This is a genomic window from Winogradskyella litoriviva (genome assembly GCF_013249065.1).
Lineage (GTDB): Bacteria > Bacteroidota > Bacteroidia > Flavobacteriales > Flavobacteriaceae > Winogradskyella > Winogradskyella litoriviva.
Window position 1 is genome coordinate 173,015 of sequence record NZ_JABRWQ010000006.1, and the last position, 115,343, is coordinate 288,357.

A 115,343-nucleotide genomic window follows, 5' to 3' on the forward strand; every position below is an offset into this window, starting at 1 on the left:
GAGAGACGGATTTTTAGATTAATAAGTCCTTAACTTAAAATTTTAAAACCTAACAATCAATAGATTATGTGTAAACAGAAGCTAGTTATGTATAATTGGATAAGTAGATAAATAAAAACAAAGGAGATTCTTACAGTAAGTTTTAAAGCACAAAAAAACAATTTTGATTAAAAAGTACTAACGGTTAAAAGTTTCTGCCACTTTCTCTAACTCAGCATACCAATCTTCTCCAAATTTTCTAATTAAGGCTTCTTTTACAAACTTGTAAACAGGCACTTGCAATTCTTTACCCAAAGAACAGGCATCATCGCAAATTTCCCATTTATCGTAATTAACGCCAGAAAATTCGCTGTACTCTCTAACTCTTATAGGATATAAATGACAAGATACTGGCTTTTTCCAAGAAATTTCTCCTTGGTTATAAGCTTCCTCAATAGCACAAAGCGCAGTTTTTTTCTCATCAAAAATAACATACGCACAATCAGCTCCATTAATAAGAGGTGTTTCTAATTCGTCAAAATCTGTAGTAATAGAAGTACCTTGTTGCTCAATAGCTTCAATACCTTCTTGTCGTAAAAATGGTTTTACTTTAGGATAAATATCTTCTAATATTTTTACTTCTTCTGCAGATAAAGGTGCTCCTGCGTCACCATCTATGCAGCAAGCTCCTTTACAAGCTGATAGATTACAAACAAAATCCTTTTCTATAATGTCTTCTGAGACAATTGTTTTTCCGAGTTGAAACATGTCGCAAAAATAATTAAACTTAATCTATTTCAAAGTTGAAATGTTATTATTCGTTATTTACTATTGTAAATCTGTAATATTATTGCACCTTTGCAAAAAATTTCGAAAAATAATTGTCTTTTTTGTCATATAAGCATTTGTATTTCAAATACTTGTATCCCAAATACAAAGATTGTAGTAAATTTAAAATATTAAAAAATGGAATTAAATTTTAAAGAAATATTTACGGCTTTTATGGTTCTATTCGCTGTAATCGATATTATTGGTAGTATTCCAATAATCATAGACCTTAAGAAAAAAGCTGGACATATTGAAAGCAGAAAAGCGTCAATAATTGCTGGTGTTATAATGGTCATTTTTCTGTTTGTAGGAAAGAGTTTATTGAACCTAATTGGTATAGATGTAAATTCATTTGCTGTTGCTGGTGCCTTTGTTATATTCTTTATCGCCTTAGAAATGGTATTAGGAATAACACTTTACAAAGATGATGAAGGTGATTCAATGACCACTTCGGTTTTCCCTTTAGCATTTCCGCTTATGGCAGGACCTGGAAGTTTAACCACATTATTATCTTTACGTGCAGAATTTGCAATCGAAAACATAATCGTTGCCGTTATTTGTAACGTTATTGTAATTTATATTGTTCTAAAGACATCATCAAAAATTGAAAAAATGATTGGAGCAAACGGTATAAAAATTATAAGAAAAGTTTTTGGTGTAATTTTGTTAGCTATTGCAGTAAAATTATTTGCTCATAATATTAAAGAATTATTAGCATAAAACTATTTTTAATCATGAAGATATTCACCATTATTCTTTCAGTTATCGCAGTTGCACTTATTATTTTTAATGCTACTAAATTAAATTTTAACGCGCTTTTTGAAGGCGAAAGTCAAACAGCATTAATAACTATAGTAGCAGCACTTTGTGCACTTGTTCTATTGCAGATTCTTAGAATATCTAAGAAAATTGAAAAATTAAGTAATAAAGGTTAATGAGTTTTGATGTCTTAATAATAGGTGGAGGCGCATCAGGTTTATCTTGCGCTTTAGTTTTGGGTTCTGCTAAAAACAAGCCTTTTGCCATCGGAAAACATATCGGTATTATTACCCATCAAAAGACATCACACCTTCAAAATGCTTTATTTAATAATGTTTTGGGCTTAAAACCTGGCACTTTAGGTGAGGACATTTTAAATGATGGTGTAAAACAACTCCATGATTTATATCCTCATGTTAATCAAATTGACAATGAAAAAGTGATATCTATTTTAAAAAACAATGATGGTTATACTATTGAAACCAATAGAAACACTTATAACTCAAAAATTGTAGTAATAACAGTTGGTTACACTAACTTAATGACAATTAGTGGACTAGAATGCTATATAGAACCGCATCCAAGAGCAGCAAAAGAAAAAGATAGAATTTGGTTAAAAAATACAGACCATCTTATTGAAAAAAATTTATATGTTGCCGGAACATTAGCAGGTTGGCGTAGTCAATTCGCTATAGCTAGTGGAAGCGGAGCTCATGTAGCTACTGATATTTTAACACTCTGGAATAACGGCAAGCACACTAAAGTTCACGATAAGAAATAGCTTAATTTAGGTTAATCTTGAATAAAATGAGGATGCTCAGAACTCAAAAGAATCACTTCTTGTACCATTATATCCTCTTTATTTATAACTTCTTCAAATGCATTGTCATCAAATAATTGACGAGCAAGTGTTGCTTTTATAATTCGTCTTATTTCGTCATTATACGCTACAAAAGTGATATTTGTACGTTCTCTTTTATTTACATACTCCTGAAAACGAACTACAATATCATCACTTACTTCAAAATTATTAATAAAATCATATTTAGATATATCTTGATATATGGTTCTATCTTTATCTAATTCTTCAAAAACAAAATAGCCAAAATGACCACGTCTTCTTAAATAATTAATGGTTTCGTTATCAAATAAACGATCGACTGGCACAAATACGTCTGGTATAATTCCTCCTCCTCCATAAACTACTTTTCCTTTTGGCGTGGTAAATTTTAAAGAATCATCTACTTCAATACTTTCTTCGTCTGCCAACTCTCCTGTTCTTAATCTTTTATAATAATCGTTGTAATAATCATCATTGCTTCCATTTACATATGGTTTTTGTATTGAGCGTCCGGTTGGTGTGTAATATCTAGAAACTGTTAATCTAACAGCACTTCCATCGCCTAAAGCCATTTCGCGTTGTACTAAACCTTTTCCGTAAGAACGCCTACCTACAATAATGCCTTTATCATTATCTTGAAGTGCGCCTGCAATAACTTCACTTGCTGAAGCAGAATTTTCATTGATTAAAATATAAATTTCACCTTCTTCAAAATCACCTTTACTTGTAGCATAAACGCGTTCTTCTTTTCCTTTTTTATCTCTTGTAAATAATATTAGTTTATCATCTTCTAAAAATTCGTCAGCAATTTGTTCTGCAATACCTAAAAAACCACCAGGATTATCTCTTAAATCTAAAACTAACTTTGTTGCGCCTAAATCTTTAAGTTCTTCTAATGCATACTTAAATTCTTTATAAGTAGATTCTGCAAAACGATTCATTTTTATAAATCCTAAATCGTCTGTTAGCATATAAGCAGCATCAATACTTTTAATTGGAATTTCTTTTCGCTTTACTTCGAACTCCAACAATTCATCTTCTCCTTTTCTAAAAACTGTAAGATTTACTTTGCTGTTTTTTTCGCCTCTAAGTTTTTCACCTAAAAATTCATTATCAATTTTTCGACCATAAAGCGTATCGCCATTAGCGTATAGAATACGGTCGCCACTCATAATACCTGCGCGCTCACTTGGTCCTCCTTCTGTAGGTTTTACCACAGCAATAGTATCTTTATATGGATAAAAATTAATACCTATGCCAACAAAATTACCCTTCATGTTTTCAGTAATTCGCTCTAAATCCTCTTTTGGAATGTAAGATGAATGTGGATCGAGATTATTTAAAATACCGTTAACTGTAACATCAACAATACTATCCGTATTAACCTCTTCTACATATTCGTAGTCTATATAATCTATTAATCGATTGAGCTTATCTTTTTTACTATTTGTTGAAAAAAGGTTATCTGAAGAATCTGTAAAATTTAGTCGTCCTCCAATAATAACACCTGCTGCAATTGCAACACCTATAATAAGCGGTATGTATTTATTTTTTGTAACCATTTAGTTACCCAATAAATGGGCATCTTCTTTTAAATCTTCAATAAGTTCTAATTCAATGCCAGCTTTTTCAAGAAACTTAATTCCAGAATCGTCCTTATAACCTTGATGATAAACCACTCTTACTATACCTGCTTGGTGAATTAATTTGCTACATTCTTTACAAGGTGATAAAGTAATATATAAAGTAGCTCCTTGGCAAGACTGTGTTGATGCTGCTACTTTTAATATGGCATTAGCTTCTGCATGCAATACATACCACTTAGTGTATCCTTCATCATCTTCGCAGTAGTTTTCAAAACCAGTTGGTGTACCATTGTACCCATCAGATATTATCATTCTATCTTTTACAATAAGTGCACCAACTTGTTTGCGCTTACAATGGGATAGTTTTCCCCATTCTTTCGCTATACGCAAATAGGCTTTATCGTAACGTAATTGTTTTGTGTTTGGCATTAAAAATTTTCTAGTAAATCTTACACTTGTAATTAACGAATATAAACGGTTAGTATTTTATAACCAATTTACCATCCCTAAAATTTAACCAAACTTTAAGTATTACTGAATAATTCGCTTCCTAAAATCATCGGAATTACCAATCCTGCAACAACCGAAGATAGAACCATCACCCAATCGCGACGCGAAACTCTAAACACAGTTTGACATAAAAAACCTAAAAATAAAACGATAAATACTATTATGATTTGTGCAAATTCAATACCTAGAGCAAATTCAATGAGTAATTCTAGTTTGTTCTCACTTTTACCAGAGAACATTTTAAATTCTCTTGCAAAACCTAATCCATGGACTAATCCAAAAAATAAAGTTGTAAAAAATAACAAGCCAATATTATTTGATTTTGTTTTCTTACCACTTGTAAATACATTATAAACAGCCGTAACTAATATAGTTACAGGAATTAAAAATTCTACTAATTTACCATTAACTGTTACAATATTATAAGCAGCAAGAACTAAAGATAGTGTATGACCAATAGTAAATACCGACACCAATATGAGTACGCGTTTCCAATCTTTAAACAGGTATGGAACAGTTAAAACCATTAAAAAAAGTACATGATCATAACCATTAATATCTAAAACGTGGTTCATGCCATATTCAACATTAAACCAAAAATTATCTAACATAATTAATTCTTAGGGATTCATCAAAGTTACAATTAAAAGCATATACGTTTTTGTTAAAATAAAGTGAATAATGTTTGTTTTTTGTCATTTTCTTTCGGAATATTGTACTTCACAAAGTTCAAATAACTTATTGAGATGTTATCAAGAAAGGCAGAGGGATTAGACCCAACGAAGCCTTAGCAACCCTTAAACTTATTAAGAAGGTGCTAAATTCTACTTAATTAGCGATTCATTTATCGTTTAATTGGATAGATAACCAAACCTAATTACCTCATCATGGTAGTTTAATTTCTTATAACATTTTTTTATTTACAAGTCTTTTAAGGACGATTTGATTTTGAATTATTTAGTAAAAAATAAAATGAGTTCAAAACACATAGAAACCGAAGCTATTCGCACACAAATAGAACGCTCGCAATTTTTAGAACACTCTAGTCCAATGTATCTAACATCGAGCTATGTTTTTGAAGATGCTGAAGATATGCGTGCTTCATTTGCAGACGAAAAAGAACGCAACATTTACAGTCGCTATTCTAACCCAAACTCTTCAGAATTTGTAGAAAAAGTGTGTAAAATGGAAGGTGCAGAACGTGGTTATGCCTTTGCTTCTGGTATGTCTGCTGTATTTTCTACATTTGCTGCGTTATTAGATTCTGATGACCATATTATTTCATCACGAAGCATTTTTGGTTCTACACAAACCTTATTCAATAACATTTTACCAAAGTGGAAGATTTCAACAAGTTATTTTAAAATAGATGAATTAGATGCTATCGAAAGCCTAATTCAACCGAACACTAAAGTAATTTATGCAGAGAGTCCAACAAATCCTGCTGTAGATATTTTAGACTTAAAACGCTTAGGTGATATTGCTAAAAAGCACAATCTCTTATTTATTATAGATAATTGTTTTGCAACGCCTTATTTACAACAACCTATAAAATTTGGTGCAGATTTGGTAATCCATTCTGCCACCAAATTAATGGATGGACAAGGTAGAGTTCTAGGAGGTGTAACCGTTGGAAGTTCAGAATTAATTCAGAAAATATATTTGTTTTCTAGAATTAGTGGTCCAGCCTTATCACCATTCAATTCTTGGGTACTCTCTAAAAGTTTAGAGACTTTACCTGTTAGAGTAGACAGACATTGTGATAATGCACTAAAAGTAGCCACGTTTTTAGAAAGTCATGAGAATGTGAAATTGGTAAAATACCCGTTTTTAAAATCACATCCACAATACGAATTAGCTAAAAAACAAATGAAATTAGGTGGAAGCATCGTGGCGTTTGAAATAAAAGGAGGCATTGAAGCCGGAAGACAATTCCTCAATGCCATAAAACTATTATCACTCTCAGCAAATTTAGGAGATACAAGAACCATAGTAACGCATCCTGCATCAACAACGCATGCTAAAATACCAGAAGCTATTCGTTTAGAAACAGGAATCACAGCTGGTTTAATAAGAATTTCTGTGGGCTTAGAACATCCTGAAGATATTATTAACGATTTAAAACAAGCCTTAGAAAACTAGAATTTGAAATTGTATAAAAATTTTAATTGATTGGACTGTCCTCTTGAGGGGACTTTAGGGGTGTTTCAAACAAAAATACTATGAGCAAAATAAAACAAGAATTACAAAAACGAATCTTAGTTCTCGATGGTGCCATGGGAACTATGTTGCAGCAATATAATTTCTCAGAAAAAGATTTTAGAGGCGAACGTTTTAAAGATTATCCATCACCTTTAAAAGGAAACAACGATTTATTATCTATCACACAGCCTAAAGCCATAGCAGAAATTCATGCTAAATATTTTGAAGCTGGTGCAGATATTGTAGAAACTAACACCTTCTCAGGCACAACCATTGCCATGGCTGATTACGACATGGAAGATTTGGTGTACGAACTGAACTATGAATCTGCTAAAATAGCTAAAGACGTTGCGGATAAATTCACGAAAGAGAATCCTGAAAAGCCTCGTTTTGTAGCCGGCAGTATTGGGCCAACCAACCGAACGGCAAGTTTATCGCCAGACGTTAACCGACCAGAATACAGAGCTATTACTTTTAACGAATTACGTGTTGCTTACAAACAACAAGTAGAAGCCTTAATTGATGGAGGTGTTGATATGCTTTTGGTTGAAACTATTTTTGATACACTAAATGCAAAAGCGGCTTTATTTGCCATTGAAGAAGTAAAAGAAGAGCGTCATATTGATATTCCAATTATGGTTTCTGGTACCATAACGGATGCCTCTGGAAGAACATTATCTGGCCAAACCGTTGAAGCGTTTTTAACCTCAGTATCTCATATTCCGTTATTAAGCGTAGGTTTTAATTGTGCGTTAGGCGCGCAACAACTGCAACCATACTTGCAACGCTTATCGGACGAAACAGAGTTTTTTACCTCAGCACATCCAAACGCTGGTTTACCAAATGCTTTTGGAGAATATGATGAAACCCCTGAACAAATGCAAGGCTACATTGAAGACTACCTAAAAGATAACCTTATCAATATCATTGGTGGTTGCTGTGGTACAAGTCCTGAGCACATTAAAGCCATTGCTGAAGTCGCTCAGAAGTATGAACCGAGAAAATTGGTTGTTGGTGTATAGTTGATAGTTGATAGTTGTTAAAAATTAATTTTAAGAATGAATTATACAGAATTAGATGTTTGGAAATTTTCAAGGGAGCTTGTGAAAAAAGTTTACTTGTTAAGTAATTACTTTCCCAAGGAAGAATTGTACGCCTTAACAAATCAAGTTAGGAGGTGTTCCATTTCTATTCCTTCCAATATTGCAGAGGGATTAGGAAGACAATCCAACAAAGAAACGATTCATTACTTATATATCTCAAAAGGTTCATTATATGAACTTGAAACACAACTTTTTTTAGCTTTCGATTTAGATTACATCTCTGAAGAACAATTAAAACGAATTTTAGAACACGTTACCTCTTGCAAAAAGCTGCTTAACGGATTCATTAATTATTTCAAATCAAAAAAGTAAGATGAGTGCATCCAGCAACTATCAACAAACAACTAAAAACCAAAAGTATCTAACGCTTTCCGGACTAGAACCACTCGTGGTTACGCCAAACAGTAACTTTATAAATGTAGGCGAACGTACCAATGTTACTGGTTCGCGTAAATTTCTTCGCCTAATTAAAGAAGAAAAATACGACGAAGCCTTAGAAGTGGCAAGAGACCAAGTTGAAGGTGGTGCACAAATCCTTGATGTTAATATGGATGAAGGCATGTTAGATGGTGTGTATGCCATGACCACCTTCTTAAATCTTATTGCCTCAGAGCCAGATATTTCTAGAATTCCATTGATGATAGATAGTTCTAAATGGGAAATTATAGAAGCTGGTTTACAAGTTGCACAAGGAAAATGTGTGGTAAATTCCATAAGTTTAAAAGAAGGCGAAGCACAATTTAAGCATCATGCTAAACTCATAAAACGTTATGGAGCTGCTGTTGTGGTTATGGCTTTTGATGAAGATGGCCAAGCCGATACCTACGAGCGACGCATTGAGATTTGTAAACGCTCGTATCACATTTTAGTCAACGAACTTCAATTTCCTGCACAAGATATCATCTTTGACCCAAACATTTTTCCGGTTGCCACAGGAATGGACGAGCATCGCAGAAATGCGCTCGACTTTTTTGAAGCTACCAAATGGATTCGTGAAAACTTACCTCATGCCAACGTTTCTGGTGGTGTGAGTAATGTGTCTTTTTCATTTAGAGGAAATAATGTGGTACGTGAAGCGATGCATTCCGCATTTTTATATCACGCGATTAAAAACGGAATGAACTTAGGGATTGTAAACCCTACGATGCTTGAAGTTTATGATGAAATTGATAAAGATTTATTAGAACGTGTAGAAGATGTTCTTTTTGATAGACGCGATGATGCTACGGAACGTTTATTGGACTTTGCTGATTCTGTAAAAGGACAGAAAAAAGAGCAAGACAATAAAGTACAAGAATGGCGAAGCGACCCGTTACAAGATAGAATTACACATGCTTTAGTTAAGGGAATTGATGCTTTTATTCTCGAAGATGTTGAGGAAGCACGTTTAGCTTCAAAGAAACCCATTGAAGTTATAGAAGGCCATTTAATGATTGGTATGAATGTGGTTGGCGATTTATTTGGAAGTGGCAAAATGTTCTTACCTCAGGTAGTAAAATCGGCACGAGTAATGAAAAAAGCAGTTGCGTACCTTCAACCTTTTATTGAAGAAGCGAAAAAAGCCCCTAAATCCCCAAAGGGGACTTCTTATTGGAAGACAGCCGACCCACTTTTATACGGATTAATGAAAGCGCATGCGCAAGAAATGCGGAACCAACCCACCGAAGCAGAAGCTTTACTTTGGGATGTTTTAAGGAATAAACAATTAGATGATTTTAAATTTAGAAGACAGCATATTGTTGGAAGTTATATTGCAGATTTTATTTGTTTAAAAAAAGGATTGATTGTAGAAATTGATGGACTCATTCATCAATTACCAGAAAATAAAGCTTCAGATGAAGAACGAACAAAATGGTTAAATGAACAAGGTTATCGTGTTATACGATTTACAAATGACGAGATTTTATCAAATCTCGATGATGTTCTGGAAAGATTAAAAGAAGCACTAAAAGTTTCCCCTTTGGGGACGGAAGGGGCCAGATACGCTGGTAAAATATTAATGGCAACGGTAAAAGGCGATGTTCATGATATCGGAAAGAATATCGTGAGCGTAGTTTTAGGTTGCAATAATTATGAAATCATTGACCTTGGTGTGATGGTTCCACCAGAAAAAATTATTGAAACGGCTATTAAGGAAAAGGTAGATATCATTGGGTTGAGTGGTTTAATTACACCTTCGCTAGATGAAATGGTTTATGTGTCTAAATCCCTAGAAAAACAGAATGTAAAAATACCATTGATTATTGGTGGAGCAACAACCTCTAGAGCGCACTCTGCCGTGAAAATTGCACCACATTACAATAATACTGTGGTTCATATAAATGATGCTTCAAGAGCAGTAACTGTTGTTGGAGATTTACTGAAAGAAGACAGTAAAATTTATAAAAACCAAATTAGAGAAGAGTATGATGCTTTCCGAGAACAATTCTTAAAGCGTACCAAGAAAAAAGATTATTTAACGATTGCTGATGCTCGAAAAAACAAATTTAAAATCAATTGGAATACATCAGAAATTGTAAAACCAAAACAATTAGGCACTCAAATTATTGAAGATTTTGATATTACTAAACTTGAAGATTTTATAGATTGGTCGCCATTTTTTAGAAGTTGGGATTTACATGGAAAATATCCAGCCATTTTAACGGATGATGTTGTTGGCGAACAAGCCACAGAATTATTTGCAGATGCACAGGTGTTATTGAAACGTATTTTTGATGAAAAACTGCTTAAAGCAAAAGCTGTTTTTGGACTGTTTGAAGCTAATACTGTGAATGATGATGATATTACAATCTCTGATTGTAATGCTGAACTTGATTCAGCATCTCGCAAAAACACCTATACTTTTCTAACTCTTCGTCAGCAATCCAAAAAATCAGAAGGCAAACCAAATATTGCCTTAGCCGATTTTATTGCACCAAAAGCAACCAACAAACAAGATTATATGGGTTGTTTTTGTGTCTCAACAGGTTTTGGAACAGCAGAATTAGCAGCGCAATTTGAAGCTGAGCACGACGATTATAATTCCATTATGATTAAAGCTTTAGCAGATAGATTAGCGGAAGCTTTTGCCGAATATTTGCACAAAGAGGTAAGAACAAAACACTGGAGTTATGCCAATAACGAAAACTTGTCTAACGACGAGTTAATTAAAGAAAATTATAAAGGTATTCGCCCAGCACCAGGTTATCCGGCTTGTCCAGACCATTTAGAAAAGAAAACCATTTGGGATATTCTTAAAGTAGAAGAAAACATTGGTGTAAAACTTACCGAAAGTTTAGCCATGTGGCCAGCCGCGAGTGTCAGTGGTTACTATTTTGGTAATGCAGAAGCTAAATATTTTGGTTTAGGTAAGATTAAGGAAGACCAAATTGAAGACTATAGTAAACGCAGAGGAATCACCATGGAAGAAGCAACCAAATGGCTAAGTCCTAATATTGCGGATTAATTGAATTGAGACTATAGACCTAGCAGGTTTTAAAAACCTAGCAGGTCTTTCACTAGATAATATCCTGCAAGGTTTCAATAACCTTGTAGGTTTAGAAGTAAAGAAAATTAAAAGATACCTGCTTTCGCAGGCATGATTATGAAACGAGCATGTTCAAAACTTTATCATTTACAAGAATGATTAATAGCGAACAGCATGTGACCGTTGAAAAGCAATAAGTTTAAACACATGAAAGTAACAGACCACATAAAAAACGCTAACGGAAAAACCTTATTTTCTTTTGAAATAATACCACCAAAAAAAGGAAATAGTATACAACAACTCTATAATAATATTGACCCATTAATGGAGTTCAATCCACCATTTATAGATGTAACAACCTCTAGAGAAGAATACCTTTACATTGAAAAAGACGGACTTCTGGACCGAAAAATTACACGTATGCGACCAGGTACTGTAGGGATTTGTGCTGCCATATCTCATAAATATAATGTAGACACGGTTCCGCATGTATTATGTGGAGGTTTTACTAAAGAAGAAACCGAATATTTATTAGTCGATTGTCATTATCTAGGCATTCATAATGTGATGGCCTTACGAGGCGATGCCATGAAACATGAACAATATTTTAAAGCTTGTGATGGTGGTCATCAATTTGCGAAGGAATTGGTGGGTCAAATTCAAAATCTAAATAAAGGTCAGTATTTACATGACGTAATAGAAGCCGATGGTAAATCGGATTTTTGTATTGGTGTGGCAGGTTATCCTGAAAAACACTTAGAAGCACCTTCCTTAAAAACAGACTTAAAACGTTTAAAAGAAAAAATAGATGCTGGCGCAGATTACGTGGTAACCCAAATGTTTTTTGACAACCAAAAGTATTTCGAATTTGTAGAAGCAGCCAAAGCCGAAGGGATTAATGTGCCTATTATTCCAGGTATAAAACCCCTTGCTGTAAAACGCCACTTACAACTATTACCACAAGTATTTAAAATTGACTTACCAGAAGATTTAATTGATGCTGTTGAAACTTGTAAAAATAATCAACAAGTCAGACAAGTTGGTGTAGAATGGGCTATTCAACAATCTAAAGAGTTACAAGCGGCTGGTGTTCCAGTACTGCATTACTATTCTATGGGAAAAAGTGATAATGTAAAAGCAATTGCTTCAGAGTTATTTTAATTCTAAATAAAAAGGCTTAATGTTTATTAAAATTGAGAAACTACGAACGCGTTAAAAAAATTGAAAGTTTAGAATTATACGCTTCGTTTTGCGATTACAACAACTCCAATACAAATTAACAAAATCGAAATACTAAGGGTAAGTTTACTATTTAATTTTAAAGTTAGCAACGCAATTAAATCAAATAGGATGTAAACTTAAAAGCCACAAAACACATGCTAAAAATTATGTAAAAAGAAAGACAGCAAATAACTAAATACTGTATAAAACAGAATTCTTTCATCAATATAAAATCTATATCCAGTATTAAAACAACAGTTACGGATTTATATATAATTTCGAAGAATTAGAAACCTGTTTTTTATTTCTTCTTCGTAATAACATTCATGGTTAAGCCCGAAATAATAAGTAATATTCCGACTAAACTCCAGATGGTATAAACTTCTTTAAACCAAACTAAGCCTATGATGATTGTAAAAATAACTTCTAGATATTTTAGAGGAGCAATTTGATTAGTCTCACCAACTTGCATTGCCTTTGTCATGTAGAGCTGTGCAAAATACCCAAAGACACCTAAACTTAACAGCATTAACCATTCTTTTCCAACAGGATGTATCCATCCATTAATAGATAAAAGTCCACCTATGACTGCTGATATAATCATAAAATAATTTACAACAACTACAGGGTGATCTTCATTTCCTATTTTTCTAATAGAGATATAAACAAGCCCAACAAAAACAGCGGAAATTAAAGCAAAAACAATTCCTTTTACTTCTAATTCCGTATCAAATCCTTTTAAAATTAACACACCTAAAAACGCCATTAAAAAAAAGAACCACTGTATTGGTTTTATTTTCTCTTTTAAAAACAATAAGGCAAATAAAGCCGCAAAAATAGGACCTATATAACGGATAGAAACCGCTGTACCCATTGCAATATATTTTATAGATAGAAAGAACAAGGTCATAGAAATTAGTCCGAATATACTACGCATTATTAATAGTGCTCTTTTATTACCTAATAAAGAAATCTTATTTTTTAATAAAAACGGAATAGTAAAAAACAAAGAACCAACTGACCTAAAAAAGACAATTTGATACACACTGAAGTTGCTTAATGATTTTACAAATACGTTCATAAATGTAAATGCCAAAGCACTAATTATCATATATTGTATGGCTTTTTTCAGAATAAATATTTTTTTTAGATTAGTAATTAACTTGATGCAAAGTAAAAATAAGATTCTATTTTTTAATTAAAAAACCAAGCTTTAAAACTTGGTTTTTTTTGCTTAAAATGAGAATCCTTAAATAGAATTAAAAAGGACAAGCTTAAATACATAAGTTGTCCTTTTTTAGTTATCAATCAATTATAACTTGTTATTCAATAACAATTCGTTTTGTTACAGAATTGTTACCAGCATTAACTTTTAATAAGTAAACACCAGAAGCCATTTCTGATACATCAATAGAGTTATCTATCAATTTTGTAGAGCTTAATACTCTAGATCCTAAAATATTATATAATTCAACAGAATCAATTTGAGTTTGATTAGCTGATTTTATTGTGATGTTTGTAGATGCAGGATTAGGGTAAACCTTTAAGTTTGACGCAGAAAACTCTTCAGTAGAAAGCGTACCTAAATTAACTAAAGAAAGATTATCCATTCTTACTTCAGTGTCTCCATTCATCCAACCTTTATCTTTACCAGAATCTCCATGTATAGCTGCATCATAAGGCCCTACGGCTCTAATAAAAATAGCTATACTAGTTTCTGAACCTGTGTTAAATGATAATGTAGGTACCATTGGGTTTAAATCCGATGTACTACCTGAAGGTACTATTGTAGTATATGCAACTTGATTAGCAGCTAACTCAACAGCAGCAACAGTATCATAACCAAATCCATCTTGAGCAGCATCAGCTGGTAAATCATAAGCTGGCGTATAATCAGTCACATATCCACTTCCTTTTAAGACAATAACTTCAATGTATTGTGTTGTTGTTGTTTCATCACTAAATCTATAATCTATATCTAATGTATAGTCACTATTTGCCTCAACAGCCACTTCTTGATATATACCATCAGACTCTAAATTGTCCATTTTTACTACATCGTTACTACTTATAGATGAAGACTCACCTTGATCTGCAATATCTTTATTAATCCATCCTGAACAAGCACAGTCAGAACCAGAAGATTTTGGTATATTATCAAATGTAGCATTATGTACAGTTGGCTGTACCTGAGAATATCCTATAGCAGATATAAACATTAATGTAAAAAGTAATTTTGTTTTCATAATTTATTGTTTTATTTAGTTAATTTTAATTGGTTCACCAATCTGGTTTACCAAATATAACAAAAAAAAGAGTCTCTATGGCATTTTTATTAGAGAATTATAAAGATGATTATTAAAAATAATTAATTCTTAAAAAATTGGAGTTTAAATAGTTATTAATTGATTTAGCTGAAAAATAAATTCTTATATTGATTAACCAATTTATTGGGTAAAAATATTAACATTGAATGAATAGAAAAATAATCTTATTACCATTACTTTATTTAGCAATACAAATCAGTACAGCACAAGTTCTTTTAGATGCTAATGGACCAGGAAACACCTATGAAGATATCAACGCTGTTCTAGCTCCAGGCTATAATGCTATTGAAGTACCAGATTGTAATCATACTTCCTTTGGTAGGCATATTGATGAAGTTTTTGATGCGGATTTAAATAGTAATGTCTTTAGGTTCTTCATTCATACCAATCCAGACAATGACCGTTGCATCAATTTTGATAGACAACGAAATGAGATTAAAACCTATAATCAATCTCCAAATAACCTTAAAGCTGTAGTTGGAGAAACCGTAAAGTATAAATGGAAATTTAAAATTAGTTCAGGCTTTCAGCCCTCATCAAGTTTTACACATATACATCAAATAAAATCAGTAGATGGTTCTTTCGCCTCTATACCAATGATTACATTAACGTTAAGAAAAGCAAGTCCTAATCGTGTTGAATTAAGATATACACCTACTAACGACCAAAATACTATTGAGACAGCTGATTTGTCTCTTTTTGAAGGGAATTGGGTAGAAGTTAATGAAATTATAACCTATGGAGATACTGGCAGTTATAGCATAGAAATAAAGAAAATTACCAATAACCAAATACTTCTTAGCTACAGTAATGACAATTTAGATATGTGGCAAGATGGAGCAAGTTTTGCAAGACCAAAATGGGGCATTTATAGAAGTTTAAACAATTCTAATGATTTAAGAGATGAAGAAATACGTTTTGCCAATTTTAGTATAGAAGAGATTAACCCATTATTTATAAATGAATTAGAAAATAATGCAGAACAGATTATACTCACTCCTAATCCTTCTACAGATTTAGTTACTTTTAAAAATGCAAAAGCAGAAGACTACGATGTCGTCCATTTATTTGATAATACAGGAAAGGAAATATCTACTAAAAACCGAATAAAGAATAACCAAATGGATGTTTCAGAATTAAGTACTGGTCTGTATTTTATTGTATTCAAAAAAGCGAAACAAACTGTGAAGATTTTGAAATGTATGGTGAACTAAATCGGAATAATTTCTTAAAATTATATTACTAATCTGCGGCTAAAAAATCATTAATTCCAATTAGCAATAAGTATTCAATAAATTAGTTAAACTCTTTAAAGATTCATTCTTTATTTCCTCTAAAGTTTGATTCTCCGTTATGTTTAATAGCTCCATGGGGATTGAATTATCTCCATAATCAGCTAAACATCTATTATCTTTAGTTACTGTAATAATTCCATCAATAGATCCATCACTTAAACTCTTAATATAATTTAATTCCTTTATATAAGAATTAAATGATTGGTAAAACAGGATTCTGTAACCTTGTCTTTCTGCTGACTTTTGTAAATGACAAAGTACATGACTATAACATTGTTCAGTTACTTTTGGTACGATAACAGCAATAGATTTAGTTTGCTGCATTCTTAGTGAAACAGCATAATTATTTGGAACATAATTATGCTGTTTTGCTATACTCTTAATTGTTTCTCGTGTAGCTTTACTTATATCAAGCCTATTATTTAAAGCTTTAGATACTGTAGATATTGAGTATCCAGATAAATATGAAAGTTGTTTTATAGTTACAGCTGACGATTTCAATTGTTGTTATTTTAAATCACTAATTATTTGCAATGCATTTCTGGTATCAGATTCTATTTTAGCTAAATCATAATTACCATCAGCACCTTTTGCTATCAATTTAGAACCCATTCCAACACAAGTTACACCAGCCTTAAACCATCCTTCTAGGTTTTCTTTTGTTGGTGAAACTCCACCTGTAGGCATAATACTTGTCCACGGCTGAGGACCTTTTATTGCTTTTACAAAATCTGGTCCGTAAATACCGCCTGGAAACAATTTTACAACCTCACAACCTAGTTCTTCTGCTCTACAAATTTCAGTTAAGGAACCACAACCTGGAGACCAAGCAACCTTACGTCTATTACAAACAATTGCAATATCTTCTCTTAATACAGGAGTGACAATAAAGTTTGCTCCTAATGCCATAAAGCGCGAAGCCGATGCTGCATCTGTAACAGAACCAACACCCATTATCATTCCAGGTAATTCTTTTAATACCCACTTATTAAGTTCTCCAAAAACTTCGTGAGCAAAATCACCTCTTGCTGTAAATTCTAATAATCTTGCGCCACCATCATAGGTCGCTTTTATTACTTTTTTACTTACTTCTAAATCTGAGTTATAAAACAATGGCACCATTCCGGTTTGTTTCATAACATTTGCAACTTCTATTCTTGTATAATTTGCCATTTTACTTTTTTTTTTTAAAATCTAATTATTCTTTTAATCTCAATCTTTAGAATTAGACAAATGCTTTTGTCTTTTATAATCCTTGATTTTTAAAATAATAATTTATCTTGCTACACGGCCAGAAGCATCTCCACCCATTAGCTTTTCTACTTCAGAAACTGTTACTAAGTTAGCATCACCTTTTATAGTATGCTTTAAACATGAAGCAGCAACTGCAAAATCTAATGCATTTTGGTCATCTTCTGGGTATTTTAATAATCCATAAATTAAACCTCCCATAAATGAATCTCCACCACCTACACGATCAACTATATCTGTAATTTGATATTGACGTGTTTCATACATTTTTTTACCATCATATAATACACCAGCCCAAGTATTGTGAGATGCAGAAATTGAACCTCTTAACGTAGTAATTACTTTTTTAGCTCTAGGGAATTTTGCCATCATTTGCTTACAAACAGATAAAAATGCTTCAGCTTTTACATCATGTCCGTGTTTGTGAACATCTAAACCTTCTGGATGAATTCCAAAATGCTTTTCAGCATCTTCTTCGTTACCTAAAACAACATCACAATACGATGTTAATTCAGTCATTATTTTTTCTCTATGCGCATCATCACAGAATGTCCAAAGTTTAGCTCTATAGTTTAAATCTGTAGATATTGTTACTCCCATTTCGCTAGCTACTTTTACAGCCTCTAAACAAGCATCTGCTGCTCCTTGAGAAATTGCTGGTGTAATACCTGTCCAGTGAAACCAAGCAACATCTTTAAATACAGCTTTCCAATCTACCATACCTGGTTTTATATCCGAAATTGCAGAATGTGCTCTATCATACACTACCTTACTACCTCTACTTACTGCACCTGTTTCTAAAAAGTAAATCCCTAAGCGGTCTCCACCATAGATAATTTTATCTACGCCTACGCCTCTTTTTCTCATTTCCATCATGGCACACTCACCAATATCATTTTTTGGTAAACGTGTAACAAAATCTACAGGTACACCATAATTTGCTAACGATACAGCTACGTTAGATTCTCCACCACCATATACGGCATCGAAATTATTGGCTTGAGAAAACCTTAAAAATCCTTGAGGTGCTAATCTTAGCATAATTTCTCCAAAAGTGACTACTTTTTTCATTCTAAATATTTGTTTAATTAGTTATAAAATTGTTGTTGGTTAATCGATTAAATACATTATTTAAAACAAATCAAAACGGATTGGTTTTGATTCTTTTAGATTAAACCATTATATTTGCTTAATCGATTAAGCAAATATATAAAAACTTGGCGAATAAAAAAAGAACAACATTAAAAGACATTGCAAATGAGCTAAACATATCATCTGCTGCGGTTTCTAAGGCGATGCATAATGACTCCAGAATTAGTGACAAAACTAAAAATGAAGTTAAGCGAGTTGCTAAAAAACTAAATTATCAACCTAATCACTTAGCAAGTGCGTTAAGAAAAGGAAAAAGCAATTTAGTTGGTGTTATTGTACCTAGAACTAATAGTAATTTCTTTTCTTCTGTGATTGAACAAATGGAAGCTGTTCTTAATAAAGCTGGTTATAATATAATCATAACGCAGTCTAACGAATCCTTCGAAAAAGAATGTAAAAATATTGATACTTTGCTCTATACTCAAGTTGATGGTATAATTGCGTCTATGGCAAATGAAACTGTAGATTTATCACATTACGAAAAAATAAAATCTAATGGTATTCCTTTAATACTTTTTGATAGAGGTGAGAATGATCTTAACGTAGATTATGTTGGTATTAATGATTACAACAGCAGTCATATAATTGTTACCCATTTAGTTGAAAAAGGTTGTAAGCGTATTGCTCATATAGGTGGCTACAGACGAACTCGAATTTTTAACAATAGAATTAAAGGTTATATTGATGCTTTGAAAAAACATGATTTACCTATAGATGATAGTCTAATTATTGAAAGTTCATTAACTCTTGAAGATGGGAGAAGAGAAATGTTGAAATTTCTAAAATTAAAAAACAGACCAGATGCTGTCTATGTTGCGAGCGATTATGCTGCATTAGGTGCTCTACAAGTCTTAAATGAAAACAAAATTAATGTACCTAATGAAGTAAGACTTGTCGGTTTTGGAAACGAGCCTTTTACGTCTTTAGTAAGTCCTTCTATAACTAGTGTTGCTCAACATAGTAAGGAAATTGGGCGACTTACAGCAGAAAGGTTTCTTAGTCTTGCATCTCAGGACGATTTAAAACAAGATCTCAATAAATTAATCCTTGATGCAAAATTGATTGTTAGGGATTCTTCAAAATAAAAAGCGTTACTATACTACTATAATAACGCTTTTGAAATTCTTTTTTATTAAGTATTAGATACCTAAAGCTTGTCCGCCTCCAATTTGAATAGTTTCTGCAGTAATAAAAGCTGCATCTTCACTAGCCAAGAAAGAAATAACACCTGCAACATCTTGAGGTTGACCAAGTCTACCTAACATAATATTGTTAGCCCATGATGCAAAAACTTCTGGTTTCGTTGCTTTAATTTGAGCATGAAATGGTGTGTCAATAGTACCTGGTGATACTGCATTTACTCTTATTCCGTATTCAGCTAAATCCTTTGCTAATGCTCTTGTAATAGCATGAACTCCGGCTTTAGAAGTACCATAAATACCTGCACCTGGTCCTCCTGCTGTCCAACCTGCATTAGATGTATAATTTATTATTGAAGGATGCTCTCCTTTTTTTAGATAAGGTATAGCTGCTCTTGATGCAAAAAATACTGAGTCTAAGTTTAGCGCCATTACAAATCTATAAAAATCGGTAGTCATTTCCTCAAAACGAGATCTTCCACCTAATCCACCAGCATTGTTTACTAGTACATCGATTCTACCATACTTATCACCTATTTTTTTGATGTTAGAAGTAACCGCTTCATCACTTGTTACATCAAATCCATAATATTCTGCTGTAATACCTTCTTTAGTTAATTCTTCTACTCTTTCAGCACCTGCTTCATCTTCTATACCATTTAAAATTACGGTATACCCATCTTGTCCTAATCTTTTGGCTACTGCGAAACCAATTCCTCCTGTAGCACCAGTTACAACGGCTACTTTTCCTTTATTACTCATATTTGTTAGTGTTAATTAAATTTATTTTTATTTTTCTACTGATTCGATATTTCTAGCGAAATAATAAATTGCTCCTACTCCTAATGGTACTGCTACTGCTATGGCAACAAATATTGGAGTATAAGAGAATTTCTCTTGAATAATTGGAACTAAGAAGTTCATAAGTATTACTGAAAATACACCAACCATTCCTGCTAAACCAGCTAATGATCCCACAGATTTTCCACTAAATAAATCACTTGGTAATGTTTGTACATTTCCAATTGCAAATTGGAATCCAAATAGTACAAAGAATACAATTGCAACAAAACGCTCTGGAGTATTTCCTATCATTACTGTAGCAACTAATCCTAAGAACATAATTATACCACCAATTAAAATAGTAAGTTTTCTACCTTTATCAATTGAACCTGTTTTTGAAATAATTCTACCAGAAAACAAACCACCAACAACACTACCTAAAGCAGCTCCTACATAAGGTACCCAAGCAAACATACCTACTTCTTTTACGTTGAAACCGTAAACATCTGCTAAATAAAGCGGCATCCAACCTACAAATAACCACCAAATTGGTTCTAAGAAAAATCTACCAACTACAATTGCCCAAGATTCTTTATATGAAAGAATTTCTACTAAACTTTTCCCTTTAGTTTCTTCGGTTGCGTTTTGATCAGCTTCACTTTGTCCTTCAAGAATATATTTTTGTTCTTCAGTACTAATCCAAGGGTGTTTTTTTGGTCCTGCTTTGTTAATTAATAACCAAGGAATAATCCATAAAATACCAAAAGATCCAATTACCATAAAGGTAATTCTCCAACCATAAGCAACAAATAACGTTGCAATAAATGGAGGTGCAATTACAGATCCTATTGAAGCGCCTGCATTAAATAATCCTTGTGCAAAAGCTCGCTCTTTAATAGGAAACCATTCTGCATTACTTTTTACTGCTCCTGGCCAGTTACCTGCTTCAGAAATACCTAATGTACTTCTAAAAATGGTAAGTCCAACTAATCCACGTACTGTTGAATGTAAGAAAGAAGATAATCCCCAAACACCAATACTAATAACATATCCAATTCTTGTTCCAACCTTGTCAAATAATTTTCCTGAAAATAATTGACCTAGTGCATAAAACACCATGAAAATGTTTAAGATTAATCCATAATCACTTTTATCTAATCCTAAAGAATTAGAAATTGATCCTACTTCACCTTCACTTCCCCACATAATAGCTAGAGCACTTCTATCTATATAATTAATTACCGTAGCTAAAAATATTAGCCCGATTATTACCCACCTTAATCCTTTTACTTTCATATTTTATTTTTAATTATTTAAACATTATAACAATATTGATAAAGAGCTTTAAAGTGCTCTTTCATTTTTTGTTTAGCCAAACTAGGGTTTTGCTCTTTAATTGCGTTGTAAATTTCATAATGCTCTTTTATGCCAATATTAGCTAGACCTTTATCACAGACATGGTATTTTTCAAAGTTGGTAATGATTTCTGGCGTAATTGTAAGCATAAAAGTATTCATTGTACTATTACCACAAGCCTTTGCTATAGCTAAGTGAAATAACAAATCCTCTTGCACAGCATCTTTACCTTCTAAAACTTTCTTCTCATAAGCCTCTAAAGCACCTTTTATCTTTTCTAAATCCTCATCGGTTCTTCTTAGTGCTGCTAAACGAACTGTCTTTAGTTCTAACAAAATTCTAGTTTCAACTAAAGATTTAAAATCTGGCGTTCTAATACTTAGAATATCGTCTATCATTCCGTTCATTGCAATGACACCGATATTAGCAACAAAAGTTCCACTCTGTGGTATGGAATTTAATAAACCATAAAATTCTAATTTTTGAATGGCGTCTCTAACATTACTTCTAGTAACTCCAAACTTTTCAGATAATGTTCTTTCTGAAGGTAATTTATCTCCGGGCTCTAAATTTTTGTAATTTATTAAATCTCTAATTTTAGAAATGATAGTATTCTGAACCTCCAAACCTTCAGTATTTGATAACATTTCTAATTTCATATTTTTTGTTTTTATAATGGTTATTTAGTTCTCTATTAAAACGGTAAATAACCATTTTGTTATTATTAGTGCTTAAAGAATTCTACCTACACAACCAATCAACAGTAGAATTCAATAAGCGACTAACTCAAATATATTTTTTTAATGACTCACTTCTAATTCGTAAAATCTTAATTTGGCAAATGCGCCTTCATCTCTAGATTGAAAGTAATTACCAGCTTTAAAATAATTTTCAAATATTCCCCATTTCTTAATGTGGATACTTTCATAAGACTTATACTCAGTATCGTTTAAAATAATAAGCATCTTACCATCTGAAACTTGAACTTCTAATTTAAATTTTCTAAAACCTACTTCTTGTTCAAAATTAAATCCTTCGTCATTGTCCCACGCATCTTCATGTAAAATTTCGGTATCTGAAGCATTCAAGTTTTTAAGAACTTTAGATTTAATTCTTATTTTACCTTTATCCCAATAAATTTTTAAAATTGGAGGTGCATTATTATCATCTTCTCCTATTAAATCCCTTTGTTCATTTGTCAATCTACCATGAATTTGCATTATAATTACGCGATGGTAATCTCCATTAGCGTCCTTTGACACTTCATCCATGGCGATTTTTGCCTTCATATTTCCACCATCTTTAAATGTCCAGTTTACATTATTATCACCTGGCACCATTTGTTCTCTTAATTCTGAACGCGTATACTTAGTGTTTTTTGTTTTTGACTCAGTAGGCATAGCATGAAAAACAATAGCACCTTTAGTAGAATCTATGTACATGTAAGGTTTTGCGATGTCATTATTTGCAAAATCTAAAATTTCAGGTGGATCAATCTCATATGGTTTACCTTTTTCATTTGTAACTGGTAAAGTAACCTTCCAGTGACTTAAATCTATATCTGGTAGTTTTACTTTTTTATTCTTTTTCTTCTTTTTCTTTTTAGCTTTCTTTACTTCTTTTGAAGTATTAACATCTTGCGCTTGGCAATTAGTACTAATAGAAACCATTAGAAAAACAAACAAACAAATTTTAAGGTATCTTAACATGTTATAAGTTTTATTTTTAATCAAGAGCTTCAATTTCAAAAGAATCTATATAAGCTTCATCGAATTCATTATAAAAGAATATTGCTAGTGATGAATTAGCACCTGAATTAAATATCAACGTCCCAGTAGCTAAGGCTTCTACACCTGCCACATCTTCTGAAAACGTAATTGAACCAACTGTATTAGCCTCAATATCCGCTGGATCATTTGTTTCCGTTAACATTTTTACATGAAGAAGTCCGTTATCATCAGTATCATTTTTAAATCTATATTTAAATGACAAAGAATACGTTTTATTTGGTGTAAATTCAGAAATCATCTGATATCCTATTCTGTCACTTCCTGGATCTGGCAATTTAGCACCATTACTACCTTCATAATAGCCACTCGATCCTGTTATCTGAATAACACCTCCTAAACTAGAGTTTCTCCAAGGATCTCTACTATCGTTTCCATTATCAAAACCTGGCTCAAGAATTACTGGTATTAATGTTGGTGGTATTTCTGGTTCTACAACAACTACCTCTTCAGAATATGTACTTGACACGCCTAAATTATCTGTTGCTGTTAATGTAACTGTATATGTTCCTTCGTCTGGATATATATTAGCACCATCAATACCCGTTGAGCTATTACCATCTCCATATTCCCATAAATACATTGTTGCACTTACAGATTGATTTGAAAACGAATAAGTTAAATAATCATTTCCTTCAACTACCGAAAATGCAGCAGAAGGAGGTGTTAAATCTTCTTGAGAATTAGCTTCTGGCAAATCAAATGCTAATGCATCTATAGAAGGGTCACATGCTACAGTGATACTCAACGTTATTATCAGCAAAATGGCTAATAACTTTTGCGAAACAAAATTCACTAATCTATTAATATTTTTCATTTTTTTTTGTTTTAAAATTAAATTCTAATAACCTGGATTTTGTGTCATTAGTCCGTCACTTAAATTAACTTCATTTTGTGGCATAGGCAACAATAAATCTGTTGCTGTAAATCCAAAATTGTTAGCTGTTGAATACTGTGAAAGCACTGATTCTGCTCTACCTAATCTTATTAAATCAAATAATCTATGGTTTTCAAAAGCCAATTCTACTCGTCTTTCCATCAGTAAATCATCAACTGAAATTTCTGTAACTAAATCTGTTAAACCTGCTCTGTCTCTAACTTGTTGAAAAGATGATAATGCAGCGCCTGCACTTGTTTCATTAGCACCTCCCATTATTGCTTCTACGTGCATTAATAATACATCAGCATAACGTAACACAATCCAGTCATTTCCCGCCAATCTTGGATTTGCGCTAATTTCAAATACATGTGGATTTGATGTTCCTCCGTCATCTCCATCAGGGAAATACTTAGCACATTGATATCTAACAGAGGTTAAATGATTAGGATCTTGTCTAAAAGAATACTGGGCTCTTATCCCTCCAAATTCATTAATATCATCTACAAGATCGTAAGTTGCATAGTTTACACCACTTGATGGCCCTACAGAATTCATAAATTGAGAAGAAAAAGTTTGACTATCGTTTAAGCTATTAAAACCAATTGCAAAAATTATTTCTTCATTGAGTTCTGTATAAAACACATCATAAAAATCTACTAAACTAAATGATCCATCATTAATAATTTTTTCGCACATTATTTGTGCTTTGGTGTATTCTGGATTTTCTAACGTTAAATATACTTTAGCTAAAAGCCCTTGCGCAGCAGCTTTAGAAGCTCTTGTTTTATAAGTATTATCCAAATTTTCTTCAGCAGTTATTAAATCGCTAATAATTAAATCATAAATAATACTGGTATCAACTCTAGTAAATTGAGCATCACTTTCTAAAGGTGATAGTACATGATCTACTAAAGGTACGTCTCCAAATAATCTCACTAAATTAAAATAGGCGTAGGCTCTAATAAATTTTGCTTCTGCTTCTATCATAGAAGTATCATCACTTACATTACCTAAATTATCTAAAACAACATTAGTTCTATAGATAACTTCGTAATAGCTATCATAATAATTGGCTACCAAACCATTTATTGGAAGAACATTGAATGACTCAAATTGTCCTGCGTCAGAAAAATCATCTGGATCTGCTATTTTTGTAGCTGTATTACCACTTCTCATTTCGGTAATATAAAACTCATATTGGATACCATGATTCACATCCTTGTCGAAGTCACCAACACCTTGTATAGCATCATAAGCTCCAATTAATCCAGTCTCTAATTCTGCTAAAGTACTGTAATAATTATTTGAAGTTATTGCAGAACTTGGTTCAGGATCTAAAAAATCATTACAAGATGTCGCCAAAATTCCTAATAATATGACAGCTATATATGTTTTAAATTTCATAATATATTGTATTAATTGTAATTGTTCTTTTTTAAAAATCTAAGTCTAATCCTAATGATACTGTTCTATAAATTGGAGAACCTCCTCTTTGATAACCGTATTGAGTAGGACTTGTTTTATCCAATGCTTCTGGGTTCCAGCCTGTATAACCATCTGCTGTTTTATACATAAGATTCTGACCAGATGCATAAATTCTTAGTTTAGTGATTTTCAATTTACTTGTTAAATCTTGAGGGAAACTGTAACCTATATTTACATTTCTTAAAGCGATATATGATGCATCTTGAATAACACTGTTAGTTAAATATTTATCTACCAAGAATTCATTACCGTAACCCGCTTCAGCAGCTGCATCGTTTAAAGTTCTATTATTGTTATGACTAAATAAATAATGATCACCAATATTTCTAACTTCTGCACCATGTGACCCTTGGAACATTACAGAGAAATCTAAATTTCCTATTTTAAAATCATTACTAAAACTCCAAATTAATTCTGGATAAGGATTACCTAAAATAGTTTTATCATCTGCATCTAAAACTCCATCACCATTTAAATCTTTAACTTTTACCCAACCAAATTGAGCACCAACATGTCTGTAAGGTCTATCTCTATATTCAACAGGAACTTCTGATTCTACAACATAACCATAAAAAGAAGAAATTGGTTGCCCTTCTTGATTAATCCATTCTGCAGGTCTTGAAGGATCTATACTTGTAATTTGTCCATCAGAATCCGCAAAATCAACCAATGTATTTTCGTTTGTTGTTGCTATTAGAGTAGATTGCCATGAAAACTTTTCTTTGTTAATATTTCGAGTTCTAATTTCAAATTCAAAACCTTCATTTTTAACTTCTCCCAAATTAACTAAAGCACTATTAAAACCAGTGGTTGCCGAAACAGGATTGTTTAATAATAATTGATCACTAGTTCTTTGATACCAATCAATAGATCCTGTAATTTTATTGTTTAAAAATCCAAAATCAATTCCTGGGTTGATTTCAATTAATCTTTCCCATTTTAACTCTGGGTTTGCAAGATTTAATGGAGAATAACCTGTTGTTATTGTCCCATCAACAACATATGTTGTTAAATCTAGCAATGATAAATGAGGGTAATAATCTTGTAATACATTATCTGAACTTAAAACAGAGGTACTACCTTGAGCATCTGGATTAACACTTCCTGTATTTAATCTATCATTACCAGTTACACCATAACTCGCTCTTAATTTAAGTCTTGAAATAAAATCACTATCTTCTAAAAATTTCTCTCTATGAATATTCCAACCTAGAGAAGCTGCAGAGAAGTTACCATATTTAAAATCAGAACCAAAAATAGAACTACCATCTCTACGTACACTCAGTGATAATAAATACTTATCGTCGAAAGCGTAAGTTAATCTCGAAATATATGAAATACCTCTCTTTTGCCACTCAAAACCAAAAGTTTCATCGGCAATAATACTAGTAGCTCCAGATATTTGTTGAACAACATCATTTTCAAAACCTATACCTTTAATTGTTGAGAAAAAGTAATCTCTTGTTTCTATTGAATTTCCGAGTGTAACACCTATTTCATGTTTCCCGTAAACTTTATTAAAATTAAGGAAGTTATCAAAAATATAATATTGTTCTTTCTGATTTGTTTCAACCATATATGCTTCCGTAGAAATTCTACGAGCTAATGTCCCTAAATAGTCTGTTCTTTTAGTGTCTTGTAAAGATCCTGAAATTGTGGTAGTAAAATTTAATGCCTTTGATATTTTATATTTACCGTTAACACTACCAAATAGCTTAAATTTCTTATCCATTCTGCTCCTCTCAGTTACCCTTGCATAAGGATTTTGATTGGTACTATTACCTAAATTCTGTAATTCTTCATCAAAGATACCATCTCCATTAAAATCAAAAATAGTGAAATGATCTTGCCTTGCATAGTCTCCTACCTGTAATCCGAAATCAGGATTAACCATTTGTAAAGTATACTCATCATGATAAATTGGCAACCATGGCTGATGCCTTGCTACGTTATGAATAGATTCCGAAAATCTATCTCTTACAGTATATGAAGGCGTAAAATTAAACCCAACAGAAAACTTATCATTTATTTTATTGCTTACCTTTAATCTAGCACCATATTTTGAGTAATTATCACCTAACAACACTCCTTCATCATCTGAGTAATTTAAACTTGCAGTAAATTTTGTGCTTTTGTTACCTCCTCTAAAAGAGAGTGCATGGCTAGTAATAGTACCACCATCAAAGAAAACATCTTGCCAAGAACGATCCGTACCTGTTTGCAATTGAGCTTGTGTATAGATAGATATTTCTCCATTTGCTGCCATTTGCTGATCCGCCCATTCTTGAGTGGTATAGCCATAAGCGTCACTTTTTCTTGCTTCTTTAAAACCAGTATATGTATTATAACTAATTCTAGTTTCACCTTCCAAACCAGACTTCATCGTTATCATTATAATACCGTTAGACCCCTTTGAACCATATATTGAAGATGATGCTGCATCTTTTAGAATTTCAAAAGACTCTACGTCATTCATATTTAAAGATCCTAAAAAATCTGAATCTACAATAACACCATCCACAACAATTAACGGTGTAGAATCACCAGCCATTGAACCAACACCACGTATAGTAATTGTTGGAGCAGCTCCTGCCTCACCATCTGTAGCCTGAATGTTTACACCAGATACCTGACCAACTAAAGCATCATCTACTCTAGATACAGCAATTTGGCCTAAATCTTCATTGACAACTTTAGATATAGCACCTGTTGTATGACTTTTCTTTTGCGTCCCATAACCAATAACGACAACTTCTTCTAGCGTATTGGCATCCTCTATTAAATTGATGACTAAGTTTTGCTGGTTATCTATGATTACTGTTTGAGTAACATAGCCAACATAAGAAAATTGTAAAACATCTCCTTTTGTAACTTCTAATTTATAATTACCGTCAAAATCAGTTGACGTTCCTCTTGTTGTTTTTACAATGATAATATTTGCACCTGGAATAGGCATATTATCAACTGCGGAAGTTACCGTTCCGCTCAAAGTATAACTTTCTTGAGCAAAAACAACCACGCCAAATAATAAAGCGAGAATTGTGGTTAACTTAATTTTTAAATTCATTTTTAAATTTAGATTAGTTAAATATGATTGTAAGTTTAGTTTTGTTCCCAATATCTGGTTTACCAGATTGGTTTACCAAATATATGTTATTTTTTTGTTAATTCAAAGTTATTTGGAATGGTTTAAAAAAACCTTTTTCTAAACCAATTATTGGTGCTATCGATTTTTTTGATTTATTTAAAGAAAGTGATTGTTAAATCCTACAAACCCTTGAAATAATAACAAAAAAATTACCTTAAAATGAATAAATCCATATTAAGGTAATTTTTAATATTAATTCTATTGAATTAAATTATTATAAGCAATAATAATTAATAACCAGCATTTTGAGTGATTACACCACGAGTAGCTAATATTTCAGATACTGGAACTGGGAATACATAATAATTACTATTTATTGTTTCTCCCATTTCTGCACTAGCAGTACCAGTTCTTACTAAATCGAACCATCTATGACCTTCAAAGGCTAATTCAAGTCTTCTTTCATCTGCAATTGCTTGTCTTACATCAGCTTGAGAACTCACTGTACCAGTTAAGCTTGTTAAACCAGCTCTAGTTCTAATTGGGTCTAATAACGGTAATACCGTTGATGCTGGAGAACCATTTTCATTCAATGTTTCCGCATATAAAAGAATAACATCTGCCAAACGAATTTCTATCCAATCATGTTCAGTTCCTAAACCTCCATCTTTAGGGAACTTTATAGCTGTTAAACCATCATCTGCAAGAGTTACTGCTCTTCTTAAATCAGTTCCACCACCAGATGCATCACTTGCATCAAAAGCAGCAACTAAATCAGGATCGACAGGAAAATCTGCTTTAGAATCATCTCCTACGAACCAATTCCAGAAATCAGATCCAAAAGAATACTCATCAACTATAGAACCAGTAATTTGTGTAGAAAAAATAATTTCAGAATTTTCTATCTCATTTGCAGCTCCAAAAATTTCATTGTAATTTGTTTTAAGCATTATCCCTGCACCTGCTGCTCCGTTTACAACAGCTGCTAAATGCGGTTCTGCACTAGCAAAATCACCCATAGTAACATATACTTTACCTAACAAAGCCTGTGCAGCATACTTTGATGCTCTTCCATCTGAAATTGTTGTACTTAATACTGCCATTGCATCAGTTAAATCTGGTATAATAACATCACTATAAACATCTGCTGCAGGTCGTCTTACTAAAACAGAGGTATCTGTTAAACTTGGTTCAGCTGATAAATTAACTGAAACATCTCCTAAAACTTGAACCAACTTAAAATAAGATAATGCTCTTAAAAATTTAGCTTCACCAACTTCTGTCGCATCTGTAGAATTTTCTATTACATTGTTAGCACTTAAGATTGATTTATAAGCTGCTGTGTAAAAAGGACCAAAAAACTGATCTTCCATAGCAGTTAAACCGTTATCATATTCATCAAATTCAGTGTATGGAGCCTCATCCATCATTGCATTATCTGATCTAAATTCACCCATTATAGCCAAAGGCGTTACCGTACCAAGCTGATAATAGTATGCTGCATTCAATACCCCTTCAAAATCTGTTAAAGAATCTGAACTTGCAATATTTGGAGGTGATTGATCCAAATCTGTTGAACATGCTGTTATAAAAAACAACGACCCTAATAATATATATATTTTTTTCATTTTTTTTTATTTAAAAATTAACATTTAATCCTAGTGTAAAACTTCTTACAACTGGAGTTGCTCCTACTTGAGCACCATAAGTTGTTGGTCCAGCATAATCACTTCCGGAAGTCTTAACACCTTCTGGGTTGTAAGACGTATAATTATCTGCCATAATATACAATAAGTTAGAAGCTGCTACATAGGCTCTAACAGAGCTTAAACCAACTTTATCTACCCATTCTGGTTTCAATGTATAACCTAGAGTTATATTTCTTAAAGCTATAAAAGAAGCATCTTGAACCATAGCATCTGTTTGATATCTATTACCTGTGTAAAACTCTCCATTATGATCTGCTATTCCATCATCATTAGCGTCAAAACTAGAAACTAACCTACCGCTCCATTGTGATTCATAATACAAAGGATCTATATTATAAACCTCAGCACCATGAGATCCTTGAAACTGTAATGACATATCAAAATTCTTATAACTAAAATTATGAGACATACCCCAATAAAAATCTGGTGTATTTTGACCAATTTTAACTAAATCACCACCATCTTCTACTGATCTTGTATTATCAATTACGCCATCGCCATTTTGATCTACTACATAAGATTCACCTGTAGCATTATTTGGATGTCTTGTGCCGTCGGCTAAATATTCCATTTCTACATCACCAATAGTTTCTAATCCCCACATTTCACCGATTCCACCACCTACGTAGTTTCTAAAAACAGGTCCTCTACCACTTTGTCCGTAAATAGCTTGTGGTAATTCATCTAAACCGCCTAAGTCAGTAATTTCTGTTTCAACAGTAGAAAGGTTAGCATTAAAGCTCCAAGAAAAATCGTCATTATTAATTAATCTTGCATTTAACTCAAACTCCCATCCAGAACTTCTTACATCACCTGAGTTAAGTACAACCGAAGGATTTCCATATATTTCAGAAATACTTTGGTTAATTAGAATGTCTTCGATATCAGACGTATAATAATCTATACCAAATGTAAATCTATTATTTAAGAAGCCAAAATCAATACCGTAGTTAGTTTCTGTGTTTGTTTGCCATGTTAAATCTGGATTTGCAATATTCTCTGGAATTAAATAACCTGTTCCATAATATGTTGCAGAAGGATCTAATAAACTTAAAGCATCATAAGAACCTAAGAAAGAGGCAGTTCCTAAAGAACCTGTACTAAATCTCAATTTTAATCTACTTATTGTTTCGTTATCTGCTAAGAAATCTTCATTATGCATGTTCCAACCTAATGAAAGCGCTGGAAATGTTGCGTATCTTTCGTTAGCACCAAAACGAGAATCACCATCTCTTCTTAAAGATACAGAAGCTAAGTATTTATCATCATATGCATAGTTAACTCTTCCGAATACACTTTCTCTAGCTCTTGTTTCTTTACGTTCTGTAACTGTAATATCTGCAGGATCAAATAAGTTGTAATTAAGTATATCTTCATCTGGTACATTAACACCATCTAAACCTGTACCTACAAATTTTGTAGTTTGAAATTCAACACCAGCAACAGCCGAAATATCATGCTTACCTATTACTTTTGCGTAACTAAGGGTTGTTTCACTTAATACTGACCATACTTTTAAGTCTGTTTGATCCATGTATGTCTGAGACGTTCTTGCTCTAGAATCATATCCAAGTAATCTATGCTCGTAGTACTGAGTATCTTTTAAATCACCACCTAAAACGGTTTTAATATTTAACCCATCAATAATATTATATTGTAAATAAGAACTTACGTTACCAAAAAATGTTTTCTCCCAACGTTCTGTATTATCAAGCTTAGCAGCAGGACCTGCATCTCCAGACCCACCAATACCATTATTTGCTCTTCCGTAATGCCAATCTTGCGCTGCCATACCTGGCTCTAAAGTATAAATACTGTTAGCCTCATAAGTAGAACCTCTATATCCATCATCAAATGCTGCCAAACCTAAAGCTTGAGCCTGCGCATCTAATTGCTGAACAAACGCGATTGATTCTTCAGTATGATATATAGGGTGAACTCCATAAGACCTTAATAAATCTCTCATATCATGCCCTAAAATGTCTCTATCTGATGTAAATCCATTAAAACTAACACCTGTCTTAAACTTATCACCTAGTTTAGCATCCACGTTTAAACGTGCATTAAGTCTTTCAAAACCTTCAGTTATTATTATACCATCTGTGTTTTGGTAACCAACAGAAGCAAAGTAGTTGACATCATCAGTTCCTCCACTCATACTAAAATCATGACTTGTAGTACTTCCGTTTCTAAATAACCAATCTTCTGGGCTAATTGCACCAGGAGAATTCTCATAAGCACTTAATCTATATTCAAGAAAAGCTGGATCTTGTGTATCTACTGTACCTGCCCAGTTTCCTGCAGCAATCTGTTCTCTTGAATGTGCAGCCCATTCTGGACCTGACATCATTATATTATCACGATACTTACTAGAAAAACTTGTATAAGCATTATAACTAAAACTTGCTTTACCAGATTTTCCTTTCTTAGTTGTAATTAATACAACACCGTTCGCACCTCTAGAACCATAAATTGCAGCTGAAGCAGCATCCTTTAAAATTTCTAAACTTTCAATATCATTTGGGTTAACTGTTTCTAAACCTCCAGAGATAGGATAACCATCTACAACAATTAAAGGATTAGACGCACTTGAAATTGATGAAGCTGCTCTAATTTGAATTTTTGGAGCTGCACCTGGCGAACCGTTTTGATTTTGAATTAAAACACCTGATAATTTACCTGCTAATGCATCATCAACACGTGTTACTTGTACTGCTGCAACGTCTTCTCCACCTACTTTAGAAATTGCTCCAGTAAGGTGTGATTTTTTACGAGTACCATATCCTACTACAACAACTTCACTTAACGAGTTATCATCCTCTGCAAGTGAAACATTTAATGTAGTTTGACCATCGATAACAATTGTTTGAGTTACATATCCAATATAAGATATTTGAACAACTTCTCCTTTACTCACTTCTAATTGGAAATTACCATCAAAATCAGTAGAAGTACCTCTGGTTGTTTTGACAATAATAATATTAGCACCTGGAATAGGCATATTGTCAACTGCCGAAGTGACCGTACCTTTTACAGTATAAGCCTCTTGAGCAAACATCATCACACTAAAGAGTAGTGTAACAACTGTAATGAGTTTAATTTTTAAATTCATAATTCATTGTTTAGATTAGATTGTTTTGTTTTTATTATTAGTTTATTTATTTAGTCCATAAATTATCATTTTAACGTCAAATATTACAAACTAAAAAACGATAATTTAATGGTAAACCAAATTGGTAAACCAGTTTGGTTGACCAAATATATATAAAATTTTGTTAAATCCAACGTTTTCGCCCAATTACTATGTTAAAATAGTTTACGAATGAGTTAAAATAACAACTACTGGTTTTAAAAGTAAGTATAGTACTACAAATTTATAAAACCCAATATAATTAAGTATATCTGTTTTTTCTTACGACTCCTTGTCTCCAAAATAAGATGGACCATCACCTGTTAAGAAATCTTCTCTTACAGGACTAAAAGTATCAATTAGTTCACCCTCTTCTAAACAAACGGCACTATGTAATAAATTAGGTTCAATATAAACGCCATCTCCAGCTTCGACAATTTGTTTTACTCCATCAATTTCAAATTCAAACTTTCCAGAAACACAATAGGTTGCCTGTGTATGAAAATGCTGATGTGGTGCACCTAATGCGCCTTTGTCAAATTTTACTCTTACCATCATGATTTGATTATCGTAACCTAAAAATTTTCTAGACACTCCTCCTCCAAGGACTTCCCATTCCATATCCTTTGTCACAATGTACTTTTCGCTAACTCTTTTCATAATTTTAATTTATTTGTTTTTATTTAAAATAATAAGAACCAGACCATTCATAGTTCTTACCGTTAATTGTTAATGCATGCTTTACTTCTTTTAAAGCATTTGTATTTGCTGTTATAAATATTTTGGTTTTATCATTTATAGTTGTTATTTCAATTGCTGTATATAATTTAGTATCTAACAATACTTTTACTGATGAAATATTACTTTTTGAATTTAATGCTGATTCTGTTACTGGACTATAATTACCATGAGATTCTATAGTTGTAACAAATAAGGTGTTTTTTGAATTTTTGCGTCTTAATAATAAAGAAGGATCACGACGTAAATTAAACTCTGGATCATTGGCTCCAATTCTTGTAAATAATATTTCATCATTATTATCTGTAACAGTTGTTAATGAGTAAAATTTATTATTGTTTAACCAAGAAAATTTAGAGTTATCCTTGTTGGCTTTTGCAACTCCTTCTACGTATAAATGTTGGTATCCGTTTTTAGTTCCTAAAGGCTTTAAGATTTCTGGTGATTTATACTCAAAATTAGTTTGTAATACTTGACCAAAGTAATAATACGGAAAATCGTATTGGTTCGCTGAAGCAGAAGTTACCTTCATAATATCTAATAAAAACGGTTTTTCGAAATCTTCATCTTTTATGATTGCCATAGTACGAAGCATCTCAGTTCCAGGATATGTATTTTTTACTTCTGAACTTACAACTTGTACCTTGTCGTTATCTGTTGAAAAATAATGTAAGTCAGGATGATTTTGACTTCCTATTTCATACTTACCATTATAATGTGATGTTTCATTTTGTGTAACCGTATTATGAGCAATGGTTTGTTTTGCCCAAGTTTTATTTTCTTTCAAGTAATTTCCACCACCTTTTTGCTCAATATTTACAAAACGTGCTAATCCATAATCTTGAATAATTTCTTCACCATTTTCATATAATGAATACGATAATTTATCATAGTGTCCATGACTTGAACCTTGAGACGCATATTTAAAGACTAGCTCTAAATCTTGGTTTCTTAAAATACCTACACCACCTTGTTTACCTTCTGGTCCATCAGATAGGTTAATTGATTTTTTATCAAAAGGTTTTTCTTTTCCATTTTTAATTCCAAGTGCAACTGCTAACCCAGAATCATCTAATAGAACTTTATCTTGTTGTTTTGCTATTGATAATAATCCTGGATCCTGGTCGCCAAAATGATAAGATATATCTACTGCTGTTACTAATGCGCCATTATAGTAGGACATTCCTTTTTGACCATCGTTTAATGGAAAGAAATCACCATCTGCATCTGATAAATTTAAGAGTGCATTTATAGATTTTAAAAGCACACCTTCTTTATAATCGAATATGTTTAATTCTGGTTTTACGTTATGTAAGCCTTCTGCAAAAATTAAAAATGGATACATGGCATAACGTTGGTAATAAGGTCCTTCATTATAATAACCATCTGGAGAAAAAGGCTCTTCTATATTAGCTAAAAAACCAGCCTTTCCATCTTTATTTAAATAACCACCATCGTCATCTTTTTTAGTTGCGTCTAATTTTAAATCTTTAATACCATATAATGCACGATTAATTAATTCTTCATCATCCATAACTAAACCAATCATACCAACAGCTGCATTTCCCCAAGTACTATGGTTATGTACACGTTGATAAAATTGAGGGCTATCAACAGAAATATGATCTGCAAATGGTTTAAATAAATTTGTTTCTAATTTATGACGCTCTTCTTCGGTTAAATAATTATAAACACAATCGTAAGCCTGACTTACATAAACCAACCAATTTGAATCGTTTAAACATTGCCAAAATAATTTTCCTCTAGCATACGATCTAGTTTTTGGATGCAATGGTAATGTTTTGTAGAGTGCTTCATATTGCATTAGCATGTCTTTTACATATTTTGCATACTTTTCATCATCTAAAATCTGATATAAAAGTCCTGCCTTTTGTAAAACAAACCAATTTTTTTTATGCCTAGAATGTGTGTAACCACCAGAATAATCTTTTGGAACTGGAACATCTATTCCAGCTTCAATTTCGACATCAACTTCTTCTTTAACCGCTTGTAATGATTTATCAAAAATTGGAATATTTCCTAATTGCGCTCTGATATCTTTTACACCTTGAGCAGTAAGAATTAATTTTGGATGCTCTTGTGAAGTTGACAATTCTGATTTAGTATTTGTTTCAGAAGCATTTTCTTTTTTACAAGAAAATGTGAGAAACAAAAAAATAACTACAAAACTGAAAGATTGATTAATTTTCATATTACCTATTTCAAAATTGGTTTACCAGATTGGTTTACCAATATACGGCAATTTTGAAGTTTCACAAAATTTATACTGACTTTTAACTGAAAACTAAAATATATTAACCAAAAATTCTAAAAATAATCCATTAATGCTAATATTCCGTTGTAAGAAATTATACAAGCAAACAGAAGAGATGCGAACAATCCGATGTTAACAAATATATTAGTTTTATAACCTTTCATTATTTTCTTACTATTAATCATTAATATAATTCCAAGAATTACAACTGGTAAAACAAAAACATTAAAAACCTGAGACAAAATTTGAATTTCGATAGGATTAGCTCCAAAAGCAGGACCGATTAAAGCAACCAAACACGCTATTGCTGTAATAATTCTAAACTGAAGAGAGTTGGTATCTAACTCTCCAGACTGGTAATCTGCAATTAATAATGGTGCAATTAATAAACACGGAAAAATAGAAGATAAACCAGCACTTAATGCTCCAAAAAAGAAAATTGTTACAGCCCATTTACCAGCAACTGGCTCTAAAGTATTTGCCATATCCAATACTTGTGTTACCTCTTTACCTTCATAATATAAAGCACCGGCTGCTACTGCCATAATAACACCACTAATAACAAAGATTAAAATTGCTGCCGTAATAGAATCTTTCTTCTGTTGGTCTAAATTATTTATAGTCCACCCTTTTCCCTTAACAAATAATGGTCTAGATAAAAAGGTTGCAGATGCCATTGTTGTCCCAACAAAAGCTGCAACTAACATTTTACCACCAGGAACATCTGGAATAGACGGTATTAATCCTTTTACAACATCCATAGGCAGCGGTTGCACAAAACATAAAGACAATACAAATGACAATCCCATTAAGGTTACAAAAATGACTAATATTTTTTCGAAGAAAGTATATTTACCAACCAGCATTAATAAATAGAATGTAATAATAATTATTATTGCAGTTATGAGTACGGTTTCGTATTTAAAATCGCTTAAACCATCAAAATTTACAGCTAAAATTTCGTAAATAATATTAGAAGAAATACCTAATATTCCCATTAGCGAATTCCACTGACCAAAGGTTATACCAACTATAATGAGTATCGCCAATACTTTACCAAATTTTAAATGTTTTTTAAACCCATAAAGTGCAGTTTCGCCTGTAATTAACCCATAATTTCCATACGCAAACATTAATACTCCAGAGAAGAAACAACTTAAAAGCAACACCCACAACAATTGCATATTAAATTTACTACCTGCTACAATCATAGAAGTAACACTACCTGTACCTATTGTATACCCAATTGCAAAAATACCTGGCCCAAAACCTAATATAATTGCAATAATTTTTTTTATTAATGATTTGTTAGGTGTTGTTGCGTCCATAAGTAATAGTTAGTTTATTATTAGTTTGTATTGGTTAGTTCCAATTGGTATGATGACTTTTTCCTGAGGGATCATCTAACCGTTGGTATGTGTGTGCTCCAAAATAATCGCGTTGTGCTTGTATTATATTTGCTGAAGTATATGCCGTAGTAATTCCATTTAAAAATTGAATAGCTTCACTCAATGCTGATGTAGAGATATCATTAAGAACACATTGAGCAACTACCTTTTTTCCGGCTGATTTATAATTATTAATGGTTTTTATTAAAAGAGAATCTGTTAAAATATTTGCTGTTTGTTTAAAAATTTCAACTAATTCTTCCATTAAAGTAGATCTAATAATACAACCATTTGTCCAGATTCTAGCTATTTCACTTAGATTAAGATTCCATTCAAATTTATTTGAAGCTTCAGCAATTAATTTAAAACCTTGATAATGATTTATAATTCTTGCTAATTGATACGCTTCTAACACTTCCTGTGTGGTTACATTAAATTCTGATGTATTTACCTTATCAAAATTCTTATTTAGCTGAATTCGTTCCTCTTTATAAAAAGATATATACCTAGAGAACAAAGCCGAAGCAATTAGCGTACTTGGTACTCCTAGTTCTGCAGAAGCTATGGTCGTCCAGTTTCCTGTACCCTTATTACCAGCTTTATCTAATATTTTGTTTACCAGCCAATCGTTACCCTCTTTTTTTCTAAAAATGTCTATTGTTATTTCTAATAAATAACTATTTGCTGTATCCTTCCAAGCTTCTAAAGTATTGGCGATTTGGTCTGGATTTTGACCAAATTTTTCTAAAATAGTTGATATTTCTGCCAATAATTGCATTTCTACATACTCTACTCCATTGTGTACCATTTTAATAAACTGACCGCTTCCTTCTGGACCAACATATGTACAACACGGCAAACCATTTTTGTCTTTGGCTGCAATAGTTTCTAAAAAAGGTGCAACTTTATCATAAGCATCCTTATCTCCACTTGGCATTATAGATGGCCCTTTTAATGCACCTTCTTCACCTCCTGAAACGCCTGTACCAATAAAATGAATTCCTTTTGTTTTTAAATACTCGTTGCGCTCTTTTGTTTTTTTATAATTTGAATTTCCGCCATCAATAATGATGTCATTTTCAGACAAATAAGGCAATAAATCTTCAATAACATAATCAATTGTCTTTCCTGCATTTACCATTAACATAATGCGTCTTGGTTGCTGCAATGAATTAACAAAAGCCGAGATATCATCATAAGCTTTTGCTTGAGACAATTCTGAATAATCGGCTTTAAAATTTTTAGCTACATCTTCTTCTACACCATCAACATGCCTATTAAACATTGAAATTTTAAAACCATTATTGGCTAAATTTCTGCATAGGCTTTTTCCCATAACGCCTAAACCAAATAGACCAAATTCTGATTTATTATTAATTTCTTTTAAAATATAATCTACAATCTCTGTTGGACTTAAACTTACATTAACTTCTAATGCTTCCTGTGGGTTTTCTAAAATATCAAATTGAGACCTTAGTAAACTTGGTGGCATAAAGTGATTTTCCCTTTTATTTAATCGCTCTGATATTTGCTCAAAACTTCCTACTAAATGAATCCATTTTGCTTGACTATGTATGTCAGTGTTTAAGATAGTTCTGTATGCTTTTTTTAAAGCAGAACAAACAATGACACAGCTATTCTTTTGCAATTGTTCTTTTGCAAATTTGTTAATGAACACTAACCAGTTGTAACGGTCATCATCTGTTAAGGGTATACCATTGCTTAGTTTTCTTACATTTTTTTTCGGATGAAAATCATCTCCATCAAAAAATGGGATTTTTAAAACTTCAGATAACATATGTCCAATGGTGCTCTTTCCACAACCAGAAACACCCATAATAAAAATCACATTCGTTTTGTTTTCTTCCATCTTTATTTTATTACTTTAAAAGATAATCTTAATAAGTTGAAAATCTATAATGATACTTTTAAGTTCAATTTTATTGGATAGCTCCATTCATTGCAGATGATACTGATTTGGTATATCTAGAAAGAATCCCTTTATCAAATTTATTTTTAGGTGCAATCCATTTTGATTTACGATCACTTAAAATTGCATCCATCTCACTAGGTTCTTTAGGCTCTCCCTTAACACCAACTAAATCAATTTTTCTAGCAGGAATATCAATTTTTATTATATCATTTTCTTCAATTAAGGCAATTGGACCACCATCTACTGCTTCTGGAGAAATATGGCCAATTGCAGGTCCTCTTGTTGCTCCAGAAAAACGTCCATCTGTAATTAATGCCGTTGTTGCAATCAACTCACTGTCACTAGCTATAGCCTCAGTAGTATAAAACATTTCTGGCATACCACTCCCTTTTGGTCCTTCATAACGTATAATTACTGCATCACCTGGTTTTATTTTTTTATTTAAAACAGCTTTTAATGCGTCTTCCTCGCACTCAAATACTCTCGCTCTAAGAGTAACTTGCTGCATTTCCTTAGCAATTGCAGAATGTTTAGTAACAGAGCCTTCTGGCGCAATATTTCCATTTAATATTGCAATAGCACCTTCTTTATTTAAAGGGTTACTTGCCGGACGAATAATATCTTCAGGTTTTACATTATAATGTTTTAATCCTTTATACCCATCCTTAAAAAAACCAATATTTTCTAAATCATCTAGATTTTCGCCAACAGTTTTCCCTGTTACAGTCATTTCATCTAGATGAAGATGTTCTTTTATTTCTTTCATTATACCAGGCACACCACCTGCATAAACAAATAATTCTGCTGGATATTTACCAGAAGGTCTGCAGTTTAATAACCAAGGAACTTTTCTATGAATTTGATCAAATAAATCTGCACTAAGCTTAAAACCTAATTCATGCGCAATTGCTGGCATATGTATAAGTGTATTAGATGATCCGGCAATAGCAGCATGTACCATAATTGCATTTTCAAAAGATTTTTGAGTTACAATTTTTGATGGTGTCAATCCTTTTTCAATAAGTGACATCAACATTACGGCAGAATCCTTTGTTACTTGTACCAATTCATCTGAAACTGCAATACGTATTGAAGCACCAGGCAAGGTTAATCCAAGGGCTTCTGCCATAATTTGCATGGTAGCTGCTGTTCCGATAAAAGAACATGAACCACATGTAGGACAGGCACTTTCTCTTAGCGCATCAAATTTCTCTTTAGTTATTTTTCCTTGTTCGTAGTGAGCGTTATACATCCCTATTTGCTCCAAGGTTAGCATTCCTGGTCCAGATTTCATTACTCCTCCTGGTAAAATAATTGATGGAATATCTAATCTACAAGCTGCCATTAAACGAGCTGGCATTGATTTATCACAAGAAGTAATAAACATAGCACCATCAAAAGGAGTCGCTCCCAATTGTATCTCAATCATGTCACACATTACATTTCGAGAACCTAGAGAATAATTCATTCCGTCATGCCCTTGTGCTTGACCATCACACATATCCGTACAATAAAAACGAGCACCTTTAACTTTATTTTCTTTTAAAGTTTCTCTTGCAACTTCTACAAACTTATTTAAATGCGCACTGCCTGGATGACTATCACCAAATGAGCTTTCAATTGCAACTTGAACCATTGATAATTCTTTTTTAGTCCATCCTGCACCAATACGAAGCGAATCCATCTCTGGAGCGAGTTCTCTAATTTTCTGGCTTTTCAACATGTTTTTTATGTATTTTAATTTATCTCATATTAAAAAATGAAATAAAAACTCTATATCAATTAGTTACATTATGCCCTATTTTCTGAAATAAAAAGCAATTATTAAGTATTTTGAATACCTTAATAAATATTATTCTTCAATTGGCATTGTGCCAGCACCAATTGTTGCATCTTTAAACCATACCTCAGCATAACATCCATTAGCATATTGTTTTGCTATATCTCCATTGTAAGTTTCTGAGCCAGTATACCAAACTATATTATCCTCTGGCAACTTACCGTTAGTTTGATTATAAGCGCCTTGTTTAAAATAGTTTATTTCACCAGCATAGGCACTATCTCGTTCTACTCCGTCTCTACCAATGGAAGCATATAATGACCATATTTGGTCAGGAATCTCTTCTTTTGTTGAAAAATCTGACTTAAGTAGGTTTTTAGTAAATTTAACAGTATCGTGACCTTCACTTGTAAATGTTAAATACATAATTCCTTTGTATACATTTATCTCGTAACTAAATTCCTCGCCTAGTGCAATACCATCTTTTGGTTCTTCTGGATATGTATCTGGACTTTCACCTACAACAGACATATCATTTCCCCAAACTGCAGTAGAGTAATCCCATCTTCCAGAATTATCATCACCATCCGTATTTATCTCATAATTCCAAAAAACAGAACCTTTAGTGTGACCTGGGAATTTTTTGTAAAAGATTTTAATAGGTTCGTTTTCATGACCTTCATCACTATGAATTTGACCAACGACAACAGAATATGAAGCTGCTACTCTAGCATCTCCAGAAGTTGAAACGTGTTGTACTTTTAACGCTCCTGTTAATTTCCCTCCTTTCTCAGGAATCCAATGTGCTTTTTCACCTAATTCTGTTCTGGTATTGCTTGATGTTCTAGAAGTAATACCAGAGTTTGGTGTTTTATAAACTACCCAATCTACATCTCCTTCTGTTTCAACATAAAAGAAATCGTCTTTTTTATAACCTACCAAATCATCTTGATAGGTTCCATCTCCTAAAAGAATTTTCCATTTATCCATAAATGGAATTACATCGCTTGGATATTTTATATTCGTTTTAGTATCGCTATTAGCACTTGTATCTAGTTCTTTTTTTGAATTATCCTTGCACCCAACTATGAGTAAAAGTGTGAAAATTGTAAACAGTACTTTTTTCATTTTTATGTGTTTATTTATAATCTATTTGGTTCTGATTTTCAATAGATATTATTAATACATTAGTTTCATCACTAAGTTTTCTTCTGTTTTTATTTTTCCTGAATTGACTAATGTATTATTAGATTCTATATTATTTTTTGCTCCCCAAAGAATTGACACAAACTGAACCTTATTATTTTTAAAGGTATTATTGTTAATATTTACATTTACAATTCCTCTGTGATTTAATAACATTCTGTTTTTTTCATTTGCACCACAGTTAGTAAAAGTACTATTTGTAACCAATAAATTTCCTCCAATTGTAGATTCGTCATATCCTCCTCTATAATAATCAATCACATTTTGTTTTACGTTTGTAAACTGGCAGTTATCTATTGTTAAATACTCTGTGTTATAATCTCCTCTATCATTAGTTTCTTCAGACAGTTCTATACCATTTTCACAATTAGAAATTGATGAATTTTTAAAAGTAATTTCTTCAGAAAACGATTGTTTGTAAACTTTTAAAGCATAATTAAAATTGCTGATTTCAGAATCTATAACATCTAAACCAAAGTGGTTAGACATATTCTTTTGTAAGCTTGCAAAAGCTTGTTGCGAACCTGTTCCTTTTAATTTAATTCCTTTTAAGGTTAATTTACCATAAGGATGTAATTCTATAGCTGGTGTATTTGCAGCTCCAGAATATAAAATTTCAGCATTTGCTTTTGATTGAATGGTAACTGGCTTATTGACAATTAATGATTTAGAAATTTTATAAACACCATCATTTAATTCTAAAACATCTCCACTTTCTGCTTCTTGAAGTTTTGCAATTAATTCTTCTGAATTAGTTACTGTGTGTGTGTTTGGGTCTTTTGCTTCTACTTCGTTTGAATACCAATCTGCGCCATATTTAGTTTTATCTAATAAATTTAAATTGATGTTTGCTGCGTTTAAAATTGCACCTATTTGGTTTGATTTTTCTCTAGAGTTATTCAACAAATCGCTAGTAATGGTCTCAAAATCATATCCTTTGTAAATTTCTACATCACCAAAACCAGAAGTTGGTACAGACAGATTTGTTCCGATGTCTGTTAAGGTTAAATCTTTAGTAATTAAACCATGACTATTTTTAACTTCAACACCATTATTATCAATAACATTGCTAGCAAAAGTTACACCATCTGCTTTATCGTGTTCAATAATTGGATTTTTATCGCCTTCAGAATTATAAATTACATTATTTACAACTTCCGTTCTTAAAGGTCTTGCCGAACGAATTTCAGATTTTGGTAATACATCTGCTTGCGCAATGTTTGTACCTACTCCAAATTGCCAAGGCGAGTCTGAATCTACAAATGTATTGTAAGCAACAACAACATCTGTAACTTGATTATATCTGTTTAAAGGCGATTTTGGAATTCCGTTCATAATAGCAATAGGACTTCTAAAATTCTTTCCTTTTATTTTATAAAATAAGTTATTAATTACCCAATGCCCTGTATTTATGATTCTAATTCCACCATATTGGTCATTTACACCATCACCAATAAAGTAATTTCCATCTACAGTAACGTAGTTTCCATGTCTGGTAACCACAGAACCTTCGCTTTTATAAAAGACGTTATTTTTTATAATATTGAAATTGGTTTTACTTGAAATAATTTCTACTTCACCATTACACTCTTCAAAAAAGTTGTTTGCAATTAAGGTGTTACTAGGACTCATTGATGTAAAACTACTTCCTAACTGAATTGTTTCTCCTCTTGCACCACCTTTTCTCGGTCTTGGACCAAAGTGATTATTAATAATTTTATGGTAATTTCTAATGCTCTGATTTCCTTTTAAATCTACTCTTACTGTTGGACCACCATTGGTTTTACCTGCAATGTAACAATTACTCAATTCGTTATGCTTTCCGTAGAATTGGACCCAAAGATTATCCTGGTCACGCTCTAAATTGTTAAAATCTAAAATTACACAGTTGGTAACTTTAGAATGATTAGCAACTTCCTTTTCACTAGTTCTAAATGCAATAACATTAGTTTTTGGCGAATGTCCGTTTCTAAAATACAAACCACTCACTTCTAAATAATTACCACTCATTTCCAAACTAGATTCACCTTCTATAAATACTTCACCAGGTGTTTCTGCTCTTAGAGTAATTGGGTTATCCTCAGTACCTTCTCCAATTAGTTGAATTTCAACATTCTTATACGTACCATTTTGCAATACAATTTCATCTCCTGGCTGCGCATTTTTAATGGCTTCTTGTAAACCTTCGCTGCTAGTAACTAGCTGACTAGATTCTGTATTTGAATTCGTTTTTTCACCACAAGAAATAAATGTGATTAATAAACTAACAATAATTAAATAGTTTTTCATTTGGTGTTATATTATGTAATATTAATGTGTAACTTCAAGTTCGTAATATTTTACTTTAGCAAATGCGCCTTCTGCTGTAGAGCCTAAATAATTACCTGCTTTAAAGTAGTTTTCAAAAGGCCATTTATCCATGCTTATATCTTCGTAAACCAATGGTGTATCATCGTTTAATTGCAACTCTAATCTTCCGGCTGATGCTGTTATTCTAAATTCAAATTCTTCAAAACCAACATAACCCATATTAGTTGAAGCATCTACCCAAATATCTGAAGAATTAATTAGTAAATCATCACCCGATGTGCTCTCATCAACCAATGATTTTTTATAGGCATAGATATAGCCATCAATCCAACGCATTTTAATTAAAGGCGGTCCATTATTAGAAGAAAATCCATGTGTTGCCATATCTTCTATAGAAATAATACCATGAATCTGCATAACAATTGTAGTATGATATTGTCTACTACTTTCATTATCTTCTGAGACATCTACAACTTTTAACCTTCCTGTCATCGTTCCACCTTCTTCTAAACTCCAATTTTCTCTGGCGTTAGATGGGTTTATCAATTCTCTTAATTCTGTTCTAGAATAAGTACTATTTGTTGTTGAAACTCCTGGAAGCGTATAAAATTCAATTGATGAATCTGAAACATCATCGTACATATAAGGTTGAATTGAAGCATTTGTTCTATAACCTCCATTTACCAATTCTAAAGGTTGGTATTCATCAGGGCTTCCATTATTGTTTTCATCAACTGGTAAAGTTACTTTCCAATTAGAAAAGTCTATATCTGCATAATTTTCTGGTACAGGTATTTCATCATCATTTATAATTTCACCATCATCTGTAAATGGCTCAAATTCTCTAGAATTATCGTTACTAGAACATTCTACAAAGAAAAGTATCAAAAAGATAGATAATAAAGTTACTCTTATTCTCATTTTACACTTGAATCAAAATTGGTTAACCAATTTGGTTAACCAAAAATAAAATAATTTTCTGTTCTTATGGCATGAATTAAGTTAATTCTGTATATAAAAAAGATAATAGTACAAATACTCTTACAAAATAATTAAGGTAAATTTATTGAGATTGAAATCAGAAATGATTTTGAGCGCAAGGAAATAGTTATTAATTGCCTAAATAAAGATTAAAAAAAATAAAAAACCTCCAACCAATAAAGGTTGAAGGTTTAATAGTACTCAAGGTGGGAATCGAACCCACACGACCGAAGTCACTGGATTTTGAATCCAGCGCGTCTACCAATTCCGCCACTTGAGCAAAATTTTAGACTGCAAAAATAGAAAAATATTTCTCGCAATCAATCAAAATTAGTCTCATTTACACTTATGATCGTAAAATATTTTTCTAAATTTGAATCGAATTATAGATTATAATAAAATTCAACCAAACAACTGTCAAAAAATGATGTACCAAATTAAGGAAGCTAAAATATTTACTTGTACACAAAGTAGGTCTCTTGCTCTACAGATAGCTGAAGCCTATGGCGTAAAATTAGGAAACGTAATTACATCTACCTACAGCGACGGTGAGTTTCAACCTTCTTATGAAGAATCTATTAGAGGGACACGTATTTTTATAATTGGATCTACAAATCCTGGTCCAGAGAATTTAATGGAAATGTTATTGATGATTGATGCAGCGAAGCGCGCTTCAGCCAGACACATAACTGCTGTTATGCCTTATTTTGGTTGGGCCAGACAAGATAGAAAAGATAAACCTAGAGTTCCTATTGCAGCAAAATTAGTTGCCAAAATGTTAGAAGCTGCTGGAGCAACACGAATAATTACTATGGATTTGCACGCTGATCAAATTCAAGGATTTTTTGAAAAGCCAGTAGATCACCTTTTTGCCTCTACCATATTTTTACCGTACTTAAAAAATTTAAACTTAGACAACTTAACTATTGCTTCTCCAGATATGGGTGGATCAAAACGTGCTTATGCCTATTCTAAAGCTCTAGAAAGTGATGTCGTAATATGTTATAAACAACGCGCTAAGGCTAATGTAATTTCGCACATGGAACTTATTGGCGACGTTACTGGTAAAAATGTGGTTTTAGTAGATGACATGGTAGATACGGCAGGTACATTAACTAAAGCAGCAGATCTAATGATGGAACGTGGAGCACTTAGTGTAAGAGCAATTTGTACACATCCTATATTATCTGGTTCAGCGTATGATAAACTAGAAAATTCTAAACTTGAAGAATTAATTGTAACGGACTCAATTCCACTTAAAGGAAAAAGTAAAAAATTAAGAGTTTTAAGTTGTGCTAATTTATTCGCAGAAGTAATGCACCATGTGCATCACAACGAATCTATAAGTAATAAATTTATAATGTAGTTAGTACAAAAAAATAACTCTTTCACATTCATATCTTTACACGTAACTCGTTTGCTTTATAAACATAAGAAGTATGTTATACTTTTTAATAAATTTAGAGTCAGAAAACTTGCCTTTATACTAGATAAAACAAGAGCTTATTAAAAAATAGTGCTAAACACTAGTATTTTCATATAATATGTCTAAATTTGCAGCCCTCAAAATGAGGAATTTATATTTAATAATTAACATTTTAAAAAAATGAAATCAATTACAATCAACGGATCTCAAAGAGAAAGCGTAGGCAAAAAAGCAACAAAAGCCTTACGTAATGCTGGTCAGGTTCCTTGCGTTTTATACGGAGGAGACAAGCCATTGCATTTCTCAGCACCAGAACTGGCATTCTCAAAACTTGTATATACGGCTAACGCGCATACAGTTGTGATTGTCTTAGATAATGGTGAGAAGTATAATGCTATTATGCAAGATATTCAATTTCACCCTGTTACAGATAGAATTACGCATATCGATTTTTACCAAATTTTCGATAATAAAGCGATTACAATGGAAATTCCTGTACACACTGTAGGATCTTCTAAAGGTGTTATGAATGGTGGTAACTTAAGAATGCCATATCGTAAACTTAGAGTAAAAGCAATTCCATCTAAATTACCAGATTTTATAGAGGTAGATATTACACCTTTAAAAATTGGAAGCAAACTTTACATTACGGAGTTAAAACATGAAGATTATTCATTATTACATCCAGACAACACTGTAGTATGTCAAGTAAGACGTAGTAGATTAGCAGTTGTAGATGCTGACGATGAAGATGAAGAAGAAGACGGAGATGTACCAGCAACTGAACAAGGAGATGATGCTGCAGCTCAAGAATAGATAAAACCTATTTCAAATATTAAAAAAGCATTCTATTTATAGGATGCTTTTTTTATTTTTACACAAACGAGAAATACACCATGTGTAAGTTTTTAAAAAAATGGTTCGGTTTTAGAAATAAAATAGAATTAACTGAAGAAGAAAAAATGAAAAAATTCTTAATTGTTGGCTTAGGAAATATAGGAGACAAATACACCAATACCAGGCACAACATAGGGTTTAAAATTCTTGACTTTTTAGCTGAGTCTAATGATGTCGTTTTTGAAACTGCTAAGCTTGGAGATATTGCCACATTAAAAATAAAAGGAAGAACACTTATACTTTTAAAACCAAGCACTTATATGAATTTAAGTGGAAAAGCTATTAAATATTGGTTAGAAAAGGAGAAAATCCCTTTAGAAAACTTACTGGTGGTAACCGATGATTTAAACCTTCCATTTGGATCGCTTCGCCTTAAAACCAAAGGTAGTGATGGAGGACATAACGGTTTAAAAGATACACAAGACAAACTACAAACTGTTAAATACAACCGATTTAGGTTTGGTATCAGTGATGAATTTAGTAAAGGCAGACAAGTAGATTATGTTTTAGGCGAATGGAATGATGATGAAAAATCGAAATTAAAAGAACGTCTAAAAATTTCTGCAGAGCTCATTAAATCTTTTGCTTTAGCAGGTGTTAATAATACTATGAACCAATTTAATGGAAAATAAAATGTAGCTTCGTTTGTAAAACGTCTTTATTCCATTTTTAATAATACTTATTTAAAAATTTGAATTCAAAATTAGCAAAAGTAACAACTATTGGCACCTTTGATGGCGTTCATATTGGACATCAAAAGATATTAAAACAAGTGGTGCAACTTGCAGAAGCAAAAGGCTACATTCCTGTAGTACTCACCTTGTTTCCACATCCTAGAATGGTATTACAAAAAGATGATACAATTAAGTTACTCAATACTATTGAAGAACGTATAGATTTATTAAAAGCAATAGGTATTAAAGAAGTGATTGTTAAAAAATTCACCAAAGATTTCGCTAACCTTTCTGCTAAAAATTATGTAAAACAAATTTTAGTAGATGAACTAAATACCAAACAAATAGTTATAGGCTACGACCACCATTTTGGTAAAAACAGAAGCGCAAATATCAATGATTTAAAAGCCTTTGCAAAAATTTATAATTTCAATGTCGAAGAAATTTCTGCACAAGATATTGAGAACGTAACTGTAAGTTCTACAAAAATTAGAACAGCTTTAAATGAAGGACAGGTTGCATTAGCAAATTCGTATTTGGGCTATAATTTTTTTATTACAGGTACAGTAATTAAAGGGAAAGAACTAGGAAGAACTATTAATTTTCCAACCGCCAACATTAGTGTCACCGCAACTTACAAACTAATACCTAGTAATGGTGTTTATGTGGTAAAATCTAAGTTTAAAGACAAAACAATTTTCGGTATGATGAATGTAGGCACTAATCCAACAGTTGATGGTAAAAACCAATCTATTGAGGTTCACTTTTTCAACTTCAACCAAGACATCTATAATGCTGAGTTAAAAATTGAATTTCTAAAACGGTTAAGAAGTGAAGAAAAATTTCAAAATCTAAATGCTTTAAAAATTCAATTAAATAAAGATATGGAAAACGCTACAACTTACATAAAGACCTTAAATGCGTAAGTTCTTATTTAAACATATTGACAATTCTGGTCTCATAGTTTTTAGAATTATCTTTGGTTTACTTTGTTTTCTAGAAGCCGTAGGTGCCATTTTTACAGGTTGGGTAAAACGCACTTTAATAGACCCAGAGTTTACATTTTCTTTTATTGGGTTTGAATGGTTACAACCATTACCAGGACAATGGATGTATATCTATTATATTGTTATGGGAATTTTTGGACTCTTTATAATGCTTGGTTTTAAATACAGATTTAGCATGCTGATGTTTGCCTTAATGTGGACAGCCACTTACCTCATGCAAAAATCATCATATAACAATCACTATTATTTATTAGTTCTGTTGAGCTTTATAATGGTAATTATGCCAGCAAATCGTTATGCTTCAATAGATGTAAAACTAAAACCTAAACTCAAAACTATTTCCATGCCTAGTTGGTGCAAATGGGTTTTTGTGCTTCAATTATTTATCCTTTACACGTATGCTTCTATCGCTAAATTATATCCAGATTGGTTAGATACTTCTGTAATTGCAATACTAATGAAAGGAAAAGCTAGTTATCCTGTTGTTGGCGAACTTCTACAGCAGAAATCCATACATTATATCTTAGCATATGGTGGTATTTTGTTTGATGGTTTAATTATTCCGTTATTACTTTTTAAACCCACCAGAAAATACGCTTTTTTCGCTTCTATTTTCTTTCATTTGTTTAATTCATTTATATTTCAAATAGGTATTTTTCCATACATGTCTTTGGCATTTAGTTTATTCTTTTTTCAACCTAAAACCATTCGTAATTTATTTTTAAAAAAGAAACCTTTGTATAATGCAGAAGAGGTAAATACCCCAAAATACGCACCTATTTTAATCACATTATTTTCAATCTATTTTTTAATTCAAATTGCATTGCCTTTAAGACATCATTTTATTGAAGACAATGTTTTATGGACCGAAGAAGGCCATCGTTTATCTTGGCGAATGATGTTAAGAGCAAAAAGCGGAAGAACAACATATTCTATTATTAACGCTGAGACTAATGCTAAAATTCCTATAAAATTAAACGATTACTTAACAAAAAAGCAACAACGAGGGGCTAAAACAAAACCAGATATTATTTGGCAATTTGCACAACATCTTAAACAAAAATTTTCTGAAAAAGGTATATCAATAAAAGTATATGTTAAAACATTTGTGAGCGTCAATGGTAAGCCTGCAAAACAACTTATAGACCCAGATGTTGATATCGCTAATGAGAAATGGCATCATTTTAAACATCATAATTGGCTCTTACCTTCAAATCAAAACTAAGTCATTTTTAGGCTACATTCTCCGCAAAAAAACACAATTGCTTACATGTGTTTATTCTAGCATCAAAATAGCTATAATTTAATTTTTATCTGCTCATTTTATTTTTACTTTTGTGTCTTGCTTTTACTAAGCTAAATTGGCAAAACCTAAATTAAAAGATATGTTACAAGTTGCTTTTATTAAAGAGAATAAAGAAGACATCATAAAGCGTTTAGCTAAACGAAATATTGATGCTACAGAGATGATTAACGATGCAATAACATTTGATGAAGAGCGCAAAGCACTCCAGACTTCTCTAGACAATACAAAAGCAGAATCCAACGCTTTGTCTAAAGAAATTGGAAATTTATTTAAATCTGGTGATGTACAAAAAGCAAATCTTTTAAAAGAAAAAACAACACAATTAAAAGAAACTACAAAGAATTTTGAGCAAGAACTTAATGATAAGGTAGAAGCATTATCTGAGTTGTTATACAAAATCCCTAATGTACCAAACCCAATTGTACCAGCAGGAAACACAGACGAGGATAACGAAGAAACTTTTAGAGAAGGTGATATTCCTAAACTATATGATGGTGCATTGCCACACTGGGAACTTGCAAAAAAGTACAACATTATTGATTTTGAATTAGGAAATAAAATTACTGGTGCTGGTTTTCCGGTTTACATTGGTAAAGGAGCAAGATTACAACGTGCACTTATCGCTTATTTTCTAGACAAAAACACAGAAGCTGGTTATACAGAATATCAAGTACCACATTTAGTAAATGAAGCTTCAGGTTTTGGTACAGGTCAGTTACCAGATAAAGAAGGGCAAATGTATCATGTAACTTTAGATAATTTGTACTTAATACCAACAGCAGAAGTTCCTGCAACTAATATTTTTAGAGACACGCTGTTAAACGATGCAGACTTGCCTATTAGCATTACAGGTTACACACCTTGCTTTAGACGCGAAGCAGGAAGTTATGGCGCACACGTAAGAGGTCTTAACCGTTTACATCAATTTGATAAAGTAGAAATATTACGTGTTGAACATCCCGATAATTCTTATAAAGCTTTAGACGGTATGGTAAACCATGTAAAAGGAATTTTGAAAGATTTAAAATTACCTTATAGAATATTAAGATTATGTGGTGGCGATTTAGGTTTTACTTCTGCATTAACTTATGATTTTGAAGTATTTTCTACAGCACAAGACCGTTGGTTAGAGGTGTCTTCTGTTTCTAATTTTGAAACCTTCCAAGCCAATCGATTAAAATTGCGCTTTAAAAACAACGAAGGCAAAAATGAATTGTGCCATACACTTAACGGAAGTGCTTTGGCTCTACCAAGAATTTTAGCTGGTATTTTAGAAAATTATCAAACAGAAGATGGTATTAAAATACCCGATGTATTGGTACCTTATACTGGTTTTGATATTATTTCTTAATATTTAATAATCCAATGCCCTAAACTCATAAATGTTAAAATTTAGTGTATTTAATCGATTTTATGTGTATTTCTTCGTTTAAATTGAATTATTTTTAGAAATTAGTGCTACCAAATTAGAATAACCTATTTATGAAAAACTTAAAACGAATTGTATTACTTGCAGCATTGATTGCAATGGTATCTAAAGTTCTGTTTTAACTGTTCATTAAAAAAATAAAAAACAGTACTAGACAGAATATCTGAATCATATTTATAATAAATATTGGTTAATAGCACATTTATTTTGCTGGTAAAATGCCTTAACGAAAAGTTAAGGCATTTTTTTTATATAAACTTTTACAATATCTCACTTTAGCATTTGTTATATTTGAAAACGTCTTTATACTTCATAAACATGCATAAACAAATAATAACTTTACTTTTTATTTTAGGATGGTATTCTGGATTTGCGCAAAACAGCGAAGCTCAAGGAGAAAGTTATTATAAAAAAGGAGAGTTTAAAAAAGCACTCATTATTTATGAAAATCTCTTAAAAGAAAAGCCTACTAGCTACAATTACAATAATAAAATTATTGATATCCATCAACAATTAGAACAATATACAGAAGCCGAAAAAATAATTCGCAGGCAATTAGAGAAAAGACGTGAGCCAGACATGGTCGTTGCATTAGGTTATAATTATCAATTAATAGACAGCTTGGAAAAAGCAAACTCACTTTATGAAGAAGCTATTAATTTTGCAGATAGCAAGCCCTATTTTATCTATACTATTGCCAAAAAATTCGAAGACTATTCACTTATAGATCAAGCCATCCGCTTATACGAAAAAGGTAAAACATTAACGCCAGACAGAAATTACAACATGCAGTTAGCTCGTATTTATGCGGACTTAGGTGATGTTGAAAAAATGTTTGAGAATTACATAGAATTCATTAAATACAAACCTAATTATCTGAGTAATATAAAATTTGCAATTACTGATTTTATATCAGAAAACAAGGATAACGAAAACAACATTTACCTCAGACGTCTATTACTTAAGCAAATTCAACAAGAACCTCAACCTTATTGGTACGAAATGCTAAGTTGGCTGTATGTACAAGAAAAAGCCTATTATAAGTCGTTTATTCAAGAAAAAGCCCTTTACAAACGTAATCCAGAAAGCTTAGCACGCATCATTGACCTTGCTAATATGGCAAGAAAAGACAACGATGACGAAGCTGCAAAATCAATCTTAAATTTTGTTTTAGAAGCTACTCAAGACCAAACTACAGCCTTAACGGCACATCAATATATTTTAGAAATTAACACCAAAAACGCAGATAAAAAAGGCTTAGAACAAATTGACAAATCTTACCAAAACTTATTTAATGAATTTGGGAAATCAAGACTAACTATTCCTTTACAATTAGCTTACGGTAAATTCTTGGCCTTTAATAAAAAAGATACACAAACAGCAACTGAGTTCTTAAAAGAAAGCTTAAAATTAAATGCTGATTATTACAGAAAAGCAAAAATAAAACTACTATTAGCAGATATTTTAGTGCTTCAAGAAAAGTTCAATGAAGCTTTAATTTTTTATTCTCAAATTCAAGCTGAATTAAAAAATAGTACCATTGCCCAAGAAGCAAGATTCAAAGTCGCAAAAACTAGTTATTATAAAGGCGATTTCGATTGGGCAGAATCGCAATTAAAAATCTTAAAATCATCTACATCACAATTAATTGCTAATGATGCGCTAGACTTAAAATTATTAATTTCTGACAATAAATTTGAAGACTCATTACAAACCTCTCTAAAATTATATGCCAAAGCAGATTTATTTGCTTTTCAAAACAAAACCGATGATGCCATATTACTTTTAGATAAAATCTTAAAAGAACATAAAGGCGAAAACATTATTGCACAAACGCTTTACCAGCAAGCAAAACTTTACGAGAAGAAAAAACAATACGTTAAGGCCAAAGCCAACTACCAAGAAATCATCAAAAATTATAGAGATGGTATTTTGGCAGATGATGCGCTATATTATTTAGCAGAATTATATAATTCTCATTTAGAAAATCCCGATGAAGCCAAATCTCATTACGAAAAAATAATATTTGAACATCAAGATAGCATCTATTATATAGAAGCAAGACGAAAATTTAGGATGCTAAGAGGAGATAGTATCAATTAATCTCTGCTTTAGTTACAAGTTTACTAAAAAAATAAGCAAGCTAAAAAGGCTTCTAAAAATGAATAAACCAATATTATTTTTCATTTTTCTACTATTTTGTTTTTCGTGTTCAACAAAACCAAAACTAATAGGCATTCAACCATTTGGAAATATTGACCAAAACTCAATAAGTGTTATTACCAAAAATTTAACTAAAACATACAATTGTAACGTCGTTGTTTTAAATAATAAAGAAATTCCGAATACTGCTTTTGTAAATATAAAAAGTCCAAGATATAGGGCAGATTCACTCTTAATACATTTAATAAAAATCAAACCAGACTCTATTGATTATATTTTGGGTGTAACATCAAAAGATATTTCAATAACCAAAAGAGACTCTAATGGAGATATAAAAAAGCCCGAAAATAAATATTCTGATTGGGGAATTTTTGGATTAGGATATAGACCAGGACAAAGTTGTATTATATCAACATTTAGATTAAAAAATACTAAGTCAGAAACATATAAAAATCGATTACGTAAAATTTCGGTTCATGAAATAGGACATAATTTAGGTCTCAACCATTGTCCTTCAGAAAATTGTGTAATGCAAGATGCCGTTGAAACTATCAAAACCGTAGATAAAGCAGGCTTTGGTCTATGTAAAAAATGTTTGCAGAAAATAAATTAGCACTACACATAATTAATTAGTCTTATTAGTTTTTTAACATTCCAAGACAAAACAAATCATTAACTTCAAAATTCATATTTTTGCAGCTTATTCTAAGATAATGATAATTTACAACGTTACCCTAAACATAGATAAAAGTGTCCACAACGAATGGTTAGAGTGGATAAAAGAACACATTCCACAAGTATTAGCAACAGGTAAATTTAAAGAAGCTAAATTAACTAAAGTGTTGGTGGAAGATGACGAATCAGAAACTTATTCGGTGCAATATAGGGCACATTCTAGAGAAGCCTTAGATAGTTATTATGCAGAACATGCAGACCGATTAAAACAAGAAGGATTAAAACGTTTTGCAGATAAAGTATTATCGTTTAGAACAGAACTTCAGGTTGTAGATGAATATGTTGTAAATTATAATTAGTTTCAATTTAGCCTATAACTCTGCTAAAGTCAACAATCATCAACGTATCTTTACAAAACATCAGCTTTACGCATTTGCGTCTTCGCTAAAAAATAAAATTATCATGACAGTTAAAGCAAAAAAACATCTAGGACAGCATTTCTTAGAAGACGAATCTATTGCTAAAGATATTGCAGATAGTTTATCATTAGAAGGCTACAATGATGTGTTAGAAATTGGTCCTGGAATGGGTGTTTTAACCAAATACCTTCTTAAAAAAGACACCACAACACACGTCATAGAAATAGATACGGAATCAGTAGATTACTTAAAAAATAATTACCTCAATCTTGCTAATAGAATTATAGAACAAGATTTTTTAAAATACGATTTAAATCTCGTTTTTAAAGACAAACCTTTTGCTATCATTGGTAACTTTCCCTATAATATATCATCTCAAATTTTATTTAAAACTTTAGAATTAAGACATCAGATACCTGAGTTTTCGGGCATGTTTCAAAAAGAAGTAGCCATGCGTATTTGTTCTAAAGAAGGTTCTAAAGTCTATGGGATATTATCAGTATTAACCCAAGCTTTTTACAACGCTGAATATTTATTTACAGTACCACCAACCGTTTTTAATCCGCCACCTAAAGTAGATTCTGGTGTATTATTATTAAAACGAAAAGAAAACTTCACACTGCCTTGTGACGAAAAATTATTCTTTAAAGTAGTAAAAACAGGGTTTCAACAACGTAGAAAAACATTACGTAACAGTTTAAAAACATTTAATCTATCGGATAATTTAAAAGCAAATACTATATTTGGACAGCGACCAGAACAATTAAGCGTTTTACAATTTATTGAGCTGACTTCGCTAATAGAAAATGACAGTAATTAAACTCTAAACAAAAGAGTGGAAGACATCCAAGAAAACATACAATTTCAACTCACTGATGAGCTCATTGAAATGGTAGAAGTTCTTATCGAAGACCAAAACGATAAAGACTTAAAAGCCCTTCTAAATGAGTATCACCATGCTGATATTGCTGAAATTTTAGATGATTTAGATCTTGAAGATGCTGTTTATGTTATAAAACTTCTTGACTCAGAAACGACCTCAGATATCCTAATGGAACTTGATGAGGACATAAGAGAAAAAATACTAAAAAATCTATCTACAAAAGAAATCGCAGAAGAGGTTGAAGAACTAGATACTGATGATGCCGCAGATATGATTGCTGAACTTCCTGAAGAAAGGCAAGCTGAAGTTATCTCTTACATAGAAGACCATGGACATAGAGATGAGATTCAAGAACTTTTAGCCTATGATGAAGATACAGCTGGTGGATTAATGGCTAAAGAGTTAGTTAAAGTTTATGAAACTTGGACCGTTGCCGGTTGTCTTCGTAGAATAAGAGGACAAGCTAAAGACGTTACAAGAGTACATTCCGTTTACGTTGTAGACAAGCAAGATAAGCTCATTGGAAGACTATCTCTAAAAGATTTAATCATTTCTAAAAGTGATATTAAAATTGCAGACATTGCCAAAGATAATGTAGACTGGGTAAATGTTAATGATGATGTTGAAGATGTTGCCAAAGTAATGTCTAAATACGATTTGGAAGCCATACCTGTAGTAGATGACAACCAAATTTTATTAGGTAGAATTACCATTGATGATATTGTAGATGTTTTAAAAGAAGAAGCAGATAAAGATTACCAATTAGCAGCTGGTATTACCCAAGATGTAGAAGCAGATGATAGCGTTTGGGAATTAACCAAAGCACGTTTGCCTTGGCTAGTTTTGGGCCTTTTTGGAGGTTTAGGTAGTGTTTTTATTATGAAAGGTTTTGAGGAGGTTATGGAGACCGTACCTTCTCTATTTTTTTACACGCCATTAATTGCAGCAATGGCTGGTAATGTTGGAGTACAATCTAGTGCAATTATTGTACAAGGTATTGCCAATGACAATGTAAAAGGAAGTATAGGAAATAGACTTTTAAAAGAAATTGGTTTAAGCCTAATTAATGGTTTTGCTTTAGCATTATTAGTAATTCTGTTTGGCTTTTTAATTAATCAAAACCCAACAGAAAGTTTGGCTATTGCAGTATCTATGATGTCTGTAATTGTTGTTGCTGCCTTAGTTGGCACATTTGTACCAATTATCTTAGATAAAAGAGGTATAGATCCAGCGATTGCAACTGGTCCTTTTATCACAACAAGCAATGATATTTTAGGTATTTATTTATTCTTTGTCTTATCTGGGTTAATTATTGGCTTTTAAAATTAAAAGGGTTACATCAATTAAAAAGTCTTCCTTATTTTTAAGCATTAAATTAAAGGACTATTTTAAGTTACAATTGATTGATGAAAATATTACACCTAGATTCTAACCATCCACTGCTCTTAAATCAGCTTAACGATTTAGGATTTACAAATCACACAGATTACACATCTACTAAAGCCGAAATTGAAACCAAAATTGCAGATTACGATGGTTTTATAATTCGAAGCCGTTTCTCTATAGACCAACACTTCTTAGATGCAGCAAAAAACCTAAAATTTATAGGACGTGTTGGTGCTGGCTTAGAAAATATAGATTGCGATTATGCCTTAGAAAAAGGCATTCATCTCATTTCTGCACCAGAAGGTAACCGCAATGCGGTTGGCGAACATGCTTTAGGAATGTTACTCTCACTTTTTAATAAACTGAACAAAGCTGACAACGAAGTAAGACAAGGCAAATGGTTACGAGAAGAAAATAGAGGTATAGAATTAGATGGCAAAACCGTTGGGCTTATTGGCTATGGCAACATGGGAAAAGCATTCGCAAAAAAACTAAGAGGCTTTGATGTAGAAGTATTATGTCACGATTTAAAAGACAATGTTGAAGATGCTAATGCTAAACAAGTGTCTTTAGAAATATTAAAAGAAAAAGCAGATGTGCTAAGTTTACATACACCACAAACCGAGTTAACCATAAATATGGTGGATTCAGAATTTATAAACGGGTTTCAAAAACCATTTTGGTTAATTAATACAGCGCGTGGAAAATCGGTGGTGACTAAAGATTTAGTGTCAGCATTAAAATCTGGTAAAATTTTAGGAGCAGGACTCGATGTTTTAGAATACGAGAAATCCTCTTTTGAAAACTTATTTACTTCAGATAATATGCCTAAAGCGTTTCAATATTTAATAAATTCAGAACAAGTTTTATTGTCTCCGCATGTAGCAGGTTGGACCATTGAAAGTAATATTAAGCTCGCACAAACTATAGTTGATAAAATAAAAGCTAAATTTTGCTAACTTGTAGCATCATAAAACCAGCAGAAAATGACATCAAAAGCCACTAATCCAGAAGAATATATTGCGCAATTACCAGAAGAACGCAAAGCTCCAATAACAAAACTAGACGCACTCATAAAAAAGCACATGCCTAAAGGCTTAGAAGCAGGCATGAGTTATGGTATGCTTGGCTATTATGTCCCAAAATCAATTTATCCAGATGGTTATCATTGTAAACCATTTCCGCCTTTACCATTTATAAATTTAGCATCTCAAAAAAACTTTATTGCGTTGTATCATTCTGGCATGTATGCTAAAAAGGAATTATACGATTGGTTTGTAGAAGAATATCCAAAACATTGTAAATACAAATTAGACATGGGAAAAAGTTGTGTTAGGTTTAAAAAAATGGAGGACATTCCTTATGATTTAATTGAACAGCTTTTAGGAAAAATGTCTGTTGAAGAATGGATAGAAATTTACGAAAAGGCAATAAAAAAATAATGTTGCCTGCAAAGTTTCAAAAACCTTGTAGGTATTGAGTTTAACTAGATTCCCTTTTTCAAGGGAACGAAAACAATTTTTCGATGAAAAAAAGAGTTACAGGCATTGGTGGATTATTTTTTAAAACAAAAGACCCTAAAGCAGCAAAAGACTGGTACAAAAAACATCTAGGTTTTAACACAGATGATTATGGTTGCACATTTTGGTGGAAAGACAAAGAAGGAAAAGATTGCTCTACGCAATGGAGCCCTTTTGCAGAAGATACCAAATATATTGAGCCTTCTAAAAAAGACTTTATGTTTAATTACAGAGTAGAGAATCTAAAAGAATTATTAGAGACTTTAAAAGAAGAAGGTGTTACAATTGTTGGTGAAATGGAAGAATATGATTATGGAAAATTTGGTTGGATTTTAGATAATGAAGGAAACAAAATTGAACTTTGGGAACCTGTAGATAAAGCCTTTTTATAATCTTAATTATTTCCTATTGACCTATTTACAAATTCTAGAATCTTATAATTTAACAGCACTACAGTGGATTGCCATTAGTTTTGCTGTTTTTTTATTAGGCCTATCTAAATCTGGCATTAAAGGTATAGGTATTATTATTGTTGTAATACTTGCCTTTGTATTTGGTGAAAAAGCATCTACAGGTGTATTACTCCCTATGTTAATTTTTGCAGATATTTTAGCTGTTATTTATTATAATAGACATGCAGATTGGGGAATTATAAAAAAACTAATCCCATGGATGATTATTGGCGTTTTAGTTGGTGTTTGGGTTGGAAATGACATCTCTGCATATGTCTTTAAAAAACTAATGGCATTTATAATTATTATTTCTGTCATAATTATGTTGTTTATAGAACGTATAAAATCTTCAAAACCTCCAAGCAATAAATTGTTTTCTTATGGTATGGGATTTTTAGCCGGTTTTACAACTATGATAGGCAATTTAGCTGGTCCTGTTTCTAACATTTATTTTTTAACCATGCGATTTCCTAAAAATGAATTTATTGGAACTGCTGCATGGCTGTTTTTTATAATTAATATTTTTAAACTTCCTTTTCATATTTTTATATGGAAAACAGTTTCTATAGATTCTTTAGTTTTAAATTCTGTATTAATTCCGGCAGTAATTATAGGTTTCTTTTTAGGTGCATACATTGTAACTTTTATTTCTAATAATAACTACAGACGGTTTATTTTAATAGTTACTGCTATTGGAGGTGGTATTATGCTATTTAGTTAATATTTAACACATAATTCTTCAATAGTTTTAGCAACCTAATTTTTTTTTAACTTTACCGCTTAAACAAAATTTAAAAAAGATGTCAGAAGATACTAAAGGTTTAAATGAAGATATGTTAGATAATACCAACGATGGTGTTGAAAACACAACTGATAAAATGAGTGCAAAAGCCAGCGAATTAGCAAATGATGCTAAAGAGGCATTAAGTAGTGCAAAAGATAAAGCTACAGAATTCGCCGATGAAGCCGGCGAAAAATTGCATGACCTTTCTGATGCAGCAAAAGACAAAGCTTCTGATTTAGCAGAAGATGCTAAAGAAACTTATACGGAAGCAAAAGAAAAGGCTAAAGAAATTGCAGAAGAAGCTAGTGAGAAAATTGGTGAGTTTGCAGATACAGCAAAAGCTAAGGCCTCTGATTTAGCTGACGATGCCAAGGAAACCTATTCTGAAGCAAAAGAAAAGGCACAAGAATTAGCTGGAGAAGCTGGTGAAAAATTAAGTGAATTTGCTGATGAAGCAAAAGAAAAAGCTTCAAAATTTGCTGATGTAGCAGAAGATAAACTAGAGGATTTAGCAGAAGATGCTAAAGAGACTTACACGGAAGCTAAAGAAAAAACAAAAGGCTTCTTTCAAAAGTTATTTGGAAAGAAATAAAGACTGTTAATGCAAAATTGTTAACTTTATAATCTAACCAAAACAATTTAAACGATGTCAGACGATAACAAAAACTTAAGTGACGACCTAGATGATATGATAGGTGACGCTAAAGAAGGTGCAAAAAAAGCTGGTGAAAAAATTAGCCAAAAGACTAGTGAACTAGCAGAAGATGCTAAAGAATTTGCTGATGATGCTAAAAATGCAGCTAGTGACTTTGCTGATAGTGCCAAAGAAGTATTAAGTGATGGCAAAAATGTAGCTATAATAGCGCACCTTACTCCTATTGGATGGATTATTGCACTTATAATGAACAGCAGTAATAAAACCGAGTATGGTTCCTTTTATATTAGACAGTATCTCGGTATATTTATATTAGGTTTTATATTAGGTCTAATCCCTTTAATAAACTTAATAGCATGGCTTCTGCCTTTAGCAATGTGGATTATGAGCTTAATTGGCTCACTAAGTGGCGAAAAGAAACCTGTTTTTCTTCTTGGAAATCAATTTCAAGAATGGTTTAAAGGCCTTTAATACTCATTATATTTTTACAAACCCAGAATTAGCGTTCTGGGTTTTTTGTTTTTAATAAGTAACCTTAAACTAAATGAAGTTATATTATAATTTTATAATACGAGAAAGGATTTATTTATCATCGTGATTCTCCATAAACTTACGCTCTAATTCTGCCTGAAATTCTTCCATAACAGGCCTTACTGTACTTTCTGGTAAATCTGCAATTTTAATGTACATTAAGCCATCAACAGCATTATTAAATAAAGGATCTACATTAAAAGCTACAAGTCTAGCGTTTTGCTTAATGTATTTTTTTAGTAAAACTGGCAGACGTAAAGCTCCTGGTTCTACCTCATCAATAATTTTATCAAATTTATTTAAATCAGCTTCAGTAGCATCAAACACAAAATCCTTATCTGCATCTTGTAATTTGACTTTAAATTCTTTTTTAGGATGAACATATTGAGCAACGTATGGGTCGTAATAATGGGATTTCATAAACTCAATCATCAAACTCTTAGAAAAGTTAGAAAATTGATTACTAATACTAACACCACCTATTAAATATTTGTGCTCCGGAAAACGCAATGTGGTATGAACAATTCCTTTCCAAAGTAAAAATAATGGCATTGGTTTTTGTTGATACTCTTTAATGATAAACGCTCGTCCCATTTCAATAGATTGGCTCATCATTTTATGTAATTCTGGTTCAAAACGAAAAAGGTCCTGCAAATAAAAACCATCAATACCAAAACGCTTATAGATTTGAGAGCCCAAGCCCATCCTATAAGCACCTGCCATTACATTTTTTTCGTTATCCCATAAAAACATATGGTGATAATAGGTATCAAAAGAATCTAAATCAATAGCTTCATTTGTTCCTTCTCCTACTTCTCTAAATGTAATTTCTCTTAGTCTTCCTATTTCTCTAAGAATATTAGGAATATTTTCTTGAGACGCCAAAAATACTTCATAATTTTTACTCTCTAAGAGCCTACAATCTGCTTCCCTAAGCTTATCGACCTCAGCAATCATAACCTCAGGAGCAATCGGAGTTACAATACGTTTTGGAGGTTTTGGCGCTTTTAATTGCGATTGAATGTTATCTAAAATCTTTGGTTTGTCTTCAAAAGTTTTAGACAACATATATGTTTTACGTCTAATAAAATCAGTAAAATCAGTAAGGTCAGAATGCTCTTTTTGATCCTTTACAGAAATAGGCTTACCCACTCTTACCTTTATTATACGACGTTTCTGCGTTAATAATTCAGATGGTAATTTTGCTGTTCTCAGCGTGTCGCTAATCTTAGAAAGTCTATAAAATAAACGGCTGTTTTTAGCATGAAAATAAATGGGAACAACAGGTACTTCTGCCTTTTGTATTAATTTCATAGCAGCCACTTCCCAGGCTTTATCAACCACTAACTTTCCGTCGCGATACGTTGATACTTCTCCTGCCGGAAATACACCTAACGGATGGCCGTCCCTTAAATGAAGTATAGCATTTTTAAACCCAGCTATACTACTTGCAGCATCTTTTCTTCCTTCAAAAGGGTTCACTGGCATAACATAAGGCTTTAATGGCTCTATACGATGCAATAAAAAATTGGCAATAATTTTAAAATCATTACGCTGCTCAATCATTAATTTTAATAGTAAAATACCATCTATACCTCCAAGTGGATGATTAGAAACGGTAATGTATGGCCCTTCTTTAGGAAGCCGTTTCATGTCCTCCTCTGGAATTTCAAATTTAATCTGAAATTCCCCCAAAATAGCATCTAAAAAATTAACATTACTTAGATGTTTATTACGCTTATAAACTTTGTTTAAAGTAGATATTTTAAGAACTTTCATCAATATCCATCCAAAAAATGTACCTAAAAACCCATACTTATTAGCATGTATTGCTTTAGCCACTTCCTTTGCGGTTACTAAACCAGTTTCAGATGAATTCCCCATAAAACAAATGTAGTAAAGTTTATTTAGTTACAATCTGCACTGTACCTTGTGTTAATTGCTTCAATAATACTATTTTATCTTTTTCTAAATCTTTTATTGCAACGTCATTATATTGTCTTATGGTATAAAGACTCACATTTTTATAACATGTTACTTTAAATTTTGCTTTTAAATGTTGTAGCAATTTATCTAAATTATTATATAAATTATCAATACAAACGGAAAAACTAATTGCTGAATTTTGAATAACATCAACCTTCATTTTATATAAATGCAATAAACTAAAAATATCACTGATATTTTCTTCCATTATATAAGAAAAATCTAAAGACGATAGCGATATTAAAACTTGATTTTTCTTAACTATAAAACATGGTATTTCTGGTTCTAGTGCTTTTCCCTTACTTACGCATGTGCCATCTGCTTTTGGATTTAAAAACGATTTTACATATAATGGTATTTCCTTACGTTGCAATGGCTGAAGCGTTTTAGGATGTATTACAGAAGCTCCATAAAATGCTAATTCTATTGCCTCTCTATAAGAAATTTGGTGCAAGAGCTGAGCGTTTTTAAAATATCGTGGATCTGCATTGAGTACACCTGGTACATCTTTCCATATGGTAACGCTATTAGCATTTAGACAATAGGCAAAAATAGCAGCAGTATAATCACTACCTTCTCTACCTAATGTTGTTGTAAAATTATTTGAATCACTTCCTAAAAATCCTTGTGTAATATTTAAAATTCCTGTATCTAATTTAGTTGAAATATTCTCTTGAGTGGTGTCCCAATTTACATTGGAGTGTCGGTAATAGTTATCAGTTTTTATAAATTCTCTAACATCTACCCAATTATTTCTTAAGCCAATTTCATTTAAATAATGGCTAATTATTGTTGTTGAAATTAATTCTCCAAATCCAATAGTTTGGTCATATACAAAATTATAGTCTGGTGATTTATTACTCTTAAAAAACAAATTTAATTCATCAAAAAGGGCTTTTACATCTACAAATACTGCGTGACGTTTATTATCAAATAAATCACTTAAAATATCATTATGGTATTTTATGACCTCGTGAATAGCACTCTGTAATTCGTCTTTATTTTCAAAATAATTTTTAATTACTAATTCCATACTATTGGTTGTTTTTCCCATTGCAGAAATCACAACTAAAGTGTTATTATATCCTGTTGTCTGTAAAACTTTTGCCAAGTTTTTTACGCCTTCTGCATCTTTTACTGATGCTCCACCAAATTTATAAACTCGCATTATAATTGGTTTAAATAATTATTAATTCCGGCTTCATCTAATTGTACCACATCCCAATCTCTCATTACATTTGCCCCTTTTTTCTGGTAAAATTCAATGGCAGACTCATTCCAGTCTAAAACTTCCCAACAAATACGTTTTACACCCTTTTCTTTTCCGTATTTAACTACCGCATCTAAAAGAAGAGTTCCTAAGCCTTTACCTCTAGATTTTTCACTAATAATTAAATCTTCTAAATGCAAAACTTCACCTTTCCAAGTGGAATATCTAGGATAGACTAAAGCGATACCTTCTATACTGTTTTCTAATTCTAAAACAAAGCAGGTAAACTTAGGGTTTGTGCCAAAACCATCATTTTCTAAATCATCAATGGTAACCTCTACTGCGTGTGGTTCTTTTTCATAAGTGGCCAATTCTTGAATAAGTTCTAAAACTCTTGGCATGTCTTTTTTTATGGCTAATCTTGGTTGAGTCATTTCGGAATTAAAAAGTTAACTCAAATATAATCTAAACTCACATTACAATACAACGAAGTCTTTACACTTTTTCCATTTTTGAAAGAAGTATTGATTAAAATTCAATTTATTTAATGGACGAAAACGTTATAGTTTGTTAAAAAATACGATATTTGTGTGCTATAAATCAATAAATTACTTCATGTCTAAAAGAAATCAAACCCTAGGTGAATTTATAATTGAAAATCAGAATTCATTTAAATACTCCTCTGGAGAACTTTCAAAACTCATAAACTCCATTCGTTTAGCCGCTAAAGTGGTTAATCACGAGGTAAATAAAGCTGGCTTAGTAGATATTATTGGAGCAGCTGGAGATACTAACATACAAGGAGAAGATCAGCAAAAATTAGATGTTTATGCAAACGATAAATTTATTCAAACCTTAACGAAGCGGAATATCGTTTGTGGAATAGCAAGTGAAGAAGAGGATGATTTTATCACTATTAACAGTCAAGATGAAAATCATCAAAATAAATATGTGGTATTAATTGATCCTTTAGATGGATCCTCTAATATTGATGTTAATGTTTCTGTTGGAACTATCTTTTCTATTTACAGACGTGTAACGCCATTAGGTACTCCTGTTTCTATAGAAGATTTTTTACAAAAAGGAAATAAACAAGTAGCAGCAGGTTATGTAGTTTATGGTACTTCTACCATGTTAGTTTATACTACAGGACATGGTGTAAATGGATTTACTCTTAATCCGGCAATTGGATCATATTATTTATCACATCCAGATATGCAATTCCCAGAAGATGGAAATATCTATTCTGTAAACGAAGGAAATTATTTAGATTTTCCTTTAGGTATAAAAAAATACATAAAGTATTGTCAAGAAGATGAAGGAGAAAGACCATACACCAGCAGATATATTGGTTCTTTAGTTTCTGATTTTCATAGAAATATGATTAAAGGCGGAATTTATATGTATCCTAAAAGCACCAAAAATCCAAAAGGTAAACTGCGTTTACTTTATGAGTGTAACCCAATGGCATTTATTGCAGAACAAGCAAATGGAAAAGCTAGTGATGGATTTAATAGAATTATGGACATAGAACCAACAGAACTGCATGAACGAGTTCCATTTATTTGTGGAAGTAAAAATATGGTTGAAAAAGCAGAAGAGTTTATGCGCAACAATTAATATCAAGAAAGTATTAAAAACAAAAAAAACAACCTTAATAATTAAGGTTGTTTTTTTTTGAAAATATTAAAGTCCAAGAAAAAGAACTAACAGCTCTTTTTTTATTGATTCATATTCTTTATACCGTATATAAATTCATCGAGAGAGACTTCGTTTTTTACTAACTCTAACGCTTTATCAGCAATATATTTAACGTTTACAGCATGAAATCCTAAACCAACACAAAACTTATGTAAAAGTTTTTCTTGAGCATCTTCTTTAACGCCATCTGCCCAAACCATTCTGGTTAAATCGTACAAACGCTCTAACCTATGATCGTATGATACTGGTGGATTAATTGGGTGAGAACCATGGTCTTTTAAAATAGCTTTATAATCGGCTTCGGTAACATCTAGATTCCGCGCTAAACGATCTATAAATTCCTTTTCGGAATCTGTAATAACACCATCACTCATTGCTACACGAACAATCGCAGCAAAATGATCTGTATTTCGTTTTCTAAATCCACTATCGTATAAATCTGAAATTGACATAAATTTTGTTTTTATATGGCTACAAATATAATTCTAATAAAAGATTATTTCAATTAATAACACTTCAAAAATTTTATATTTGCAACTTCAAACAAAGAAACTTGAGTAAAGTATCTATTGCCCAAACTTTCGCACAGACTCTACAATTGCAGAATCTGCAAACTACTATTGCCCAAACTGAATCTTTTAACTCCTCTCAAGATAAGGTAAAAACACATTTAAAAGGCCTAGTTGGCTCTTCATTTTCAATTACAGTTTCTGAAGCATTTAAAAAAGCAGACAAACCATTTCTGTTAATTTTTAATGATAAAGAAGAAGCCGCCTTTTACCTTAATGATCTAGAACAACTCATTAATGACAAGGATGTATTGTTCTATCCTGGCAGTTATCGAAGACCATATCAAATTGAAGAAACCAATAATGCCAATGTACTGTTACGTGCAGAAGTTTTAAACCGAATAAATTCGCGTAAAAAACCGTGTATAATTGTCACATATCCTGATGCTCTTTTTGAAAAAGTAGTCACTAAAAAAGAACTAGAAAAGAATACCTTAAAAATTTCGGTTGGCAACGACTTAAGCATCGATTTTGTAAACGAGGTGTTGTTTGAATATAAATTTAAACGTGTTGATTTTGTTACAGAACCTGGAGAATTTTCCGTTAGAGGTGGTATAATAGATGTGTTTTCTTTTTCGCATGATGAACCTTATAGAATTGAATTTTTTGGCGATGAAGTAGATAGTATAAGAACCTTTGACGTAGAAACACAATTATCTACCGAGCGTATAAAAAAGGTAAGTATTATCCCTAATGTAGCTAATAAACTAATTGCAGAACAACGCGAAAGTTTCTTAAAATACATTTCTAATAAAACGGTAATTTTTACTAAAAATGCGTCATTACTATTTTCTAGAATTGATGATTTTTATGAAAAGGCAGAAGAAGCTTTTAAAAACTTATCGAGCGACATAAAACACGCCTCACCAAAAGAATTATTTTGTGATTCTACACTATTAAAACGTCAATTTTTAGAATATAATTTAGTTGAATTTGGGTCTGAAGCATTATATGCAAAGCAACTCATTGCATTTTATACCAAACCTCAACCAACATTTAATAAGCAATTTAATTTACTAATTGAAGATTTAAATGAAAACCATGCTAACGGAATTACCAATTACATTGCATGTGTTAGTGAGCAACAAGCAAAACGTTTTCATGATATTTTTGACGATGCCGATCAAGAAGTACATTACAAAACCATTGTACTTTCATTACATCAAGGTTTTATAGACACTGAACACAAAATCGCCGTTTATACAGATCATCAAATTTTTGATCGTTATCATAAATTTCATCTTAAAAATGGTTACGCTAAAAAGCAAGCCATTACTTTAAAAGAGCTTACAAATTTAGAAATTGGTGATTACGTTACACATATTGATCATGGTATTGGAAAATTTGGAGGACTACAAAAAATTGATGTCGAAGGTAAAAAACAAGAAGCCATAAAACTCGTTTATGGCGAACGCGATATTTTGTACCTCAGCATTCATTCCTTACATAAAATCACCAAGTTTAATGGTAAAGATGGCAAACCTCCAACGGTTTACAAATTAGGTAGTAAAGCTTGGAAAGTATTAAAACAGAAAACAAAATCTCGTGTTAAGGAAATCGCTTTTAACCTTATTAAACTCTACGCTAAACGCAAGCTTAAAAAGGGATTTCAATATGCACCTGATAGTCATATGCAATTAGAACTTGAAGCTTCTTTTGTATATGAAGATACTCCAGATCAAATTACATCTACAGCAGATATAAAAGCGGATATGGAAAGTGAACGACCAATGGATCGTTTGGTTTGTGGAGATGTAGGTTTTGGAAAAACAGAAGTTGCTATTAGAGCTGCCTTTAAGGCCGTAGATAATGGCAAACAAGTTGCGGTTTTAGTACCAACAACGATATTGGCTTATCAACATTCGCGCACATTTAAAGAACGTTTAAAGGATTTTCCTGTTACTGTAGATTATGTTAACCGATTTAGAACGGCTAAAGAAAAACGCGAAACTTTAGAAGGTTTAGAAAAAGGAAGTGTGGATATTATTATTGGTACACATCAATTAGCTAATAAAAACGTAAAGTTTAAAGATTTAGGTTTACTAATTGTAGATGAAGAACAAAAATTTGGTGTTGCTGTAAAGGAGAAATTAAAAACAATAAAAGAAAACGTCGATGTATTAACGCTTACAGCGACTCCAATCCCAAGAACGCTTCAGTTTAGCTTAATGGCTGCAAGAGATTTATCCGTAATTAATACAGCGCCTCCTAACAGGTATCCTATAGAGAGTCACGTAATACGTTTTGTAGAAGAAACCATAAGAGATGCTGTAAGTTATGAGATTCAACGTGGTGGACAAGTATTTTTTATTCATAATAGAATTGAAAATATTAAAGAAGTTGCAGGTATGCTTCAGCGTTTAGTGCCAGATGCCAAAATAGGCATTGGTCATGGACAAATGGATGGCAAAAAATTAGAAACACTAATGCTTGCTTTTATGAATGGTGAGTTTGATGTTTTAGTCAGTACAACCATTATAGAAAGTGGTTTAGATGTACCAAACGCTAATACTATTTTTATTAATAATGCTAATAATTTTGGCCTTAGTGATTTGCACCAAATGCGAGGACGCGTTGGTCGTAGCAACAAAAAAGCTTTTTGCTATTTTATAACACCAGAATATTCTGCAATGACTGCAGATGCTAGAAAACGAATTGCTGCCTTAGAACAATTTACAGAGTTAGGTAGTGGATTTAATATTGCCATGAAGGATTTAGAAATCCGTGGTGCAGGAGATTTATTAGGAGGGGAACAAAGTGGGTTTATTAGTGATATTGGTTTTGACACCTATCAGAAAATATTAAACGAGGCGATAGAAGAATTAAAAGAAACAGAGTTTTCAGATTTATATAAGGATGATGGGAAACCGAAGAAATATGTTAAAGATATTACTATCGATACTGATTTCGAATTATTATTTCCAGACGATTATATTAATAATATTACTGAACGTCTTAATCTCTACACCAAACTAAATGAGATTAAAACCGAAGAAGAGCTTGCCAAATTTGAAACTGAAATTATTGACCGTTTTGGTGAATTACCAACTCAAGTTTCAGATTTATTAGATAGTGTTCGTTTAAAATGGGTAGCCACCAAAATGGGTATTGAAAAACTAATCATGAAACAAGGTAAAATGATTGGGTATTTCGTTCAAGATCAACAAAGTGGATTTTATCAAAGTGAAGCCTTCACAAAAGTTTTACAATTTGTACAGAAAAATGTTGGTAAATGTAAAATGAAAGAAAAACAAACAAGAAAAGGCTTGCGTTTATTACTTACATTCGACAAAATAAAATCTACTAAGCAAGCATTAGCTGCCTTATCTGATATGCAATGAGTGAAAAAAGCCATGTAAATCATCTTTTGTTATTAATTTTTGCAACCATTTGTTTAAGTACTTCTGGTCCGTTAGGTAAATTTATTGATATGCCAACTGTTGTAATAATTTGGTGGCGCTCAGTTTTAGCTGCAATTTTTCTTTTTGGTTTTTGTAAGTATAAAGGCATTAGTTTAAAGTTAATAAACAAAAAGGATCGTAGCACGTTTTTTATTGCAGCCTTTTTAATGGGTGCACATTGGGTTACTTATTTCTATGCCTTAAAATTATCTAATGTTGCCATTGGCATGATTTCTCTATTTACGTTTCCTGTTATAATAGCATTACTAGAACCTTTTTTTTCAAAAACAAAACTAGACCCAATTCATATTGTTTTGGGCGTTATTGTACTCATCGGAATTTATTTTCTAGCTCCAGAATTTGACATTAAAAACAACTATTTAAAAGGAGTTTTATTTGGCTTACTTTCGGCAGTATGCTATGCCTTAAGAATTTTACTTTTAAAAGGACACGTTGCAAACTACAATGGTACTATGTTAATGTTTTATCAAGTTGCCATTGTAACAGTATTATTAGCACCTGTACTATTATTTATGGACAGCTCAAATATAACAACACAATATCCTTACGTTTTATTATTGGCCATAGTTACAACCACAATAGGACACACCATGTTTGTAAATAGTTTAAAATACTTTAAAGCTAGTACGGCAAGTATTATTGCCAGTACACAACCAATATACGGTATTATAATTGCGTTCTTTTTCTTGAATGAAATACCAACAATACATACATTTGTTGGTGGCTCGTTAATTTTGGCAACCGTTATAATAGAAAGTATAAGGTCTAAAAAGTCATAAATTAACCTAAATTGGCTCAATTTTTGAAGTTCCATCGCAGACAAAATAATATAAAAATGAAGAAAACCTTAATCATCTTACTGGTATTACCTCTTATTTCTTTTGGGCAAATTATAAAAGGAGACTTTGCTCCTGCTGAAGACTTTACCTATGCTTTTTTATATAAAGCAACACCAGAAAGTGCCAATTATATAGACAGAGGTCAATTAGACAGTCTTGGTCATTTTGAAATAAAACTAAAAGATACATTAGAAGCTGGTATCTATAAAATAGTATATGCTATTCCTCCAGAAGAAAATAATTTCGATTTTATCTACGATGGTAAAGAAAATATAACTTTTAATTTTAGTCAAGAGCAAGGTGTAGAGTTTACAGAATCTGAAGAAAACAAACTTTGGTATTCTTATTTAAAAAGTATAGAGATGGTAAACCATACTATTAGCAATTATTACAGTAAAAACAATGCTGATGAAGAAGGTTTCAATGCCATTTTTAAAACGCTAAAAGACACACAATTGGCCTACGAAGATTTAGCAAAAAACAAATTAGTACTAAGCTTCATTGTTGCCAACAGGCCTTATTTACCAGCAACCTACGAAGATATTACCACCTACTCTAAAAATTTAAAACAACACTATTTAAGTGAAGTAGATTTTAGTAATTACTTACTACAGAGTTCTACGTTTTTAACAGATCGTGTTAGCTCTTATGTGTTTAATATGGTTGCAAATCCAAGTAACGCAACTTATAAATCTCATATTGACGATGTGGCACAAGCAATCTCTAGTAAAGATTTAATTATTAAAACAAGTTTATTAGAAATGCTATGGCAAAACTTTGTAAGTATGGAAAACTCTGAAGTTGCTAATTACATTACAGATAATTATTTATTAGAACTTGCAAAAGCAACTAATAATAAAGTTTTGGAAGAAATGATTACTTCCTATAAGAATACATCTATAGGAACTGTAGCACCTAATTTTGATATTACTTCTAACGGACAAAACACAAGTTTACATCAATTAGAAGGTTCAGATTATTACTTACTTGTTTTTTGGAGTAGTGCATGCGGACACTGTTTAGACGAATTACCAAAAGTAAAAGAAATAGTTGCCAATAAACCCAATATTAAAGTGGTTGCTTTTGGTTTAGAAAAAGAAGACAATAATTGGGATAAAGAAATTAAAAACTATCCAGACTTTATACATCAAATTGGTTTAAACAAATGGGAAAATCCAACGGTTATTACCTATGGCGTTTCTGCCACACCAATGTATTTTCTTCTAAGTGCTGATAAATTAATAATGGCTAAACCTTATGAATTAAAAGACTTAGAGGTTTTATTGAAGGATTTGTAGAATAATTTAATGAATATTAGTTTTGATTTAGACCGTACTTTAATTCCGAATGAAAAGGAATTTAATACTGAAAAAAGAAGTCTCATTGCAAAATATTTTGGTATTGAAAAACTAAGAAAAGGTTCAAGAAATCTAATTAAAGATTTACAAAATCAAGGTTATACCATTCATATTTATACTACCTCATTTCGTTCAAAATTTAGAATAAGAACTACTCTACAATACTATGGTATAAAAGTTAACCTTATTGTTAATCAAACTGAAAACCAAAAAGTTTTAAGGTCTAAAAATATTAATGCTTCAAAATATCCTCCTGCATTTAATTTTGATATTCATATTGATGACTTAATAGGTGTAGGTTTAGAAGGAAAAAAGCACAATTTTAAGACTATAATAATATCTCCTAATGATACTAATTGGTCAGAAACAATTAAAAAGAGTATAAAGCAATTAAGTTCTACTAATATAATTAGGCAAAAAGAAAACGCTCAGTAAAACAAGTGTTTTATCTGAGCGTTTTGAAACTAAATAACCAACCAAAATTTAGTTTCGTGTGTTCTCCTTTATTATTTTTTAAATGTCACACGGAACACTCAAATTAATATTATATTTTATGATTCAAAATCATTTTTGAGTCTTTCTTGTATTTTCTCTAGTATTCTCTACTTTCTTTGTGTTTTGTTTACGCTTTTTAAGTTCATCTTCTTGTATAACTGATTTACCTTGCGTTGGCGCATCTTTATAATACTGTATATAACCTACTCCTTTAAATTCGTAAACTGTGCCAGAATTTGAATGGTACAACTCTACCGTATTATCATCAATAACGCTTAGTTCAAAAAATTCATTGTCAAAGAAATCATAATCTAATGTTAATGTTTTTTGGTACATGTTGCTAGATACATTTCCTACACCATAACTTCCTGTAAAATCCCAATAGATATTATCTGGATTGTATATGTTGCTATCTTGAGAGCTTCTAAATGTATCATCATTTCCGCCAGATAAAAACTGAAGGTAATTCTCATTATCAAAGTCATTTAAAGCGCCATAGTTACTTGTGTATGTTTTTTCCCAAGCCTCGTATTCTTGTAAGAAATAATGAATATTATCATAGAAAACAAAGTCATAATCAAAATTAGAACGTTGGTATCCATGTAGAAAATAAGACGTATCGTTAAAAGGGTTATACAATTCTATAGTATTATTATCTACTTGGTAAACATCAAAACTATCATAACCATCAATGATGTGGTTGATATCTAACACCATATTGTAAGTATCATAACTACCAATTTCTACACCATAACCATTTCCTTGACTACCAATACCAACTAAATTATTATTGGCATACATAATACCATTTCTAAATGATACTGTAAACGCTATTTGTAAAAATGGTGTTTCACCATAACCTTGAGTTTCATTAATATCAACGTACCATAAATCATAAGAATTTAATAACTGATTTAACGAAATTGATGGCTCATCTATATAATGCGTTTCTTCTACATAACAAGAAGTAAACAATGTTGCAACAAATGCAAATCCGAATAGTAGTTTTAAAGTTTTCATAATCTAACGGTTTTAAGGTTATACTAAGTTTAGATTCAAAACGTGTGCCAAAAAATATTTTTAAGTTTTTTAAGACGTCTCACTTAGCTTAACAAACACTATGTAAAACCTCTTAACCAGAGACTTAAACCATATACTATATGACTCTAAATTATCAATAATAATTCTATAAATTTTCCTTACATTTGATATACAAAATTGAACTAATCGCTATGAGTAATACCACAAAATATGCTGTTTTTGGTGCAGGAAGTTGGGCAACTGCTATTGTAAAAATGCTTTGCGAAAACCAAGATGAAATTGGTTGGTACATGCGGAGCGTTTACACAAAAGAGCACATCTTAAAAGAAAAACATAACCCAAGTTATTTGAGCTCCGTTGAGTTCCATACAGAGCAATTAAAACTAAGTAATGATATAAATGAAATTGCAGATTGGGCAGATGTCTTAATTTTTGTAATTCCGTCTGCTTTTATCCATGGTGAATTAGAAAAACTTTCTACAGACATTAGTACAAAAACTATTGTATCTGCTGTAAAAGGTATTATGCCAGAAACAGGAAAATTAGTTGGTGAGCATTTTCATGATGAATATAATATTCCGTTTGAAAACATTGCCGTTATTGCTGGTCCTTGTCATGCAGAAGAAGTTGCCTTAGAGCGTTTGTCTTATTTAACTATTGCCTGTGACGATGCTAAAAAAGCACAAGCTATCGCAGATAATTTATCAAGCGATTACATTAAAACAAAAACTAGCGATGATGTTATTGGTATAGAATACGCTGTAATGCTTAAAAACATTTATGCTATTGCTGCCGGAATTGCACATGGCTTAGGTTATGGAGATAATTTTCAGAGTGTATTGATGAGTAATTCTATTAGAGAAATGAAACGTTTCATCAAAAAGATGCACAAAATGAAACGTAACATTAATAACTCGGCTTACTTAGGCGATTTATTAGTAACTGGTTATTCTATATTTTCTCGAAACAGAATGTTCGGAAACATGATTGGTAAAGGCTACACTGTAAAATCTGCACAAATGGAAATGAACATGGTTGCAGAAGGCTATTATGCCACTAAAAGTGCATTTGAATTAAATAAAAAGAACAAGAAAAAAACGCAACTGCCTATTATAAATGCTGTTCACGATATTTTATATGAAGGAAAAGATGCTAAAAAAGTCTTTAAGAAATTGACTGATAAGTTGGATTAATTATAATTAAATGTAGAACTATTCAACTTAAAAGATTCCTGCCTTCGCAGGAATTTATTTTACCAAAATACCACGTAACTGCATCAAAGGAATAGTTTGCAAAGCCTTTTCATTAATCGTGTTTTTTCTAAATATATACGTTTTATCAAACATTTGGTTGCCTTCAAAAAACGTGATTTTAAATTCATTGTTCAACTCTAAAACCTTCTCTTGTAAATATTCAATTTTAGCGTAGCTTCTTGCTGGCAGCTTTGCGATTGTATGTCGCATTAAAGGTGTTAATTTCTTATCATTATAACCTCTAGAAACTATAAGTACTGTTTCTAAATCATTATCGCTATTGTTAATGATATAGGCATTCCAATCTTGGGTTTTATATTCTATATGTTGTTCTTGTACTACGGCAACGTGTACATCTTTTACTTCTGGTATATTTATGTCTTTTTTCATAGTGCAAAAATAGTAAACTATTCAAAATAAGAATTAGAATAATAACTCGCTATAATACCTTTAAGATTATAAATCACCAAATGCTTAAAAAGCGCTTCCTCTGAATAAGTTTCAAATAAATTATCTTTTTTAAACAGCACATTATCAATTCTAAAAAAATAGATTTTCACTACTAATTCTACATTAATATCTTTTTTAACATCACCTAGTGCTTTGCCTTTTTTTAATAAGTCTAAAACAATGGTGTTTGCTAATTCTTCTATAAAATCATCATAAAGCTTGTTTGCTTTTGGGTAATACTTTTCTAAACCAAAAAGAAAAGAGGGTTTAAAGTATTTTAAATACTCAAACCCTCTCTGGTAAATTAATATAACACTCAAAATAGGGTCTTTACCATTGCTCTTAATCACCCTATTTATATCTTCCTTAAATTCATTGATAAGACTTTCTACACTGCTAGCGACTAAATCTTCTTTATTTTTAAAAAATGAATAAATTGTCTTTTTCGATATGCCAAGCTCATTAGCTAAATCATCTAATGTAACATGTTTACTCCCAAATTGAGTAAACTGTTTAATAGAACATTTTAACAATGCGGCTTTAGTAATCATGTTTATCTTGTTTTATCTCCAACCACCACCAAGTGCTTCGTATAAATCTACTACAGCAACTAATTGTTGTAATTTACTATCTATAATATTAAGCTCTGCACTTAACGCACTTTCTCTTGCTGTTAATAAATCTAAGTAAGTTGCATAACCGTTTTTAAGTAATTCTTCTGAGTTGGCTTCAGCAGTTCGTAAGGCTTCAACTTCATTTTTTCTGAATTCGAATTTTCTAGTTTCCGCTTCATAAGTAAACAATGCATTAGACACTTCATTACCTGCAACCAACAGAGTTTTCTTAAAACTAAGCAAAGCACTTTCTTGATTTGCTAAGGCAACTTCCTTCTGCGTTTTTAGCTTACGTTGATTTAAAAGGGGTTGTGTTAAGCCTCCAACTACTGTTGCGAATAAAGAACTGGTATTAAACAAATCATCTAACTGTAAACTTTGTAATCCTCCAGAAGCTGTAAGCGTAAGCGATGGATAAAAGCTACTGTTTGCAACATTAATTAATTCAAAAGATTGAATTAAACCATATTCTGCAGCCATAACATCTGGTCTATTACTTAACAATGTTGCAGGAACACCCAATTTTAAATCCTGGTCAATTTTCTGTGTATCTAAACTAGCTCTTTCAAAATCTTGCGCAGATTTACCTAACAAAATACTTAATGTGTTTTCTGTTTTAAAAATGGCAGTTTCTATATCTACCTGCAACGCTCTAGCGCTATTGTATTGCGCTATATTTTGGTCTACAGCAACTTGTGTTACTTGTCCTGCGTCCTTTAATGCTTTTATAGTTTCTACACCACTTTCTCTGGTTGCAACAGTTTGTTTAGTGATTTCTAATTGTGCATCTAAAGCCAATAAATTGTAATAAGTATTCGCGATACTAGAAATCAACTGTGTTTTCACAGCCTGATGACCAGCTACACTTTGTAAATAAGAAGCTTGTGTTGCTCTTTTATTACTTCTTATTTTACCCCAAATATCTGCTTCCCAAGAAAGGTTCGCAGTAACATCATAAGTATCTAAACCACCACTAAAAATTGAACCGAACTGGCTGTTTTCTGAATACTCTTGATGTGTATAGTTTGGACCTACGCTTAATGTTGGAAAATAACCTGCCTTACCTTGTTTTGCATAAGCTTCTGCAGCTACCATTTGCTGAATTGCAATACGCACATCCATATTATTCTGCAAACCTTCTTCTATATATTGTTGAAGGTATTGGTCTGTAAATAAATTTTTCCAAGATACATCTGCAATAGACACACTATCTGTTGGCAAATTATCTGTTCTATAAAGTGCTTCCGTTTCCGTTTGTAAGTCTGGTCTTGTATAATCTTTTGCAACAAAACAACTTTGTAATGTTAATGCTACGATTACTAATAAAGTACCTTTACTAAAATTTCTATGTTTTATAATTGATTTCATTTTCTTATTCTTCAATAGTTTGTATTGCTGGTTTACTCGAAACTTTTTCTTGTAACCACTGAAATAATATAAATAGGATTGGAATTACGAAGACTCCCAAAAGGGTTCCAATTAACATTCCTCCTGCTGCACCAGAACCAATAGAATTGTTTCCTTCTGACCCAACACCTTGCGCTAAAGCTAATGGCATCAATCCTAAAATAAAGGCAAAAGATGTCATTAAAATAGGACGTAAACGTGCCTTAGCACCTTGGATAGCAGATGCAACAATGGTCTCACCTCGCTTTCGCCTTGCTAATGCAAACTCTACAATAAGTATGGCATTTTTAGCAAGCAGACCAATAAGCATAATTAAAGCAATTTGGAAATAAATATTGTTTTCTAAACCTAAAAACTTGGTTGTTATATAGGCTCCAAATACACCAAATGGTAATGATAACACTACTGCAAATGGAAGTAAATAACTTTCGTATTGTGCACTTAATAAGAAGTATACAAACAGAATACTTAATATAAATATAAACGTTGTTTGGTTTCCTGCATTTACTTCTTCACGTGTTAAACCCGAATAAGCAACGGTATAATTACTAGGCAATTTTGCTACTTCTTCTTCAATAACTCTAATGGCATCACCTGTACTAAAACCTTCGTTTGTAGCACCTGTAATAGTTGTTGAATTAAATAAATTGAAACGTGTTACCGATTGCGGTCCATAAACGCGTTTTAAGTTTACAAACTGCGTAATAGGTGTCATTTCGCCAGAATCTGTTCTAACATACATACTATTTAATGCACTTTCATCTGCCCTGTCTTCTGGTAAAGCTTGAATATAAACTCTAAATTGTTTACCAAATCTTGAGAAATCTGAAGCATAAATTCCGCCTATATAACCTTGTAAGGTTGAAAATATACTCGTTACCGAAACCCCTTTTTCTTTGGCCAATGGTACATTAACTTCCATTTCATATTGTGGATAGCTTGTGTTAAAAGCAGATGTCGCGTATTTTATTTCTGGATGACTCATTAAAGCCATAGAGAACTCTTTATTCGCTTTATCTAAATCTGCAAACTCGCCACCAAACTTATCTAATAAATTAATTTCAAATCCTGAAGAGTTACCAAAACCACGAATACTAGGTGGTGAAAAGAATAAAATATTAGCATCAGGTATGGTTGCTGCTATACCAAATAGTTTTCCTGTAATCGCTTGTGCTGATAGTGCAGGATTTGTACGATCTGCCCAATCTTCAAGTTTTATAATACCAAAACCAAAGTTACTACCTGCACCACTAATTAAACTACTACCTTTTATAAAGTTAACCGCATTAACGCCTTCAATTCCTTCTATTTTATCGTAAAGTTTTCTTGCTACGGCATCTGTTCTATCTAATGAAGCTCCTGGTGGCAATTCAATATTGGCGAAAATAATCCCTCTATCTTCATTTGGCACAAAACCAGTTGGTGTTGTAGTTGAAGCCCAATAGATTCCCACTCCTGCGATTATTAAAAGTAAAACTGAAATAAATTTTTTCTTGTATAAAAACTGAAGTGATTTACCATAACGGTTTACAGTAGCATTAAAACCACGATTAAATAAGGTGAAAAAACGTTTTAATGGACTTTTTCCTTTTATCTCTTCGTCCTCTTTATGTTCTTTTAATAATAGAGCACACAAAGCAGGACTTAGCGTTAAGGCGTTTACTGCCGATATAAGAATAGCAATAATTAACGTTACACCAAATTGCTCGTAGAATACACCTGTAGGACCTGTAATAAATGTTACAGGAATAAATACAGCAGCCATTACTAGCGTAATTGAGATTATCGCTCCAGAAATCTCGTTCATCGCTGTTAATGTGGCTTTTTTCGGATTGTGTTCACCATCATCCATTTTTGCATGGACGGCTTCCACAACTACAATGGCATCATCTACTACAATACCAATGGCTAGAACTAATGCAAAGAGCGTTAAAAGGTTTATGGAATACCCAAATACATTCAAGAAAAAGAACGTACCAATAATAGAAACTGGTACTGCAATTGCTGGAATTAACGTTGATCTAAAATCTTGCAAAAAGATAAATACCACTAAGAATACCAGTAAAAAAGCTTCTAATAAAGTGCTAATTACTTTTTCTATAGAAGCATTTAAGAATAAACTTGTATCATAAGGTACAAAGATGTCTAAGCCTTCTGGTAAATCTGCTTTTACCTTTTCTAAAGTCGATTTAATGTTTTCAATAATTTCTTGAGCATTAGAACCTTTGGTTTGAAAGATTCCCATAAATACAGCAGGATTTCCTTTACTCATTGCGTTAGCCGCATAAGATTGCGCATCTAATTCAATAGTAGCAACATCTTTTAAACGTAAAAACTCTCCGTTTCCTAATGCTTTAATTACGATATCGCTGTATTGTGCTTCATCTTTAAATCGTCCACTATAAATTAAAGTATATGAAAATGATTCACCATTATTCTGACCTAAAGAACCTGCTGCTGCTTCTAAATTTTGTTCTGCTAAAGCTGCAGAAATATCAGAAGGAATTAAATTATAAGATGCTAACTTCTCTGGATTCAACCATATACGCATCGCATAATCTTGTTGAGAGAATACACTAACATCACCTACACCACTAATACGTTGCATAGCAGGAATAACATTAATTTTTAAATAATTCTGAATAAATGTAGCATCATAATTTTCGCTTTCGGAATACATTGAGATAAACATTAATGCACTCGTTTCTTGCTTTTGCGTTGTAACACCTGTTTGTATTACTTCACTTGGTAATAACGGATTTGCTCTAGCAACACGGTTTTGAACGTTTACTGCTGCAATATCTGCATCAATCTCTTGATCAAAATATACTGTGATTTCTGCAGCTCCTGTATTTGATGCTGTAGACGTAATGTACGTCATCCCTTCTACACCATTAATTTGCTCTTCAATTGGTATAATTACACTTTCTAAAACAGTCTCTGCGTTAGCACCTGTATAATTTGCCGTCACCTTTATTGTGGGTGGTGCAATATCTGGGTATTCCTCTATAGGTAAGGTAGTTATACTAATAACTCCTAGTAAAACTATGATAATAGAAATTACTGTTGAAAGAACGGGTCTTTCAATAAATGTTTTTAACATGATTAATATGTTTGGTGGTTATCTAATTTCTGAATAAAGTAGCTATTGGTGTTATGGCATCTTCAAATGAAGTTTCTTGTGGTGAAATTGCCATACCATTTCTTAATTTGCCAACTCCAGAAACAATAATTTTATCACTTGCATCTAGACCAGATTCTACAACATATAGATTATCTACAGTACCTTTAATCTTTATAATTGCAGTTTCAACTTTGTTTTCTGCTCCAAGTTTAAAAATCATAACATTTCCTTGTTGTTCAAAAGTTGCCGTTTGAGGGACAACTATGGCATCTTTATATTCTATTGGAAATCTAATTTTACCACTATTTCCATTAGTTAAAATTTCCTTGGGATTTTTAAAGGCAGCTCTAATTTGAATTGTTCCTGTACTTTGGTTAATCTGACCAGTACTTGTTTGAATACGTCCTTTTTCAGAATATTCCTTTCCATTAGCTAAGATTAAACTTAAGTCTGGAGAATTTTTAATACGTTCCGCTTTTGTTTTTCCTTCAGATCGTTGTAAATGGTCTATATATTGCGCTTCATTAAAACTAAAAAAGGCATAAACTTCATCAATTTCACTAACGGTTGTTAAAGGCGTTGCATCACTTGGACTAATTAACGCACCTTCTCTAAAGTTAATAGAACCAACATAACCATCAATAGGACTTTTAATGGTTGCATAGCCAATACTTGCAGAAACACTACTATAATTAGCTTGTGCTTGTGCTAAATTTGCTTTTGCAGTTTCTAACTGTACTGCACTAATAATGTTTTTTTCTACAAGAGGAATTAATTTATCTACCTCCACTTGTGCAACATTAACTTGTGCTTTTGCTGCACCAGCATCTTGACTTAAAGATTGTGTTTCTAATTTAAACAACACTTGCCCTTTACGTACTTTTTGACCTTCATCTACATATACTTTTTCAATATATCCAGAAGTTTTAGCTCTTACATCACTATTTACTCTACCCTCTATAGTTGCAGGATAATCGGTGTAACCTGTTACCGTTTTTACTTGCAATTGAGAAACAGGAAATGGTGCAGGAGGTGCTTCTGCCGCAGGTTTGTTTTGTTCGCTATTACCACAGCTTACAATGACTAAGAATACACTTAGCATTAATAGGTTATATAAATTATTCTTTTTCATTTTTTGGTTTATTATTTTGGTTTTCTTTAAATATGGAATTTTTTATCTATCAATTTTTCTCTTAATTCTTTAACTGAAACTGTCGCTTCATCTACAAACTTCACATAATCATTATGAAAGGTTAAATCGAATTTATCATCTTCATTTTTAATATTTTTTTGGTTTTCAGATTCTTTATATGCTTTAATTTCTAAATGAATTTCACGCTCTTGATCCCAATGACTTATCATTCTATCAACATGTTGAATAATTGTATTTTTATCAATTATAAAATACTTCTTACGATCCCCTGTTTTTGTGAAATATTCTATTTTATTTAAATCTTGTAAATGATTAAGATGTGTTGATATTGTACTCTTACTAGCACAAAGTACACTTACCATATCTTCAAAAGTAGCTCCTCTTTTACCTGTTAGTATTATGTAAGACAAAATACGGGCAGCAACAGGTGCTAATTGCTCTCTAGCTTCTAAATGAACGCCTAGTTTTTCAACTAAATTCATTTTTTTTTGGCAGATATTTTCTTTCATTTTTTATGCTTTTATTACTGTGTTATGAAAACGAAATAATCACGTACGGTAAAATTCTATGCAAATATATATTATTAGTTCGGAACAAACCGAACTAAACGAAGTTAAATTGTTGTTAAATAAAAAAGCCGACTGTTAACAGTCGGCTTTTGAAATATATTTTGGTGAAGTTTATAAGGCAGATTTAAACTGCTCTAAGAAACGCACATCGTTCTCACTTAGTAAACGAATATCACTAATTTGGTTAAGTAACATTGCTATTCTATCTATTCCCATTCCGAATGCAAAACCTGAATATTCTTTAGAATCAATACCACAGTTTTCTAAAACATTAGGATCAACCATACCACAACCCATAATTTCTAACCAACCTGTTCCTTTGGTAATTTTATAATCGGTTTCTGTCTCAAGTCCCCAATATACATCCACTTCTGCACTTGGTTCTGTAAATGGAAAGTATGATGGGCGCAATCTAATCTTAGATTTACCAAACATCTCTGTAGTAAAATATTGTAAGGTTTGCTTCAAATCTGCAAAACTTACATCTTTATCAATATACAACCCTTCTACTTGGTGAAAAAAACAATGCGAACGCGCAGAAATTGCTTCATTTCTATAAACACGACCAGGCGAAATTGTTCTAATTGGTGGTTTATTGTTTTCCATATAACGCACTTGTACAGAACTTGTATGGGTACGTAATAAAATATCTGGATCTGTTTGGATGAAGAACGTGTCTTGCATATCTCTTGCTGGATGGTACTCTGGCAAGTTTAATGCTGTAAAATTATGCCAGTCATCTTCGATTTCTGGACCTTCACTCACATTAAATCCGATACGAGAAAAGATATCAATAATTTCATTTTTTACAATAGAAATCGGGTGACGTGCACCAATAGCAATTGGTTCTCCAGGACGCGATAAATCACCATAGATTCCTTTATCTTCTTCTTGACTTTCTAAGGCCTCTTTTAATGCATTTACCTTATCCTCAGCTGTTTTCTTAAGCTGATTAATAGTTTGACCAAATTCTTTCTTTTGATCGTTTGCTACATTTTTAAACTCAGCAAAATATTCTTTTAAAAGTCCTTTGGACCCTAAATATTTAATTCTAAAGGCTTCAACCTCTTCTTTAGATTGTGCTTTAAAAGCTTCTGCTTCTGCTATAAGTTCTTTTATCTTATCTATCATGATTTCTATTCAAAAACGAGTGCAAATTTAGTTTTTTTTTGCGAGTTATGGTAGCTGTGGCTCTTTGAAACTACTTTATATATTCGGTTTCTACAAAATAGTTTACAATAGCTTCCTTCATTAAGACACTTTGTTCACCTGCTTTAAGATGAGGCAATTGTGCTAATACTTTGTAATGCGGCCAACCATCATCATCTACATAATCGAATTCATAAAACCCATAAGGCTCTAAAACCTTACAGATGGCAATATGCATTAAATCTAACTTGTGGTCTTTTTTGTATTCGCGATGTAACTGACCAAGCTCTTGCACACCTATAAGGTATATTATAGAATCTAGATCTAAGGTGTCTCCATCTGCAAATTGCTTAGAGAGTTTTTCTACCACCAAATTCCATCGTTCTTTTAATTGCTCGTCTCTTGCCATATCTACTTCCCTAATAAGGAGAATTTCTTTAATTATTATACTTTTTTCTAAAATTCAAAGTTAAGAAACTAATGTATCTCAAATGTGATATTATTTTAAAATGAACAAAAAAGAATCTATTTCTTTAGTTCTAAAAAACTAGGGCAACAGTAACAAAAAATCATGAACATAGATTTATAAAATTTCAACTTAAAAAAATCATGTATTTTTGTCTTAAACACTAACACTATGAGTATTATTGATATCATTTTAGCTGCACTTTTGTTATTCGGATTTATTCGTGGTTTATTTAAAGGGCTTTTTGTTGAAGTTGCTTCTCTAGTTGCTTTGGTTTTGGGTGTTTATGGTGCTATTCATTTTAGTGGTTTTGCTGCAGAATTTTTAGAGCCAAAAGTAGATTGGAATGAAAAGACCATCAATATTGTTGCTTTTGCCATCACTTTTGTAGTTATAGTCCTTGCTATTGGTTTAGCTGGTAAAGCACTAACCAAACTAGCAGATTTTGCTGCTTTAGGCATTATTAATAAATTAGCTGGTGGTGTTTTTGGTGCATTAAAAATAGGAATGATTCTAAGTATTTTATTAATTGTATTCCATAAAATGAATAATACCCTTCCTTTTATGGAACAAGAAGACCTAGAGGAGAGTATGCTTTATAAGCCTGTAAAATCTTTGGCTCCAATGATTTTTCCTAATATTATAAAGAGTCAAAACGAAGAGAGCGCTGCAGACCAGGTATAAAAAAAGCCACTCTTTTGAATGGCTTTTTTATTAATCTAAATGATAAATTTCCATAATATCATTTAAGTATTTTTCGAAATCTATTTTTAGATCTATGAGTTTGCCTGTATGAACATCAAACACCCAACCGTGCACTTTTAGACCACGATCTCTAAATGCTTTTTGTACAGCTGCTGTTTTAATAAGATTAACACATTGCTCTTTAACATTAAGTTCTACTAAACGATCATATTTCTTAGATTCATCTTTAATAGCATTAAGTTCATCTCTGTGCATTCTATATACATCCCTAATATTTCTTAGCCAACCATTTAAAACACCCAAATCTGCAGACTGCATAGCAGCTTTTACACCTCCACATTCATAATGGCCACATACAACGACATGATTAACCTTTAGGTGTGTAACCGCATAATTAACTACAGACATTCCGTTGGCATCTGTACCAACAATCATATTAGCAATATTTCTGTGAACAAAAACATCACCTGGACCTAAACCCATGAGTTCTTCAGCTGCAACACGACTATCTGAACAACCTATAAATAATAATTCTGGATTTTGCCCTTTACCTAATTCTTCAAAAAAATGAGCATTAACAGCTAACTTAGCTTTTATCCAATCTTCGTTATTCTTAAATACCTTATCGATTTTCATAATAGTCTAATATTCGTCTTTTACATTAAATTTTATCCACTGTAGGCAAGATTTAAAATCTTCGAAAATATGCTCGTTTGGTATGAAATCTGGAATAATATCAATACGCTCCATCATATATCTAGGTTGATTTAATAAACCTACAAATAAAACTTCAACATCATTCCTTTTTAAATCTTGTAACATATCTTCCATAGCATATAGACCTGATTGATCCATGTACTGCATTCTTCCTAGTCTTAAAATAACGGTTTTTGCTGTTTTAGGAATTTGTTCTGTTAAAGCTTGAAAATCGCTAGTAGAACCAAAAAATAAAGGTCCTTTTAAATGTTTTATAAAAACTTCTTCTTTTAAGTTTGAAGGAAATTCACCTTCATCATCCCAAGATTCTTCTTTTAAAGATTTTACGTCAGAACGTTCTGCAGTTAAATCTCCTATTTTCTTCATAAACATCAGTGAAGCAATGACCAAACCAATACCTACTGCAAAGATTAAATCCCAAAACGTAGAGAGTACTAACACTACTAGCATTATTAAAACTTCTGAACTTAATCTAAGTGGTCCTAATTTTATATCTTTTGGCAAATACGGAATTGCTTTTAATCCTTTATAATCCATAACACCAATACCAACTGTTATTAAAATACCTGCTAAAACAGCAGCCGGAATTAAAGAAGCAACATCACTTAAAGCAAGCATAATTAACAACAGCATTACACCTGCAATCATACCAGACAACTTAGTTTTTCCTCCTGCATTAATATTTACGACAGTTCTAATTGTTGCACCTGCACCAGGTATACCACCAAAGATTGCTGCAATACTATTACCTATTCCTTGCCCAATTAATTCTTTGTTTGGCTTGTGCTTTGTTTTAGTCATATTATCCGCAACAACACTTGTTAATAGCGAATCAATTGCTCCTAATAAGGATAACGTTAATGCAGTAAAAATATATGGCGTTATACTACCCAAACTAAATCCTGTAAACATTTCTAAACGAGGTATTGGTATACCTCCAGGGATTTTAGAAATTGGTATATAATTGTATTGTGTCCAATGTGCCATTCCATAAGCGATACCAGACATTACAACCAAGGCTACCAAAGTACTTGGAATAACTGTTGTAATGCGCTTAAATCCATAAATAATAAATATAGTTCCTATAGCTAAAATCAATTCTACCCATTTGATATTTTTTAGGGCTCTCGGTAGTACTTTAATTGCACCTATAGTTCCTGAAGCCTCCTTTGCCGCTAAAGTTTCGGATTCTTTCTTAATATCATTTGGCGAAATTACCTTAGCCCTTTCTATGGTTTCTTTAAAATTCTCAAGAACCAAAATTCCTTCACCTGCTTCTTCCTTTAAAATGTTTTCTAGAATAACTTCTTCAGCTTGTGGTTTAAATGAATTAACAAAGGCCTCATCTTCTTTAGGATAATAACCTAAAGATGGTAATATTTGCGTTAATAGAATAATAACACCAATCGCTGTCATAAAACCAGAAACTACCGGATAAGGAATATATCTAATGTATTTACCAACACCAATAAAACCTAACCCAATTTGTATAAGACCTGCTAATAAAAATACCGTTAAAATTGCTGGTAACGCCTTTTCTACACTACCATCATTTGTAGCAACAATACCTGCTATAATCACCATACTCACAGCTGTCATAGGTGCTGTTGGCCCAGAAATTTGTGTTGCGGTTCCGCCAAAAAGGGCTGCAAAAAAACTTATAAAAATTGCACCATAAAGTCCTGCTTCTGGCCCTAAACCCGAAGAAACTCCAAATGCCAATGCTAATGGTAAGGCTACAATACCTGCTGTAATACCTCCAAATGCATCTCCTTTGATATTTGAAAATAAATTCTTCATAGTTTAACTTTGAGTTTATTTAGCGCTTTTTAAATTTAAAGAAAATAACCTTAAGATTTTAACGAAATTTAAAAATTTACAAATGCTATTAAATTAATCTGATCTCTTCCAGATGTTTCAAAAAACTGGTTCATATAGCCTAGTTCTAATTTTAAATTATCCGAAAACTTATAGCCTAAGCCTCCATAAACTCTGTTTCTATCAAAAATTGAAGATTTTGTATTCAAAAAAATCTCATTATATGCAGAAAGATACAGTGGGTTGTTACCATCTTCTTTGTACTGAAGCGGTATATTAATTCCTAAAAAATATCGAAATCTCATTTTAAAATCATCTTCTACAAATCGTTGTTCAAAACGGTAACGATGACTTATTCTTATGTTACTTATATTCTGTTTTGTTGTAAACTGCTGAAAAATTCGATGTTCGTTTACAGCAAATTTATCGTCTGTATTATTAATATAATTTTCCGATAATATATAACCATAACCAAGTAATATATTGTTATTGTTTTCGGTTAAATTATAACCGATACCAGTTCTTAATAGTAACTGTTCTAAATCTCCTAATGCATTATAGTTTCTATACTGGACCTCATTATGGATATTCCATTTAGAATTTAATTTTTTGTTACCAATGTATATTAACCAATTTCCTAAATTTCCATCTTGGCACATTGCAAAAAAAGGCAACACTAATGCAATGATTAGTGTTGCTTTTTTACTTTTCAATTTTAATCTAAATTGACTCATCAATTAGCGGTTTTGTATTAGTAAAACTCAACTGCACCTGTATTGATATCGTACATTGCTCCAATAATTTTTATCTCTCCATTTTTCTCCATCTCAGTTAATATTGGGCTTTCTGCATGTATTCTGTCTATAGTTAATTCAACATTTTTCTTAGAAACTTCATCAACAAAATCTAAATTTTTAGATGTTCTTAAATTTTCATCTTTAGGTTCTGTTACCGCATTTACTGCTGGTGTAATTTTTTCTATTAACTTAGTTAAATTACCCATTTCTGCATGGTCGCACGCTCCTTTTACGGCTCCACAACTAGTATGTCCTAGGACTACAATTAGTTTTGTTCCTGCTAATTTACAAGCAAATTCCATGCTTCCTAAAATATCTTCATTTACAAAATTACCTGCAATTCGTACGCTAAATATATCACCTAATCCTTGATCAAAAATCAGCTCTGCTGATACTCTAGAATCTATACAACTTAATATTGTTGCAAATGGAAATTGGCCATCACTTGTGTCGTTTACTTGTTCTAAAAGATTTCTATTTGCTTTTAAATTATCTTGAAATCTTTTATTTCCTTCTTGTAAATATTGTAATGACTTTTCTGGAGTCATTGTTGCTTGGGTTTCTCTTGTATGTGCTTTCATAATTATATGTTTTGTATGTGTTAATATTTAATTTTATTACGCTTCAGATACTAACAACGAAACATTTAACTTGCTTACTACTTCCTTTAATGATGTTTCAGCATTTATTGTGTTATTTGTTTTGCTAGTCGTGCGATCAACACATAATAAATTGATGTTATTTTTTTGTAAATACGAAGAAAGAGTGGTCATTGTATTGTCATTTTGATCAAAAACATATTCCACCATTTTCGTTTCTTTTAATTCAGTTGTATTTGTAGTTTCATTTTGACTATTAAGGATTCTAAAAGATTTTAATGGTGCTTTTGTATGCGTTATTATATCATTAGAAAACTCAGTATTAAAAATTTTATTAGAGCCATTTAAAACACCTAATGTCATTTTTTCATTTGGCACTAAAGCGTTTTCATTGGAAGAAATCATTATAATTCCTTTAAATTTCTTTAATATAAAACGCGTAATACTATCGCCAATTAGTTTAAATGAAGAAGAATCACGTTGACCTAAAACTATAATATCTGGCTTATAATGTTCTATTTGCTTTTGAATTTCTTCTTTAACATTACCAAATTCATAACTACCATTAATTTTTACATTATATGTTTTAGAATAGTCCTTTACTAAAGCATCAATTGTTTTTTTGGTATTGTTATGTTCTTCATTTAAAGTTCTCATTGCTGTAAATTGATTGTCTCTTTTTACAACATCAATATGCTTTTTTACATGAAATAATGCTATTTCTGCATTAACCATTTTAGCCAAACTTACACTACTTTTTAAAGCTGTATCAACAGTCTTTTTTAAGTCTGAAAGTACCAAGATTTTATATTTATAGGTTTCCATGGCCTTTTTAACTTAAACTTATACTTGATTTAGGTCTTAGTTGAAAAAACTCAATAAAACTAGGTGGATTTTCAACAATACCTCTTTTTGAAATTAACTTAATATCAATATTTCTTTCTTTAGCCTTAAATGCAAAATCCTCTAATATTTCAATTATATCGTAATCTAGGTATCTCGTTTTAGTAACATCGAACTCTAAATAAGTATCTCTTGGTAAACTATCTAATTCTTTTAAAATTGCACCTTTATTGAAGAAGGTAACTTCTTCTGCAAGTTCCATTTTAATTTTATGTTTTCCGTTACTGTTATCTTCAATATGAAGGAAATGAGAGTTTTGGTAGCTCTTTAATAATATCACTACAATTCCTACCAACATACCTAAACCAATACCAACCAACAGGTCTGTAAATACAATTCCGAAAACCGTTACAAAAAATGGCACTGATTGTTTCCAACCTAATTTATACATTTTTTTGAATAGTGCTGGTTTAGCAAGCTTATATCCTACAATTAAAAGTATTGCTGCTAATACAGATAAGGGTATCTGATTTAACAATCTTGGAATTAATATTACCGAAATAAGCAATAAAAATCCATGAATAATTGCGGACATTTTACTTTTACCTCCAGACTGTATATTAGCAGAACTTCTTACAATTACCTGTGTAATAGGCAAACCACCTACTAAACCAGATAAAATATTACCTGTACCTTGTGCTAATAATTCTCTATTTGTTGGTGTTACATTTTTATCTGGATCTAATTTGTCTGTGGCTTCAACACATAAAAGTGTTTCTAAACTCGCAACCAAAGCAATAGTAAAAGCAACAACCCAAACTTCTGGGTTTGTTATTGCTGCAAAATTTGGAAAACTAAATTGACCAATAAAAGAATCTATACTATCTGGAACAGGTACACTTACTAAGTGTGTTGATGCTATTGCAAGACTGTCACTAGACTGGGTTAACGTGTAAAATATTATACCTACCACTACAGCTACTAATGGTCCTTGGATAATCTCAAAAAACTTTCCTTTTTTTGATAATACATTTCCCCAAAGCAGTAAAATACCTAAGGATATAATTCCTATTAAGGCAGATCCTATTTGTATGTGATTAAGTGTGTTTAATATTTCTGAAAATGTATTCTCTCCATCAACTTGGATAAAAGCAAAATCTCCTTCTGGATCAGCATCGTAACCAAAAAAATGTGGAATCTGTTTTAAAATAATAATGATACCTATACCTGTAAGCATACCTTTAATTACAGACGACGGAAAATAATAGCCAATAATTCCGGCCTTTAAAAACCCAAAAATTAACTGAATGATACCACCTAAAACTACAGCGACTAAAAAGTTCTCATAACCACCTAAAGTCCCAATTGCGGTTAATACAATTGCGGCTAAACCTGCGGCTGGTCCACTAACACCTATTTTAGATCCACTTAAGGATCCAACCACAATTCCTCCAATAATACCAGCAATTAAACCAGAGAAAAGAGGTGCTCCACTGGCTAAAGCAATACCTAAACATAATGGTAATGCAACGAAAAATACAACGACACTTGCAGGCAAGTCGTTTTTTAATGTTTTAAACATTTATTGAATGATTTTATACTATTGAAACAATTTCAACAGTTATTTTAATATTTATTTAATAGGATTATAACATCCCAACGAAAAAAATATTAAATAAAATCGGGAGGTGGTGATATAAGGTTTAAATGAGGTATGGGATAATTTTTAAAAGTATATTCTATAAGATCAGTATTAACTTGATCCTCAAAAAAACTATCACAATCTTGACTAGAATGCTCAAAAACCAATTTTACACTATGGCTTTCCTCTTCTTCTTCGGTAATACTATAAAAACATGTTACATCAATAGAGTCATCTATAGATAAAATAATTGTAGGCGCAGAAATTAATGCCATTAATACAATGGTAAAAAATACTGCTGACCTATATTTATAGTTCTGAAACATAAGCGGTAAATATAATATTAAGAATTTAACATACTGTTAAATTCTTTCTAAATATTTTTTAACAATTTAATGTCTTTTGTTGGAATCCAGCCTGTAGAATTATCGGATAACTGAATTTTTTTCCAATCGTTATAAGTTTCTAAAACTTGAACCTTAGTACCTTCATGTAATCTAAACACTTCTTCACTTGCTGCATTAGGATCCGTTTTCACCCTACTTTCTTGCGTAAAAATAATTGCCGGATTATCTTTTTTATTTAATGCATCCTTCTGAAATGCCATAGCAACCGAAAAGCAAGCTATGCATAAACTTACGATACTAGTTACAAAAGCAATTCGTTTTTTAGAAGATGAATAAGAAAAATGATATGCTAAAAATACAAATACAAAAAAAAGAACACCACCAACTGCAATTTTAGCCCAAGTATCTGTATTAAATGTATTTACTAAATTATTTACAAGTCTCGAAAAACCGACCTTAGGCACAACGTCTATAGCATCTATGGTCATATTTTTCGCAAAAGCTAAATTGTTTTGCACATCTTTATCATTGGGTGCTAGCAACAAAGCTTTTTCGTAATAATAAATGCTTGGAGCAATATTATTAAGCTTATAATTTGCGTTACCTAAATTAAAATACAATTCTGAAGAATGCTGATTAGATTTTAAAACAGATTCATATTTATCAATAGCTTCAGCATATTTTCCGTCGTTATACAACGCATTAGCTTCACTAAACGCTTGATCATTTTGTGCAAACCCAAAAAGGCTAAAACAACAAATAAGTAAGAATGTAATAGCTCTCATATTATCTCAGTTGTTTGTCTATTAATGAAATTGTTTTTGCTGCCTTATCATAATCGTTCTGCATAGTTACTTGTGTAATTGGCGTGTAACGAGCTAATTCGCAATTTTCTAAAATAGAAATAAAATCCGCAACCACATTATTTTCAACATGACGCTTCAATAACAGACTTTCTATTTTTTCCTTATTAAAATCGCTAGTTTCTATATTTAATTTTGCCTTTAAATAATTATGAAGTGCTTTTTCTAGAGCTAAGTAAAACGTTTCTTTTTGACCCATGGTTTTTTTAGCTTCACCTAAATATTTTCTAGCTAAACGGTCTGCTTTTCTAATTCGGTTTCCTTGCACATCTGCATCGCGTTCATCCTTTTTTCGTCTTACTATAATAGCCAAAGGAATTGCTAAAAATGGCAATAATGTTAAGGACCAAAACGCAGTAGATTTAAAAAATGGTTCTGGTTTTGTGTTGGTCCAATTTGATGCTGTTTTTATAAAAGCAAATGTATTTGAATTTGTATTTACTGTTTGTTTTGGAGCTACTGCGGTATTTTCATTATTTGAATTTACAGCCATAGGTCCTTCCATAACATCGATTACGATCTCTTCTGAAGTTATACGGTTATACCTTTCCTTCTCTGGGTCAAAATAAGAAAATGAGATACTTGGCACAGGATACTTTCCTCTATATTGCGGAACAATAGTATAAGTATCTGAAATACCACCTTGCATACCACTTGTATTTGTTCTTATATTTTCTTTGTGTTCTGGTTCGTAAACTTCTAACGAACTAGGAACGGTTAGCTTTGGTAATTCAAACAATTTTAAATTTCCTTTTCCTGTTACTTCAATTTTGGCCTGAAGCGATTCTGTAGCATTTAATTGTGTTTTGCTTGTTGTTACTTTAAAAGAATAATTACCTACAGCACCTTTAAAATCTGATGGCTTACCTTCTTCTGGTAACGGTTTTACATTAATTGTTCTACTGCCAGCAGTAACTTCTTTTGGGACTTTTGTTACTAGAGGTCGTCCAAAAATATCACGTCGATTAGAAGGTACTTCTGCTGTGATATCCATTACTAAAGGTTCAATTTTTAATTTACCTGATTTTTGAGGATAGAGTACTGTTTTTCTTAATACTACATAACGGTATTCCTTACCCTTATATTCACCCTCTAATACATTGAGTCCTTTTATTTCAATATTCTGACTCCAAAAATCGTTAAACCTAGGGATTTCCTTTTCTCTCCAATTACTACTTACACCAATATCTGGAGAAACATATAACTTATATACAACCGTAATAGCTTCATTTAAATACGGATTTGAATTTGAAACCTCTGCAACTAAGTGAATATTTTCTGAAGCTAAATCTGTGGCATCAGAATTTCCATTAGGTTTACTTACAGCTTTAGTAACTTCTATTGTTATAGGAAATGTTTTATACGTTTCTCCATCTATTTCTATAGTAGCTTGCTTAATAGTATATTTCCCTCGTTTTTTTGGCGACAAGAAATAGCTATAGGTTTTATTGTAAGAACGTTTACCGTTTCTAGAATAATTACTAACTGATGTATTTGGACCACCAACGACAGTAAAATCAGCAAAACTGGGTGGCACAAAATTGTCACCATCTTTATTCATTTCAAAATCAATTCGTAGTCGCTCGTTTACTCCTAATTTTTTCTTACTAACTTTAGCTTCAAACTGAACCTGTGCTGCACCTATACTTGTTGCAAATATTAAGAATACTATTGATATGTGTTTTAGAACTTTCATTTCTGGAATTATCAACTAATCTACCAATCTTTTTCAGTCTTAACTTTAACGCCTTTTTGTTTTTCGGCATTCATTTTTTCTTGAACCTTCTGCTCTTGGTTTTGCATAGCTTCTAGTATATTTTTTACTTGCTGAGGCGACATTTGTCCAGGCTTTGGTTTTTGCTTTTGGTTGTTATCTTTATTATCCTTATCGCCTTTTCCATCATCTTTTTTATCGTCTTTAGGCTTTCCTTCATCATCTTTCTCTTGATCACCATCTTTTTTATCTTGGTCGCCTTGATCCTTATTATCTTTATTATCCTTATCGTCTTTGTTTTGATCTTCCTTCTTTTGTTCGTCTTCCTTATCTTGCTCTTCCTCTTTATTCTCGTCTTTTTTATCCTCTTCTCCGCCACCATCTTCTTGCTGGTTTGCACAATCTTTAGCTAGAGCAAAATTATATCTGGTTTCTTCATCAGTAGGATTACTTCTAAGTGCATTTTTATAAGCTTCAACCGCTTCTTTACATTGTTTACTTTGCATTAAAATATTACCCAAATTATGATAAGCTCTGTGCTTTTCTATTTTATTAGTCGCATTCTTTGCTGCCTCTTGAGTTCTAAATAAAGCTTCATCATAACTTCCTTTCTTATAATAGGAATGTGCTAAATTATACGCTCCAACAGATTTTGTTGGTGCTTCTGAAATCGCTTTTCTGTAGGCCATTTCTGCTTCTACATAATTATCTTCGCCAACCAATTCATTGGCTTCATAAACTAAGTCTATTGCATTTTTATCTGCTTTTAATTGCGCTTCATTTTGGTTTTGAGAAAACCCAATGTAACTAAGTAAAAGAGTGAAAATGGATAAATAAAGTTTCATGTATTTTTTATTTTGTAAATGACCTCTAAATTACTAAAGCCTTTAATGACTTAGCGTTAAAGAAATTCTAAAATTAATTATGGCACTAAAAGTTCTCGTTAAAGAGATTTAATTTCTTTAACCAACCTGTTTTTCGTTCTAACAAGAAAATATCAATAAACAGTAATAAAATTCCTAATCCAAGAAACCATTGAAACTGGTCTTTAAAATCTGCAATTTGTTTAGATTCAAATTCTTGTTTATCCATTTTAGCAAGCTCATCTTTTATGGTATTAACAACCTCTGAGGTATTACTTCCGTTAATATAAACTCCATTAGCCTCAGCTGCAATTTCTTTTAATGTTGTTTCGTCTAATCGTGTAATTACGGTTTCACCATTATTATCTTTTTTATAATTTAAGATTACACCATTTCGTTTTATAGGAATTGGTCCTCCTTTTAAATCTCCAACACCAACGGTTAATATCCTAATACCTTGTTCCGCTGCTTCTTCAGCAACATTTATAGCTTCACCATCATGATCTTCTCCATCTGAAATAATAATTAATACTCTATTGGCTTGATCTTCGTTATCGAAATATGTTTTTGATAATTGAATTGCTTCACTAATTGCTGTTCCTTGTGAAGACAACATATCGGTATTCATGTTTTGTAAAAACATTTTAGCCGAAGCATAATCTGTTGTAATTGGTAATTGCGGAAACGCTTTACCAGCATAAGCAATTATGCCAACGCGATCACTAACCAAACTATTAATAATTTGGGTTACTAGTTGCTTAGATTTATCTAATCTACTTGGTGCAATATCTTCAGCAAGCATACTTTTAGAAACATCTATAGCAAATACAACATCAACACCTTCACTTCTAACTGTTTCTAGTTTTGTGCCAATTTTAGGATTTACTAATGCCAAAGACAAACATGCAAAAGCACTACAAAGCACTAATACTTTTAATATACTTTTAAATAAGGATTGATTAGGACTTAGGCGCTTTAACAAGCCTGAATCTGCAAATTTTTTCTGAGTAGAACGTCGCCATAGCTGAAGAAAAATAAACAGCATAATGATTACTGGAATTACCAGTAACGTCCAAAACCATATTTTTTCATCGAGTTTAAACAAAGCTTCTAAATATTGTGTTTCTAAATAATAATTCTATTAATAACAACAAACCTGCCAACAGAATAAACGGTCGGTATTTTTCATCGTAATTGTAGTATTTCTTTTCTTCTATTTCTGTTTTTTCTAGCTTATTTATTTCGTCATAAATCTGAGCTAATTTATCGTTATTGGTTGCTCTAAAATATTTGCCACCTGTTTCTTCTGCAATTTCTTTTAATAAATCTTCGTCTATTTCTACTTGCGCAAGACCATATCTAAACGAACCATTATTGTTAAAGCCAATTGGTGAAGATGCCATTCCGTTAGTTCCTAAACCAATAGTGTACACTTTAATACCATATTCTACCGCTAATTCGCTTGCAATTTTTGGATCTATAAAGCCCGAATTATTTACACCATCCGTTAATAAAATAATAACTTTACTCTTTGCTCTACTGTCTTTTAATCGGTTAACAGAAGTTGCCAATCCCATACCAATTGCTGTACCACTTTCTATTATAGTGTTGTATTTAATATCTCTTAAAGAGCGCTGTACAATAGATTTATCACTTGTTATTGGTGTTTTTGTATAAGCTTCTCCTGCGTATTCTACCAAACCAATTCTGTCACTAGGACGACCATCAATAAAATCTGCCGCCACTTCCTTTAAAGCATCTAATCTGTTTGGTTTTAAATCTCTTGCTAACATACTTGCCGATACATCAATCGCCATAACAATATCAATACCACTGGTGGTTTTTGTTCTTGTAGAAACATCAACAGTTCTTGGTCTTGCTAATGCAATAATTAACAGTGCTAAAGCAATTAAACGTAATGCAAATAAAACATGTTTAAACTTTGACCAAAATGATGATGCATTCTTAAAACCTTGAATACTGGACATCTTTAACTCAGCCATTTGCTCATTATGCTTAAAAACATACCAAACTATGGCTAATGGCAAAAGCAATAACAACCAGAAAAACTCTTTATTTAAAAATTCTATACTCTCTAACATTAGTTTTGGTCTTCTTCTACTTCGTCTGGTTTTAATTCTATGGAATCCATAATACGTTGTACCATGTTATCTGCATACGTGTCGTTTTTAGGATACGTAATTACAATTTGCTGTAAAACATTTTCATTAGCAAAACATAACAATTCATACTTAGCATCTACTCCATATTCTGAATTAGGTATTTTTATACTTAAGGTTCCAAATGTTTTTAAACCTTCGGCACCATTTGGAGTTGTAAACTTTTCTCGCTTAACTGATATATTACTTGCACCTTTAGCTTCAAAACCTTTTATAGTTTCTTCTGAAACTTTATATAAATCAAAGGCTGACTCTTCTTGTCCTTGAGTTTGAGCTTGCTTTTGCTGTTGCTGTTGAGGCATCTTAACTGTTGTGGTGTTTATAACAACACTAAAAACATCTAACAAGGTACCATAAGCAAAAGTGGTCATAGATAACTTCTGTTTTACCTCATCTGATAAATTAGCATCCACACGTTTTAAAACCTTTGGCGTCTCTATCCAAACAGGTGGAAAACCATAGGCGCTTTCTACCCAATTACCTTCTAATAATTCTTTACTTTCATGGCCAATAATGGTGTCTTTTACATAACCAAAGCCATATTTTACACCAAAGCCTATAAATGTGGCTATTATTAAAAACAAAGAAATAGCAACTGTAAGCCAGATTTTTTTACGCTTCTTCTTGCGCTCTTGTTCTTCCTTATATTTTTGATCTAATAACTTCTCTTCTTCTGAAGGTTCTGGTAAACTTATTTTTACATTATCTACAGCTTTATCTATTGTTGTCTTATCCATTTTGGCAAGCTCAATATCTGGTGCTGATTTTGCAAACTTTACCAAATCTGCACGTTGCAAAATAGATTCAATGTGCGCAATAGTTTCTTTAGGAAGTGAAATTTGGTTACCATCCTTTAATAGATTTAATCTTGAAATAAGTTCTGCCGTTGTACTTTCTAAAGCACGATCATAAACTTTTTCGTCTAAATATTTTCTAATGATAAAGGTTAATTCTGAATAATACTCCTTTACTTCAGAACGCACTAAATAGTCACTTTCATCTAATTTTTCTAATGCTAATTTAGCTCTATCATAAGGTGGTAATAGTGCTATTTCTTCTTCTTTTGTTAATGGCTTTTTACGCCAAATAAACCAGTACAATAAAAAAGCAACTATACCAATGGCTAATAATGCAATTAGTAGCCATTTCCACCAATCGCTTTTACTTTTCTCAACTTCAATAATTGGTTTAATATCGTAAAGCTTCTGTTTAGTCGTATCTATCTGAACTGTATTTACAGCAACTTTTAAAGAATCCGTAAAAAATGGTTTCTCGTCAATAATTACTTTTTGTCTTGGAATGGTATAAGCTCCAGAATCGAATTGTGTGAGTTTATATATTCTAGACAGTAAGTATTTAGAATCTTTTCTATTTGTGGTATCTATTTTTAAAGCTTCAACAGCTTCTAATGGTGCAAATGTTTGCCCTTCTGGAAATACAACTAATGATAAAGTATCTGCCTCTACATTAATTTTATAGTTGATTTGCTCTCCAATTCTAATTTTTGTGGTATCTACTTCAGTAGTAACTTGAGAAAATGAAACCCAAGAACCTAGAAAAAAGAACATAAAAAATAGACCAAAAATGGATGACCGAAAACGGAAAGCCATAATGCTGTTATTTTTATATCTAAAATCGTTATTCATAAATCTAAAATCCCTTTATCCTCTTTGTTTAAAATAACCTAATAATTTTTTTACATAGCTTTCATCTACACGGCAATCAATAGCACCTGATCCCGATTTTGCAAAACTATCTTTAAAGTAGTGAACCTTTTCGTTGTAAAATTTACTGTATTCTAATCTTGCTTTTTTAGAAGCCGTATTTACTAACATAAACTCACCAGTTTCCTCATCTTCCATTTGTACCATACCTATGTTTGGAATTTCAGCTTCATGTTTATCGTAAATTCTTATGCCTGTAATATCGTGTCTTCCTGCAGCAATTTTTAAATTATGTTTGTACTCATCTGCTACAAAATCTGAGAGAATAAATACAATGGCTTTCTTCTTCATAACGTTAGACAAAAACTTTAAAGCTTCACTAACATTGGTTTTTTTACTTTTTGGTTGAAATTCTAATAATTCTCTGATAATTCTTAATACATGAGAACGTCCTTTTTTTGGTGGAATAAATAATTCTATTTCATCTGAAAATAAAATTAGACCTATTTTGTCGTTATTTTGAGTTGCAGAGAAGGCTAAAGTTGCAGCAATTTCTGTAACAATTTCATCTTTAAATTGATTTTTTGTTCCGAAGAGTTTACTACCAGAAACATCTGCCATAAGCATCATGGTAAGTTCTCGTTCTTCTTCAAAAACTTTTATATGTGGCAGATTGGTTCTTGCAGTTACATTCCAATCTATATTTCTTACATCATCACCAAATTGATATTGACGCACTTCAGAAAAAGTCATACCACGACCTTTAAAAGTCGAGTGGTATTCGCCTCCAAATATATGATCAGACAAACGACGTGTCTTAATCTCTATTTTTCGTACTTTTTTGAGTAATTCTTTAGTGTCCATAAGCCCATCCTAAATCCTTCCCAATAGGAAGGACCTGATAAATTTTCAATTTTAGTTTTTGATGATTGATTAGAGTTTTTGTTTCATTCAGAGTTTTCCCATTTGGGGAATTAAAGGGGCTTCAGTTTCTAAGGCACCTCAATCTCGTTGACTATCTTATTAATAATGTCCTCTGAAGTAACATTTTCTGCTTCGGCCTCGTAAGTAATTCCGATTCTATGACGTAAAACATCGTGTACAACCGCTCTTACATCTTCTGGTATTACATAACCTCTGCGCTTTATAAAGGCATAACATTTAGCAGATGTTGCTAAGTTAATACTACCACGAGGCGACGCTCCAAAAGATATTAGTGGTTTTAAATCTGCTAGTCTATATTTTTCTGGATAACGTGTTGCAAAAACAATATCGAGAATATATTTCTCAATTTTTTCATCCATATATACTTCTCTAACCGCTTTTTGTGCGCTTAGAATTTGAGCTATAGAAACAACAGGATTTACTTTCTCATAAGTGCCTCTTAAATTAGCTCTAACAATCATTTGTTCTTCCTCAATTTTTGGATAATCAATTACCGTTTTTAACATAAAACGATCCACTTGTGCTTCTGGTAAAGGATAGGTTCCTTCTTGCTCAACCGGATTCATTGTTGCCATTACCAAAAATGGTTTGTCTAAAATAAATGTTTCGTCTCCAATGGTTACTTGTTTTTCTTGCATGGCTTCAAGTAACGCAGATTGCACTTTAGCTGGTGCTCTGTTAATCTCATCTGCTAAAACAAAATTAGCGAAGATTGGTCCTTTTTTAATTGTGAAGTCATTTTCCTTCATATTAAAAATTAACGTACCAACTACATCTGCAGGTAATAAGTCTGGCGTAAATTGTATTCTACTAAAACTTGCGTCTATCGCTTTAGATAATGTGTTAATTGCTAAAGTTTTTGCTAAACCAGGCACACCTTCTAATAAAATATGACCTTGACCTAATAAACCGATAAGCAAACGCTCTACCATGTGTTTTTGCCCAACAATTACCTTATTCATTTCTAAGGTTAATAAATCTACAAATGCACTTTCTTTTTCTATCTTTTCATTAATTGACTTAATGTCAACTGTACTCGTTTCTTCCATTATTTAAGGGTTTAAGAACAAATCTAATTTTAGTAATATTTTAGAGGATGCAAAGTGTTAAAATTTTTTCTTAGATGCTGTTAACAATTGGTTAAAAAAAAAGAGTAACACCGAAGTACTACTCTTTTTAAGTTTTTATTATGGATAAGGGTTAATTAATATACGCCTATATACATTTTGGGTGCCTTAAAAAGAAAATCTTTTTTAGGTTGAGAGCAAAATGTAAAGGTGATTTAAATTTTAAAATTTTCTTATTTCGGTATATAATTTTGGATTAAGAACCATAGTATTCTGATCATCGTTAAAGTTTATGGATTGATCAATGTCTAATTCAATGATAATATCATACAAATAATTACCTTCAAATTCTCTGTTTACTAAATTAGATGGTGTTAAATTTCCATTTTCAGAAACATCTAAACTTACTAAAACGTCGTTCTCATTTATAAAATTATTATCACCAAGAACCAATCTTACTTCGTAAATATATGCTGGTTGTATTTCAAAATGATCTACTAAAAGCAATTCACTATCTACTATTAAATCACTAATATTGTGTGTCCCAGTGTTAATTGCATTTAAGCTTAACCAAGCATCTGTTGAACCCTCGAGATCTTTAATTTTAACTTGCACATCTTCAATCTCTAAAAACAAGTCGCTGTTTTGAGTTGAAAGACTCTTTAGGCTTACAGTGACACCTGCATATTCCCCATTTCTACCTAAGTCTTCTTTTGAACAACTGGTAAAATTACCAAGAAAAATAAATGCTACAATACACAATTTTAAGGCTTGTAAGTGTTTCATGATTTGGGATTTTGAATTAATTACTTACCAATATTACTTCTTTCCTTCTGTTTTGATTATTTTTATGCGTGAATTGCAAAAAAAACCATATAAACTGAAAACTAAGTGACATATTCTCGATTAATTGCAGGAACCATGACATGGGGAAGTTGGGGAAAACAACTTTCTACTAAAGAAATGGCAGATTTAATAAATTTCTGTGTTTCTAACAACATAACCACTTTTGACCATGCTGATATCTATGGTGCATATTCCACCGAAGCAGATTTTGGAAAGGCATTTAAAGCATCTGGTTTAAAACGTGAAGATATACAACTGATATCCAAATGTGGAATTCAGCTAGTAAGTGACAATAGGAGCAACACCATTAAACACTATAATTATAGTAAAGATCATATTATTTGGTCTGCTGAAGAATCTTTAAGACATCTCGATACAGAGTATTTAGATTTATTTTTACTCCATAGACCGAGTCCGTTAATGGTTGCTGAAGAAATAGCAGAGGCCATCACTATTTTAAAAAAAGAAGGAAAAATTAGAGACTTTGGTGTTTCTAATTTTACACCATCTCAAATGGATATGATTGGTTTACGTATGGATATTGATGTTAATCAAATTGAGTTTTCTTTAACCCAACATACCGCATTACATAACGGAACCTTAGACTATATGATGACCAATGGTATAAAACCTATGGCTTGGTCTCCTTTAGGCACTGTTTTTAAAGAAGACACTGAACAAACCAGACGCATCCATAAACAACTTGGAGCGTTAGTAGATAAATATAATGCAACTGAAGACCAATTACTGTTAGCATGGATTATGAAACATCCAGCTGGTTTTAATCCTGTTGTTGGTACAACTACAAAAGAGCGATTAAAACAAGCTGTTGATGCTGCAAAAATTAAACTAGAATTAGAAGATTGGTTTTTAATATTGGTTGCAGCTCAAGGTTGTGAAGTTTCTTAATCAATTTATAAAATGACAGAAAGCTTGTATAAAAAAACTAAGCGTAAAAAATAAAAAAAGATGCCTGCCTTCGCAGGAAACAGGTATGAAAAAAACAGCATTAATAACTGGAGCAACAAGCGGAATTGGCAGAGCAACGACTCATATATTTGCCAAACATGGTATTAATTTAATATTATGTGGTCGTAGACAAGAACGATTAAATAGTGTGCAAAAAGCGTTGTCTAGAGAAACTGATGTACATACATTAAACTTTGATGTAAGAGATCGGAAGAAAACTTTTGAAGCCATTGCCTCACTACCAAAAGAGTTTCAAAACATAGATATTCTAATTAATAACGCAGGTAATGCTCATGGCCTAGACCCAATACAATCCGGAAGTTTAGACGACTGGGATGCTATGATGGATATTAATGTTAAAGGTTTACTCTATGTAAGCAAAGCCGTAATACCAGGAATGACCGAACGTAAATCTGGACAAATCATAAACATTGGCTCTTCTGCCGGAAAAGAAGTTTACCCAAATGGAAACGTTTATTGTGGAAGTAAACATGCGGTTTTAGCTATTACTGAAGGAATGCGAATTGATTTAAACCCATTTGGAATTAAAGTTGGCGCCATTAATCCTGGTTTGGTAGAAACAGAGTTTTCTAAAGTTAGATTTAAAGGTGATGCTGCCGCAGATAATGTTTATAAAGGCTATAAGGCATTACAACCAGAAGATGTTGCCGAAGTTATCTATTTTGCTGTATCAAGACCAGCTCATGTAAACATTGCAGATGTATTAATGTTTTGTACAGCTCAGGCTAGTTCTACTATTGTGAAAAAGGAATTATAATGAAATGGCTAAAGTCTAATTGGATTGATTTAGCTATTAATTATGCAGATGATTCTACAATTGAATCCTATTGGGAAACTATTAAATCACATTACACGTCTAAAAACAGATATTACCACAACCTTTTGCATCTTAAAAACATGTTTGTTCAATTAGAAAGTTTTAAAACTGAAATTGAAGATATGGACAGTTTTAAATTCGCCATTTGGTATCATGATATTATTTACAAAGCAACTAACAAAGATAACGAAGAACAAAGTGCTGATTTTTCTAAAAAAGCCTTAAAAGCATTAAAATTTGATGATTTAAAGACAAAAAAGGTTCAAAACCTAATCATTTCTACCAAAAAGCACGAGCTTATATTAACTGAAAACAATGATAATGCTTATCTTTTGGATTTAGATTTATCTATTTTAGGATCAGATTGGGATACTTACAAAGTATACATTCAAAATATTAGAAAAGAATACAAAATCTATCCTAACATTTTATACAAACCTGGACGAAAAAAAGTATTAAAACACTTTCTTAGTAGAGATTCGTTGTTTTTTACGAAATGCTTTATAACTAAATTTGAAAAACAAGCTAGGAACAATTTAACAAAGGAAATTAAAATGCTTTAAATAAGACTAATGCTTTCCCTTATACTATTATGATTAATAAACGCCTTCTCATAAAGAACTTACTTGCTCACAATGATGAGAATAGTTTTTATGATAAAAAGCGAAAAATTGATATTAGTTACAAAGAAGGAAAAGGAAAGTTTTTAAAACACATCTGCGCACTTTCTAATAGTAACCCTAAAAACAATTCTTATATAGTTATTGGTGTAAAAGACGAAGACAACAAAATTATTGGTGTCGATTTTTTTGATGATAGCAAAATTCAAAACCTAATTAACGCTTATCTTACCAATCCACCAATTGTACAATACGAAAACATTCCGTTTCCACATTTACCAGATGACAAAGTAATAGGTTTAGTAACCATTAGACCCAACGACAAAATCACATCATTAAGAAAAAACATTTGGAAATATTATGGAGGCTCAGTCTTTTTTAGAGATGGAAGTATGAGCATGCCAAAGGTTTATGATATTGAAATTAAAGATGTAAACTCTAAAATTGTTAAAGCAATAGAAAACCACGCGCAAAACAATATAGAATTAACGTTAGAAGGTGTTTTTGATTTTATGGACAAACGCAAAGATTACAATCCACAATACAAGGTTTTTAAAGAATACTTTGTATTATGTTGGTCTGGCGCAAAGAAAATAGTTAAAAACGAAACTTTCTTCTCTAGAGTTGATATAGAAATGATAAACGAACAAGTGCGTTTATTTTATTCTACTTTAGATGAAGTTTCTATTTCTTATTCTGAAAATTCTTTTAAGATTATAGAATACGTTAGACTTGGATTAAACAAATCTTATAAATATTATAAGCTCGAGGAAAAAACGATTTATTTTGATGATAATGCCAATTATTCTATAGATGCAAAACTCATTTTTGAACCACCTCAATTTAATAAAAAAGTATTGCATCATATTTACAATGCCAATAATGTCCTCTTAGAAAAGCTTGAAAAAAAACATGAATTAACACTAAATGAAATTGAAGATTTAAAAAATTTAGCTGCCAGTTATCTCATTTGTTACCTCAACGGATTCAATGAAGCACTTACAAAATTAGAACGTTCTAAGCCGTACATAAAGGACTACAATACAGAACTCTATAGTTCCTACAAAGAAACTATTAGAGTTTTAAGAAAAGTAAAATATAGTTAGTTCATCGGTATTTTACGAAATTTTAACCTCGTTTTTTGCGTCTTATCGAAGACCATATAAAAACACTACTGATTATACATTTTTTTTAACCATTCATCAAAAAATTTAAGTACGCATTAAATTATTACCCATATTTGTATTGCTATTAATCAATTATTAAACCTTGTTTCTATAAAGCTTAACGCTCTAATTGAAACAAGGTTTTTTTGTATAACTATATAAAATTCATTGTTTTTTGTTCAGTCGGTATAATGCCTTTTGCAGAAACGTTCATCCAATTAGACAGTATTGTTGCATAGACTGATCTAAAATCTACACTATATTTTAAATCGCCATTGTTATCTAGATCACTTAAACTGGCGAGATTATTATAAAATCCTGCTTGTTTTAAATCCTTACCAATTACAAATACATTATTAGCAGACCCATGATCTGTACCATTTGCTGCATTTTGTTTTACACGCCTTCCAAACTCAGAAAACGTTAAAATTAATGTATCCTTAAAAGTATCATTTTGTTTTAAATCTTTTACAAAAGCAAAAACACTTTCCGCATATTGCGATAATAATTTTGTTTGTTTGTTATTTTGACCAGCATGTGTATCAAAACCACTCAAAGACGTATAAAACACCTTTGTGTCTAAACCCGAATTAATAAACTGAGCTACATTTTTAAGCTGTTTAGCAAATCCGTTGTTAGGATAACTCTCTTGAGATGTTGCTACCTTAGTGTTTTCATAAATATATTTAGCAGAAGACTTCGCTTCTATCATTGTTTGATATAAATATCCTAAGTTATGCTCACTTAAATGTGTATCATTATAATGATTTATTATATTTTTAAAATAAGGATCTTTTGTTGTTTTATACAGCATTTTATAATCATAAGTAGCAATACCATTAAAGTGTTCTCCTTTCATAGCTAAACTAAGTTGTTCATCCATTTCTAGTGCATTGTAAGGTTTTTTACCATGTTGATCTAAAAACCGACCTAACCAACCACTTTGTAAATATTCATCTGCTCCACTTGCGGTTTGCCAAATATCCATTGATCTAAAATGTGAGCGCACAGGATTAGGATAACCTACATTATTAATAATAGATAATTCACCTTTATCAAACAATGGTCTTAATGGACTTAAACTAGGGTGAAAACCTAAATCATCACTTAGTTTTATAACATTCTTTGTAATGGCTAATTGTGGTCTTGCTTTAAAATAAAAATCGTTGTTATAAGGTATTATAGTATTTAACCCATCATTTCCACCAGCTAATTGAACAATCACTAATCGCTTATAACCCAGTTGTTCTGTAGCTACTGCTTCAAAAGCTTTTATAAAATTAGGAACAAAAAACAAACTGCTCGCTAATGCCGAATTTTTAATAAATTTTCGTCTATCCATGATTGTTCTGTTAACACATTTGATATTCTGGTAAAGACATCAGCTGAATACAATACTCTTGTTTAGAAGATTTATTCAGCGTTTTTAAATAGTCAGCTGTACCTATATTGGTTCTTCCTTGAAGCATATAATCTTGAAGATTATCAATATCTATTAATTTATAATTTTCAGAAAACCTATTCCAATTTGCCTTTATTCTAAATGGTAAATTAGATTTGTTCTTTTTTAAATAGGCTTTTTTTAGATCGTCCTTTAAATCTGTCTCTCCATTTTTTAATGAAATCATAGCGTTATTTAACATTACGGAAGGCAATTTTAAACGCACCATAATAGTATTGGCATCAATCCAACCTTTATCACCTTTCCAACCTGCTACGTTTGGAGGATCCAATAAGGTTTGCCCTAAAATTCTCTGAATCTTTAATATATCTTTCTCTCTTTCAAATTCAACAGGTACGGTTTTAACCATTCCTATTAAATACTCAATTGGTGATTTTATTTTTGCACCTATATTTATTTCATCATAAAACCAATCTGACATAAATACAAAGCGCATTAAATTTTCGATATTATAATCTTTATAAAACACCTCAGCCATAGCATCAATGTGTTTTTTATTGGGTTTAGGATTTACAAAATAACGGTAAATCTTATCTGAAATATAGCTAGCGCACTGTTTGTTTTCGAGAATAATGTCTATAATATCATCTCCTGTAAAATTGCCTGATTTACCAAAAAATGTTTTTATACCATGATCGTGTTGTTTTATTCTAAACCTAAAATTACCGTCAAAATCATGATTATAACCTGTAAAAGCTCTAGCGCTTTCCTTTATGTCCTGTTCAGAATATTGCCCTTCTCCTAGGGTAAACAACTCCATTAACTCACGAGCAAAGTTCTCATTGGGTTGATTTTTTCTATTTTGTTTACCATTTAAATATTTAAGCATTGCTGCTTCCTTTGATATGGTTTTTACAAAAGTTCTAAAATCACCCAAAGCATGGACTCTTAATGTATTAACATATTTTTGCGCAAAGACAACGTGATTATCCTTACAAACAAAATGATTAGCCCAAAACAGCGTCATTTTTTCTCTTAATAGTTGTTTAGACTCTATTAATTGAAGTATCCATGCATAGTTTAAATCTGCTAGTTTTTTTCTGCTTTTTACTCTTAATTCTTGAGCAAATTTGGGATTGTTTTTTAACGTCTTTAGTGAGACACCATCCATAAAAGACAAGTCAATTTTAATAGGCGAAATAGGGTAAGAATTTATAAAAAGTGCATCAACTAATTGCTTCTTGTTTTTGGGCAATGATTTGTTTTCGGCCGGATTAAGTCCAAAACTAGCTCGCCAATACAAATGTTGTAATTCTTGCTGTGTCATGTTATTTTGACTTAAAAATTAGAGAATAGTTTAAAACACAAAAAAAACCGCTTTAAATTAAAACGGTTTTTTTTATTAAATATTTTAGATATGATTACTTACCACCATCTAATTCATCTTGCCATTTTGATAGTTCTTCCCATTTGCCTTCGTAAGCAAGCTTTGCTTGTTTTGGCCAAGTTCCTGGTTTGTGCACTCTATAACGTTCTCCTCCACTATCTAAAACAGATTGACATTTTTCAACAGTACATTCCGATAATGCTTTCCAAGTTTTTACGTCGTGGTTATGGAACAATTCTTTAATTTTTGGCCCTATTCCTTCAACAACAGTTAAATCATCTTGCTTAATTTTCTTTCCAAAAACGGCCTTAGCTGCATCTGCATTAAACGGAATTAAAGCAGCAGCAGGAGCTGCAAAAGATGACGCTATATTAGCACTTTCTAGTTTTGCAGATTTTAAATCTGCCTCTAATAGAGAAGCAGCATTTTTAGATGCACTTAAGTCTGATTCTAATTGTAATCTCGCTTTTCTGCAAGCGGCTAAATCTGCTTCAAGTTTAGCTACTCTTTCTTCGCAATCATCATTATTTCCTCCTCCTAGAAGTTTTCCAAGTAAATAGCCAAGTAATGCACAAATTGCACCTACAAGTAATGGGATTAATATACACCAATTCATAATTTATAGTATTTTTTTAGTTAGTTAATTGTTATAACGGTTCGTCTATTTTTAGCCTGACCTTCTTTAGTATTATTATCTGCAATAGGGTCATTTGGTCCTTTTGAAGAAGCTTCTATATTAGTTTCTAGAATTCCGTTTCTTACCAAATAATCTTTAGCAAAATCGGCACGTTCTTGACCAAGACGCATGTTTGTAGTAACACTACCTGAATTATCAGTGTGGCCTACAACTTGTATTTTTACCCCAAGCTTATCTACACAACGCGAGATGTTTGCAATTTTAGTACGTTGATCTTTCGTTAAATTAATTTGTGCTTGCCCTGTATTAAAGTATAACACAATTGGGTTTTTTCTAATATCATCACAAACAGCAACCAAGGTTTCGTCTACGGCACCTTCTTCAGATGTTAACATTCCAAATTCTAATGGCCCAAATAATGTACCAGAATCGTCTGGGTTAATATCATCATTTAATTGCCCTTTAGTATTTATTTGCTTAGCAGGTATTCCTTGAGATACTAAATAGTTTTTTACGCTATTTGCTCTTGCTAATCCAAGACTTGGAAAAGCAGAATTATTAGTTTCATCACTCTTATAATAGCCTGTGATATCTACCGTTTTTAAAGGATTGGCTAAAAGGTAGTCTTTCAATTTAGTAACGCCTTCTGTTACTTTTGGAGAAATAGTATCTAATATTGAAAAATTAGAAGTCTTAAAATTAAAGTTATCATTAATTTTAATATTGAAATCACCTGTGTCATCAGTAAGACTAAAGCCATTTCTTGTTACTTGATTAACTTTAGGTTCTGCTACAATAGTATTAGTTTCTTCAGTAGTAACCTCATCTTCTGGACAACAATAGCAGTCGTCACAAAGATAACAATACAACAAAGTTCCAATAATGATTGTAAGCAAAATACCTAGAAGGTAAGATGTTTTTTTACTCATTAGTTAGTGTGTTTTTAGTTAATTGACTGTCAATATATTAAAAATTTTAACATTTTTAGCCATTTATATGAAACACAATTCCTAAATAGGTCACTTTAATGAATATTTTAATCTATAAATCGAGACACTAAATCTCATTTTTCTAGTATAAACTAATATCCTTTAATAAGATTTCAACTTCCACTCTAAATCTTTAATTTTATTCTAGTAACTTGTTTCAAAATCTAGAAATGACATCTGTTTTACCTATTGACAAACTAATACCAACACCAATTGTATGATAAGTCCCTTTTCTAAAAAAACCCTCTAACGCTTCTGGAACATCAATATTAGTTTTAGTTACTCTGTAATAGTAATCAATATACAAAGCTGTATTTGGTGTAACATCATAACTAACGTAAAAGCCATAAGTCCTTAAATTTCCTGAATCATATTGTTGATTCTCTACAACATTTAAAAACCCACTATTAGTTGTTTTAGACTCACCCATAAACGATGCACTTACGCCTAATCTAAAATTATCTATCGGTAAAAATTCATAACCAACTATAAAATTATCACTTAATATTCTGGCTTCTGTATAATTACCTACTAAGGTCTGGTCTTCAACATTAAATCGGCTAGAAGTTAAATTATACTCTACAAAAAATTGCTTATAAATATAAGCTTTGAGCCTTATATCAAAACCATATTTTCCTTCATATGCTTTACCTATAAAGTTATCTCCTGTTGGTATTGGGTTATGAAACCCTAACGAAAATACAAAAAGCTTTTGGCGAAGATTTACAACTTTTTCATCGTTTTGCTCCGTAGTTCCTTTTTTAATATTTTCTTCCTTATTCTCTTGAGCATTAGAAGTAAAACCACAAATCAAAAATAAAATAATGAAGCATTTTTTAATAACTAAACTCAAACACATAATCTTCTTGATTTACAGTAAATATTTCTATGTGGTTGGGCTCGTCATTTATTCTTGACGTAAATTGAACAACAGAACCAAGTGGCACTTTAAAATCGCCCGTTTCACCTGTATCATTAGCATCTAAATGCCCTATAAATTGCTGATCTACTTCACATAAACTTTGATTTACATTTAGGGTTTCTTCATCATATACCTCAACACAATAGTTTGCTATATATTTAAAATTATAGTATAATGTATTTTCTTCACTGCTTGTCTTTGTGATATTGAAAGTAATATTAGAAAGCTTACTTAATGTTATTGTAGGAACCGAAAAAACCAAATCTGAAGGCACATACTCTAGCGTATTAGTTTGATAAACATAGAGTGAATATTCTTCTGTTGCTTTCACCTCTACTGTAAATTCATCATCTCTAGCAAGAACTGAAGTCACAGAAAAATTACCTTGAGTATCACTAAAATTATGACCTAACATTTTTTTATCTAATTCTGAAGGTGTGGGCAATCCTCCTCCTTTATTGGCGTAAACTAAGATTTCAGCATTTGCTATAGGAGTTCCGTCATTATCTAATACCTTACCATTTACCAAAACTCTAATATCACTTTCTAGTACTAATGGATCACAACCGAATATTAAAATAAAGAAGCAAAGCCAAAATATTTTTTGAATTTTCATGATTTTGATTTATTACTACACTAATTAAGATGATAAAAGTAAGAAAAGGTTGCGTCTAAAATTAAAATAAAAAAGCCGCTTCTTTTGAAACGGCTTATAATTAATCTTCAGTAAAAGGAGGAGGTGGACAAACAGGAAATACAAATTGTTTTGGAATTTCTTTATTTTTTTCAGTATAATAAAAGCCAAAAATGTGTTTCCACCAACTTTTAAGAGCATCTTGCTCTGTAAATAAATATGTGTTTTTAATTTTATAAATCTCACCTGATATATCTATGCTTACAACTGCAGCAAAATAATACTCAAAGCTTTTTTCATCAGTTCTTCGGTAAGCAAATAAGTTAAAAGCATATAAGTTTGAATTAACGGAAGGCTCTATAAAACTTCCTATAATAATATCTGGATGTTTTTTAAGTGCTTCTTTATATTCAACTAGTCTTTTATACGTATACGTTCCTTTTGGTGGTTTTGAATTTTCTAAAAACTCAATGTCTCCATTTTTAAGATTTTTAGTAAAATCTCGTCCTAAGGAATCAACTACATTATAATTGATTTCATTTTGAGAATAACTACTAAAAACAATGGTTAATGCACAAAAAAACGTAACAACTATTTTACTTATCACAAAAGGCTTATTACAAATCAAACTTAATGCCTTGTGCTAATGGTAATTCATCAGAATAGTTAACTGTATTTGTTTGTCTTCTCATATATACTTTCCAAGCATCAGAGCCAGACTCACGTCCACCACCAGTTTCTTTTTCGCCTCCAAATGCACCACCAATCTCAGCACCAGATGTTCCTATGTTTACATTAGCAATTCCACAATCTGAACCTGCATAAGATAAGAACTTCTCAGCCTCTTTCATTTCATTGGTCATAATGGCTGAAGATAAGCCTTGTGCTACTCCATTTTGTTTTTCAATAGCATTTTCAACATCACCAGAATATTTCATGAGATATAAAATAGGCGCAAAAGTTTCGTGTTGTACTATTTCAAAATGATTTTCTGCTTCAATAATTGCTGGTTTTACATAGCAACCAGATTCATAACCTTCGCCTTCTAACACTCCACCTTCAACCAAAACATTTCCGCCTTCTGCTTTTGCTTTTTCAATAGCTGATAAATAAGTATTTACAGCATCTTTGTCAATTAATGGACCTATATGATTTTTTTCATCTAAAGGATTTCCTATTGTTAATTGACCATAAGCACCAACAATAGCATCACGTACTTTATCGTAAACTGATTCGTGAATAATTAGTCTTCTTGTAGAAGTACAACGTTGTCCACATGTTCCAACAGCACCAAATACAGCACCAGGAACTACAACTTTTAAATCTGCAGTTGGCGTGATAATAATAGCATTGTTTCCGCCTAATTCTAATAAAGATTTACCAAAACGTTGCGCAACTGTTGTCCCAACAATACGACCCATTCTAGTTGAACCTGTAGCAGATACAAGCGGAATTCTAGTATCTGTAGTCATCATTTCACCAACTTTATAATCACCATTAATGATACAAGAAATCCCTTCTGGCAAGTTATTTTCTTTTAAAATGCCTGCAATAATGTTTTGACAAGCAATAGAACATAAAGGTGCTTTTTCTGAAGCTTTCCACACGCAGACATCACCACAAATCCAAGCTAGAGCTGTATTCCAAGCCCAAACTGCAACCGGAAAGTTAAAAGCCGAAATAATACCAACAACACCTATTGGATGCCATTGTTCTCTCATTACGTGACCTGGTCTTTCCGAGGGAATGGTTTGCCCATTTAATTGCCTAGATAACCCAACAGCAAAATCACAGATGTCAATCATTTCTTGTACTTCTCCGTAACCTTCTTGCAGAGATTTACCCATTTCGTAAGAAACGAGTTTCCCTAAAGGTTCTTTTAAATTTCTTAATTTATTACCAAACTGGCGTACAATTTCTCCACGTTGTGGTGCTGGCACATCTCTCCATGATTTGAATGCCTTTGTTGCCGCATCCATAACCTTGTCGTAATCTGCTCTAGTAGTTGATACAACCTTCCCAATTAATTGGCCATCAACAGGAGAAAAACTTTCAATAATCTCTCCATTAGAAAAATTATTAGATCCTGTGGATGTACCTTCGTTAACTTCTTTAACACCTAACTGTTTTAAAGCCTCTTTTATTCCGAAATCGGTAGCAATTGCCTCCATATATGTTTAAATTTTAAGAATTATTAAATTTCTACGCGAAGTTACTAATAAAAACTCAATTTTAACTGTAGCATTAGTTCCATAAAACTCTTATTTAACAATCGTAAAAATTCTAAATATTTAAAAATATTAAATCATTGTAAAAAGCTTAATTTAAAAATTTTTGAAATTATATTTAAATGTTTATAGTTTTATATGTAACATTTTAATAACTTTAAATACAAATAGTTACCAGATTAATTTTAAAGTTAATTTGGTATTGACCAACCTCAACTACAACCATTGACCTAATTTGCTTTCAACTTAAAGAAAGTAAATGACTAGATTATTTTGTCGTTCTCCACTACGATTATTCTTCGAAAAAAAATTTTCGCAATACACAACCTATGCTATAAACGAAGCTATCCTTATAGCTATAGATATCCTCATTCCCCTTAAAACTAATAATAACAACTCACTTAAAGTTGTTAAACCCTTGGTGAAATTACTGAAATCGA

101 protein-coding genes, 1 tRNA gene and 1 riboswitch are annotated in these 115,343 nt (G+C 31.8%); of the genes, 38 read left to right on the forward strand and 64 right to left on the reverse strand.

Annotated elements, in window-relative coordinates; translation table 11 throughout:
- Window positions 1-177: 177 nt before the first annotated feature.
- Window positions 178-747, reverse strand: a complete 570-nt coding sequence (locus tag HNV10_RS14130) for a DUF3109 family protein (RefSeq protein ID WP_173302045.1) — start codon at window positions 745-747, stop codon at window positions 178-180.
- A 198-nt stretch (window positions 748-945) separates the two neighbouring features.
- On the opposite strand from HNV10_RS14130, the gene HNV10_RS14135 reads away from it, so the two are divergent.
- The 3 genes from HNV10_RS14135 to HNV10_RS14145 are packed head-to-tail and all read left to right on the forward strand — an operon-like array spanning window position 946 to window position 2,347.
- Window positions 946-1,527 carry a MarC family protein gene (locus HNV10_RS14135; RefSeq protein WP_173302046.1) on the forward strand — a complete coding sequence of 194 codons (582 nt, stop codon included), beginning with the start codon at window positions 946-948 and terminating at the stop codon, window positions 1,525-1,527.
- A 14-nt stretch (window positions 1,528-1,541) separates the two neighbouring features.
- On the forward strand, window positions 1,542-1,742 hold the full coding sequence (locus tag HNV10_RS14140) for a hypothetical protein (RefSeq protein ID WP_173302047.1): 201 nt from the start codon (window positions 1,542-1,544) through the stop codon (window positions 1,740-1,742).
- Window positions 1,742-2,347, forward strand: coding sequence for an FAD-dependent oxidoreductase (locus tag HNV10_RS14145; RefSeq protein ID WP_173302048.1), 606 nt, complete (start codon window positions 1,742-1,744; stop codon window positions 2,345-2,347). Before HNV10_RS14140 ends, HNV10_RS14145 begins: the two co-directional genes overlap by 1 nt.
- Before the next feature lie 11 nt (window positions 2,348-2,358).
- On the opposite strand, the gene HNV10_RS14150 is transcribed toward HNV10_RS14145, so the two are convergent.
- From HNV10_RS14150 to HNV10_RS14160, 3 genes are all read right to left on the reverse strand, one after another.
- Window positions 2,359-3,969 (reverse strand): S41 family peptidase, encoded by a 1,611-nt coding sequence (locus HNV10_RS14150; RefSeq protein ID WP_173302049.1) that lies wholly within the window; start codon window positions 3,967-3,969, stop codon window positions 2,359-2,361.
- Window positions 3,970-4,422 carry a deoxycytidylate deaminase gene (locus HNV10_RS14155; RefSeq protein WP_173302050.1) on the reverse strand — a complete coding sequence of 151 codons (453 nt, stop codon included), beginning with the start codon at window positions 4,420-4,422 and terminating at the stop codon, window positions 3,970-3,972.
- A gap of 95 nt (window positions 4,423-4,517) precedes the next feature.
- Entirely contained in the window at window positions 4,518-5,114 is a 597-nt protein-coding gene (locus HNV10_RS14160) for a HupE/UreJ family protein (RefSeq protein WP_173302051.1), read from the reverse strand.
- Between the two features lie 135 nt (window positions 5,115-5,249).
- Window positions 5,250-5,373: riboswitch (SAM riboswitch) on the forward strand.
- 102 nt (window positions 5,374-5,475) lie between these two features.
- On the opposite strand from HNV10_RS14160, the gene HNV10_RS14165 reads away from it, so the two are divergent.
- From HNV10_RS14165 to metF, 5 genes are all read left to right on the forward strand, one after another.
- Window positions 5,476-6,645, forward strand: a complete 1,170-nt coding sequence (locus HNV10_RS14165) for a trans-sulfuration enzyme family protein (RefSeq protein WP_173302052.1) — start codon at window positions 5,476-5,478, stop codon at window positions 6,643-6,645.
- Between the two features lie 80 nt (window positions 6,646-6,725).
- A complete protein-coding gene (locus tag HNV10_RS14170) occupies window positions 6,726-7,727 on the forward strand; it encodes a homocysteine S-methyltransferase family protein (protein ID WP_173302053.1) in 1,002 nt (333 codons plus the stop codon).
- A 36-nt stretch (window positions 7,728-7,763) separates the two neighbouring features.
- Window positions 7,764-8,120, forward strand: coding sequence for a four helix bundle protein (locus HNV10_RS14175; RefSeq protein ID WP_173302054.1), 357 nt, complete (start codon window positions 7,764-7,766; stop codon window positions 8,118-8,120).
- Window position 8,121: 1 nt separating this feature from the next.
- Complete coding sequence (locus tag HNV10_RS14180) at window positions 8,122-11,253, forward strand: vitamin B12 dependent-methionine synthase activation domain-containing protein (protein WP_173302055.1); 3,132 nt, start codon at window positions 8,122-8,124, stop codon at window positions 11,251-11,253.
- Window positions 11,254-11,481: 228 nt separating this feature from the next.
- Window positions 11,482-12,435, forward strand: a complete 954-nt coding sequence (metF, locus tag HNV10_RS14185) for a methylenetetrahydrofolate reductase [NAD(P)H] (protein WP_173302056.1) — start codon at window positions 11,482-11,484, stop codon at window positions 12,433-12,435.
- 361 nt (window positions 12,436-12,796) lie between these two features.
- Here metF and HNV10_RS14190 read toward each other — a convergent pair whose 3' ends face one another.
- Window positions 12,797-13,630: a DMT family transporter gene (locus HNV10_RS14190; RefSeq protein WP_394353362.1), complete on the reverse strand. Its 834-nt coding sequence runs from the start codon at window positions 13,628-13,630 to the stop codon at window positions 12,797-12,799.
- Between the two features lie 187 nt (window positions 13,631-13,817).
- The gene (locus HNV10_RS14195) at window positions 13,818-14,741 is read right to left on the reverse strand and encodes a T9SS type A sorting domain-containing protein (RefSeq protein WP_173302058.1); all 924 of its coding nucleotides are present in this window, start codon (window positions 14,739-14,741) and stop codon (window positions 13,818-13,820) included.
- Window positions 14,742-14,968: 227 nt separating this feature from the next.
- On the opposite strand from HNV10_RS14195, the gene HNV10_RS14200 reads away from it, so the two are divergent.
- Window positions 14,969-16,036 carry a T9SS type A sorting domain-containing protein gene (locus HNV10_RS14200; protein ID WP_173302059.1) on the forward strand — a complete coding sequence of 356 codons (1,068 nt, stop codon included), beginning with the start codon at window positions 14,969-14,971 and terminating at the stop codon, window positions 16,034-16,036.
- Window positions 16,037-16,096: 60 nt separating this feature from the next.
- On the opposite strand, the gene HNV10_RS14205 is transcribed toward HNV10_RS14200, so the two are convergent.
- From HNV10_RS14205 to HNV10_RS14215, 3 genes are all read right to left on the reverse strand, one after another.
- Entirely contained in the window at window positions 16,097-16,618 is a 522-nt protein-coding gene (locus HNV10_RS14205) for a LacI family DNA-binding transcriptional regulator (RefSeq protein ID WP_173302060.1), read from the reverse strand.
- 6 nt (window positions 16,619-16,624) lie between these two features.
- Window positions 16,625-17,290, reverse strand: a complete 666-nt coding sequence (locus HNV10_RS14210; RefSeq protein ID WP_173302061.1) for a bifunctional 4-hydroxy-2-oxoglutarate aldolase/2-dehydro-3-deoxy-phosphogluconate aldolase — start codon at window positions 17,288-17,290, stop codon at window positions 16,625-16,627.
- A 102-nt stretch (window positions 17,291-17,392) separates the two neighbouring features.
- Entirely contained in the window at window positions 17,393-18,439 is a 1,047-nt protein-coding gene (locus tag HNV10_RS14215) for a sugar kinase (RefSeq protein WP_173302062.1), read from the reverse strand.
- 146 nt (window positions 18,440-18,585) lie between these two features.
- On the opposite strand from HNV10_RS14215, the gene HNV10_RS14220 reads away from it, so the two are divergent.
- Window positions 18,586-19,605, forward strand: coding sequence for a LacI family DNA-binding transcriptional regulator (locus HNV10_RS14220; RefSeq protein ID WP_173302063.1), 1,020 nt, complete (start codon window positions 18,586-18,588; stop codon window positions 19,603-19,605).
- Window positions 19,606-19,659: 54 nt separating this feature from the next.
- On the opposite strand, the gene HNV10_RS14225 is transcribed toward HNV10_RS14220, so the two are convergent.
- The 18 genes from HNV10_RS14225 to HNV10_RS14310 form a co-directional block, all read right to left on the reverse strand.
- Entirely contained in the window at window positions 19,660-20,421 is a 762-nt protein-coding gene (locus HNV10_RS14225; protein ID WP_173302064.1) for an SDR family NAD(P)-dependent oxidoreductase, read from the reverse strand.
- Between the two features lie 27 nt (window positions 20,422-20,448).
- A complete protein-coding gene (locus HNV10_RS14230) occupies window positions 20,449-21,738 on the reverse strand; it encodes an MFS transporter (RefSeq protein WP_173302065.1) in 1,290 nt (429 codons plus the stop codon).
- A 17-nt stretch (window positions 21,739-21,755) separates the two neighbouring features.
- Complete coding sequence (locus HNV10_RS14235) at window positions 21,756-22,457, reverse strand: FadR/GntR family transcriptional regulator (RefSeq protein ID WP_173302066.1); 702 nt, start codon at window positions 22,455-22,457, stop codon at window positions 21,756-21,758.
- Window positions 22,458-22,598: 141 nt separating this feature from the next.
- Window positions 22,599-23,507: a polysaccharide lyase family 7 protein gene (locus tag HNV10_RS14240; RefSeq protein ID WP_173302067.1), complete on the reverse strand. Its 909-nt coding sequence runs from the start codon at window positions 23,505-23,507 to the stop codon at window positions 22,599-22,601.
- Window positions 23,508-23,523: 16 nt separating this feature from the next.
- Window positions 23,524-24,402 carry a PKD domain-containing protein gene (locus HNV10_RS14245; protein WP_173302068.1) on the reverse strand — a complete coding sequence of 293 codons (879 nt, stop codon included), beginning with the start codon at window positions 24,400-24,402 and terminating at the stop codon, window positions 23,524-23,526.
- A 24-nt stretch (window positions 24,403-24,426) separates the two neighbouring features.
- The gene (locus HNV10_RS14250; RefSeq protein ID WP_173302069.1) at window positions 24,427-25,869 is read right to left on the reverse strand and encodes a RagB/SusD family nutrient uptake outer membrane protein; all 1,443 of its coding nucleotides are present in this window, start codon (window positions 25,867-25,869) and stop codon (window positions 24,427-24,429) included.
- Window positions 25,870-25,900: 31 nt separating this feature from the next.
- Complete coding sequence (locus HNV10_RS14255; RefSeq protein WP_173302070.1) at window positions 25,901-29,017, reverse strand: SusC/RagA family TonB-linked outer membrane protein; 3,117 nt, start codon at window positions 29,015-29,017, stop codon at window positions 25,901-25,903.
- Window positions 29,018-29,328: 311 nt separating this feature from the next.
- Window positions 29,329-30,666 carry a RagB/SusD family nutrient uptake outer membrane protein gene (locus HNV10_RS14260; protein WP_173302071.1) on the reverse strand — a complete coding sequence of 446 codons (1,338 nt, stop codon included), beginning with the start codon at window positions 30,664-30,666 and terminating at the stop codon, window positions 29,329-29,331.
- Between the two features lie 10 nt (window positions 30,667-30,676).
- On the reverse strand, window positions 30,677-33,859 hold the full coding sequence (locus HNV10_RS14265; RefSeq protein WP_173302072.1) for a SusC/RagA family TonB-linked outer membrane protein: 3,183 nt from the start codon (window positions 33,857-33,859) through the stop codon (window positions 30,677-30,679).
- Between the two features lie 300 nt (window positions 33,860-34,159).
- A complete protein-coding gene (locus tag HNV10_RS14270) occupies window positions 34,160-34,537 on the reverse strand; it encodes a cupin domain-containing protein (protein ID WP_173302073.1) in 378 nt (125 codons plus the stop codon).
- Window positions 34,538-34,556: 19 nt separating this feature from the next.
- Window positions 34,557-36,827 carry an alginate lyase family protein gene (locus tag HNV10_RS14275; protein ID WP_173302074.1) on the reverse strand — a complete coding sequence of 757 codons (2,271 nt, stop codon included), beginning with the start codon at window positions 36,825-36,827 and terminating at the stop codon, window positions 34,557-34,559.
- A gap of 116 nt (window positions 36,828-36,943) precedes the next feature.
- Window positions 36,944-38,218, reverse strand: coding sequence for an Nramp family divalent metal transporter (locus HNV10_RS14280; RefSeq protein ID WP_173302075.1), 1,275 nt, complete (start codon window positions 38,216-38,218; stop codon window positions 36,944-36,946).
- Between the two features lie 34 nt (window positions 38,219-38,252).
- The gene (gndA, locus tag HNV10_RS14285; RefSeq protein WP_173302076.1) at window positions 38,253-40,148 is read right to left on the reverse strand and encodes an NADP-dependent phosphogluconate dehydrogenase; all 1,896 of its coding nucleotides are present in this window, start codon (window positions 40,146-40,148) and stop codon (window positions 38,253-38,255) included.
- Window positions 40,149-40,218: 70 nt separating this feature from the next.
- Entirely contained in the window at window positions 40,219-41,934 is a 1,716-nt protein-coding gene (gene ilvD / locus HNV10_RS14290) for a dihydroxy-acid dehydratase (protein ID WP_173302077.1), read from the reverse strand.
- A gap of 129 nt (window positions 41,935-42,063) precedes the next feature.
- Window positions 42,064-43,119, reverse strand: coding sequence for a polysaccharide lyase family 7 protein (locus HNV10_RS14295; RefSeq protein ID WP_173302078.1), 1,056 nt, complete (start codon window positions 43,117-43,119; stop codon window positions 42,064-42,066).
- A 51-nt stretch (window positions 43,120-43,170) separates the two neighbouring features.
- Entirely contained in the window at window positions 43,171-45,486 is a 2,316-nt protein-coding gene (locus tag HNV10_RS14300; protein WP_173302079.1) for a chondroitinase-B domain-containing protein, read from the reverse strand.
- A gap of 21 nt (window positions 45,487-45,507) precedes the next feature.
- The gene (locus tag HNV10_RS14305) at window positions 45,508-46,428 is read right to left on the reverse strand and encodes a polysaccharide lyase family 7 protein (protein WP_173302080.1); all 921 of its coding nucleotides are present in this window, start codon (window positions 46,426-46,428) and stop codon (window positions 45,508-45,510) included.
- A 258-nt stretch (window positions 46,429-46,686) separates the two neighbouring features.
- A tRNA-Leu gene (locus tag HNV10_RS14310) sits at window positions 46,687-46,768 on the reverse strand.
- Window positions 46,769-46,912: 144 nt separating this feature from the next.
- Here HNV10_RS14310 and HNV10_RS14315 point away from each other — a divergent pair.
- The 17 genes from HNV10_RS14315 to HNV10_RS14395 all read left to right on the forward strand — a co-directional run bounded on the left by HNV10_RS14315 (window position 46,913) and on the right by HNV10_RS14395 (window position 62,635).
- Window positions 46,913-47,854 (forward strand): ribose-phosphate pyrophosphokinase, encoded by a 942-nt coding sequence (locus tag HNV10_RS14315; RefSeq protein WP_173302081.1) that lies wholly within the window; start codon window positions 46,913-46,915, stop codon window positions 47,852-47,854.
- A gap of 240 nt (window positions 47,855-48,094) precedes the next feature.
- Complete coding sequence (locus HNV10_RS14320) at window positions 48,095-48,730, forward strand: 50S ribosomal protein L25/general stress protein Ctc (protein ID WP_173302082.1); 636 nt, start codon at window positions 48,095-48,097, stop codon at window positions 48,728-48,730.
- Window positions 48,731-48,810: 80 nt separating this feature from the next.
- Window positions 48,811-49,443 (forward strand): aminoacyl-tRNA hydrolase, encoded by a 633-nt coding sequence (gene pth / locus HNV10_RS14325; RefSeq protein WP_173302083.1) that lies wholly within the window; start codon window positions 48,811-48,813, stop codon window positions 49,441-49,443.
- A gap of 59 nt (window positions 49,444-49,502) precedes the next feature.
- The gene (locus HNV10_RS14330) at window positions 49,503-50,411 is read left to right on the forward strand and encodes a bifunctional riboflavin kinase/FAD synthetase (protein ID WP_173302084.1); all 909 of its coding nucleotides are present in this window, start codon (window positions 49,503-49,505) and stop codon (window positions 50,409-50,411) included.
- A complete protein-coding gene (locus tag HNV10_RS14335) occupies window positions 50,404-51,717 on the forward strand; it encodes an HTTM domain-containing protein (RefSeq protein ID WP_173302085.1) in 1,314 nt (437 codons plus the stop codon). The genes HNV10_RS14330 and HNV10_RS14335 overlap by 8 nt, the downstream gene beginning before the upstream one ends.
- A gap of 160 nt (window positions 51,718-51,877) precedes the next feature.
- Window positions 51,878-53,149: a serine--tRNA ligase gene (gene serS / locus HNV10_RS14340; protein ID WP_173302180.1), complete on the forward strand. Its 1,272-nt coding sequence runs from the start codon at window positions 51,878-51,880 to the stop codon at window positions 53,147-53,149.
- Between the two features lie 396 nt (window positions 53,150-53,545).
- Window positions 53,546-55,330 (forward strand): tetratricopeptide repeat protein, encoded by a 1,785-nt coding sequence (locus HNV10_RS14345; RefSeq protein ID WP_173302086.1) that lies wholly within the window; start codon window positions 53,546-53,548, stop codon window positions 55,328-55,330.
- Between the two features lie 58 nt (window positions 55,331-55,388).
- On the forward strand, window positions 55,389-56,003 hold the full coding sequence (locus tag HNV10_RS14350; protein ID WP_173302087.1) for a matrixin family metalloprotease: 615 nt from the start codon (window positions 55,389-55,391) through the stop codon (window positions 56,001-56,003).
- Window positions 56,004-56,103: 100 nt separating this feature from the next.
- Entirely contained in the window at window positions 56,104-56,424 is a 321-nt protein-coding gene (locus HNV10_RS14355; RefSeq protein ID WP_173302088.1) for a DUF4286 family protein, read from the forward strand.
- A 103-nt stretch (window positions 56,425-56,527) separates the two neighbouring features.
- Window positions 56,528-57,304, forward strand: coding sequence for a 16S rRNA (adenine(1518)-N(6)/adenine(1519)-N(6))-dimethyltransferase RsmA (rsmA, locus tag HNV10_RS14360; protein ID WP_173302089.1), 777 nt, complete (start codon window positions 56,528-56,530; stop codon window positions 57,302-57,304).
- 36 nt (window positions 57,305-57,340) lie between these two features.
- Window positions 57,341-58,690: a magnesium transporter gene (gene mgtE, locus HNV10_RS14365; RefSeq protein WP_173302181.1), complete on the forward strand. Its 1,350-nt coding sequence runs from the start codon at window positions 57,341-57,343 to the stop codon at window positions 58,688-58,690.
- Between the two features lie 83 nt (window positions 58,691-58,773).
- On the forward strand, window positions 58,774-59,712 hold the full coding sequence (locus HNV10_RS14370) for a 2-hydroxyacid dehydrogenase (protein ID WP_173302090.1): 939 nt from the start codon (window positions 58,774-58,776) through the stop codon (window positions 59,710-59,712).
- A gap of 27 nt (window positions 59,713-59,739) precedes the next feature.
- Window positions 59,740-60,195, forward strand: coding sequence for a DUF1801 domain-containing protein (locus tag HNV10_RS14375; protein WP_173302091.1), 456 nt, complete (start codon window positions 59,740-59,742; stop codon window positions 60,193-60,195).
- A gap of 83 nt (window positions 60,196-60,278) precedes the next feature.
- Window positions 60,279-60,665, forward strand: a complete 387-nt coding sequence (locus HNV10_RS14380; RefSeq protein ID WP_173302092.1) for a VOC family protein — start codon at window positions 60,279-60,281, stop codon at window positions 60,663-60,665.
- Window positions 60,666-60,681: 16 nt separating this feature from the next.
- Entirely contained in the window at window positions 60,682-61,446 is a 765-nt protein-coding gene (locus HNV10_RS14385) for a sulfite exporter TauE/SafE family protein (RefSeq protein ID WP_173302093.1), read from the forward strand.
- Window positions 61,447-61,525: 79 nt separating this feature from the next.
- The gene (locus HNV10_RS14390; RefSeq protein WP_173302094.1) at window positions 61,526-62,101 is read left to right on the forward strand and encodes a hypothetical protein; all 576 of its coding nucleotides are present in this window, start codon (window positions 61,526-61,528) and stop codon (window positions 62,099-62,101) included.
- Between the two features lie 54 nt (window positions 62,102-62,155).
- Window positions 62,156-62,635 (forward strand): CsbD family protein, encoded by a 480-nt coding sequence (locus HNV10_RS14395; RefSeq protein WP_173302095.1) that lies wholly within the window; start codon window positions 62,156-62,158, stop codon window positions 62,633-62,635.
- Window positions 62,636-62,746: 111 nt separating this feature from the next.
- On the opposite strand, the gene HNV10_RS14400 is transcribed toward HNV10_RS14395, so the two are convergent.
- The 3 genes from HNV10_RS14400 to HNV10_RS14410 are packed head-to-tail and all read right to left on the reverse strand — an operon-like array spanning window position 62,747 to window position 66,325.
- Complete coding sequence (locus HNV10_RS14400; protein WP_173302096.1) at window positions 62,747-64,579, reverse strand: GNAT family N-acyltransferase; 1,833 nt, start codon at window positions 64,577-64,579, stop codon at window positions 62,747-62,749.
- A gap of 19 nt (window positions 64,580-64,598) precedes the next feature.
- Window positions 64,599-65,849, reverse strand: coding sequence for an aspartate kinase (locus HNV10_RS14405; protein ID WP_173302097.1), 1,251 nt, complete (start codon window positions 65,847-65,849; stop codon window positions 64,599-64,601).
- Window positions 65,849-66,325 (reverse strand): GNAT family N-acetyltransferase, encoded by a 477-nt coding sequence (locus tag HNV10_RS14410; protein ID WP_173302098.1) that lies wholly within the window; start codon window positions 66,323-66,325, stop codon window positions 65,849-65,851. The genes HNV10_RS14405 and HNV10_RS14410 overlap by 1 nt, the downstream gene beginning before the upstream one ends.
- 181 nt (window positions 66,326-66,506) lie before the next feature.
- Between HNV10_RS14410 and fbp the strand changes: the two genes are divergently transcribed.
- Complete coding sequence (gene fbp, locus HNV10_RS14415; protein ID WP_173302099.1) at window positions 66,507-67,511, forward strand: class 1 fructose-bisphosphatase; 1,005 nt, start codon at window positions 66,507-66,509, stop codon at window positions 67,509-67,511.
- Between the two features lie 101 nt (window positions 67,512-67,612).
- Here fbp and HNV10_RS14420 read toward each other — a convergent pair whose 3' ends face one another.
- Window positions 67,613-68,044, reverse strand: coding sequence for a tellurite resistance TerB family protein (locus tag HNV10_RS14420; RefSeq protein WP_173302100.1), 432 nt, complete (start codon window positions 68,042-68,044; stop codon window positions 67,613-67,615).
- A 101-nt stretch (window positions 68,045-68,145) separates the two neighbouring features.
- Here HNV10_RS14420 and mfd point away from each other — a divergent pair, with 101 nt between their 5' ends.
- From mfd to HNV10_RS14440, 4 genes are read left to right on the forward strand one after another with little or no spacing between them, the layout of a single operon-like run.
- Window positions 68,146-71,502: a transcription-repair coupling factor gene (mfd, locus tag HNV10_RS14425; protein WP_173302101.1), complete on the forward strand. Its 3,357-nt coding sequence runs from the start codon at window positions 68,146-68,148 to the stop codon at window positions 71,500-71,502.
- A complete protein-coding gene (locus tag HNV10_RS14430; RefSeq protein ID WP_173302102.1) occupies window positions 71,499-72,362 on the forward strand; it encodes a DMT family transporter in 864 nt (287 codons plus the stop codon). The genes mfd and HNV10_RS14430 overlap by 4 nt, the downstream gene beginning before the upstream one ends.
- A 56-nt stretch (window positions 72,363-72,418) precedes the next feature.
- Window positions 72,419-73,720 carry a TlpA family protein disulfide reductase gene (locus tag HNV10_RS14435; RefSeq protein ID WP_173302103.1) on the forward strand — a complete coding sequence of 434 codons (1,302 nt, stop codon included), beginning with the start codon at window positions 72,419-72,421 and terminating at the stop codon, window positions 73,718-73,720.
- A 9-nt stretch (window positions 73,721-73,729) separates the two neighbouring features.
- Window positions 73,730-74,215, forward strand: coding sequence for an HAD family hydrolase (locus tag HNV10_RS14440; RefSeq protein ID WP_173302104.1), 486 nt, complete (start codon window positions 73,730-73,732; stop codon window positions 74,213-74,215).
- A gap of 129 nt (window positions 74,216-74,344) precedes the next feature.
- Here HNV10_RS14440 and HNV10_RS14445 read toward each other — a convergent pair whose 3' ends face one another.
- Window positions 74,345-75,295: a nicotinic acid mononucleotide adenyltransferase gene (locus HNV10_RS14445; protein WP_173302105.1), complete on the reverse strand. Its 951-nt coding sequence runs from the start codon at window positions 75,293-75,295 to the stop codon at window positions 74,345-74,347.
- A 212-nt stretch (window positions 75,296-75,507) separates the two neighbouring features.
- Here HNV10_RS14445 and HNV10_RS14450 point away from each other — a divergent pair, with 212 nt between their 5' ends.
- Window positions 75,508-76,509, forward strand: coding sequence for an NAD(P)H-dependent glycerol-3-phosphate dehydrogenase (locus tag HNV10_RS14450; RefSeq protein ID WP_173302106.1), 1,002 nt, complete (start codon window positions 75,508-75,510; stop codon window positions 76,507-76,509).
- A gap of 54 nt (window positions 76,510-76,563) precedes the next feature.
- Here HNV10_RS14450 and HNV10_RS14455 read toward each other — a convergent pair whose 3' ends face one another.
- The 8 genes from HNV10_RS14455 to HNV10_RS14490 form a co-directional block, all read right to left on the reverse strand.
- Complete coding sequence (locus HNV10_RS14455; RefSeq protein ID WP_173302107.1) at window positions 76,564-76,959, reverse strand: hypothetical protein; 396 nt, start codon at window positions 76,957-76,959, stop codon at window positions 76,564-76,566.
- Between the two features lie 17 nt (window positions 76,960-76,976).
- The gene (locus HNV10_RS14460; protein WP_173302108.1) at window positions 76,977-77,570 is read right to left on the reverse strand and encodes a TetR/AcrR family transcriptional regulator; all 594 of its coding nucleotides are present in this window, start codon (window positions 77,568-77,570) and stop codon (window positions 76,977-76,979) included.
- A gap of 12 nt (window positions 77,571-77,582) precedes the next feature.
- Window positions 77,583-79,001: an efflux transporter outer membrane subunit gene (locus tag HNV10_RS14465; protein WP_173302109.1), complete on the reverse strand. Its 1,419-nt coding sequence runs from the start codon at window positions 78,999-79,001 to the stop codon at window positions 77,583-77,585.
- A 4-nt stretch (window positions 79,002-79,005) separates the two neighbouring features.
- The gene (locus HNV10_RS14470; protein WP_173302110.1) at window positions 79,006-82,143 is read right to left on the reverse strand and encodes an efflux RND transporter permease subunit; all 3,138 of its coding nucleotides are present in this window, start codon (window positions 82,141-82,143) and stop codon (window positions 79,006-79,008) included.
- A gap of 22 nt (window positions 82,144-82,165) precedes the next feature.
- Window positions 82,166-83,296, reverse strand: a complete 1,131-nt coding sequence (locus HNV10_RS14475) for an efflux RND transporter periplasmic adaptor subunit (protein WP_173302111.1) — start codon at window positions 83,294-83,296, stop codon at window positions 82,166-82,168.
- A 26-nt stretch (window positions 83,297-83,322) separates the two neighbouring features.
- Window positions 83,323-83,826 (reverse strand): GbsR/MarR family transcriptional regulator, encoded by a 504-nt coding sequence (locus HNV10_RS14480; protein ID WP_173302112.1) that lies wholly within the window; start codon window positions 83,824-83,826, stop codon window positions 83,323-83,325.
- A gap of 171 nt (window positions 83,827-83,997) precedes the next feature.
- Window positions 83,998-85,017: a phenylalanine--tRNA ligase subunit alpha gene (gene pheS / locus HNV10_RS14485; protein WP_173302113.1), complete on the reverse strand. Its 1,020-nt coding sequence runs from the start codon at window positions 85,015-85,017 to the stop codon at window positions 83,998-84,000.
- A 70-nt stretch (window positions 85,018-85,087) separates the two neighbouring features.
- Window positions 85,088-85,444, reverse strand: coding sequence for a hypothetical protein (locus tag HNV10_RS14490; RefSeq protein WP_173302114.1), 357 nt, complete (start codon window positions 85,442-85,444; stop codon window positions 85,088-85,090).
- A 228-nt stretch (window positions 85,445-85,672) separates the two neighbouring features.
- On the opposite strand from HNV10_RS14490, the gene HNV10_RS14495 reads away from it, so the two are divergent.
- Entirely contained in the window at window positions 85,673-86,185 is a 513-nt protein-coding gene (locus HNV10_RS14495) for a CvpA family protein (RefSeq protein ID WP_173302115.1), read from the forward strand.
- 30 nt (window positions 86,186-86,215) lie between these two features.
- Here HNV10_RS14495 and HNV10_RS14500 read toward each other — a convergent pair whose 3' ends face one another.
- The 16 genes from HNV10_RS14500 to HNV10_RS14575 all read right to left on the reverse strand — a co-directional run bounded on the left by HNV10_RS14500 (window position 86,216) and on the right by HNV10_RS14575 (window position 103,051).
- Window positions 86,216-86,842, reverse strand: coding sequence for a carbonic anhydrase (locus HNV10_RS14500; protein WP_173302116.1), 627 nt, complete (start codon window positions 86,840-86,842; stop codon window positions 86,216-86,218).
- Between the two features lie 6 nt (window positions 86,843-86,848).
- Entirely contained in the window at window positions 86,849-88,723 is a 1,875-nt protein-coding gene (locus HNV10_RS14505) for a SulP family inorganic anion transporter (RefSeq protein ID WP_173302117.1), read from the reverse strand.
- Between the two features lie 68 nt (window positions 88,724-88,791).
- On the reverse strand, window positions 88,792-89,475 hold the full coding sequence (locus HNV10_RS14510) for a DUF2490 domain-containing protein (protein ID WP_173302118.1): 684 nt from the start codon (window positions 89,473-89,475) through the stop codon (window positions 88,792-88,794).
- Between the two features lie 17 nt (window positions 89,476-89,492).
- Window positions 89,493-90,119 (reverse strand): carbonic anhydrase family protein, encoded by a 627-nt coding sequence (locus HNV10_RS14515; protein ID WP_173302119.1) that lies wholly within the window; start codon window positions 90,117-90,119, stop codon window positions 89,493-89,495.
- A 36-nt stretch (window positions 90,120-90,155) separates the two neighbouring features.
- Window positions 90,156-90,962, reverse strand: a complete 807-nt coding sequence (locus HNV10_RS14520) for a universal stress protein (RefSeq protein WP_173302120.1) — start codon at window positions 90,960-90,962, stop codon at window positions 90,156-90,158.
- Between the two features lie 7 nt (window positions 90,963-90,969).
- Complete coding sequence (locus HNV10_RS14525; RefSeq protein WP_173302121.1) at window positions 90,970-92,562, reverse strand: SulP family inorganic anion transporter; 1,593 nt, start codon at window positions 92,560-92,562, stop codon at window positions 90,970-90,972.
- An 89-nt stretch (window positions 92,563-92,651) separates the two neighbouring features.
- On the reverse strand, window positions 92,652-92,897 hold the full coding sequence (locus HNV10_RS14530; RefSeq protein WP_241695516.1) for a hypothetical protein: 246 nt from the start codon (window positions 92,895-92,897) through the stop codon (window positions 92,652-92,654).
- A gap of 98 nt (window positions 92,898-92,995) precedes the next feature.
- Entirely contained in the window at window positions 92,996-93,754 is a 759-nt protein-coding gene (locus HNV10_RS14535; RefSeq protein ID WP_173302122.1) for a tetratricopeptide repeat protein, read from the reverse strand.
- A 1-nt stretch (window position 93,755) separates the two neighbouring features.
- A complete protein-coding gene (locus HNV10_RS14540; protein WP_173302123.1) occupies window positions 93,756-95,528 on the reverse strand; it encodes a BatD family protein in 1,773 nt (590 codons plus the stop codon).
- 20 nt (window positions 95,529-95,548) lie between these two features.
- A complete protein-coding gene (locus tag HNV10_RS14545; RefSeq protein ID WP_173302124.1) occupies window positions 95,549-96,391 on the reverse strand; it encodes a tetratricopeptide repeat protein in 843 nt (280 codons plus the stop codon).
- 85 nt (window positions 96,392-96,476) lie between these two features.
- A complete protein-coding gene (locus HNV10_RS14550; RefSeq protein ID WP_173302125.1) occupies window positions 96,477-97,514 on the reverse strand; it encodes a vWA domain-containing protein in 1,038 nt (345 codons plus the stop codon).
- The gene (locus HNV10_RS14555) at window positions 97,507-98,511 is read right to left on the reverse strand and encodes a vWA domain-containing protein (protein ID WP_173302126.1); all 1,005 of its coding nucleotides are present in this window, start codon (window positions 98,509-98,511) and stop codon (window positions 97,507-97,509) included. Before HNV10_RS14555 ends, HNV10_RS14550 begins: the two co-directional genes overlap by 8 nt.
- Entirely contained in the window at window positions 98,511-100,199 is a 1,689-nt protein-coding gene (locus HNV10_RS14560; RefSeq protein WP_394353363.1) for a hypothetical protein, read from the reverse strand. The genes HNV10_RS14555 and HNV10_RS14560 overlap by 1 nt, the downstream gene beginning before the upstream one ends.
- A gap of 51 nt (window positions 100,200-100,250) precedes the next feature.
- Window positions 100,251-101,117: a DUF58 domain-containing protein gene (locus tag HNV10_RS14565; RefSeq protein ID WP_173302128.1), complete on the reverse strand. Its 867-nt coding sequence runs from the start codon at window positions 101,115-101,117 to the stop codon at window positions 100,251-100,253.
- Between the two features lie 128 nt (window positions 101,118-101,245).
- Entirely contained in the window at window positions 101,246-102,247 is a 1,002-nt protein-coding gene (locus HNV10_RS14570; RefSeq protein ID WP_173302129.1) for an AAA family ATPase, read from the reverse strand.
- 240 nt (window positions 102,248-102,487) lie between these two features.
- Window positions 102,488-103,051: a DUF4382 domain-containing protein gene (locus tag HNV10_RS14575; protein ID WP_173302130.1), complete on the reverse strand. Its 564-nt coding sequence runs from the start codon at window positions 103,049-103,051 to the stop codon at window positions 102,488-102,490.
- A gap of 105 nt (window positions 103,052-103,156) precedes the next feature.
- Here HNV10_RS14575 and HNV10_RS14580 point away from each other — a divergent pair, with 105 nt between their 5' ends.
- From HNV10_RS14580 to HNV10_RS14595, 4 genes are all read left to right on the forward strand, one after another.
- Complete coding sequence (locus tag HNV10_RS14580) at window positions 103,157-104,020, forward strand: aldo/keto reductase (protein ID WP_317166904.1); 864 nt, start codon at window positions 103,157-103,159, stop codon at window positions 104,018-104,020.
- 85 nt (window positions 104,021-104,105) lie between these two features.
- A complete protein-coding gene (locus tag HNV10_RS14585) occupies window positions 104,106-104,858 on the forward strand; it encodes an SDR family NAD(P)-dependent oxidoreductase (protein WP_173302131.1) in 753 nt (250 codons plus the stop codon).
- Window positions 104,858-105,481 carry an HD domain-containing protein gene (locus HNV10_RS14590; protein WP_241695517.1) on the forward strand — a complete coding sequence of 208 codons (624 nt, stop codon included), beginning with the start codon at window positions 104,858-104,860 and terminating at the stop codon, window positions 105,479-105,481. Before HNV10_RS14585 ends, HNV10_RS14590 begins: the two co-directional genes overlap by 1 nt.
- A 29-nt stretch (window positions 105,482-105,510) precedes the next feature.
- Window positions 105,511-106,644, forward strand: coding sequence for an ATP-binding protein (locus HNV10_RS14595; RefSeq protein WP_173302132.1), 1,134 nt, complete (start codon window positions 105,511-105,513; stop codon window positions 106,642-106,644).
- A 214-nt stretch (window positions 106,645-106,858) separates the two neighbouring features.
- On the opposite strand, the gene HNV10_RS14600 is transcribed toward HNV10_RS14595, so the two are convergent.
- The 8 genes from HNV10_RS14600 to amaB all read right to left on the reverse strand — a co-directional run bounded on the left by HNV10_RS14600 (window position 106,859) and on the right by amaB (window position 114,846).
- Complete coding sequence (locus tag HNV10_RS14600) at window positions 106,859-108,046, reverse strand: DUF1501 domain-containing protein (protein ID WP_173302133.1); 1,188 nt, start codon at window positions 108,044-108,046, stop codon at window positions 106,859-106,861.
- Window positions 108,047-108,056: 10 nt separating this feature from the next.
- Window positions 108,057-109,433, reverse strand: coding sequence for a DUF1800 domain-containing protein (locus tag HNV10_RS14605; protein ID WP_173302134.1), 1,377 nt, complete (start codon window positions 109,431-109,433; stop codon window positions 108,057-108,059).
- A gap of 94 nt (window positions 109,434-109,527) precedes the next feature.
- Window positions 109,528-110,109 carry a hypothetical protein gene (locus tag HNV10_RS14610; protein ID WP_173302135.1) on the reverse strand — a complete coding sequence of 194 codons (582 nt, stop codon included), beginning with the start codon at window positions 110,107-110,109 and terminating at the stop codon, window positions 109,528-109,530.
- A 20-nt stretch (window positions 110,110-110,129) separates the two neighbouring features.
- Window positions 110,130-111,059 (reverse strand): OmpA family protein, encoded by a 930-nt coding sequence (locus HNV10_RS14615; protein WP_173302136.1) that lies wholly within the window; start codon window positions 111,057-111,059, stop codon window positions 110,130-110,132.
- Between the two features lie 217 nt (window positions 111,060-111,276).
- On the reverse strand, window positions 111,277-111,972 hold the full coding sequence (locus HNV10_RS14620; RefSeq protein WP_173302137.1) for a transporter: 696 nt from the start codon (window positions 111,970-111,972) through the stop codon (window positions 111,277-111,279).
- Window positions 111,956-112,657 carry a peptidase associated/transthyretin-like domain-containing protein gene (locus HNV10_RS14625; RefSeq protein WP_173302138.1) on the reverse strand — a complete coding sequence of 234 codons (702 nt, stop codon included), beginning with the start codon at window positions 112,655-112,657 and terminating at the stop codon, window positions 111,956-111,958. Before HNV10_RS14625 ends, HNV10_RS14620 begins: the two co-directional genes overlap by 17 nt.
- Window positions 112,658-112,757: 100 nt before the next feature.
- Window positions 112,758-113,282, reverse strand: a complete 525-nt coding sequence (locus tag HNV10_RS14630) for a hypothetical protein (RefSeq protein WP_173302139.1) — start codon at window positions 113,280-113,282, stop codon at window positions 112,758-112,760.
- A 10-nt stretch (window positions 113,283-113,292) separates the two neighbouring features.
- Window positions 113,293-114,846, reverse strand: a complete 1,554-nt coding sequence (amaB, locus tag HNV10_RS14635) for an L-piperidine-6-carboxylate dehydrogenase (RefSeq protein WP_173302140.1) — start codon at window positions 114,844-114,846, stop codon at window positions 113,293-113,295.
- Window positions 114,847-115,343: the final 497 nt, after the last annotated feature.

Coding starts and splice junctions, on each gene's coding strand:
- HNV10_RS14455 (WP_173302107.1), bottom strand. CDS start 76,959: ATGAAAAAAGACATAAATATACCAGAAGTAAAAGATGTACACGTTGCC.
- HNV10_RS14475 (WP_173302111.1), bottom strand. CDS start 83,296: ATGAAAAAGAATAATTTATATAACCTATTAATGCTAAGTGTATTCTTA.
- HNV10_RS14130 (WP_173302045.1), bottom strand. CDS start 747: ATGTTTCAACTCGGAAAAACAATTGTCTCAGAAGACATTATAGAAAAG.
- HNV10_RS14410 (WP_173302098.1), bottom strand. CDS start 66,325: ATGACTCAACCAAGATTAGCCATAAAAAAAGACATGCCAAGAGTTTTA.
- HNV10_RS14495 (WP_173302115.1), top strand. CDS start 85,673: ATGAGTATTATTGATATCATTTTAGCTGCACTTTTGTTATTCGGATTT.
- HNV10_RS14510 (WP_173302118.1), bottom strand. CDS start 89,475: ATGAGTCAATTTAGATTAAAATTGAAAAGTAAAAAAGCAACACTAATC.
- HNV10_RS14525 (WP_173302121.1), bottom strand. CDS start 92,562: ATGTTTAAAACATTAAAAAACGACTTGCCTGCAAGTGTCGTTGTATTT.
- serS (WP_173302180.1), top strand. CDS start 51,878: ATGTTACAAGTTGCTTTTATTAAAGAGAATAAAGAAGACATCATAAAG.
- HNV10_RS14265 (WP_173302072.1), bottom strand. CDS start 33,859: ATGAATTTAAAAATTAAACTCATTACAGTTGTTACACTACTCTTTAGT.
- HNV10_RS14390 (WP_173302094.1), top strand. CDS start 61,526: ATGTCAGAAGATACTAAAGGTTTAAATGAAGATATGTTAGATAATACC.
- HNV10_RS14625 (WP_173302138.1), bottom strand. CDS start 112,657: ATGAAAATTCAAAAAATATTTTGGCTTTGCTTCTTTATTTTAATATTC.
- HNV10_RS14500 (WP_173302116.1), bottom strand. CDS start 86,842: ATGAAAATCGATAAGGTATTTAAGAATAACGAAGATTGGATAAAAGCT.
- HNV10_RS14565 (WP_173302128.1), bottom strand. CDS start 101,117: ATGGACACTAAAGAATTACTCAAAAAAGTACGAAAAATAGAGATTAAG.
- HNV10_RS14480 (WP_173302112.1), bottom strand. CDS start 83,826: ATGAAAGAAAATATCTGCCAAAAAAAAATGAATTTAGTTGAAAAACTA.
- HNV10_RS14450 (WP_173302106.1), top strand. CDS start 75,508: ATGAGTAATACCACAAAATATGCTGTTTTTGGTGCAGGAAGTTGGGCA.
- HNV10_RS14140 (WP_173302047.1), top strand. CDS start 1,542: ATGAAGATATTCACCATTATTCTTTCAGTTATCGCAGTTGCACTTATT.
- HNV10_RS14145 (WP_173302048.1), top strand. CDS start 1,742: ATGAGTTTTGATGTCTTAATAATAGGTGGAGGCGCATCAGGTTTATCT.
- HNV10_RS14235 (WP_173302066.1), bottom strand. CDS start 22,457: ATGAAATTAGAAATGTTATCAAATACTGAAGGTTTGGAGGTTCAGAAT.
- HNV10_RS14280 (WP_173302075.1), bottom strand. CDS start 38,218: ATGGACGCAACAACACCTAACAAATCATTAATAAAAAAAATTATTGCA.
- HNV10_RS14320 (WP_173302082.1), top strand. CDS start 48,095: ATGAAATCAATTACAATCAACGGATCTCAAAGAGAAAGCGTAGGCAAA.
- HNV10_RS14225 (WP_173302064.1), bottom strand. CDS start 20,421: ATGAGTAATAAAGGAAAAGTAGCCGTTGTAACTGGTGCTACAGGAGGA.
- ilvD (WP_173302077.1), bottom strand. CDS start 41,934: ATGTTGAAAAGCCAGAAAATTAGAGAACTCGCTCCAGAGATGGATTCG.
- HNV10_RS14545 (WP_173302124.1), bottom strand. CDS start 96,391: ATGAAACTTTATTTATCCATTTTCACTCTTTTACTTAGTTACATTGGG.
- HNV10_RS14595 (WP_173302132.1), top strand. CDS start 105,511: ATGATTAATAAACGCCTTCTCATAAAGAACTTACTTGCTCACAATGAT.
- HNV10_RS14245 (WP_173302068.1), bottom strand. CDS start 24,402: ATGAAAAATATTAATAGATTAGTGAATTTTGTTTCGCAAAAGTTATTA.
- HNV10_RS14260 (WP_173302071.1), bottom strand. CDS start 30,666: ATGAAAAAAATATATATATTATTAGGGTCGTTGTTTTTTATAACAGCA.
- HNV10_RS14315 (WP_173302081.1), top strand. CDS start 46,913: ATGATGTACCAAATTAAGGAAGCTAAAATATTTACTTGTACACAAAGT.
- HNV10_RS14440 (WP_173302104.1), top strand. CDS start 73,730: ATGAATATTAGTTTTGATTTAGACCGTACTTTAATTCCGAATGAAAAG.
- HNV10_RS14275 (WP_173302074.1), bottom strand. CDS start 36,827: ATGAAAATTAATCAATCTTTCAGTTTTGTAGTTATTTTTTTGTTTCTC.
- HNV10_RS14135 (WP_173302046.1), top strand. CDS start 946: ATGGAATTAAATTTTAAAGAAATATTTACGGCTTTTATGGTTCTATTC.
- HNV10_RS14370 (WP_173302090.1), top strand. CDS start 58,774: ATGAAAATATTACACCTAGATTCTAACCATCCACTGCTCTTAAATCAG.
- HNV10_RS14615 (WP_173302136.1), bottom strand. CDS start 111,059: ATGAGTAAAAAAACATCTTACCTTCTAGGTATTTTGCTTACAATCATT.
- HNV10_RS14610 (WP_173302135.1), bottom strand. CDS start 110,109: ATGAATTGGTGTATATTAATCCCATTACTTGTAGGTGCAATTTGTGCA.
- HNV10_RS14520 (WP_173302120.1), bottom strand. CDS start 90,962: ATGGAAACCTATAAATATAAAATCTTGGTACTTTCAGACTTAAAAAAG.
- HNV10_RS14395 (WP_173302095.1), top strand. CDS start 62,156: ATGTCAGACGATAACAAAAACTTAAGTGACGACCTAGATGATATGATA.
- HNV10_RS14445 (WP_173302105.1), bottom strand. CDS start 75,295: ATGAAAACTTTAAAACTACTATTCGGATTTGCATTTGTTGCAACATTG.
- HNV10_RS14175 (WP_173302054.1), top strand. CDS start 7,764: ATGAATTATACAGAATTAGATGTTTGGAAATTTTCAAGGGAGCTTGTG.
- HNV10_RS14155 (WP_173302050.1), bottom strand. CDS start 4,422: ATGCCAAACACAAAACAATTACGTTACGATAAAGCCTATTTGCGTATA.
- HNV10_RS14540 (WP_173302123.1), bottom strand. CDS start 95,528: ATGAAAGTTCTAAAACACATATCAATAGTATTCTTAATATTTGCAACA.
- HNV10_RS14335 (WP_173302085.1), top strand. CDS start 50,404: ATGCGTAAGTTCTTATTTAAACATATTGACAATTCTGGTCTCATAGTT.
- HNV10_RS14270 (WP_173302073.1), bottom strand. CDS start 34,537: ATGAAAAGAGTTAGCGAAAAGTACATTGTGACAAAGGATATGGAATGG.
- HNV10_RS14570 (WP_173302129.1), bottom strand. CDS start 102,247: ATGGAAGAAACGAGTACAGTTGACATTAAGTCAATTAATGAAAAGATA.
- pth (WP_173302083.1), top strand. CDS start 48,811: ATGTGTAAGTTTTTAAAAAAATGGTTCGGTTTTAGAAATAAAATAGAA.
- HNV10_RS14305 (WP_173302080.1), bottom strand. CDS start 46,428: ATGAGAATAAGAGTAACTTTATTATCTATCTTTTTGATACTTTTCTTT.
- HNV10_RS14555 (WP_173302126.1), bottom strand. CDS start 98,511: ATGTTAGAGAGTATAGAATTTTTAAATAAAGAGTTTTTCTGGTTGTTA.
- metF (WP_173302056.1), top strand. CDS start 11,482: ATGAAAGTAACAGACCACATAAAAAACGCTAACGGAAAAACCTTATTT.
- HNV10_RS14355 (WP_173302088.1), top strand. CDS start 56,104: ATGATAATTTACAACGTTACCCTAAACATAGATAAAAGTGTCCACAAC.
- HNV10_RS14380 (WP_173302092.1), top strand. CDS start 60,279: ATGAAAAAAAGAGTTACAGGCATTGGTGGATTATTTTTTAAAACAAAA.
- HNV10_RS14255 (WP_173302070.1), bottom strand. CDS start 29,017: ATGAATTTAAAAATTAAGTTAACCACAATTCTCGCTTTATTATTTGGC.
- HNV10_RS14375 (WP_173302091.1), top strand. CDS start 59,740: ATGACATCAAAAGCCACTAATCCAGAAGAATATATTGCGCAATTACCA.
- HNV10_RS14160 (WP_173302051.1), bottom strand. CDS start 5,114: ATGTTAGATAATTTTTGGTTTAATGTTGAATATGGCATGAACCACGTT.
- HNV10_RS14180 (WP_173302055.1), top strand. CDS start 8,122: ATGAGTGCATCCAGCAACTATCAACAAACAACTAAAAACCAAAAGTAT.
- HNV10_RS14350 (WP_173302087.1), top strand. CDS start 55,389: ATGAATAAACCAATATTATTTTTCATTTTTCTACTATTTTGTTTTTCG.
- HNV10_RS14250 (WP_173302069.1), bottom strand. CDS start 25,869: ATGAAATTTAAAACATATATAGCTGTCATATTATTAGGAATTTTGGCG.
- HNV10_RS14165 (WP_173302052.1), top strand. CDS start 5,476: ATGAGTTCAAAACACATAGAAACCGAAGCTATTCGCACACAAATAGAA.
- HNV10_RS14575 (WP_173302130.1), bottom strand. CDS start 103,051: ATGAAACACTTACAAGCCTTAAAATTGTGTATTGTAGCATTTATTTTT.
- HNV10_RS14405 (WP_173302097.1), bottom strand. CDS start 65,849: ATGCGAGTTTATAAATTTGGTGGAGCATCAGTAAAAGATGCAGAAGGC.
- HNV10_RS14210 (WP_173302061.1), bottom strand. CDS start 17,290: ATGGCAAATTATACAAGAATAGAAGTTGCAAATGTTATGAAACAAACC.
- HNV10_RS14470 (WP_173302110.1), bottom strand. CDS start 82,143: ATGTTAAAAACATTTATTGAAAGACCCGTTCTTTCAACAGTAATTTCT.
- HNV10_RS14460 (WP_173302108.1), bottom strand. CDS start 77,570: ATGATTACTAAAGCCGCATTGTTAAAATGTTCTATTAAACAGTTTACT.
- HNV10_RS14170 (WP_173302053.1), top strand. CDS start 6,726: ATGAGCAAAATAAAACAAGAATTACAAAAACGAATCTTAGTTCTCGAT.
- amaB (WP_173302140.1), bottom strand. CDS start 114,846: ATGGAGGCAATTGCTACCGATTTCGGAATAAAAGAGGCTTTAAAACAG.
- HNV10_RS14200 (WP_173302059.1), top strand. CDS start 14,969: ATGAATAGAAAAATAATCTTATTACCATTACTTTATTTAGCAATACAA.
- HNV10_RS14560 (WP_394353363.1), bottom strand. CDS start 100,199: ATGGCTTTCCGTTTTCGGTCATCCATTTTTGGTCTATTTTTTATGTTC.
- HNV10_RS14195 (WP_173302058.1), bottom strand. CDS start 14,741: ATGAAAACAAAATTACTTTTTACATTAATGTTTATATCTGCTATAGGA.
- HNV10_RS14505 (WP_173302117.1), bottom strand. CDS start 88,723: ATGAAGAATTTATTTTCAAATATCAAAGGAGATGCATTTGGAGGTATT.
- pheS (WP_173302113.1), bottom strand. CDS start 85,017: ATGATAGATAAGATAAAAGAACTTATAGCAGAAGCAGAAGCTTTTAAA.
- HNV10_RS14420 (WP_173302100.1), bottom strand. CDS start 68,044: ATGTCAATTTCAGATTTATACGATAGTGGATTTAGAAAACGAAATACA.
- HNV10_RS14465 (WP_173302109.1), bottom strand. CDS start 79,001: ATGAAATCAATTATAAAACATAGAAATTTTAGTAAAGGTACTTTATTA.
- HNV10_RS14605 (WP_173302134.1), bottom strand. CDS start 109,433: ATGACACAGCAAGAATTACAACATTTGTATTGGCGAGCTAGTTTTGGA.
- HNV10_RS14590 (WP_241695517.1), top strand. CDS start 104,858: ATGAAATGGCTAAAGTCTAATTGGATTGATTTAGCTATTAATTATGCA.
- fbp (WP_173302099.1), top strand. CDS start 66,507: ATGTCTAAAAGAAATCAAACCCTAGGTGAATTTATAATTGAAAATCAG.
- HNV10_RS14535 (WP_173302122.1), bottom strand. CDS start 93,754: ATGAGAGCTATTACATTCTTACTTATTTGTTGTTTTAGCCTTTTTGGG.
- HNV10_RS14295 (WP_173302078.1), bottom strand. CDS start 43,119: ATGAAAAAAGTACTGTTTACAATTTTCACACTTTTACTCATAGTTGGG.
- rsmA (WP_173302089.1), top strand. CDS start 56,528: ATGACAGTTAAAGCAAAAAAACATCTAGGACAGCATTTCTTAGAAGAC.
- gndA (WP_173302076.1), bottom strand. CDS start 40,148: ATGGAAGAAAACAAAACGAATGTGATTTTTATTATGGGTGTTTCTGGT.
- HNV10_RS14230 (WP_173302065.1), bottom strand. CDS start 21,738: ATGAAAGTAAAAGGATTAAGGTGGGTAATAATCGGGCTAATATTTTTA.
- HNV10_RS14430 (WP_173302102.1), top strand. CDS start 71,499: ATGAGTGAAAAAAGCCATGTAAATCATCTTTTGTTATTAATTTTTGCA.
- HNV10_RS14400 (WP_173302096.1), bottom strand. CDS start 64,579: ATGGGGAATTCATCTGAAACTGGTTTAGTAACCGCAAAGGAAGTGGCT.
- HNV10_RS14585 (WP_173302131.1), top strand. CDS start 104,106: ATGAAAAAAACAGCATTAATAACTGGAGCAACAAGCGGAATTGGCAGA.
- HNV10_RS14515 (WP_173302119.1), bottom strand. CDS start 90,119: ATGAAAGCACATACAAGAGAAACCCAAGCAACAATGACTCCAGAAAAG.
- HNV10_RS14435 (WP_173302103.1), top strand. CDS start 72,419: ATGAAGAAAACCTTAATCATCTTACTGGTATTACCTCTTATTTCTTTT.
- HNV10_RS14215 (WP_173302062.1), bottom strand. CDS start 18,439: ATGAAAAAAGTAGTCACTTTTGGAGAAATTATGCTAAGATTAGCACCT.
- HNV10_RS14490 (WP_173302114.1), bottom strand. CDS start 85,444: ATGGCAAGAGACGAGCAATTAAAAGAACGATGGAATTTGGTGGTAGAA.
- HNV10_RS14600 (WP_173302133.1), bottom strand. CDS start 108,046: ATGGATAGACGAAAATTTATTAAAAATTCGGCATTAGCGAGCAGTTTG.
- HNV10_RS14240 (WP_173302067.1), bottom strand. CDS start 23,507: ATGTTAAGATACCTTAAAATTTGTTTGTTTGTTTTTCTAATGGTTTCT.
- HNV10_RS14300 (WP_173302079.1), bottom strand. CDS start 45,486: ATGAAAAACTATTTAATTATTGTTAGTTTATTAATCACATTTATTTCT.
- HNV10_RS14530 (WP_241695516.1), bottom strand. CDS start 92,897: ATGGCATTAATTTCTGCGCCTACAATTATTTTATCTATAGATGACTCT.
- HNV10_RS14150 (WP_173302049.1), bottom strand. CDS start 3,969: ATGGTTACAAAAAATAAATACATACCGCTTATTATAGGTGTTGCAATT.
- HNV10_RS14345 (WP_173302086.1), top strand. CDS start 53,546: ATGCATAAACAAATAATAACTTTACTTTTTATTTTAGGATGGTATTCT.